The sequence below is a fragment of the Paracoccus sp. SM22M-07 genome (assembly GCF_001887735.1).
GTDB lineage: Bacteria > Pseudomonadota > Alphaproteobacteria > Rhodobacterales > Rhodobacteraceae > Paracoccus.
The window spans coordinates 1-112,758 of record NZ_JPKW01000007.1 but is presented as its reverse complement, the minus strand read 5'-3'; the positions used below and the strand labels follow the sequence as shown (position 1 = coordinate 112,758).

At 64.0% G+C, this 112,758-nt stretch carries 106 protein-coding genes, 2 tRNA genes, 2 pseudogenes and 1 riboswitch (1 of these 111 only partly in view); of the genes and pseudogenes, 55 read left to right on the top strand and 55 right to left on the bottom strand.

Annotation, left to right across the window (positions count from 1 at the left end; all coding sequences use genetic code 11):
- The 3 genes in view from IE00_RS20360 to IE00_RS11995 are tightly spaced (at most 35 nt apart) and all read right to left on the bottom strand, a layout consistent with a single transcriptional unit that may run on beyond the window.
- Positions 1-339 carry the 5' portion of a GAF domain-containing protein gene (locus IE00_RS20360; protein WP_205949674.1) on the bottom strand. It extends 99 nt beyond the left edge of the window, so only the first 339 of its 438 coding nucleotides appear in the window; it begins with the start codon at positions 337-339; the stop codon falls past the left edge of the window.
- Positions 340-374: 35 nt separating this feature from the next.
- Positions 375-665 carry a pyridoxamine 5'-phosphate oxidase family protein gene (locus IE00_RS20355; RefSeq protein ID WP_205949673.1) on the bottom strand — a complete coding sequence of 97 codons (291 nt, stop codon included), beginning with the start codon at positions 663-665 and terminating at the stop codon, positions 375-377.
- A complete protein-coding gene (locus IE00_RS11995) occupies positions 662-964 on the bottom strand; it encodes a pyridoxamine 5'-phosphate oxidase family protein (protein ID WP_072297351.1) in 303 nt (100 codons plus the stop codon). The genes IE00_RS20355 and IE00_RS11995 overlap by 4 nt, the downstream gene beginning before the upstream one ends.
- 201 nt (positions 965-1,165) lie before the next feature.
- Between IE00_RS11995 and IE00_RS20895 the strand changes: the two genes are divergently transcribed.
- Entirely contained in the window at positions 1,166-1,909 is a 744-nt protein-coding gene (locus IE00_RS20895; RefSeq protein ID WP_083554336.1) for a helix-turn-helix domain-containing protein, read from the top strand.
- On the opposite strand, the pseudogene IE00_RS20890 reads toward IE00_RS20895, so the two are convergent.
- From IE00_RS20890 to IE00_RS11980, 4 genes and pseudogenes are all read right to left on the bottom strand, one after another.
- Positions 1,814-2,017, bottom strand: a pseudogene (locus IE00_RS20890) (hypothetical protein); the annotation flags it as partial. The gene IE00_RS20895 and the pseudogene IE00_RS20890 overlap by 96 nt on opposite strands.
- A gap of 548 nt (positions 2,018-2,565) precedes the next feature.
- Positions 2,566-3,954 (bottom strand): DUF5677 domain-containing protein, encoded by a 1,389-nt coding sequence (locus IE00_RS19775; RefSeq protein WP_139291420.1) that lies wholly within the window; start codon positions 3,952-3,954, stop codon positions 2,566-2,568.
- Positions 3,955-4,628: 674 nt separating this feature from the next.
- Entirely contained in the window at positions 4,629-6,896 is a 2,268-nt protein-coding gene (locus IE00_RS11985; RefSeq protein WP_205949672.1) for a restriction endonuclease, read from the bottom strand.
- Between the two features lie 598 nt (positions 6,897-7,494).
- Complete coding sequence (locus IE00_RS11980; RefSeq protein ID WP_139291419.1) at positions 7,495-8,913, bottom strand: Mob protein; 1,419 nt, start codon at positions 8,911-8,913, stop codon at positions 7,495-7,497.
- 877 nt (positions 8,914-9,790) lie between these two features.
- On the opposite strand from IE00_RS11980, the gene IE00_RS11975 reads away from it, so the two are divergent.
- From IE00_RS11975 to IE00_RS20885, 3 genes are read left to right on the top strand one after another with little or no spacing between them, the layout of a single operon-like run.
- Positions 9,791-10,879, top strand: a complete 1,089-nt coding sequence (locus tag IE00_RS11975) for an HD domain-containing protein (protein WP_072297347.1) — start codon at positions 9,791-9,793, stop codon at positions 10,877-10,879.
- The gene (locus IE00_RS11970) at positions 10,876-11,844 is read left to right on the top strand and encodes a hypothetical protein (protein ID WP_072297346.1); all 969 of its coding nucleotides are present in this window, start codon (positions 10,876-10,878) and stop codon (positions 11,842-11,844) included. The genes IE00_RS11975 and IE00_RS11970 overlap by 4 nt, the downstream gene beginning before the upstream one ends.
- A 26-nt stretch (positions 11,845-11,870) precedes the next feature.
- Positions 11,871-12,404, top strand: a complete 534-nt coding sequence (locus tag IE00_RS20885; RefSeq protein ID WP_072297345.1) for a histidine phosphatase family protein — start codon at positions 11,871-11,873, stop codon at positions 12,402-12,404.
- A 282-nt stretch (positions 12,405-12,686) separates the two neighbouring features.
- Here IE00_RS20885 and IE00_RS11960 read toward each other — a convergent pair whose 3' ends face one another.
- Positions 12,687-14,498 (bottom strand): site-specific integrase, encoded by a 1,812-nt coding sequence (locus IE00_RS11960; RefSeq protein ID WP_072297344.1) that lies wholly within the window; start codon positions 14,496-14,498, stop codon positions 12,687-12,689.
- 116 nt (positions 14,499-14,614) lie between these two features.
- A tRNA-Gln gene (locus tag IE00_RS11955) sits at positions 14,615-14,689 on the bottom strand.
- A gap of 97 nt (positions 14,690-14,786) precedes the next feature.
- Here IE00_RS11955 and IE00_RS11950 point away from each other — a divergent pair.
- Positions 14,787-15,962 carry an NAD(P)/FAD-dependent oxidoreductase gene (locus IE00_RS11950; RefSeq protein ID WP_072297343.1) on the top strand — a complete coding sequence of 392 codons (1,176 nt, stop codon included), beginning with the start codon at positions 14,787-14,789 and terminating at the stop codon, positions 15,960-15,962.
- On the opposite strand, the gene IE00_RS11945 is transcribed toward IE00_RS11950, so the two are convergent.
- From IE00_RS11945 to IE00_RS11930, 4 genes are read right to left on the bottom strand one after another with little or no spacing between them, the layout of a single operon-like run.
- On the bottom strand, positions 15,959-17,260 hold the full coding sequence (locus tag IE00_RS11945; protein ID WP_072297342.1) for a mechanosensitive ion channel domain-containing protein: 1,302 nt from the start codon (positions 17,258-17,260) through the stop codon (positions 15,959-15,961). The two genes, IE00_RS11950 and IE00_RS11945, sit on opposite strands and share 4 nt — an antisense overlap.
- Positions 17,257-18,099 carry a 3-deoxy-8-phosphooctulonate synthase gene (gene kdsA, locus IE00_RS11940; RefSeq protein WP_072297341.1) on the bottom strand — a complete coding sequence of 281 codons (843 nt, stop codon included), beginning with the start codon at positions 18,097-18,099 and terminating at the stop codon, positions 17,257-17,259. The genes IE00_RS11945 and kdsA overlap by 4 nt, the downstream gene beginning before the upstream one ends.
- Positions 18,096-19,907 carry a capsule biosynthesis protein gene (locus IE00_RS11935; protein ID WP_072297340.1) on the bottom strand — a complete coding sequence of 604 codons (1,812 nt, stop codon included), beginning with the start codon at positions 19,905-19,907 and terminating at the stop codon, positions 18,096-18,098. Before IE00_RS11935 ends, kdsA begins: the two co-directional genes overlap by 4 nt.
- Positions 19,891-20,544 carry an ABC transporter ATP-binding protein gene (locus tag IE00_RS11930; protein WP_072297339.1) on the bottom strand — a complete coding sequence of 218 codons (654 nt, stop codon included), beginning with the start codon at positions 20,542-20,544 and terminating at the stop codon, positions 19,891-19,893. The genes IE00_RS11935 and IE00_RS11930 overlap by 17 nt, the downstream gene beginning before the upstream one ends.
- A gap of 356 nt (positions 20,545-20,900) precedes the next feature.
- Here IE00_RS11930 and IE00_RS11925 point away from each other — a divergent pair, with 356 nt between their 5' ends.
- The 4 genes from IE00_RS11925 (at position 20,901) to IE00_RS11910 (ending at position 26,876) form a co-directional block, all read left to right on the top strand.
- On the top strand, positions 20,901-21,866 hold the full coding sequence (locus IE00_RS11925) for a TAXI family TRAP transporter solute-binding subunit (protein ID WP_072297338.1): 966 nt from the start codon (positions 20,901-20,903) through the stop codon (positions 21,864-21,866).
- A gap of 81 nt (positions 21,867-21,947) precedes the next feature.
- Positions 21,948-24,752, top strand: coding sequence for a TRAP transporter permease (locus IE00_RS11920; RefSeq protein WP_072297337.1), 2,805 nt, complete (start codon positions 21,948-21,950; stop codon positions 24,750-24,752).
- Complete coding sequence (locus IE00_RS11915) at positions 24,745-25,170, top strand: universal stress protein (protein WP_072297336.1); 426 nt, start codon at positions 24,745-24,747, stop codon at positions 25,168-25,170. The genes IE00_RS11920 and IE00_RS11915 overlap by 8 nt, the downstream gene beginning before the upstream one ends.
- A 35-nt stretch (positions 25,171-25,205) precedes the next feature.
- The gene (locus IE00_RS11910; protein WP_072297335.1) at positions 25,206-26,876 is read left to right on the top strand and encodes a formate--tetrahydrofolate ligase; all 1,671 of its coding nucleotides are present in this window, start codon (positions 25,206-25,208) and stop codon (positions 26,874-26,876) included.
- Here the strand turns inward: IE00_RS11910 and IE00_RS11905 are convergent.
- A complete protein-coding gene (locus IE00_RS11905; protein WP_072297334.1) occupies positions 26,873-28,294 on the bottom strand; it encodes a hypothetical protein in 1,422 nt (473 codons plus the stop codon). The genes IE00_RS11910 and IE00_RS11905 overlap by 4 nt on opposite strands.
- A 142-nt stretch (positions 28,295-28,436) precedes the next feature.
- Here IE00_RS11905 and IE00_RS11900 point away from each other — a divergent pair, with 142 nt between their 5' ends.
- Positions 28,437-30,032 carry a peptide chain release factor 3 gene (locus IE00_RS11900; protein WP_072297333.1) on the top strand — a complete coding sequence of 532 codons (1,596 nt, stop codon included), beginning with the start codon at positions 28,437-28,439 and terminating at the stop codon, positions 30,030-30,032.
- A gap of 54 nt (positions 30,033-30,086) precedes the next feature.
- On the opposite strand, the gene IE00_RS11895 is transcribed toward IE00_RS11900, so the two are convergent.
- Entirely contained in the window at positions 30,087-30,509 is a 423-nt protein-coding gene (locus tag IE00_RS11895; protein ID WP_072297332.1) for an OsmC family protein, read from the bottom strand.
- A 59-nt stretch (positions 30,510-30,568) separates the two neighbouring features.
- Positions 30,569-31,732, bottom strand: a complete 1,164-nt coding sequence (locus tag IE00_RS11890) for a deoxyguanosinetriphosphate triphosphohydrolase (protein WP_072297331.1) — start codon at positions 31,730-31,732, stop codon at positions 30,569-30,571.
- A 76-nt stretch (positions 31,733-31,808) separates the two neighbouring features.
- Here IE00_RS11890 and erpA point away from each other — a divergent pair, with 76 nt between their 5' ends.
- On the top strand, positions 31,809-32,132 hold the full coding sequence (erpA, locus tag IE00_RS11885; protein WP_072297330.1) for an iron-sulfur cluster insertion protein ErpA: 324 nt from the start codon (positions 31,809-31,811) through the stop codon (positions 32,130-32,132).
- On the opposite strand, the gene IE00_RS11880 is transcribed toward erpA, so the two are convergent.
- On the bottom strand, positions 32,133-32,717 hold the full coding sequence (locus IE00_RS11880) for a hypothetical protein (RefSeq protein ID WP_139291418.1): 585 nt from the start codon (positions 32,715-32,717) through the stop codon (positions 32,133-32,135).
- Between the two features lie 15 nt (positions 32,718-32,732).
- Here IE00_RS11880 and xth point away from each other — a divergent pair, with 15 nt between their 5' ends.
- Positions 32,733-33,518 (top strand): exodeoxyribonuclease III, encoded by a 786-nt coding sequence (gene xth / locus IE00_RS11875; protein WP_072297328.1) that lies wholly within the window; start codon positions 32,733-32,735, stop codon positions 33,516-33,518.
- Here the strand turns inward: xth and IE00_RS11870 are convergent.
- Positions 33,515-34,402: a cation diffusion facilitator family transporter gene (locus IE00_RS11870; RefSeq protein WP_072297327.1), complete on the bottom strand. Its 888-nt coding sequence runs from the start codon at positions 34,400-34,402 to the stop codon at positions 33,515-33,517. The genes xth and IE00_RS11870 overlap by 4 nt on opposite strands.
- Between IE00_RS11870 and IE00_RS20145 the strand changes: the two genes are divergently transcribed.
- Positions 34,377-34,553, top strand: coding sequence for a hypothetical protein (locus IE00_RS20145; protein ID WP_170864139.1), 177 nt, complete (start codon positions 34,377-34,379; stop codon positions 34,551-34,553). The genes IE00_RS11870 and IE00_RS20145 overlap by 26 nt on opposite strands.
- Before the next feature lie 156 nt (positions 34,554-34,709).
- Positions 34,710-35,879: a BCCT family transporter gene (locus IE00_RS11865; RefSeq protein WP_072297326.1), complete on the top strand. Its 1,170-nt coding sequence runs from the start codon at positions 34,710-34,712 to the stop codon at positions 35,877-35,879.
- 56 nt (positions 35,880-35,935) lie between these two features.
- Here the strand turns inward: IE00_RS11865 and IE00_RS11860 are convergent, their stop codons facing one another.
- The 3 genes from IE00_RS11860 to IE00_RS11855 are packed head-to-tail and all read right to left on the bottom strand — an operon-like array spanning position 35,936 to position 38,258.
- Entirely contained in the window at positions 35,936-36,271 is a 336-nt protein-coding gene (locus tag IE00_RS11860; protein WP_072297325.1) for a hypothetical protein, read from the bottom strand.
- On the bottom strand, positions 36,271-36,402 hold the full coding sequence (locus IE00_RS20780; protein WP_256374819.1) for a hypothetical protein: 132 nt from the start codon (positions 36,400-36,402) through the stop codon (positions 36,271-36,273). The genes IE00_RS11860 and IE00_RS20780 overlap by 1 nt, the downstream gene beginning before the upstream one ends.
- Positions 36,402-38,258, bottom strand: a complete 1,857-nt coding sequence (locus tag IE00_RS11855; RefSeq protein ID WP_072297324.1) for an extracellular solute-binding protein — start codon at positions 38,256-38,258, stop codon at positions 36,402-36,404. The genes IE00_RS20780 and IE00_RS11855 overlap by 1 nt, the downstream gene beginning before the upstream one ends.
- 262 nt (positions 38,259-38,520) lie before the next feature.
- Between IE00_RS11855 and IE00_RS11850 the strand changes: the two genes are divergently transcribed.
- The gene (locus IE00_RS11850; RefSeq protein ID WP_072297323.1) at positions 38,521-39,303 is read left to right on the top strand and encodes a 3-hydroxybutyrate dehydrogenase; all 783 of its coding nucleotides are present in this window, start codon (positions 38,521-38,523) and stop codon (positions 39,301-39,303) included.
- Positions 39,304-39,496: 193 nt separating this feature from the next.
- Here the strand turns inward: IE00_RS11850 and IE00_RS11845 are convergent, their stop codons facing one another.
- Positions 39,497-39,883 (bottom strand): host attachment protein, encoded by a 387-nt coding sequence (locus IE00_RS11845; RefSeq protein ID WP_072297322.1) that lies wholly within the window; start codon positions 39,881-39,883, stop codon positions 39,497-39,499.
- A gap of 46 nt (positions 39,884-39,929) precedes the next feature.
- Positions 39,930-41,138 carry a pyridoxal phosphate-dependent aminotransferase gene (locus IE00_RS11840; RefSeq protein WP_072297321.1) on the bottom strand — a complete coding sequence of 403 codons (1,209 nt, stop codon included), beginning with the start codon at positions 41,136-41,138 and terminating at the stop codon, positions 39,930-39,932.
- 82 nt (positions 41,139-41,220) lie between these two features.
- Between IE00_RS11840 and IE00_RS11835 the strand changes: the two genes are divergently transcribed.
- The 3 genes from IE00_RS11835 (at position 41,221) to IE00_RS11825 (ending at position 42,501) form a co-directional block, all read left to right on the top strand.
- On the top strand, positions 41,221-41,565 hold the full coding sequence (locus tag IE00_RS11835; RefSeq protein WP_072297394.1) for a helix-turn-helix transcriptional regulator: 345 nt from the start codon (positions 41,221-41,223) through the stop codon (positions 41,563-41,565).
- Positions 41,558-41,869 carry a succinate dehydrogenase assembly factor 2 gene (locus tag IE00_RS11830; protein ID WP_240493870.1) on the top strand — a complete coding sequence of 104 codons (312 nt, stop codon included), beginning with the start codon at positions 41,558-41,560 and terminating at the stop codon, positions 41,867-41,869. Before IE00_RS11835 ends, IE00_RS11830 begins: the two co-directional genes overlap by 8 nt.
- 167 nt (positions 41,870-42,036) lie before the next feature.
- Positions 42,037-42,501 carry a MarR family winged helix-turn-helix transcriptional regulator gene (locus tag IE00_RS11825; RefSeq protein ID WP_072297320.1) on the top strand — a complete coding sequence of 155 codons (465 nt, stop codon included), beginning with the start codon at positions 42,037-42,039 and terminating at the stop codon, positions 42,499-42,501.
- Positions 42,502-42,540: 39 nt separating this feature from the next.
- On the opposite strand, the gene IE00_RS11820 is transcribed toward IE00_RS11825, so the two are convergent.
- A complete protein-coding gene (locus IE00_RS11820; protein ID WP_072297319.1) occupies positions 42,541-42,969 on the bottom strand; it encodes a VOC family protein in 429 nt (142 codons plus the stop codon).
- Between the two features lie 128 nt (positions 42,970-43,097).
- On the opposite strand from IE00_RS11820, the gene thyX reads away from it, so the two are divergent.
- From thyX to IE00_RS11805, 3 genes and pseudogenes are all read left to right on the top strand, one after another.
- Positions 43,098-44,003, top strand: a complete 906-nt coding sequence (gene thyX / locus IE00_RS11815) for an FAD-dependent thymidylate synthase (protein ID WP_072297318.1) — start codon at positions 43,098-43,100, stop codon at positions 44,001-44,003.
- A gap of 140 nt (positions 44,004-44,143) precedes the next feature.
- The gene (locus tag IE00_RS20140) at positions 44,144-44,308 is read left to right on the top strand and encodes a hypothetical protein (RefSeq protein ID WP_170864141.1); all 165 of its coding nucleotides are present in this window, start codon (positions 44,144-44,146) and stop codon (positions 44,306-44,308) included.
- A 71-nt stretch (positions 44,309-44,379) separates the two neighbouring features.
- Positions 44,380-44,583: pseudogene (locus tag IE00_RS11805) on the top strand (phosphate ABC transporter ATP-binding protein); the annotation flags it as partial.
- On the opposite strand, the gene IE00_RS11800 reads toward IE00_RS11805, so the two are convergent.
- Genes IE00_RS11800 through IE00_RS20570 form a run of 6 tightly spaced genes read right to left on the bottom strand, consistent with a single transcriptional unit; the run spans position 44,583 to position 49,950 of the window.
- On the bottom strand, positions 44,583-45,263 hold the full coding sequence (locus tag IE00_RS11800) for a fumarylacetoacetate hydrolase family protein (protein WP_072297316.1): 681 nt from the start codon (positions 45,261-45,263) through the stop codon (positions 44,583-44,585). The pseudogene IE00_RS11805 and the gene IE00_RS11800 overlap by 1 nt on opposite strands.
- The gene (locus tag IE00_RS11795; protein WP_072297315.1) at positions 45,260-45,673 is read right to left on the bottom strand and encodes a VOC family protein; all 414 of its coding nucleotides are present in this window, start codon (positions 45,671-45,673) and stop codon (positions 45,260-45,262) included. The genes IE00_RS11800 and IE00_RS11795 overlap by 4 nt, the downstream gene beginning before the upstream one ends.
- Before the next feature lie 56 nt (positions 45,674-45,729).
- Complete coding sequence (locus IE00_RS11790) at positions 45,730-46,788, bottom strand: glycosyltransferase family 4 protein (protein WP_072297314.1); 1,059 nt, start codon at positions 46,786-46,788, stop codon at positions 45,730-45,732.
- A complete protein-coding gene (locus IE00_RS11785) occupies positions 46,785-47,708 on the bottom strand; it encodes a lysylphosphatidylglycerol synthase transmembrane domain-containing protein (protein WP_072297313.1) in 924 nt (307 codons plus the stop codon). Before IE00_RS11785 ends, IE00_RS11790 begins: the two co-directional genes overlap by 4 nt.
- Positions 47,705-49,246, bottom strand: coding sequence for a sulfatase-like hydrolase/transferase (locus tag IE00_RS11780; RefSeq protein ID WP_083554330.1), 1,542 nt, complete (start codon positions 49,244-49,246; stop codon positions 47,705-47,707). Before IE00_RS11780 ends, IE00_RS11785 begins: the two co-directional genes overlap by 4 nt.
- On the bottom strand, positions 49,243-49,950 hold the full coding sequence (locus IE00_RS20570; RefSeq protein ID WP_139291416.1) for a CDP-alcohol phosphatidyltransferase family protein: 708 nt from the start codon (positions 49,948-49,950) through the stop codon (positions 49,243-49,245). Before IE00_RS20570 ends, IE00_RS11780 begins: the two co-directional genes overlap by 4 nt.
- Positions 49,951-50,068: 118 nt before the next feature.
- Here IE00_RS20570 and IE00_RS11770 point away from each other — a divergent pair, with 118 nt between their 5' ends.
- The 7 genes from IE00_RS11770 to IE00_RS11740 all read left to right on the top strand — a co-directional run bounded on the left by IE00_RS11770 (position 50,069) and on the right by IE00_RS11740 (position 59,317).
- On the top strand, positions 50,069-50,620 hold the full coding sequence (locus tag IE00_RS11770) for a cytochrome b (RefSeq protein ID WP_072297312.1): 552 nt from the start codon (positions 50,069-50,071) through the stop codon (positions 50,618-50,620).
- 215 nt (positions 50,621-50,835) lie between these two features.
- Entirely contained in the window at positions 50,836-53,907 is a 3,072-nt protein-coding gene (locus tag IE00_RS11765) for a response regulator (RefSeq protein ID WP_240493868.1), read from the top strand.
- Positions 53,904-54,767, top strand: coding sequence for a protein-glutamate O-methyltransferase CheR (locus tag IE00_RS11760; RefSeq protein ID WP_072297310.1), 864 nt, complete (start codon positions 53,904-53,906; stop codon positions 54,765-54,767). Before IE00_RS11765 ends, IE00_RS11760 begins: the two co-directional genes overlap by 4 nt.
- Positions 54,757-56,586: a response regulator gene (locus tag IE00_RS11755; protein WP_072297309.1), complete on the top strand. Its 1,830-nt coding sequence runs from the start codon at positions 54,757-54,759 to the stop codon at positions 56,584-56,586. Before IE00_RS11760 ends, IE00_RS11755 begins: the two co-directional genes overlap by 11 nt.
- Positions 56,587-56,786: 200 nt before the next feature.
- A complete protein-coding gene (locus IE00_RS11750) occupies positions 56,787-57,848 on the top strand; it encodes a methionine ABC transporter ATP-binding protein (RefSeq protein ID WP_072297308.1) in 1,062 nt (353 codons plus the stop codon).
- Positions 57,838-58,512, top strand: a complete 675-nt coding sequence (locus tag IE00_RS11745) for a methionine ABC transporter permease (RefSeq protein ID WP_072297307.1) — start codon at positions 57,838-57,840, stop codon at positions 58,510-58,512. The genes IE00_RS11750 and IE00_RS11745 overlap by 11 nt, the downstream gene beginning before the upstream one ends.
- Positions 58,513-58,543: 31 nt before the next feature.
- The gene (locus IE00_RS11740; RefSeq protein WP_072297306.1) at positions 58,544-59,317 is read left to right on the top strand and encodes a MetQ/NlpA family ABC transporter substrate-binding protein; all 774 of its coding nucleotides are present in this window, start codon (positions 58,544-58,546) and stop codon (positions 59,315-59,317) included.
- A 36-nt stretch (positions 59,318-59,353) separates the two neighbouring features.
- Here the strand turns inward: IE00_RS11740 and IE00_RS11735 are convergent, their stop codons facing one another.
- From IE00_RS11735 to chrA, 7 genes are all read right to left on the bottom strand, one after another.
- Positions 59,354-60,322, bottom strand: coding sequence for a HesA/MoeB/ThiF family protein (locus IE00_RS11735; protein WP_240493867.1), 969 nt, complete (start codon positions 60,320-60,322; stop codon positions 59,354-59,356).
- A complete protein-coding gene (locus IE00_RS11730; protein WP_072297304.1) occupies positions 60,307-60,897 on the bottom strand; it encodes a thiamine phosphate synthase in 591 nt (196 codons plus the stop codon). Before IE00_RS11730 ends, IE00_RS11735 begins: the two co-directional genes overlap by 16 nt.
- Positions 60,894-61,655, bottom strand: coding sequence for a thiazole synthase (locus IE00_RS11725; RefSeq protein ID WP_072297303.1), 762 nt, complete (start codon positions 61,653-61,655; stop codon positions 60,894-60,896). Before IE00_RS11725 ends, IE00_RS11730 begins: the two co-directional genes overlap by 4 nt.
- A 3-nt stretch (positions 61,656-61,658) precedes the next feature.
- The gene (gene thiS, locus IE00_RS11720) at positions 61,659-61,856 is read right to left on the bottom strand and encodes a sulfur carrier protein ThiS (protein ID WP_072297302.1); all 198 of its coding nucleotides are present in this window, start codon (positions 61,854-61,856) and stop codon (positions 61,659-61,661) included.
- Entirely contained in the window at positions 61,846-62,817 is a 972-nt protein-coding gene (locus IE00_RS11715; protein WP_072297301.1) for an FAD-dependent oxidoreductase, read from the bottom strand. The genes thiS and IE00_RS11715 overlap by 11 nt, the downstream gene beginning before the upstream one ends.
- Positions 62,810-63,613 carry a bifunctional hydroxymethylpyrimidine kinase/phosphomethylpyrimidine kinase gene (thiD, locus tag IE00_RS11710; RefSeq protein WP_072297300.1) on the bottom strand — a complete coding sequence of 268 codons (804 nt, stop codon included), beginning with the start codon at positions 63,611-63,613 and terminating at the stop codon, positions 62,810-62,812. Before thiD ends, IE00_RS11715 begins: the two co-directional genes overlap by 8 nt.
- A gap of 65 nt (positions 63,614-63,678) precedes the next feature.
- Positions 63,679-63,781, bottom strand: a riboswitch (TPP riboswitch).
- A 40-nt stretch (positions 63,782-63,821) separates the two neighbouring features.
- Entirely contained in the window at positions 63,822-65,114 is a 1,293-nt protein-coding gene (chrA, locus tag IE00_RS11705; RefSeq protein WP_072297391.1) for a chromate efflux transporter, read from the bottom strand.
- A 228-nt stretch (positions 65,115-65,342) separates the two neighbouring features.
- Here chrA and IE00_RS11700 point away from each other — a divergent pair, with 228 nt between their 5' ends.
- The 5 genes from IE00_RS11700 (at position 65,343) to IE00_RS11680 (ending at position 72,106) form a co-directional block, all read left to right on the top strand.
- Entirely contained in the window at positions 65,343-67,274 is a 1,932-nt protein-coding gene (locus tag IE00_RS11700; RefSeq protein WP_072297299.1) for a DEAD/DEAH box helicase, read from the top strand.
- A 222-nt stretch (positions 67,275-67,496) separates the two neighbouring features.
- Entirely contained in the window at positions 67,497-68,600 is a 1,104-nt protein-coding gene (locus IE00_RS11695; RefSeq protein ID WP_072297298.1) for an ABC transporter ATP-binding protein, read from the top strand.
- A 113-nt stretch (positions 68,601-68,713) separates the two neighbouring features.
- Positions 68,714-69,790, top strand: coding sequence for an ABC transporter substrate-binding protein (locus IE00_RS11690; RefSeq protein WP_240493865.1), 1,077 nt, complete (start codon positions 68,714-68,716; stop codon positions 69,788-69,790).
- Positions 69,791-69,845: 55 nt separating this feature from the next.
- Complete coding sequence (locus IE00_RS11685) at positions 69,846-71,147, top strand: ABC transporter permease (protein WP_072297390.1); 1,302 nt, start codon at positions 69,846-69,848, stop codon at positions 71,145-71,147.
- 5 nt (positions 71,148-71,152) lie between these two features.
- Positions 71,153-72,106 (top strand): ABC transporter permease, encoded by a 954-nt coding sequence (locus IE00_RS11680; RefSeq protein WP_072297296.1) that lies wholly within the window; start codon positions 71,153-71,155, stop codon positions 72,104-72,106.
- Between the two features lie 12 nt (positions 72,107-72,118).
- Here the strand turns inward: IE00_RS11680 and IE00_RS11675 are convergent, their stop codons facing one another.
- The 7 genes from IE00_RS11675 to IE00_RS11645 all read right to left on the bottom strand — a co-directional run bounded on the left by IE00_RS11675 (position 72,119) and on the right by IE00_RS11645 (position 78,216).
- A complete protein-coding gene (locus tag IE00_RS11675) occupies positions 72,119-73,063 on the bottom strand; it encodes an AEC family transporter (protein WP_072297295.1) in 945 nt (314 codons plus the stop codon).
- The gene (locus tag IE00_RS11670) at positions 73,060-73,890 is read right to left on the bottom strand and encodes an MBL fold metallo-hydrolase (RefSeq protein WP_072297294.1); all 831 of its coding nucleotides are present in this window, start codon (positions 73,888-73,890) and stop codon (positions 73,060-73,062) included. The genes IE00_RS11675 and IE00_RS11670 overlap by 4 nt, the downstream gene beginning before the upstream one ends.
- Positions 73,887-74,684, bottom strand: a complete 798-nt coding sequence (locus IE00_RS11665) for a TatD family hydrolase (protein ID WP_072297293.1) — start codon at positions 74,682-74,684, stop codon at positions 73,887-73,889. Before IE00_RS11665 ends, IE00_RS11670 begins: the two co-directional genes overlap by 4 nt.
- Before the next feature lie 3 nt (positions 74,685-74,687).
- A complete protein-coding gene (locus IE00_RS11660; RefSeq protein ID WP_072297292.1) occupies positions 74,688-75,800 on the bottom strand; it encodes a DNA polymerase III subunit delta' in 1,113 nt (370 codons plus the stop codon).
- Entirely contained in the window at positions 75,797-76,393 is a 597-nt protein-coding gene (gene tmk, locus IE00_RS11655) for a dTMP kinase (protein WP_072297291.1), read from the bottom strand. The genes IE00_RS11660 and tmk overlap by 4 nt, the downstream gene beginning before the upstream one ends.
- The gene (locus IE00_RS11650; RefSeq protein WP_072297290.1) at positions 76,393-77,538 is read right to left on the bottom strand and encodes a D-alanyl-D-alanine carboxypeptidase family protein; all 1,146 of its coding nucleotides are present in this window, start codon (positions 77,536-77,538) and stop codon (positions 76,393-76,395) included. The genes tmk and IE00_RS11650 overlap by 1 nt, the downstream gene beginning before the upstream one ends.
- 105 nt (positions 77,539-77,643) lie before the next feature.
- Positions 77,644-78,216 (bottom strand): thymidine kinase, encoded by a 573-nt coding sequence (locus IE00_RS11645; RefSeq protein WP_072297289.1) that lies wholly within the window; start codon positions 78,214-78,216, stop codon positions 77,644-77,646.
- A 130-nt stretch (positions 78,217-78,346) separates the two neighbouring features.
- Between IE00_RS11645 and IE00_RS11640 the strand changes: the two genes are divergently transcribed.
- Positions 78,347-79,543 (top strand): multidrug effflux MFS transporter, encoded by a 1,197-nt coding sequence (locus IE00_RS11640; protein ID WP_072297288.1) that lies wholly within the window; start codon positions 78,347-78,349, stop codon positions 79,541-79,543.
- Positions 79,544-79,621: 78 nt separating this feature from the next.
- On the opposite strand, the gene IE00_RS11635 is transcribed toward IE00_RS11640, so the two are convergent.
- From IE00_RS11635 to IE00_RS11625, 3 genes are all read right to left on the bottom strand, one after another.
- Positions 79,622-80,914 carry a DEAD/DEAH box helicase gene (locus IE00_RS11635; protein ID WP_371328441.1) on the bottom strand — a complete coding sequence of 431 codons (1,293 nt, stop codon included), beginning with the start codon at positions 80,912-80,914 and terminating at the stop codon, positions 79,622-79,624.
- A gap of 301 nt (positions 80,915-81,215) precedes the next feature.
- Entirely contained in the window at positions 81,216-81,665 is a 450-nt protein-coding gene (dtd, locus tag IE00_RS11630) for a D-aminoacyl-tRNA deacylase (RefSeq protein ID WP_072297286.1), read from the bottom strand.
- Positions 81,666-81,687: 22 nt separating this feature from the next.
- A complete protein-coding gene (locus tag IE00_RS11625) occupies positions 81,688-81,915 on the bottom strand; it encodes a hypothetical protein (protein ID WP_072297285.1) in 228 nt (75 codons plus the stop codon).
- A gap of 108 nt (positions 81,916-82,023) precedes the next feature.
- Here IE00_RS11625 and IE00_RS11620 point away from each other — a divergent pair, with 108 nt between their 5' ends.
- Complete coding sequence (locus IE00_RS11620; RefSeq protein WP_072297284.1) at positions 82,024-82,275, top strand: DUF2312 domain-containing protein; 252 nt, start codon at positions 82,024-82,026, stop codon at positions 82,273-82,275.
- A gap of 39 nt (positions 82,276-82,314) precedes the next feature.
- Here the strand turns inward: IE00_RS11620 and IE00_RS11615 are convergent, their stop codons facing one another.
- On the bottom strand, positions 82,315-83,190 hold the full coding sequence (locus IE00_RS11615; protein WP_072297283.1) for a hypothetical protein: 876 nt from the start codon (positions 83,188-83,190) through the stop codon (positions 82,315-82,317).
- Positions 83,191-83,369: 179 nt separating this feature from the next.
- Here IE00_RS11615 and IE00_RS11610 point away from each other — a divergent pair, with 179 nt between their 5' ends.
- The 6 genes from IE00_RS11610 to IE00_RS11585 all read left to right on the top strand — a co-directional run bounded on the left by IE00_RS11610 (position 83,370) and on the right by IE00_RS11585 (position 88,681).
- Entirely contained in the window at positions 83,370-85,004 is a 1,635-nt protein-coding gene (locus IE00_RS11610; protein ID WP_240493881.1) for an iron ABC transporter permease, read from the top strand.
- Positions 85,005-85,029: 25 nt separating this feature from the next.
- A tRNA-Thr gene (locus IE00_RS11605) sits at positions 85,030-85,104 on the top strand.
- Between the two features lie 166 nt (positions 85,105-85,270).
- On the top strand, positions 85,271-85,477 hold the full coding sequence (locus tag IE00_RS11600; RefSeq protein WP_072297281.1) for a cold-shock protein: 207 nt from the start codon (positions 85,271-85,273) through the stop codon (positions 85,475-85,477).
- Between the two features lie 107 nt (positions 85,478-85,584).
- The gene (locus tag IE00_RS11595) at positions 85,585-86,400 is read left to right on the top strand and encodes a TIGR00282 family metallophosphoesterase (RefSeq protein ID WP_072297280.1); all 816 of its coding nucleotides are present in this window, start codon (positions 85,585-85,587) and stop codon (positions 86,398-86,400) included.
- 135 nt (positions 86,401-86,535) lie between these two features.
- Positions 86,536-88,314, top strand: a complete 1,779-nt coding sequence (locus IE00_RS11590; protein WP_072297279.1) for an SLC13 family permease — start codon at positions 86,536-86,538, stop codon at positions 88,312-88,314.
- A gap of 139 nt (positions 88,315-88,453) precedes the next feature.
- Positions 88,454-88,681 (top strand): hypothetical protein, encoded by a 228-nt coding sequence (locus IE00_RS11585; RefSeq protein WP_072297278.1) that lies wholly within the window; start codon positions 88,454-88,456, stop codon positions 88,679-88,681.
- A 69-nt stretch (positions 88,682-88,750) separates the two neighbouring features.
- Here the strand turns inward: IE00_RS11585 and IE00_RS11580 are convergent, their stop codons facing one another.
- Complete coding sequence (locus tag IE00_RS11580) at positions 88,751-90,529, bottom strand: SLC13 family permease (protein WP_072297389.1); 1,779 nt, start codon at positions 90,527-90,529, stop codon at positions 88,751-88,753.
- 138 nt (positions 90,530-90,667) lie between these two features.
- Between IE00_RS11580 and IE00_RS11575 the strand changes: the two genes are divergently transcribed.
- The 3 genes from IE00_RS11575 to IE00_RS11565 all read left to right on the top strand — a co-directional run bounded on the left by IE00_RS11575 (position 90,668) and on the right by IE00_RS11565 (position 93,039).
- Entirely contained in the window at positions 90,668-91,411 is a 744-nt protein-coding gene (locus tag IE00_RS11575; protein WP_072297277.1) for a YebC/PmpR family DNA-binding transcriptional regulator, read from the top strand.
- A 78-nt stretch (positions 91,412-91,489) separates the two neighbouring features.
- Positions 91,490-92,083 (top strand): LysE/ArgO family amino acid transporter, encoded by a 594-nt coding sequence (locus tag IE00_RS11570; protein ID WP_072297388.1) that lies wholly within the window; start codon positions 91,490-91,492, stop codon positions 92,081-92,083.
- A 47-nt stretch (positions 92,084-92,130) separates the two neighbouring features.
- Entirely contained in the window at positions 92,131-93,039 is a 909-nt protein-coding gene (locus IE00_RS11565) for a DMT family transporter (protein WP_072297387.1), read from the top strand.
- Positions 93,040-93,096: 57 nt separating this feature from the next.
- Here the strand turns inward: IE00_RS11565 and IE00_RS11560 are convergent, their stop codons facing one another.
- Positions 93,097-93,990, bottom strand: coding sequence for a bifunctional allantoicase/(S)-ureidoglycine aminohydrolase (locus tag IE00_RS11560; RefSeq protein ID WP_083554328.1), 894 nt, complete (start codon positions 93,988-93,990; stop codon positions 93,097-93,099).
- Complete coding sequence (gene puuE / locus IE00_RS11555; RefSeq protein ID WP_072297276.1) at positions 93,987-95,393, bottom strand: allantoinase PuuE; 1,407 nt, start codon at positions 95,391-95,393, stop codon at positions 93,987-93,989. The genes IE00_RS11560 and puuE overlap by 4 nt, the downstream gene beginning before the upstream one ends.
- Before the next feature lie 220 nt (positions 95,394-95,613).
- On the opposite strand from puuE, the gene IE00_RS11550 reads away from it, so the two are divergent.
- Entirely contained in the window at positions 95,614-96,915 is a 1,302-nt protein-coding gene (locus IE00_RS11550; RefSeq protein ID WP_072297275.1) for an NCS2 family permease, read from the top strand.
- Between the two features lie 18 nt (positions 96,916-96,933).
- On the opposite strand, the gene bhcR is transcribed toward IE00_RS11550, so the two are convergent.
- A complete protein-coding gene (bhcR, locus tag IE00_RS11545; protein ID WP_072297274.1) occupies positions 96,934-97,746 on the bottom strand; it encodes an HTH-type transcriptional regulator BhcR in 813 nt (270 codons plus the stop codon).
- 321 nt (positions 97,747-98,067) lie between these two features.
- On the opposite strand from bhcR, the gene IE00_RS11540 reads away from it, so the two are divergent.
- The 5 genes from IE00_RS11540 to IE00_RS11520 all read left to right on the top strand — a co-directional run bounded on the left by IE00_RS11540 (position 98,068) and on the right by IE00_RS11520 (position 103,182).
- On the top strand, positions 98,068-99,546 hold the full coding sequence (locus IE00_RS11540) for a nucleobase:cation symporter-2 family protein (RefSeq protein ID WP_072297273.1): 1,479 nt from the start codon (positions 98,068-98,070) through the stop codon (positions 99,544-99,546).
- 106 nt (positions 99,547-99,652) lie between these two features.
- Positions 99,653-100,006, top strand: a complete 354-nt coding sequence (uraH, locus tag IE00_RS11535) for a hydroxyisourate hydrolase (protein ID WP_072297272.1) — start codon at positions 99,653-99,655, stop codon at positions 100,004-100,006.
- A 1-nt stretch (position 100,007) separates the two neighbouring features.
- A complete protein-coding gene (locus IE00_RS11530; protein WP_371328440.1) occupies positions 100,008-101,261 on the top strand; it encodes a urate hydroxylase PuuD in 1,254 nt (417 codons plus the stop codon).
- Between the two features lie 48 nt (positions 101,262-101,309).
- Complete coding sequence (locus IE00_RS11525; RefSeq protein WP_072297271.1) at positions 101,310-101,663, top strand: DUF2946 family protein; 354 nt, start codon at positions 101,310-101,312, stop codon at positions 101,661-101,663.
- A 130-nt stretch (positions 101,664-101,793) separates the two neighbouring features.
- Positions 101,794-103,182: a PepSY domain-containing protein gene (locus tag IE00_RS11520; protein ID WP_072297384.1), complete on the top strand. Its 1,389-nt coding sequence runs from the start codon at positions 101,794-101,796 to the stop codon at positions 103,180-103,182.
- On the opposite strand, the gene IE00_RS11515 is transcribed toward IE00_RS11520, so the two are convergent.
- The gene (locus IE00_RS11515; RefSeq protein WP_072297270.1) at positions 103,163-104,080 is read right to left on the bottom strand and encodes a LysR family transcriptional regulator; all 918 of its coding nucleotides are present in this window, start codon (positions 104,078-104,080) and stop codon (positions 103,163-103,165) included. The genes IE00_RS11520 and IE00_RS11515 overlap by 20 nt on opposite strands.
- Before the next feature lie 113 nt (positions 104,081-104,193).
- On the opposite strand from IE00_RS11515, the gene xdhA reads away from it, so the two are divergent.
- The 4 genes from xdhA to guaD are packed head-to-tail and all read left to right on the top strand — an operon-like array spanning position 104,194 to position 109,950.
- Entirely contained in the window at positions 104,194-105,645 is a 1,452-nt protein-coding gene (xdhA, locus tag IE00_RS11510) for a xanthine dehydrogenase small subunit (protein ID WP_072297269.1), read from the top strand.
- Positions 105,646-105,647: 2 nt separating this feature from the next.
- Positions 105,648-107,954, top strand: a complete 2,307-nt coding sequence (xdhB, locus tag IE00_RS11505) for a xanthine dehydrogenase molybdopterin binding subunit (protein WP_072297268.1) — start codon at positions 105,648-105,650, stop codon at positions 107,952-107,954.
- Positions 107,951-108,685, top strand: a complete 735-nt coding sequence (xdhC, locus tag IE00_RS11500; RefSeq protein WP_072297267.1) for a xanthine dehydrogenase accessory protein XdhC — start codon at positions 107,951-107,953, stop codon at positions 108,683-108,685. The genes xdhB and xdhC overlap by 4 nt, the downstream gene beginning before the upstream one ends.
- Positions 108,673-109,950, top strand: coding sequence for a guanine deaminase (gene guaD / locus IE00_RS11495; protein WP_072297266.1), 1,278 nt, complete (start codon positions 108,673-108,675; stop codon positions 109,948-109,950). Before xdhC ends, guaD begins: the two co-directional genes overlap by 13 nt.
- A gap of 93 nt (positions 109,951-110,043) precedes the next feature.
- Here guaD and IE00_RS11490 read toward each other — a convergent pair whose 3' ends face one another.
- Positions 110,044-110,799, bottom strand: coding sequence for a hypothetical protein (locus IE00_RS11490; protein ID WP_139291415.1), 756 nt, complete (start codon positions 110,797-110,799; stop codon positions 110,044-110,046).
- 3 nt (positions 110,800-110,802) lie between these two features.
- Entirely contained in the window at positions 110,803-111,750 is a 948-nt protein-coding gene (locus IE00_RS11485; RefSeq protein WP_072297264.1) for a TniQ family protein, read from the bottom strand.
- Between the two features lie 665 nt (positions 111,751-112,415).
- Between IE00_RS11485 and IE00_RS20880 the strand changes: the two genes are divergently transcribed.
- On the top strand, positions 112,416-112,697 hold the full coding sequence (locus IE00_RS20880) for a DUF262 domain-containing protein (RefSeq protein ID WP_139291414.1): 282 nt from the start codon (positions 112,416-112,418) through the stop codon (positions 112,695-112,697).
- Positions 112,698-112,758: the final 61 nt, after the last annotated feature.

Here is a 112,758-nt window from a genome sequence, read left to right as displayed (position 1 = left end):
CGCGATGCCGTGACCCATGGCGATTTCCGAGCCTGCCTCGGTCCGTGGATAACCGCGGCTTGCCATCGTCACCAGCATCTGTCGTTCGGGATCGAATTGGAACAGAATGGCCGCCGGCACATCCAGCAGCCTGCAGGCGCCATCCAGCGCGGCATCGACTATCCCGGCCGTTTCGGTTTCGGCGGTGATGCGCGTGATGGCGTCGGCGGCCCGTTCCAGGCTCGGGCGCGGCGGTGGGGCAGGCTGGGTCTGAGCCTCAAGGCCCTCGGGGTGGGGAATGGCGGTGATGGCGTCGACCCGGAAGACCGCCACGCTGGCAAGGCGCATGATGTCGGCCATTCCGACCTGGGCGCTTGAGGCGCGAAGGCTTGCGGTCATGGCCTCGAACAAGGGTCCCTCGGCCTCGTCGCGCACCAGGTCACCGCCAGCCGCGCCTGACGGCCGCTGGCCGCGTCGACCAGAATGACGCAGGCCTGAGGATTGTCGCGCAGATTGCGCGCAGTTTTGCCGAAGAACTGGTTCGACAGCGCGATGTGATGATCGTCGACCTCCTCGACATGGCTGAGATACGAGACATTGGGGACGCCATCGGCAGAGGTCGTCGCGATGATCGACGGGATCACACCCTCGAAGCAATCCCGAAGGTCGCTCAGGCGCAGGCTCATGTCACGACCGTGCCGGCGCGGGAACCCGGGGTCTGTTCAAAGACGCGGTCCACATCCAGCGTGGCCATCACGATATTACGCGCCGTCAGCCAGAAATCGATGGCCGATCCCTCGATCCCGAACCCGACGAGGCGCTGGCGAAGCTGCACGACATAGGCCACGGCACGGGCACAGTCGTCCGCATCGGCGTCGCGAAGGGCACCGCGCCCCTTGACCTGAAAGGCTCGATAGCTTTCAGGGTCCACGAAGGTGACGGAAAGCGCGCCGTTGTCGCGCAGATTGGCGACGGTCTTGGCCAAAGGCAGGCCGAAACGGTGATCTCCAGCCGGCCGGGCGCGACCAGACCGTGCCCGCCGGACCCGCATGCAATCTTCGGCCGGATCCGCGCGAGGCGTGTCTCCATCAAAGATACCAGCTTGAATCACGCTTGCGGCGCAGTGTGAATCCCTTTTGTCAACACGACATAAAATTGCCGAAAGCATGGGGAGCTTCATTACTTCATGCTTTGGGGCGACTTCCAATCATATACTGACCTTGCGATTTCTGACCAGTATTGCGACGGGCGGCTTGGAGCTCTTCACGTCGATCCGTCGCCCCAAGCGTCGGAACGCGTGCGCGGGAGGCTGCAATCGGCGCAGTCGGCCCTTAGCAGGCAGTCGATTCATGTACCGCGTGGCCGTGCAACGTTCCCAGACCGAACGTTCGTGCCTGGCGCAGCGAGATTGACCAGCACAGTCTGCTCTGCGGGTGCGGATTCGACGGGTGGCCGCAACATTCTAGTCTTTTTGCAAAGATGGAGTGTCAGTCATGAAGTATCGCACGCGGATGTTCTACACCGAGGTACAAAAATCGGAGATGTGGGATCGATGGCAGCGTGGAGAGTCGTTAGGTTCGATCGGCCGAAGTTTTGGGCGCGCGTCCTCGTCAAATTTTCCCCATCTGGCACGCACGGGCGGTATCAGCCCCCGGCACGCGTCCGATCCCGGATCGCATTGACGTTGCGCGAGAGGGAAGAGGTCTCTCGCGGGCTTGCGGCTGGTCTGACCTTGAGTGCAATCGCGCATGATCTGGCCCGGGCACCGTCCACCGTCAGCGGGGAAGTGGGGCGGAACGGCGGGCGGAAGACCATCCATTCCCATGCGGTCGAATACCTTCTCACTTTCTGCCGTCACGATGACGGCCAGCCTGCGCGCTGTCCACGAGCAAGCGGTGCGAAAGGACACCTGCAGGTTCACCGCGCCTGAATCGGCACGTTTGGGAATGCGGCGACGCCACGTGTAGATCGCGCCGCGGTGGAAGATGAAATTGGCGATGCCCATGGTGGGCCCCTTGGTTGGGGACACAGATGCCATGATGGATAGTGATGATGGACAATGGTCCAGATCGGTTGTCCGTCTTCGATAAGACGCTCTAGTTCAACGACTTAGAAGATGTTGGCTGGGGCGGTAGGATTCCACCGGATCAGCCGCAAGTCATTGAGCTATCGATAAATTCGTCACATCGACCGGATTTGCACCGTGATATGTGTTGCACCATCATCGTTCCGATGAAGGCTGGTCGCAAGGACATTGTTCCGTCGGTTTATTCAGAACAGCCAAGTGAAGGAGCACCAGACAACACCTAAATGTAACTAGGTAAAACGTCGCACTCGGCCCGTAGCCGCCAGTCAGCCCATGACGGGCGCTGCGGTGCAGCATCCCCAGACCGGACCTTCGTGCGTGCCGCAGCGCTATTGACCAGACACGGCCTGCTAGGCGGGACCTTTCTGCCGTTCGCTGCGCCCGCGCAAACCACTCGAAGTCGCAACATCAGCGACGCGCAAGGTGGGAGTAGAGGTTCGCTGAATTCGCAAGTCAAATAATAAGTTTAGGCCACAGTCGTCGATCAACAATAATCTGCATCAAGCTTCTGCAGCATCTGCCTTCCAATCTATTCGTGGCTTGAAAGAGGGAAACAATCGACTAATCTCTTCCAAGCTGCGGTTGCATAGCTTGCAACAGTCACTCAGGACCGATGGCATTGGATTTCCTGGAGCGGGTATCCGGTGAAGACGATGCAATGGATTCATGCAAACGGTGAACGACGAATCTCTTACCGCTCCCCAATGACCGTGAACAAACCCCGAAGTCCAATCATAGTATGCATCATACACATCTTTAACTCCTACATCGGTCGCCATTTTGCGAAGATCGAGTTTTGCCCAATTTCCCACAGCAATGTCTTTTGTCTCAAGCCACGCGTCCTCATTCGCCAACATTTCAAGACGCTCTATGTCAATTGAATCAGGCGTCTCTTCTGCAAATGTGTTTTTTAAGAATGCAAGCGCAGTCTGTCCGGATCCGTAGTTCCGATATTGCATCCAAATCGTTTCGTCGTCTTTAGTGGCGAGATATTTAAGGGTTATATAATTTTCTACAATAGTCCTTAGAATTATTCGTCCCGAAGCGAAGTTGTTTAATGGACTGACGGACAACTCCATAGCCAAAGTCAGCATATTTATTGTGAGGCCGAATGACCCATCCAGTCGAGGATCAATCGATGTGGTCTTGACGTTCGTCATGAAGTGGTCGCACAGTTCGGAGAGCGTGCTTTGAATGCTCATGCGAGTTGCGTCGACAGAAGCTCTCTCATGCGGCGAACGCTTCGGAATAATGCACGAGGTTTTGTTCATCATTTCATCCCAGAATTGCTTCGTTTGGGGCTGGGCAACACCTTCGGGGCGCTCTGTCCCGGACTCAATATTGCGGATCACCATTTCGAATGCGCGGATGGAGGGCCGAACCTTTCGCATATCCCCAAGGTTAGGGTATTTAACGACTTCTTCGATAAAGTTTGGGGGCGCGTGAACCCGCCCGCAACTAATCATAAAATAGACCTTGGCCCACCGCACATCCGTTGCTTCTTGTGAGTGATGATCAAGACAAGTAGCTATTCCTACCGCAAGTGGCTCAAGCTCTTTGGCGTCCGGAAAGAGGCGTTTCCAGTGTAAGTGATCCGGCAGGCTGCTTATAAGACCAATTGCTGCGCATGCCTCGTTCGCTTTCGTATTTCCCCTAATCGGAGCAAAAATTTCTTCGAACTCCTCGTATGGCAAGGTCGCAAGGAAGTTATGACCTAACTGGGCTCCATTCGTTCCGCTTAAAACCTTGGCGCCACAGTGGCAAACTTCTCTAAACAATTGAAGCGCCTCATCCCGCTTCATATTACCCACGCAAATCGCTGCCCACAGCATGTTCGGCAGAAAATCGTCGAGCCACGATGACCATTGCAGCGCAGATATGGATTTCAAAGGATGAAAGGGTGATCGGATAGTCCCCTTTTCAAATTTCCGTCTGTTAATTGGCGTAATGTCTTTACGCGGTCGCTTGGATTTTGGCAATTCTCACCTCTTGGATGTAGTGGTATAGTCGCGGGAGATTGCGAGGAAATACATTCAGAAAGCTATATAACGATAGCCCGGCGAGCTTTCTGCACGAACAGTATACCTAGTATGTCCCGAAGATCTACTTTGGCTGAGTGCGATGCAGCCGCTGCTAAGAGGCCTCCCATGCAGCGGCCTGCACGAGTGTCGGTTCAGAACTTTTCACGTCGATCGGCCGGCACTGGTGTCGGTACGGGGGCGGGGCAGCCTCGGACTCGCGCACTCGGCCCATACCAGACCCCCATGTTGCGTGCCTTTGCCGCTCCGCAGCTTCCGCTAAACGGCCATTCGTGACATCCTGCAGCGCTGTCTGAAGGAGGGGGAGCGGCTGAGAGGAGAACTTCGAACGGCCCGATATTGACGCAGAACAGCGGATTGTATCCACACCAGATTGTAAAGCTTGAGCATAGCACAAGCGTTACAAACTCTCCGACGCCCGTTTCGTTTTCTCAATTGGCGAACTTCGAGCTGATGACGCACTCCACATCGTCACTGGTGCAATGTGTATTTTTTGCGTTGAATGGGCACAAGAAACCTTTCCGTCAGCTTCTGTCAAAAAGGTCATCGATTCTATCCTGCGGAGATAGTAAAGCCTCTACCTTCAAGTGTTGCATTGGTCGTTCGAAATTTTCATGACCTTCATATGATGCTTCTTGATTGCTGTACTGAATTTGAGTGAAGTCGATGCCATCCAAGATTTTATCCACCTCCTCATCGGTAAAAGATAAATTTCCGGAATGCAGGTCGATGTACTCACGCGCCCAGTTTACTGCGTCACCATATTGCTCATCGCTAAAAAAACTTATTAGAACGTTATCTTCAATAATATAATGTTCTACATTTTCCTCCCAATGCTCGAGCGTCGCTTTTCTGTAACGTAGATTAACTTCAGGCAAACCTTCAAGGCTGACGTGCTCCAACTCTTGAATTAAAACGCCCAATTTCTCAAACTCAGCAACGCCATCAGCCTTGTCGATTGCCCAAGTCAAGAAATTCAAACTACAGCTTGGTATTATTTCAACCTTCATTTTCAGCAAGCTGGTAAGCACCTCGCAGGCCATCTCCAAGCCGCTCCCTGAGCAAAGGTCCGATACCAGCATGTGACGCAACTCAGGAGCGAATTTCTCGGTCGGCAGCAGTACGCGACACATCGCATCTGCAAACGCCAAATGGGCGAGACGCCAGAAGTAACTCGGCTTTTGCGATCCAATTTTGAAATTCAGACATTTGTAGCAAAGCTCACGAACTACAGCTAAATACGCATCCTTGGAAACCCTTTTATCTGCTAACAAGCTGGAAAAGTTGTCAATAGATCTTGTGGTTTTCAGGGCTTGCAGAAAGGTGGAGAGCGCATGGCGATCATCTGCAAGCCTCGGTAGGACAAAATCCAAAATAGAGGGGTTGAACAACCCAACAGTAACCGTGCCAGATCGTGGGTTCAAATTTCGCGAAAGCGTGGACCCGACTGCGCCCCGTAAAGTCCTTGCAAAGTGATCTGCAACATTGCTTGGATTGGCAGTTCCATCTCGTAAAGCGCTATCCCGAAATGCATCCGCCAAGTCAATCTCAGATATACTCCCGCCATTCAAAACGACCAAGTTTATGACTACCCGCGTAAAATCATCGATTTGCCTGCTATAAACGTCAGACCATACATCTTGCGGATTCTCCAGTTTTAAGCTGATGTACTCCCAGTACGCATCTGGCGCCACTTCAGAAAGCCTGTCCGAGTCGGTGATAAATGATATAAGGCGGGGATTGAAATTCTTGTGACCCGCAATGTCCTGATAGTGCTTGTTCCTATATATCTCATCCACAAACTCCTCGCCAATACCGCCGAACCATATGTGATTGTAAAGTATATTTGCTTTGTCCAAGAGGCTAAGTGACGAAATTTTAACCTCGAACTCTTTTCGGTCGATTTTTCGATTTTCGAACAGGTCGCTCCAAACCTTCCCCTGATTAAGAACCGTCGATCGAGATGTCAGGATGAAGCGTTTATTTTTGTCCCGTTCAACTCGATCTATAAGGTCAAGAACTCGACTATCTTTACGCCCCTCAATTGCCAAAAGATAGTTTCTTCCAAGAAAATCATCGTAGTACAGTAGCTGCTTCTTGCCAGATTCGTAGACCGCCTCGACCTCCGAAAGGTCGTCCTCGATTACGCACAACTCATATTCCAGCCCCACGTAGTGGTGCGCCAGTTGATCTGCGAGGGTTGTCTTCCCCACGCCGGCTTCTCCGGTAATCACGACAGAATGAACTTCGTTTAACTTCTTGAGCGCCGCACCATGGGCTTCGGTGATAACATATCGCTTAGCTGCTTCAATTATAGCATCCCTCTTAGCCTCACTCCGCCCCGTCAATGCAGAGTTAAGCATCCGGTGCAGCACGTTTGAGCTTGCAAGCCAAAGCTTGTAATGCCGTCTCTCGACTTCGGAAAATTCATCCAAGAGATCATTTACATTCTCTTTCCCAATAATATCTTCGTCTGACGATATGTAAGGGGCAAAAATATCTCTGATCTCCTTCTTGTTGGCTTTAGAGAGCGGCTGAGATGTTGCAAAAATGTACCTTGTCGGATTTAGGGCTATGACCTTTTTGGCTTCGCTTTTCCTTAATATTCGCGTTAAATCAGCAAAGGAGCTACTCGCCCAGTGCTTGCTTTGAATGATAACGTCACCGGATGAGGTGGTGAAAAATCTGCCATCAATGCCTTTGTCTTTTCCAGGCTTGTAGCGATCAACGCGTACTCCTTCTCGCTTTGATAAAAGATCGTTAATTAGAGCTTCGAACTCCTTGTCGTTCAAGTTGTCAAAATTGTAGTTTTGCACTTGGCACCTCTTGAAGAGTTCTGGCTGCAACGTGTATCAAGTTTCAAACATTGGCAACCAGCTTACTGCCCGTAGTCACTACGTTAAACACGAGCCTCGCGGTGGCGTGAACCGTCTTAGGTCATTGCTTTTCAACTACCTCCAGGTAACGTGGGCGCGTGATGTAGCTTTTCCACCCTCTAAGCAAAACTCATTCATTTGCATTGTCGATTCCGAGCCCGAACTGAACAGTTTCGGGCAAAGTTGGCTATTGTGAGTACAACACTCCAGTTCAGCTATTGCAGCGAGTATACAGCGACCTTCCTTCGACATCAGCCGAGGCTTGGCGACACGATCTTGGCGGTAGGTCCGCTTCCACGATTTGGCAAGGCTTGGTTCGCACGTACGGAGAACGTCAGAAATCCGCTCTTCAGGTCGATTGCGGCAGAAGGGGTAGTGCGGCGGGAACGAACGTCCGCTTCTGCGGCATACGCCAGACCCCTGCTGGACCTGTGACAGGCCACTATCCGCCCTTCGCCCCCATTATGAGCGAGCTTGATGCGCACCGGACGCATCCCACCGCCTTATGCCCTCATTACATCGAAGGCCCGTCCCGATAGTCCTGCTTGATCTCAGGCCCATCGCGGGTTTCGATGGCGTTCCAGGTTCTGATGACGAAGCTGACGAAGCGCCTGAGCAGCGAATGCCCGGGTGTCTGCGGCGCATCTTTAGAGAACGCGTCCCGAAGATAGCCCCCCAGCCCGCTTCCGTTGATCTTTTTGTCTGTCACGGTCACCGATCCGTCCTCCAGACCGGTCATGATGGCGTTCAGACCACCGAAGGCATTCTGCAGATCCTGCTCCTTCGCCTTTATGGCTTTCTCTCGGGCACTGACCTTTGCCTCGGCGGCCGCCAGTTCCCGTTCCCGTGCCTCCAGGGTGGCCCGCGTTTCCGCATTGGTAGCCTCAGCTGCCGCATTCTGCTGGGCGAACTTGAGGTTGGTTTCATGGATGCTTTTCTGGCTTTGGATCAGCTTCGCATTTCGCTTCGCCGTCTCCTTTTCGGCGGCATGCTGCTTGGTGGTCTTGCGAGCCTTGCGCGGCCCATCACGCAGCAGACCGCAGGGCGCACCGACATGCGTGTGATAGTCATCCTGAAAAGCACGTAGCGCAGCCGCATAGGCCTTGCTCTCAGCAGGGCGATCCTCCGTGCGGCGATGCTCCTGAAGATGGGCCTTGTTGCGCTCGCGCCAATCCGCCAGCAGCACGTCATTCCGCTCCTCACACGCCGCACATTCAGCTTCCCAGGCTGCGATCTTTTCCTGATATGCGATATCGTTCTTGGCCTGCGTCTTGCGGTTCTTGCTGGGCTTGAACTTCTTGGGCTTCTTCGGTCTTGTCTCCAACTCGGGGCGGGGCAGGCTCGGCATGGGCGTCGTCGCCTCCGGGCCTTTGCGAACCAGATCCGCTGCCAGCTTGCCGACATGAAGCTTGTTCGCATCGATCTTCGGATCTTTGACGTTCAGCGCCAGGATATGCAGATGCACATGCTCCTCATCGGTATGAAGCACCACCACGTATTCGATGCCCGCTGGCATGCGCTGCTTGAAGTGCTTCAGGACACGACCAATCCATGCCTTGACCTCTTGTTCAGTCTCGGGCGATTTGCCGCCCCAGATATCCTCGACCCTGGCCGGGTGTGAGTGGATCTCTGTGTAGAGCGTATTTGCGTTCGATCTCAAACGCTGAGAGTGCAGCTTGTTGTCACCCTTGCCCGAGGGTTGCATTACCTTCGTATTGGCAGTCAGGGATCTCCAAAGCACGCGGAGTTCCTCCACCGATCTGGTCCCGGCAATCCGCTGCGCCGGTCGCGGCGAGGGAACATGCGCCGAATATCGCGCCTCCCGTGCGGCTTCCGCGAACACCTGCTCTGCCGAGTTGAAGTGGTCGCTTCCGCGCTTGGCCTGTCTCGGTTTTGCGCTGTAGCACTCGATATGGACGAACTGATAGGACATAGCTTCCTCCTAGTGTTCCCCCACTCGTCGAGCTGGGTGTTGCCCTCCTGTTCCACAAGAACTAAGCTTGAACTTCACCCCATGAACTCAGCGCCGCAAAAGCTAGCTACAGTGACAGACTGTAGGTAGCTCTTCGAGCTACCGTCTGCCCCTTGCGCCGGGGAGGCGCTCCATCGCCCTGTCGGGCAATTGCGCGGATGCCTGACGGCATCCTTGCGGCCCGCGGCTGACGTCCCGGTCCCGATTCAGAAGGAGCGTTGAACGGCCTGCGGCGGGCACCCGACCTGAATTGGATATGTTGCTGCCGACCCTGCTGAATCATGGCCGGGACCTGTCCCGGCCATGCCACCAGGCACCACGACAACACATGGACTGTGGCGGGTCGCACTGGCCGCGGTTGACGTGAGCGCGATCAGCTCCGTCGACCCTAGCGCGCCTAAGTGCGTGGGTCTTCTTCGGGCGGACAGCGGCCTGTAAGGCTACGGCATCGCATCAGCAAAAATCTGCAATAGCTGCTGTTCTCCACCACCTCCGAGGCAGCCGCAATCGCAGAGAGTTGTCCGTCGTGCTTTGCTCTTGGGCAACCGTTAGCAACAGAGGCGAATGTTAGCGGCGCAGTCCCTGAACTATGGAAGGTCTGTCTTGTAGAAAATCCATGCTTAGTGCGCTCCATTCGTTAGGCCCAAAGTGAACCTTTACGGAGCGCGAGGATGCTGCGATACAGCACCGTCGAAGGTAAGGTCCGTGCGAATTTGATCGCAGGAACTCTAGGCCATGGATGAAAAAGTACTTACATCAGGTCATACGGTGTATGAGCTTACTATGCTTTGTGCGGAATTGCGCGCAAGGTGCGCTGTGGCTTCAGAAAGGATTGTAGATGCTGGATGAGATGGGAAGGTGCCAGAGCTACTGGATCTCGTCGGATGCATCCGAACTTATGCCTCTTGCGGCCGCCGAAGCTACGTTTCGTTCCGATGAGAAGATAAGCTTCGTTGATCCTTTAGCTCTTGAACTCATGTCGACTATTCCTATGCGCCGGCTTGCTGGCATTGGTTTCCTTGGTGCGATCGACTTCATTCGCCACGGATCAGGGCGCTCCGGTCATAGGCGCCGTCATAATCGCTTCGAACACACTTTGGGCGTTGCCCGCCTTGCGGAAACGTATGCGTGCGAGGCAGGGCTGAGCGAGAAGCGCCGCCGCCTACTCCTCGCTGCCGCGCTGTTACATGATGTCGGGCATGGGCCGCTGTCTCACACGCTTGAACCAGTATTTGCTAACGCATTCGACATTGATCACCATTCAATGACACGCCGCATCGTGCGTGGAGAAACGCGCAACGGCCGTGGGGTCTACGCTTCTTTGCGTGATGCGGACATTGATCCCGACGAAGTGCTCGCAATGATAGATGGTCATCATTCTGGGCCGGACGCGTTTCTCTTCGCAGGCTCGATCAATTTTGACACACTGGACGGAATCTCGCGCAGCCGAGCTTTTATGAAGCGTCGTGCTGCGCCGCGTGGCATGCTGAGAGCGGTTCGACATTGGGCGCAAACTGGCCGAGCTCCACTTTCGGAGTTCGACGCGTTTTGGACACTTAAGCATGACGTTTATACTCTGTTGATTTGCGGTGCGCGTGGGCGGCTGCTAGATGCGGTTGCGCAAGCCTACATGAGGGCAAATATCGACGAGTTCGACGCGAGTGATTTTGAGCGTAGTGAGGCGACACTTCGTAAACGTCACCCAAAATTGTTTAAAGTGCTCAGCCTTGTAGCTTCCCAGCGGCTTTCATCCTTGAAGGATCAACTCCCGAGCAGTTGGATGAAGGAAGAGGTGACGGTCAAGGACCGGGCCTTCATCGTAAGAACGGATAAGGGTTTGAACGAGCCGAATCAGCTTGATGCGCGTTATACACAAAGCAAATTCACAAGACGTATTTCTATTGAAGAGCTGATAGAAGGCCTATGAAAATTTTGAAAGTAAACGAAGGCGGTGATGCGGCTGCTGTGATCCATTCCACTCGCGAGAAATCCGAAGATATCCTGAAAACCCTGCGCTCTGTCGCAGCTGAGCTACCCTGTTTAACCTCAGATATCGTGATCGGCGTGAATGGCAGTGTCGCGCGCCGGGAAGTGACGAGTGGCTCAGATGTTGACCTCTTCTTTCTGACTCTTGACGGCGATCTTGCGGCTGCCAAGTCGGCACAGGAAGAGTATCGGGCAAAGCTGGTCGAAAAGGGCATAAAGATGCCCGCGCATGGCGGGGTGTTCGAAAACCCTCTTAGAACCACACAGCTTACGGCGACTATTGGCGGGGAGGACGACACAAACACCTACATCACTCGTCGGATGCTCTATCTCCTCGAAGGAGAGTGGGTCGCGAACGAGAGTGGCTTCAACGATCTTCGCTCGACGCTTATTGCGCGTTACATCTCCGAAGATCTTGACGACCAGAAGATCGTGCGCTTTTTCCTCAATGATGTAATCCGCTACTGGCGCACGATCTGTGTGGACTTTGAGCACAAGACTGCCGATTCGACGAAGCCGAGGGCAATCCGGCTCGTAAAGCTGCGCCTCTCGCGCATGCTACTCTACGTTGCAGGTATTGCAGCAGCGCGGCAGACCGTTGACTGTAATGCCGAAGCAAAAAGAATGAAGCTTGCCGAACTGCTTTCGATTCCGCCTCTGGAGCGCCTTGGGCTGATCCACGGGCAGGACAAAATGCAGAAGGTCCAAGCCCTATACGCCACCTTCCTGTCGGCACTGGATAGTGAAGAGATTCGATCGCAACTGGAGTTGCCGGGAGCCGAGGGCGTAGCCACAAAGGAATTCGAGCAGCTCACTGAAGTGGCGCGTGATTTCAAAATAGAACTTCTGACCCTTCTTGGCATGGATACCGGTGGCGATCCTCTGATGGAAGCTCTTCTCCTTTGAGCGTGTTCAGTTATCAAGCTCTGTAAATGAGTTCTCCCAAAACCATTGTCCTATTACGTCATGGGCGAACAGCGTGGAATCGCGCTGGGATTCTCATTGGCCAAAAAAATATCCCACTCGATAATGGCGGGCGCCGAGAGGCAGGAAGGGCGGTAAGGTCGCTGACGGGTATCGACGCGATCTATTCAAGTCCACTTTCTCGCTGCAAGGAGACCGCCGAAATCATCGGCGCTAGCCTTGGTTTGCGGGTTGTGCTGTTAATGGGTCTCTCCGAACGGCACTGGGGTGTCCTAGAAGGACGTCCGAAATCAGAGCGCGACAGATCCCAAAATCCCGAGGGGGGCGAGACAATCGACGCGTTTCGTTCGCGGGTCGCGGAAATCTTGCCGCATCTCGCGGGCACAAGGCCCTTGGTCGTAACGCATTCAGGCGTGATACGCCTTCTTTGCGCTCAACCAAACACACTGGTCCCACATGCCAAGCCGATAGAATTGTCATTTGGCACAATCGAATCCGTTGGACGCCAGCTGAAGGCAAAAGGGGATGATTTAGCGACCTGAGGAAGCGTCTACCAGATAGGAACTATCTGGGAGCGTCGAGGCTGCAATGCTTACGTAATGGATTATCCACCAACAACCTCGGTGGTCTTGAACGAAGATAGGTTGCAGCTGCAGTTAAGGCGACCATCGGCAAAGGGCTGCCCCACCCCGTCGCTGCGACGCGATCGACTGGCTGCTTCGGAAATCACTGGCGGGAGGGGTGAGCGTCTGCAATGTCCCGTTCGCGAAAGAAGTAGTGATGGATGTTATTGGCCCGCTTTCAGGTTTACGCACTCCCTAAGGTCAGAACACGCGCGGCAGTGCGTCTATCAAAGGCTTCAGCAGTGGCAGGGGCGTGCGTTGGCCGTAGCGGCGGTCCTCCTCGGAGCTGATGGCGTGGCCGAGCAGGTGGTGGCGTGAAAGCTCCGGCACTTCCTGCTGGTAGCGCAACTCGTCGGTGACGTAGTGGCGGAACGAGTGGAAGTTCTTCTTTGCGGCATCCTGGCCCAATTGCGCGTGCAGCAACTTGTGCCAGTTGAAGCTGATAGCATCCGATAGCGTGCCTCGTCCCTTGCGCTGTTTCAGGTCCGGGAAAATCTGTCCTGTCTCAACCTGGTCGACATGTTCCATGAAACCCAGTTCCAGCAGATGTGGATGTATGGGCACCTTGCGCTGCGAAGGGCGGTTCTTGAGCCGCCTGATCTCGGTCGGGCGGAAGTGGAAGGCCGGGATGCCGCCCTCGGTGATGATGTCCTCGCGTGCCAGGCCCGCAATCTCCTCGCGCCGTGCGCCTGTGTAGGCGGCTATGAGTGGCAGCCAGTAGAGTGCATCCTTGATCACCACATCACCGGGCTGGGTGCGCCGCCCCGCGCTCAAGCAGCCCTGCCAGACCGGGCCTGCAAAAACACGTTGCAGGTCCTCGCGGCTGAACGAGGCCACCTTGTCCTGTTCATCCTCGGGGTCCGTCTCGCGCAGATCTCGCGTATCCAGAAGGGGATCGAGTGGAATACCCTCCGAGCGGGCATGCTTGATGATCTGGCCCACGAAGCCGAGGTTTCGGTTGATCGTTGCTGCCGCGAAGCCCTGCTTGCCTCCTACGGCCTCTGCTGCGGCGATGATCTGCTGCAAGGTCATCTCCCGTTCTTTCGGGTTCTTGCGATACGTCGGGGGCAAGGCGTGCATGATGTTGCTGAATGTCATCAGGTGCTCTTGCCGCAGCGCCCGAATATCGCTGATGCCGGTCGCTTCTCGCAAGAGTTCGGCGGTTTTGCGGATCTGGTAAGCGGTCTTGTCGGTCACCCGCCCGCGCTTTTCCTTGCGTCCAGCGAGGCGGTCAGCCACGGCCTCCAGTGCCGGATCGAAGGCGGGTTCAGGTTCCGGGGCAGGGGCAGGGTGCTGAACGGCCTGTGGCGCTGCCTGAGGCCCGTCAGGTTGCTTTCCCTCCCGAATCCGGCTGGCCGTCCGCATGGCTTCTGCGAACCCGCTCTCAAGGCCGTCTTTCGAGGACAGCAGCGCCGCTGCGCGCCCGTTGAGGTAAATACGCTTGGCATCAAAGAACTCATGCCCGCTGATCCGCTCCTTGCCTGCAATCTCGGCCACGCGGCGGCTGATCTTGTTCTCCATCGCTTCTGTGGCGGCAGCGCGACCGAGATGGTGCTGGTATTGGTTGATCCAGTCGAGATCGGCTTCCGAATAGCCCCGTGCGGTCAGTTCGCGCCGTTCATCCTCGTCGAGATCCACTTCCGCACCCTTGCGGGCCACCAGGCGCAGGGCCTCGCCTGCCAGTCGGTCGTGGTGGGCGCTTTCCACCGGATTTCCGGTTTTCGGCAGATGGAAGGCCGCACGGGTGCGCCGTGCCGTGTCCTCCAGCTCGTCGCGGATCACCGTCTCGAGCCACTGCCGCGCCACGTCGGGCGTCAGGCCATCCATTCCCATGCGGTCGAATACCTTTTCACTTTCCGCCGTCACGATGACGGCGAGCCTGCGCGCTGTCCACGGGCAAGCGGTGCGAAGCGACACCTGCAGGTTCGCTGCGTCTGAATCGGCACGTTTGGGAATGCGGCGGCGCCACGTGTAGATCGCGCCCCGGCGGAAGGTGAAATTGGCGATGCCCATGGTGGGTCCCTTTGGCTGGGGACACAGACGCCATGATGGACAGTGATGATGGACAATGGTCCAGATCGACTGTCCGTCTTCCATAAGACGATCTAGTTCAACGACTTAGAAGATATTGGCTGGGGCGGTAGGATTCGAACCTACGGTACACGGTACCAAAAACCGATGCCTTACCACTTGGCCACGCCCCAACTTGTGAGAGGGTGAATAGCCAAGCTGACCGGGGGGTGCAAGTCGAAATTTGCAGAATTCTTGCCACTTTTTTCAATCGGGTCTATCTCGCGCCCTATGGAACAGTTTGACGTCGTAATCTTGGGGGCAGGTGCTGCCGGTTTGTTCTGCGCGGGCTCGGCCTTGGGGCAGGGAAGGCGCGTTCTGGTGCTGGATCATGCGGCGACCCCGGCCGAGAAGATCCGCATTTCGGGGGGAGGGCGCTGTAATTTCACGAACATGGCGACCGGGCCTGATCGGTTCCTGTCGCAAAATCGTCGATTTTGCGCCAGTGCGCTGTCACGCTATTCCCCCGCCGATTTCGTGACCCTGGTCGACCGGGCCGGCATCGCCTGGCATGAAAAGACCTTGGGACAGCTTTTTTGCGACGGCAAGGCGACCCAGATCACCGACATGCTTCTGGACCGCATGAAGGGCGCCGAACTGCGCCTGCGGACCACCGTCGAATCGGTTCAGCACGATTCGGACCGATTCGTTCTTGCGACATCCGGAGGGGCGATTCGGGCGAATCGGGTTGTCGTGGCCACGGGCGGGAAATCGATCCCCAAGATCGGCGCGACGGGCTTTGCCTATGATCTTGCACGTCAATTCGGGCTGCGGGTGACGGACACGCGCCCGGCCCTGGTGCCGCTGACCTTTGCCGAACAGGACTTGGCGCTGTGCAAACCCCTGGCGGGCGTGTCGCTCGAGGTCCGGATCGACCACAAGGAAGGGTCGTTCCGCGATGCGCTGCTGTTTACGCATCGCGGTCTTAGCGGCCCCGCAATCCTGCAGATTTCAAGCTTCTGGCAGGGCGGGGAGAGCCTGCAGATCGATCTGTGTCCGCAAGCCGATGTGGCGGCGGCGTTGAAACGGCGCAAGCAGGAAAGCGGCAAGATCGCCGTGGCGACTGCCCTGACGCATCTTCTGCCCGAACGCTTGGCGCAGGCGATCGCCGCCGAGGCAGGGCTGTCGAAGGCCCGGCTGGCCGATCAGCCGAACAAGGTGCTGGACGCCTTGGGTGCGCGGCTGAACCGCTGGACCCTGCGCCCCGTCGGGACCGAGGGGTATCGCACGGCCGAGGTGACGCTTGGTGGCATCGATACCCGTGATCTGGATGCGCGAACCCTGCAGGCCCGTCAGGTTCCGGGGCTGCATTTCATCGGCGAATGCGTGGACGTGACTGGCTGGCTGGGCGGGTATAATTTCCAGTGGGCCTGGGCATCGGCCGACGCTGCGGGACGCGCAGCTTAACGCGTCCCGGGCGACAGCAGATCGCGACCGTCATCCACACGGCCACGTTCGACCATCTCTTCGAACGCGGCATCGGGTGCCGGATCGGCCAGCCGGCGGTCTGCGGGGCGCACGGGGCGGGTCCGCGATGGCGCTTCTTCTTCGGGCTGTTCCAAGCGGATCCGGTGGACGGGTTCGGGCAGCAGGTAACCCTTGGCATCCAGTTCATGGCGCAGCAGCCGGAACGCCTCACCCCGTGCCAGCTCGAAATCCGTGCCATCCTGCGACACCCAGCCCCCGGCGCGGATCACCACATGTTCGGGCCCCTCGGCGTCCAGCCAAGCAACGGGTTCGGGCCGTTTCAGAACGAAATCCATACCGTTCAGGGCACGCACCACCAGGTCGCGGGCCCGGCCCAGATCGGCGCCGGGATCGATGGTCAGGTCGACCATGAAACGGCGTTCGGGGTTCAAGGTGTAATTCGTCAGCGTCGCCTTGTAGATGATTTGGTTCGGGATGCGGATGTGATTGCCATCCAGCGTCAGCAGGGTCGTCCCGCGGCTGGTCAGGCGGATCACGCGCCCCCGAAGGCCGTTCACCTCGATCAGGTCATTGGGATTGAAGGGCTGGCGCAGGGACAACAGCATCGTCGCGACGAAACCTTCGATCGTGTCGCGCGCCGCAAAGCTGAGCGACAGGCCGAAGATACCTGCAGCCCCCAGCAGCGTCCCCAGCAGCGCCCGCGCCCCCATCAGGTCCAATGCGACCACCAAGGCGACAATCCAGGTGCACAACCGGATCGCCTGCGCAAGAAATCCCGCGATGAACGGGTTCGGCGCAATGCTGGCCAGGGTGCGTTCGCGGCGTGATAACCATCCACCCGCCAGCACGATGACCGCGCCAACGGCCAGCCCCAGCCCCATGAAGGGCAGGCCCGCGACCACCTGGGTCAAGCGTGACTGGAACCGTTCGCGCACCGATTCAAGGCGCGTGGTCAGGTCGGTGGACAGATCGACACTGTCCTCGATGGCAACGACGCCTTCGACGCGGGCGATCAGTGTCTTGAGCCGCTCGACCGTGGCCTGTTCGGTAACCTCGCCGTCGAGCGTGACGATCCCGGCATCGACCTGCGCATCAATCTGATCAAAATCAGGTAGTTGCGCCAGAATGCTGGAAATTCTGTTAAGGATCGCCAGGTCGGTGTTGATGGTGTCATGGGTCGCGATCGCGCCACTGGGTGCGGATGGCTCAGGCGGCCCCTGCGCAATGGCGGGGGCCGCAAGGAAGCACAGCGCAATGAACAGGAAAACGCGGATCATGCCGGAAGCGGATCAGCCTTTGCCAGCGCATCGAATGCCATCAGGGACGCGATCAGCGCGGGCATCCGGTCCAGGTGGATCATGTTCGGCCCATCCGAAGGGGCGTTGTCGGGGTCCTCATGCGTCTCGATGAAGACGCCAGCGACACCAAGCGCCACGGCGGCACGGGCCATGACCGGCGCGAATTCGCGCTGACCGCCGGAAGACCCTCCTTGACCACCCGGTTGCTGAACCGAATGGGTGGCATCCATGATGACGGGATAGCCCGTTCGCGCCATGATCGGCAGCGACCGCATGTCGGCCACCAGGGTGTTGTATCCGAAGCTGGCGCCCCGTTCGGTCAGCAGGATGTTGTCATTGCCGGTCGAGGCGACCTTGGCCGCGACATTGGGCATGTCCCAGGGGGCAAGGAATTGCCCCTTCTTGATATTGATCACCGCACCCGTCTGTCCCGCCGTCAGCAGCAGGTCGGTCTGGCGCGACAGAAAGGCCGGGATCTGGATGACATCGACCGTCCTGGCGGCGCGGATGGCCTGGTCGGCGTCATGGATGTCGGTCAGCACGGGACAGCCAAGCCGTTCCCGAACCGTGGCCAGAATGTCCAGGCCTTCCTCGATGCCAAGGCCACGCTTTCCCGAAAGGGAAGTGCGGTTCGCCTTGTCATAGGATGCCTTGAAGACAAAGCTGGCGCCCGCCTTGGCACAGGCCTCGGCCATCTGTTCGGCGATCATCATGGCGTGGTCCAGCGATTCAAGCTGGCAAGGGCCGGCGATGACGGTCAGCGGAAGGTCGTTTCCGCAGGTCACCTGACCGATGCGGACGTGTTTGGGTTGGGTCATGTGGACACCTGTTCGCGAAGGATCGACGCAGTCAGCGACATCATCAGGTAGATACCCGAAAAGATGAGGAAGGCCACGATCGTATTTTGGAATGCCTTGGGATAGGTCGCCTCGTCCGGCGCGATCGGGGATACCGACAACGACAGATATCGGACCTGCTTGTTGGCTTCGATGCGGGCGGCCTCCATCTGGGCGGCGGATGAGGCCAGCATTTCCTGGCGGGTCGCCATTTCGGCCTCGGCCACGCGCAACTGGCCGCCGATCGCGGCAAGGGAATTGCGGCTGTCGCTGCCTTCGGTCAGCTGCAGGCGCGTTTCGGCCACCAGGCTTCGGAGCCTTTCGATATCACCGCGGACGGCATCGACGCGGCTTTGAACCGGACGGGCGTTCGCCAGCAATTGACCAAGTTCAAGCTGCTTTGCCGTCAGCTGGCTTTCCAGTTCCGTCACCTTGCCCATCACCACGGTGCTTTCAGCCACCGGGTCCAGAACGCCCAGTGTCTGCTGCAGTTCCTGCACGCGCTGCTGGGCCGCCAGCATCTTGGCCTCGGCATCCTGATAGGTCTGGATGGCGCCGTCCATCTGATCGGCGCGCATCCGCGAGGTCATCGCATCAACCTGTTGTTCGGCATAGGAAATCAGCGCCCGCGAAAACTCGACGCTCAGCTGCGGATCCGGGGCGATGACTTCCATGTTCAGCACGCCCTCGGTCGGATCATAGCCGATCTTGACCGAGTCTTCGTAGACGTCGAAGGCCGCTTCGTTGGTGGCATCCGCTTCGAGGCGCTTGATGGGGTCGATGCTGGGGTCCTGATAGGCCCGCTTGAAGCCCTTGTCGGCGTCCAGGCGCAGCATCGCGTCTCGCGATGTCAGATAGCTTTGGACGGCGACGGAATCCGTGTTGGTGCCCATGCCCGATCCGCCCAGCAGACTGCTCACGCCGCCGCTGCTGCCGCCATCGGCGGTCTGGATCTGAAATTGCGTGAAGGTCGCATAAAGCGGTGAGGCGACCCTGGCGTAATACCAGCCGACCGCGAATGTCGGGATCAGCACAAAGATCAGCAGGCGAAAGGCCAGCATCATCATCCGCTTGCGGCGACGACGTGCCAGGTCCTTCTGGATGCGATAGATTTCGGCGGCGCGTCGATCCTCGGTCAGATCCTCGCGCGAGGGAAGGGCCGGGGTCTTGCCACGCTTGTCGCCCGGCGTCAGCGCGGGCAGGCCCGCGGGACCGCCCGTTCGCAGCGCCGGGATCGCCGCGGCCGGATCGCGGGGCGCATCCCCAACCTTGCCGCGGGTGCCCTCCGATGACAGGATGCGTCCCACGGCGCTGCGCTGCGACGGGTCGATGCCGCGTTCGCGCAGCCGCAGGATGGCTTCTTCGTTCGAGGCGAATTCGATCTGGTGCAGGGTGGCGATCCGACCCGCGATGCGCAGTTGGCGTTCGGTCAGCTTTTCGGCCCGGATGGCCGCCAGCTGTTCCTCGGTGACGCCGGCGGCGGGCTGCCCCGCCGCCTTTCCGGTGGTCCCACTGGCGCCTGGCCCTTTTTCTGGACCGGTCATGCGCAGATCGCCAAAGCCGTCCTCGATCGGTTCGGTAGCCAGGAATTTCTGCAGGCGCGCGTCTTCCTGCTGCTCGGCCGGGGGGGCGGGTTTGCGGCTGACCTCCAGGTGGACCTTGGGGGCGGCCTTGGCCTGCGGGGCGGGCGCGGTCGCAGGTTCGGGATCGTGGGTCCGAGAGGCGGTGCCAGGGGTGACGGATTCCGAGATCGAGGCGTGGTAACGGCGCGCTTTAGGAGGTGTAGTCATAGTATTGCTTCGCCTCGTCCAAGGTCTCGAACATGTACAATTTGCCATCGCGCAGGATGGCGGCCCGGTTGCAGAACTTCTCGATCGTGGTCGGCTGATGCGACACGACGATGGTGGTCGCGGTCTTCAGCCGGTCGAACAGCACGCGACCCGCCTTGCGGTTGAATTCGGCATCCGTGGTCTGGGGCATGCCCTCGTCGATCAGGTAGATGTCGAAATCCAGGGCCAGCAACAGGGCAAAGGTAAAGCGCTGCCGCATGCCGCTGGAATAGGTGCCCACGGGCATGTCGAAATATTCGTCGATATCGGTCAGCCAGCGCGTGAAGGCGGACACGTAATCGGGGTCCAGCCCATAGATGCGCGCGATATAGCGGGCGTTTTCATTGCCCGTGTGCCGCGTGATCAGCCCGCCCATGAAGCCAAGCGGAAAGGACACCCGGCAATTGCGCCGGATGCGGCCCTCATCGGGCTGTTCCAGCCCGCACATCATGTTGATCAGGGTCGTCTTGCCGGTCCCGTTCGGTGCGAGGATGCCAAGCGAATTTCCCAGCTCGACCTGAAAGGAGGCGCGATCAAGGATGATCTTGTGCTGTTTCCCCGTCCAGAACGATTTGGAGACGCTGTCAAACTCTAGCATGGTGTTGGATTACCGAAATAAAAAGGGCACAAGGCATGCCATGCAGCATGCCCTTGCCGCACAGGGCGACATTAGGGCGACGGCCGGATGCTGTCTACCCTTGCAAGCTAGCCCCGCGGGCGTCACCCATGGCCAGCATCAATTGCCGTCAATTTGATACGAAATCACCGGCAACGGCCCGACGGCAATGCCGAAAACCCGCCTGCCCATCGCGGTGCGGACGGTTCGGGAACCGTCGCCGATACGGGGCGGTTGCCCCTTTGGGATTGTCAAAACCGCCGGGTGCTTTAACCTTGGCGGCAGAACCGGGGTTCGCCACAGGGCATCCTCACCAAGAAATCAAGGGAGTATACCGCATGAGCAAATTGAAACCGATCCTGATGGGGGCGGCCTTCGCATTGTCCGCATCGCCGGTCCTTGCCCAGCAGGAACAGTTCATCACCATCGGCACCGGTGGTCAGACCGGCGTCTATTACGTCGTGGGCCAGTCGATCTGCCGCCTGGTGAACCGCCAGACCGCCGAAACCGGTCTGCGCTGCACCGCCCCCGCCACGGGCGGCTCCATCGCCAACATCAACGCCATCAAGGCGGGCGACATGACGATGGGCGTCGCCCAGTCCGACTGGCAGTTCCACGCCTACAACGGCAGCTCGGATTACGAAGGCGACGCCTTCGACAAGCTGCGCGCCGTCTTTGCCGTCCATCCCGAACCCTTCACCGTCGTCGCCCGCGCCGATTCCGAGATCGAGAATTTCGAGGACCTGAAGGGTAAGCGCGTCAACGTGGGCAACCCGGGTTCGGGTTCGCGCGGGACGATGGAGATCGTTCTGGACGCCATGGGCATGTCGATGGACGACTTCTCGCTGGCCTCGGAACTGCGTCCGGCGGAACAGTCGGCAGCCCTGGGCGATAACCAGGTCGACGCCATCACCTATACCGTCGGGCACCCGAACGGCTCGATCCAGGAGGCGACCTCGACCGTGGACGCGCGCCTGGTGACCGTCGCCGGCGATGCGATCGACAAGCTGGTCGAGGAAAACCCCTATTACGCCAAGGTCACGATCCCCGGCGGCATGTATGCGGGCAATGACGAAGGCACCGAGACCTTCGGCGTCAAGGCGACCTTCGTGACCTCGTCCGACATCCCCGAGGAGACCGTCTATCAGGTGGTCAAGGCCGTCTTCGACAATTTCGACCGTTTCAAGGGCCTGCACCCGGCATTTGCCGATCTGCAGCCCGAGGAGATGATCGCCGACGGCAACAGCGCGCCCTTGCATCCGGGCGCCGAGCGGTATTACCGCGAGCAGGGCTGGGTCGAGTGATCCTGATCTGAACGGGGCGGTCCTTCGGGGCCGCCCTTTTAGTAAGAAGCCATGGTAACACCGGATCGGTAAGGGGGCAGGATGGACGAAGACGACGCGAAGAAGCGCCAGCAGCAGGCCAGTGCGGTCGAAATGCAGGCCGCGGGCCGAGGAGAGTTGTCGCAGGCCGAGCTGGACGAACTGGTCGCCTCCTCCGATACGGGTGCGCGCACGCCGCCCGGTTTCGTGGGCAAGCTGATCCTGGTCGTCGCCTTCTGCTGGTCGCTGTTCCAGCTGTGGATCGCGTCGCCCCTGCCATTCATGCTGAATTTCGGCATCATCAGCGCCACCGATGCGCGGGCCGTTCATCTGGCCTTCGCGATGTTTCTGGGTTTCATGGCCTATCCCGCTGAAAAGTCGCCTTTTCAGATCGGTCTTGGCATTGCGGTTCCGGTGCTTCTGTCGGGCCTGTTCATCTATGGCGCGCCCTCGGACATGCCGGCCTGGTTCATCGGGCTGGCAGGGGCCGGCATTGTCGCGGCCGTCCTGATGGGCAGCCCCAAGGCGCGCATTCCCTGGTGGGAATGGGTGCTGGCGATCCTGTCGGTCGTGGTGACGATGTATGTCTTCGTCTACAGCGATGAACTGGGCCGCCGCGTCGGAGCGCCGATCACGCCCGACCTGATGGTCGCCGTCGTGGGCATCCTGCTGCTGCTGGAGGCCACGCGCCGCAGCCTGGGGCCGGCGCTGATGATCGTCGCGACCGTCTTTCTGGTCTATACCTTCCTTGGGCCCTACATGCCCTCGATCATCGCGCATCGGGGCAATTCCCTGACCGAGGTTGCCAACCACCAATGGATCACCACCGAAGGCGTCTTTGGCATCGCCCTGGGCGTGTCCACCAGCTTCGTCTTCCTGTTCGTGCTGTTCGGCGCGCTGCTGGACAAAGCGGGGGCCGGCAACTACTTCATCCAGGTGGCGTTTTCGCTGATGGGCCACATGCGCGGCGGACCGGCCAAGGCGGCCGTGGTCAGCAGCGCGATGACCGGCCTGATTTCGGGGTCGTCCATCGCCAACGTGGTCACCACCGGCACCTTCACGATCCCGCTGATGAAGAAGGTGGGCTTCAGTTCCGAAAAGGCGGGCGCGGTCGAGGTCGCATCATCCGTCAATGGCCAGATCATGCCGCCCGTCATGGGGGCCGCGGCCTTCCTGATGGTCGAATATGTCGGCATTCCCTATTTCGACGTGGTGCGGCACGCCTTCCTGCCCGCCACGATCAGCTATATCGCCCTGGTCTATATCGTCCATCTTGAGGCCATGAAGGCCGGGATGGAGGGTCTGCCGCGGTCCTATACCCCGCCGCCGATCCTGCGCCGCCTGCTGACCGCCGCTTTCATCATCGCGGGCATCTGCGCGCTGTCGATCGCGGTCTATTACGGCATGGGCTGGATCCGTCCCGCCTTTGGCGAGGCGTCGCCCTATGTCATCTTCGCGCTGCTGACGGCGGCCTATGTCGGCCTTTTGTGGATCGCCTCGCGCGAGGAACCGCTGGAGATCGACGACCCGAACGAGCCTGTCACCGAACTGCCCCTGCCGGGGCCGACGGTGCGGTCCGGTTTGCACTTCATCCTGCCGGTCGTGGTTCTGGTCTGGGCGCTGATGGTCGACCGCCTGTCGCCGGGCCTCTCGGCCTTCTGGGCCACGGCCTACATGATCTTCATCCTGGTCACGCAGCGTCCGCTGATGGTGATGCTGCGCGGCAGCGACCGGACGGGCAACAGCACGACCGGCCATGCCATCCGCGCCGGCATCAACGATCTGGTCGACGGCATGATCTCGGGCGCGCGCAACATGATCGGCATCGGCATCGCCACGGCGACCGCCGGCATCATCGTGGGCGCCGTCAGCCAGACGGGCGTCGGATCGGCCCTGGCCGATGTGGTCGAGGTTCTGTCCGGCGGGAACCTGCTGGCCATTCTGGGGCTGACCGCGGTCCTGTCGCTGATTTTGGGAATGGGTCTGCCGACAACGGCGAACTATATCGTCGTCTCGGCGCTGCTGGCGCCCGTCATTGTGACCCTTGGCCAGCAGAACGGGCTGATCGTGCCGCTGATTGCGGTGCATCTGTTCGTCTTCTATTTCGGCATCATGGCCGATGTGACCCCGCCGGTGGGGCTGGCGTCATTCGCGGCTGCGGCGGTGTCGGGCGGCGATCCGATCCGCACGGGTGTCGTTGCCTTCTTCTACAGCCTGCGCACGGCGGCGTTGCCGTTCCTGTTCATCTTCAACACCGACCTGCTGCTGATCAACGTGGACTTCATCCATGGCGTCTTCGTCTTCGTGACGGCGACGGTCGCGATGCTGCTGTTCGCGGCGGCCACGCAAGGCTGGTTCCTGGCGCGCAACCGCATCTGGGAATCCGCGATGCTGCTACTGGTCGCCTTCACCATCTTCCGGCCCGGCTTCTTCTGGGAATATGCCTTCCCGTCCTATCAGGAACGCCCGGCGACGGAATTCGTGCAGGCGCTGGAGAACAGCGAGGTCGGTGAAGGTCTGCGCCTGCGCATTTCGGGCCTGAACGAGATCGGCAGTCCGGTCGAATTCGTGGCCCTGCTGCCGGTACCGGAAGGCGAAACCGGGCAGGACCGCCTGGAGGCCGCCGGGATCGAATTGCTGACCGACGGCGACCGCGTCGTCATCGACAACGTCGCCTTCGACAGCCCCGCCCAAGAGGCCGGCCTGGATTGGGACCAGACCATCCTGTCGGTCAATGCGCCGGTCGAGGCACCGTCGAAATACTGGATCTATATACCGGCCTTCTTGCTGTTGATGCTGGTGGTCTGGGCACAGCGGCGACGTCTGCCGTCCGACCCGGCCCCGCGAAAGGATCACGCCCATGCATGACAACATCCTGCTGCCCATCGATCTGCAGCATCCCGAAAGTTGGGAAAAGGCCCTGCCGGTCGCCAAGCGGCTGGCAGGGGATCAGGGGACGATCCACCTGCTGGGCGTCGTCCATGATTTCGGCAGCTCGATGGTGGCGACGTTTCTGCCCAAGGGCTATGAAACCCGCGTCCTTCAGGCCATGAAAGAGGCGCTGGACGCCTTTGCCGACACCCATTTCGACGATCCTTCGCGGATCCGCACCCATGTCGGCCACGGCCATGTCGCAGAAACCATCCTGAAATCGGCCCGCAAGTATCAGGCAGACCTGATCGTGATGGCCAGCCATCAGCCCGATGAATTGCGCAGCATCCTGGTCAGCCGGGATGCGAATGCCGTGGTCCGCCATTCGCCCGTGTCGGTCATGGTCGTCCGCTAGGCGCGGTTTCAGAAAAGAACGGAAATATCAGCCAGATGACGACCGATCTTCACATCGCCCGCGCTGCGGTCAAGCGTCCCATCGCCCAGATCGCAGCCAAGCTGGGGCTGAGCGAGCGGCAGATTCTGCCCTATGGCCACGACAAGGCCAAGATCACCCACGAGGCCATCAAGGCGCTGGAAGGACGTGACCAGGGCAGGCTGATCCTGGTCACCGCCATCAATCCGACCCCGGCGGGCGAGGGCAAGACTACGACCACCGTGGGCTTGGGCGATGCGCTGAACCGGATCGGCAAGCGTGCGACGATCTGCATCCGCGAGGCCAGCCTGGGTCCAAATTTCGGCATGAAGGGCGGCGCGGCGGGCGGCGGCTATGCGCAGATCGTCCCGATGGAGGACATGAACCTTCATTTTACCGGCGATTTCCATGCCATCACCTCGGCGCATAACCTGCTGGCGGCGATGATCGACAATCATGTCTATTGGGGCAACGACTTGCGGATCGATACGCGCCGCATCACCTGGCGGCGGGTGGTGGACATGAACGACCGGGCGCTGCGTGACACGGTGGTGGGGTTGGGCGGTCCCATGAACGGTTATTCCCGCCAGACCGGTTTCGACATCACCGTCGCGTCCGAGGTCATGGCGATCCTGTGTCTGGCACGCGATCTGGAGGATCTGCAGGATCGGCTGGGGCGCATTGTCGTGGCCTATGACGACGACCGCAACCCCGTGACGGCGGGTGATCTGAAGGCGGATGGCGCGATGACGGTCCTGCTGAAGGATGCGTTGCAGCCGAACCTTGTGCAGACCTTGGAAAACAACCCCGCGTTGGTGCATGGGGGGCCCTTTGCCAATATCGCCCATGGCTGCAACAGCGTCATCGCGACCAAGGCCGCGCTGCGCATGTCGGATTACGTCGTGACCGAAGCGGGCTTCGGGGCCGATCTGGGCGCCGAGAAGTTCATGAACATCAAATGCCGCCTGGCGGGGCTGGCACCTTCGGCGGTGGTGCTGGTCGCCACGGTGCGGGCGTTGAAGATGAATGGCGGCGTCGCCAAGTCCGACCTGGGCACCGAGGATGTCGGTGCCGTGACGCGCGGCTGCGCCAATCTGGGGCGACATATCGACAATTTGCGCAGCTTCGGCGTGCCGGTCATCGTGGCGCTGAACCATTTCGCCGGTGACAGCCAGGCCGAGATCGCCGCCTTGCAGGATTATTGCGCGGCGCGCGGCGTGGATGCCGTCATCGCCCGCCATTGGGCGGAAGGTGGCGCGGGGGCCGAGGATCTGGCGCATGCCGTGGTTCGGATGGTCGATGCGGGCAGTGGTGGTTTCACGCCTCTCTATCCCGATGAGATGCCCTTGTGGGACAAGATCCAGACGATCTGCACCAGGATCCACCATGCCGACCACGCCGAGGCGGGGCCGGGGGTCCGTGAACAGCTGCAAGCCTGGCAGGACGCGGGGCATGGCCACATGCCGATCTGCATTGCCAAGACTCAGTACAGTTTTTCGACCGATCCTGAACTGCGGGGGGCACCCGAGGGTCATGTCATCCCCGTCCGAGAGGTGCGCCTGAACGCCGGGGCAGGCTTCATCGTCGCCATCTGCGGCCAAGTGATGACCATGCCGGGCCTGCCGCGCCACCCGGCGGCCGAGGTGATCGGGCTTGACCCAGAAGGCCATGTCGAAGGCCTGTTCTAGGCGGCGGCCTCCATCCGATCGGCGGGTTCGAAGATCTGCGCCATCAGGGTCAGATGGTGAATATGGGTCATCACCCGTCCAAGGGGGGTGTCGTCGCTGTCGGCAATGGCGCTGCTGGCCAGCCGGTTGGACATGGCATGAATGGCGCGGGGCAGGGGCCGCATGTGAAAATGCGAGGCCAGACGCGTGCAATGCATGAAGGTCGCATCATCATTGGCCGTGGCCGCGCGACCCCACAAAGCCAGCAGCGCGGGGGGCAGCGGGTCGCTGATGACGACGGGCCTGCCCAGCAGCCAGTTAAGTTCGGCCTGGCCGACATCGTTCAGGCCGGGCACGTCATTCAACCTGATCCGGCTGCGCACATGCCGTGCCGAAATGGGGTCGCGGAAGCACAGCGCGGCAAGCCGCACCGATTGTGCCGGTGACAGCACCCAATGGGAAACGCCAAGCGCGGCGATCTGGTCGCGTCCGGTCGCGCGGCCCAGGATGACGGCTTGCTCCAATGTCGGGGCGCTATCGGGCAACCGCTGCAGCGCGCATTCGGCCAAGGTGCGCGCGGCCGCGTGAAACGGTCGGGCCTGAACCGGGCCGTTCACCCGCCCACGCCAGCGTCGATAGATCGCGCCCTGGATTGCCAGGATCGCCACCAGGGTCGGCATGATGCCAGTGGCCAGATCCTGCGGGTCGGTCGAGAAGCCGAGGCGATGGGGAAAGGACCCGTCGCCGCGCTGAAACTGCATCAGTTCGACCACGGCATCGGTGGCATCGTGATCGGGGTCGACCAGTTGCAGACAGAACGTGGTGAGCGCCACCGAACAGGTGCAGCGGTTTGCCAGCGCCCATTCCTCCATCTGTGTCAGGATGGTGTACATTCGCGTGATCGAGCGTTTGTCCGCCAGCCGCGGGCGCGTCCTGCCGAAATCGAAGACCTGGACCAACAGGCGACCATAGGCTATCACCTGTTCGCTGGTCAGCTGGTCAACGGGCCTGGTCAGCGCGCGTTCGGCGACGCCGTGAAGGCGGTGGTCCACGTCAAGCGCCAGCCGCTTGGACAGGGGCACGCCCTTGTCTTGGGCAAGGGTACGGCCAGCCAGCTGCCACAGCGGGTCCTGGGGCGTCAGGAAGATGCCCGCCAGGAACATCTGCAGCGCCGCGGGGTCGCGTCCGCCCTCGACGCAATGCCTTGCGGCCTGCCGGATCATGTCGGGGGTGACGCGACGCCTGACGATCACCTCAAGCGGCGAGGGTCGCCCGCGCAGGCCCGAAAGGACGGGCCCCACGCGCGCCGCGGTCGCCAAGGCAAGCAGATCGGGATGATCGGGGCCGCAGGTTTCGGGCAGATCCATGATCTTCTGGCGCAGCCATTCCAGGCCACGTGCGGATACCGTATGGGCCAGTTGTTCGACTGTCTGATGCATGGCAGGCTCTCCGATCTGAAGCCAGTGAACATGCGAAGGCTGTCTTGGTTCAACAAAGTGATGCGGAAAATTCAAATCTTGTCTTACGGGTCACGCATTCCGGCGATTGCCATGCGTGATCGGGCAGGATAAAGCCGCGACCATGACCAATCGCCCCGAACTTCCGCCCGAAATTTCCCGCCGCCGGACCTTTGCGATCATCTCGCATCCCGACGCCGGCAAGACCACGCTGACCGAGAAATTCCTGCTTTATGGCGGCGCCATCCAGATGGCCGGCCAGGTGCGGGCCAAGGGCGAGGCGCGGCGGACGCGGTCGGACTTCATGAAGATGGAACAGGATCGCGGGATCTCGGTTTCGGCTTCGGCAATGTCGTTCGATTTTGACGGACATCGTTTCAACCTGGTCGACACGCCCGGTCACAGCGACTTTTCCGAAGATACCTACCGAACGCTGACGGCGGTGGATGCCGCGATCATGGTCATCGACGGCGCGAAGGGCGTCGAATCGCAGACCCGCAAGCTGTTCGAGGTCTGTCGCCTGCGCGACCTGCCGATCCTGACCTTCTGCAACAAAATGGACCGCGAATCCCGCGACACCTTCGAGATCATCGACGAGATCCAGGAAAACCTGGCCATCGACGTGGCACCGGCATCCTGGCCGATCGGGGTCGGGCGGGAATTCATCGGCTGCTATGACATGCTGCATGACCGGCTGGAGCTGATGGACCGCGCCGATCGCAACAAGGTCGCGGAATCCATCGCGATCAACGGTCTGGACGATCCGCGGCTTGCCGATCACGTTCCTGCCGACCTGCTGGCCAAGCTGCGCGAAGAGGTCGAGATGGCGCGTGAACTGCTGCCCGCCTTTGACCGCCAGTCCTTCCTGGAAGGGCATATGACGCCCATCTGGTTCGGCAGCGCGATCAACAGCTTTGGCGTGCAGGAACTGATGAAGGGGATCAGCGAATACGGTCCCCCGCCGCAGCCGCAGAACAGCGCGGACCGCGAAATCGCGCCGGAGGAAACGGCGGTGACGGGTTTCGTCTTCAAGGTGCAGGCCAACATGGACCCCAAGCACCGCGACCGCGTGGCCTTCGTGCGCATGGCCTCGGGGCATTTTGAACGTGGGATGAAGCTGACCCATGTGCGGACGAAAAAGCCGATGGCGATTTCGAACTCGGTGCTTTTCCTGGCCGCCGACCGCGAATTGGCCGAGGAGGCCTGGGCGGGCGACATCATCGGCATCCCGAACCACGGCCAGCTGCGCATCGGTGACGCCCTGACCGAGGGCGAGGCGCTGCGTTTCACGGGCATTCCGTCCTTTGCGCCGGAACTGCTGCAATCGGTGCGGGCGACCGATCCGATGAAGGCCAAGCATCTGGAAAAGGCGCTGATGCAATTCGCCGAGGAGGGTGCCGCCAAGGTGTTCAAACCCGTCATCGGTTCGGGCTTCATCGTCGGCGTCGTTGGTGCGTTGCAGTTCGAGGTCCTGGCCAGCCGGATCGAGCTGGAATACGGCATTCCCGTCCGCTTCGAAGGGTCCCAGTTCACCAGCGCCCGTTGGGTCGCGGGTCCGAAGGCCAAGGTGGATGCCTTTGCCGAAAGCAACAAAGGCCATCTGGCGCATGACCATGACGGTGATCTGGTCTATCTGACGCGGTTGCAATGGGACATCGACCGCATCGGGCGCGATCACCCCGACATCAAGCTGACGGCCACCAAGGAAATGATGGTCTGACATGAAAACGCCGGCGCAATCGCGCCGGCGTTTCGCATCGGGATGGGGACCGGGTCAGGCGACCTTGGCGTCCATCGTGATTTCGGCGTTCAGCAGCTTGCTGATCGGGCAGCCTTCCTTGGCCTTTTCCGCGACTTCCAAGACCTTCGCCTGTTCGGCATCGGCGGTGATCGTGGTGGTCAGGTGGGCCTTCTTGACGGCGAAACCGTCGCCTTCCTTGTCCATCGAAATGTCCGAGGTCGTCTCGATCTTGACGCCCGAGATGCCTTCCTGTTCCAGCATCATGCCAAGCGCCATCGAGAAACACGACGCATGGGCCGCGCCGATCAGTTCTTCGGGGTTGGTGCCGGGCTTGTCTTCGAAACGGGTGTTGAAGCCATAGGGCTGGGCCGACAGGGCGCCCGACTTGGTGGACACCTGGCCTTTGCCCTCTTTCAGGCCGCCTTCCCATTTTGCAGAACCGGTACGCGTGATCATGTCAGGATCCTTCCTTGTTCGTCGTTTCGCCCGGTCAACGCAGGCCCCCGCCCGAAGGTTCAGTCGCGCCCGATCAATCGCTGATGTTCGGCGATGGCATAGCGGTCTGTCATGCCCGAGACGTAATCCAGCACCAGCCGCGCCCGTTCCGTCCGGTCGTCCATCTGCCGGGCCATCTGCCCCCATTGGTCGGGCAGCTTGGCAGGATCTTCCAGGAACAGCGGGAACAGGTCGTGCAACATGCGCGTCACGTTGTTCCGTTCGACCACGATCGATGGGGCGCGGTACATGCGCTGGAACAGGAAGGACTTGATGGCCTTGATGTTCTGATAGACCGGCTTGGAAAAGCGGATGATCGGTCCGTCCATGGTGCGGATGTCGTCCACCGATTGCGGCTGCAGCCCGGTCAGGCGGTTCTGGGCGACGGCGATGACATCCTCGACCATGACGCCAAACACGCGGCGCAGCGCCTCGTACCGGCGGCGGGTCGGGTCCAGTCCGGGGTAAAGCTGGTCGACCTCGGCGAAGGCGGGGCCGATGATCGGCAGTTCGGCCAGATCGGCCTCGGTGAACAGCTCGGCACGCAGCCCGTCATGCAGGTCGTGATGGTTATAGGCGACGTCATCGGCCACGGCCGCAACCTGCGCCTCGGCGCTGGCATTGGTGTGCAGTTCCAGGTCCCACTGGGCATTCACCTGCGCCAAGGCATAGGGCAGATCGCCCGTGATCGGCCCGTTATGCTTGGCAATGCCTTCCAAACTCTCCCAAGTCAGGTTCAGCCCGTCGAAATCGGCGTAATGCCGTTCCAGCTGCGTCACGATCCGCAGCGCCTGCGCATTGTGGTCGAAGCCGCCATAGGGGGCCATCAGTTCCGCCAACGCGTCCTCTCCGGTATGGCCGAAGGGGGGGTGGCCCAGGTCATGGGCCAGTGCCACGGTCTCGGCCAGGTCGGTGTTCAGCCCAAGCGCACCGGCGATGGTGCGGGCAACCTGCGCCACCTCGATCGTGTGGGTCAGGCGGGTGCGGAAATAATCGCCGCGATAGGCGTCGCCGTCATGTTCGACAAAGACCTGGGTCTTGTGCTTCAACCGCCGGAAGGCGCTGGAATGGATGATCCGGTCGCGGTCGCGCTGCCAGGGCGAGCGGAAGGTCGACAGCTTTTCGGTGTGAAGCCGCCCGCGGCTGTCGGCGGGCTGGCATGCATATGGCGCGAGTGCAGTCACGGGGCAGGGCCCTTCCTTGCGAGTGTTCGTCCGAAACCCTATATTCCAACCCTACGGACGAAAACGGGAACGCCCCATGAACCTGCCGCCGAAAGTTACCGAACGCGCGTTTCAGCGCCTGGCCCAGATCAACGCCGACCGCGAGTCGCTGCCGCTTCGCGTGGCCGTGTCCGGCGGCGGATGTTCGGGGTTTCAATATGATATCCGCTTCGACCAGCCCGAGGCCGATGACCTGATCCTGGAAAACGACGGCCAGAAGGTCGTTGTGGACCCGGTGTCCCTGCCGTTCCTGGCAGGGGCCGTCATCGATTTCAGCGACGAATTGATCGGCGCGCGATTTGTCATCGAGAACCCGAACGCCTCCAGCAGCTGCGGTTGCGGGACGTCCTTTTCGATGTGATCAGTCGCAGAACCTGCCGCGCGTCGTCAGGCTCTGGTCCAGATAGCGCAGCGGGGTCCGGCGTCCCTCGGTGTATTCCGTCTGGACGCTGTCCCAATCCGCGATCTGGCAGATGACCTGATCGCGCCTGTCGGTCACCCGAAGCCCGCCATCGACGATGGCCACGGTCATCTGGTGGCCTTGCCGCCGATCGGCCCTGATGTCGAAATCCAGGGTCAGTTTGGCCTGCATCCCGTCTGAAAATCCCGTGTCGACACCTTGCCAGTCATCGGGTTGCCCGGCGGCGATGGTCACCTGATGGGTGCCCGGCGGGACCAGCAGGCGAAAGAACTCTCCTCCGCGCAGATAGCCGCTGATGACCGGCGCGTCGGTCACCGGATCGGACAGGGCGATGCTGAAATCGTGGCCCGCGTCGGTCCGGATCTGCAGCGGGATGGTTGCAGGCAGGGGGCCGTCCTTGGCCAGCAGCCCCGTCGCGGGACGCGGCGCGGCATCGACCGCGCCGGGCAGCAGGGCGGCGACCAGCATCAGGGCGCGCAGCATCAGGGTCCTTTCGCGGTTGCGGTTGCCAAACACGGGGACCACGCTAAAGATGCAGCCATGAAAATCGCAAGCTTCAATATCAACGGCATCAAGGCCCGCATCCAGGCGCTGAGCGACTGGCTGGCCGCGACGGATGCCGACGTGGTCGTCCTTCAGGAAATCAAATCCGTCGACGAAGGGTTCCCGCGCGAACATTTCCAGGATCTGGGCTGGACGGTCGAAACCCATGGCCAGAAGGGCTTCAACGGGGTGGCCATCCTGTCCAAGCTGCCGCTGGAGGACGTGACCCGCGGCCTGCCCGGCGACGATGACGACGATCAGGCCCGTTATATCGAGGCGACGGTGGTGGGCGCTCAGGCGGTGCGCATCGCGGGGCTGTACCTGCCCAACGGCAACCCCGCGCCGGGTCCGAAATACGACTACAAGCTGGCTTGGATGGAACGCCTGCGCCTGCGCGCGCTGGACCTGCTGGCGCTGGAAATGCCGGTCGTCATGCTGGGCGATTACAACATCATCCCCGAGGCACGCGACGCCGCCAATCCCCAGAAATGGGTCGATGATGCGCTGTTCCTGCCTGAAAGCCGCGCCGCCTTCCGAACCATCGTCAACCAGGGCTGGACCGAGGCGATCCGCGCCCGCGACCCTTGGGCCACGCGAGGGCCCTTTACCTTCTGGGATTACCAGGCGGGGGCGTGGAACAAGGATGACGGCATCCGCATCGATCACCTGCTGCTGTCACCCCAGGCTGCCGACCTGATGCGCGAAACCGGCGTCGACCGCGAGGCTCGCGCCGGCGAGAAGCCAAGCGATCACGTCCCCGTCTGGGTGCGTCTGGACGCCTAGATCACCAGGACGCCGGAATGCTTGGCATGGTGTTCCGGTTCGACATGGATGGTGATCTGGGCATCGGGCAGGTTGGATTTCAGCGACGCCTCGATCCGGTCGCAGATCGCATGGGCGTCGCAGACGGTGGTCTGCCCGTCCACCACCAGGTGGAAATCGATGAAGGTGACCGCCCCCGCGTGACGGGTGCGCAGATCATGCGCCTCGATCGCGCCGGTGGCCTTGTCCGAGATGATGTCGCGGATCTGGCTCAGGGTGTTGTCGGGCACGGCTTCGTCCATCAGCCCCGACAGCGATGCCGTCATCACCTTCCAACCCGACCACAGGATGTTGACACCGACCAGCATCGCCAGGATCGGGTCCAGCACGGCCCAACCGGTCGTCACCGCCAAGGCCACGCCCAGCAGAACCCCGCCCGAGGAAATCACATCGGTCAGCAGGTGCTTGCCGTCGGCCTCCAGTGCGGGGGACCGAAGCTTGCGTCCCTGGCGGATCAGCACGCTGCACCAGAAGGCGTTGATCAGGCCCGCGCCCGCGTTGATGGCCATGCCGACGCCCGCATCCTGAATCACGACCGGCGCCAAGAAGGCACGCCAGGCTTCGGACAGGATCAGGATGGCCGCGACGATGATCAGCACCCCCTCCAGCACGGCGCTGAGGAATTCAGCCTTGTGGTGACCATAGGGATGGCCCTGATCGGCGGGACGCTGCGCGACCCTGATCGCCACCAGCGCGGCCAATGCGGTCGCCACGTTCACGATGCTTTCCAGCGCGTCCGACAGCAGCGCGACCGAGCCGGTCAGATACCATGCGAGGGTCTTGAGCCCCAGCACCATCAACCCGACCAGAATGCTGCCCATGGCGATTTTCAAGGTGCTTGACATGGTCCCGGTTCCTTTGTCCGTCAGCCCGATGTTAAGCGCCGAGCATCTGCCAGAATATGGTGTCGAACTCAACCCTCGGGGCCGCGAAAGCACGGCGATGATCCGATGCAGGGGAACCCACCGGATCGGTTCCGGTTTATTGATTGACTAATCACTCAATTTACCGGATACTGCCCGCATACCAAATGAACAACGGCGCCGATGCGCTGTGCCGGCAACGTTTCGGCAGTTGTGCCTTTCGGTCGCGGCTGCGCTGAGGCGGGTCGGTCCCTGCCAAGACAAAATCCGAAGCAGAAAAGGATCGTCTATGACGCCGATCATCACAATTGCCTATCTCAGCGTGCTGGCCTGCGCGCTGTTCGTCCTGATCCGCTGGCCTAACATGCGGGTGCAGGGGGAACAGCCCGTCGGCTTGTTCACGCTGATCGCCCTTCTTTTCACCGCCGGGCTGGACATGGGGCTGGTCATGCTGCCCCTCAGCGAATTCCCGGTCTACGAGGCGGATGAGGCCTTCGGCTTTACCAACGCCCTCGCCGTCGAATTCGGCATGTGGGGGCCCCTCGTCTGGCTGATGTATTTCGTCACGACCTTCTATTTCGTCGCCATCGAACCCCGCCTGAAGCTATTCGAGATCCCGGTGGTGAAATGGATCTATAACCTGACGGTCATCGCGACCTGTTCCTTCACCTGCTACCTGTTCATGACCAACCTGCCGACCTATGCGCCTGATCTGCCCATGGGCGTGGTCTGGGCCTTGGTGGTCGTGGTCATCGCCACCGCCGTCATCAGCAGCGGCGACATGCGGGTGATGAAATGGCTGGCGATCCTGTCCAGCTATGGCTTCGGGATGCTGGCCTTCACGGCGCTGGCGATGATCGCCTTCTTCTACAGCCGCGTCGGCATGACTGATTTCTATGCCAATATCGGGCTGTTGATGGATTACTTCGTCCATATCCGCCGCTTCGCGACCCCAATTTCGGATTACCACGAATTCTACCTGTTCTGGTGGTTCGCCTGGAGCATCATGATCGGCCAGTTCGTCGCCCGTTTCGTCAGCGGCCTGCGCGTCTGGCAGCTGGCGGCAGCCATGGTCATCCTGCCGGCGATCCCGCTTGGCCTGTGGTTCTGCGTGCTGTTCGTCTATCACCAGGGGCATGTCGTCATTCCCGGATGGCTGAACTGGTTCATGATCTTCGTGGGCGTGGTCTTCGTGGTCAATTCGCTGGACAGCCTGATCCGCCTTTATTCGGCGAACCTGGACTGGTCGAGAGAGACGCTGGGGGACCGCAAATATTATCCGCTGCACTTTCTGCTGCAGCTGGCGCTGGTCGGGGCCTATTTCTTCACCCCGTTCAAGATCCAGTGGGTCGGCCTGATCGTGGCGGGACTCTATGCGGTGATCTACGCGCTGCTGGTCATGCAGATCGGCAAGCTGTCGAAGCTGAGCGACAGGCAGGTCATCAAGCCCGTCACCTGACAGGACAGGAGGCGCCGCCCGACCCCGCGGGGTTGGGCGGCTGCCGCTTCGGGCGATCAGTCGTCGTCGGGGCTTTCGTTATCGTCACCGAAGGCCGCGTCGTCGCTGTATTCGTCCTCGCCTTCATTGACATATTTGGCGCTGAGGACGATCGAGTGATTGTCGTGACTGGGGTCCATCACGATGTCCGACGGGATCTCGCCGACCAGCCATTCGCGCAGCTCCTCGCGGATTTCCTCGCGATCCTGGCCCGTGACCTCGACAAGGTAGGAGACGAACGCGCCCTGGTCGCCGTCGATCTCGTCCAGGTCGCTGTCATCGACCTGCGGCCACTTGTCGACGATGGCCTCGTAGAATGCCGGCCAGTTTTCCTTAACGTGGTGCCACTTCATCAATAACCTCCTCCGGATATGCCGCCTTGGGACCAGCGGGCCACTCCGGTAATATCCTCGCCGACGCCGGCGATCGTGTTGCATCCGGCCAGCGTGATGCAGGCCAGCAATGTAACCCAAAACATGCGCATCAGTTCGTCTCCTGCCACCAAACTTCCGGTAAAAATCCCGGCCAGTCTCCGTAAATCGGTATTTCATCGGGGTATTTCAGGTCTGCCGAATGGGCCAGACGTGAAAACGGGGAAAAGTTGACCGGGATCACATAGCGTCCCGCGGTCAACACGCGGTCCAGCGCCTTGACGGCGGCGGTATAGTCTTCGGCATCCTCCGAGGTGACCATGGCGTCGATCATCGCTTCGGCGGCGGGGCTGTCCATGCCCATCCAGTTGCGGCTGCCGGGCGTCGTGACGCCTTCGCTGCCCCAATACAGCCGCTGTTCATTGCCCGGTGACAGCGACAGGCCGCGTTCGTACCAGGTCATGTCGAACTGGTAATTGTTGGTGCGTTCCACGTATTGCGCGGAATCCAGCAGCGTGATGCGCGGCGTGATCCCCAAGGGACGCAGGGCCTCGACATAGATGTTCACGATCTGCTGGGTTTCCGACCCGGTGCGCATTGCGGACCCCGACTGGTTCAGCAGGATCTCGAAGGTGAAGGGACGGCCTTCGGCATCGGCAAGGCGCCCGTCCTGAACGGTCCACCCCGCATCCGCCATCAGCGCCAGCGCCCGGCGCACGGCGGCGCGGTCCATCGGGCGTTCGCTTCCTTCGGGCAGCGAATAACCTTCGATCGTGCCGGGGGGCAGGTCGGCGGCAAAGGGCTCCAGCAGTTCGGCCACCCGACCCGATGCGGGCCCGTGCGACATGGCCAGAACCGAGTTCGAGAAATACGACGTGATCCGCGGATCGTCGCCCCCGTTCAGCGTGCGGTTGATGAAGCGATAATTGAACATCTCGATCATCGCCTGCCGGACGCGCCAGTCGTCGAAGATCGGGTTGCGGGTGTTCATCACCAGACCCATGATCCCCGACGGGCGTTCATTGGGGATCTGGTCCTTGACGATGCCGCCCGATGTGGCCAGCGGGAAATCGTATTCGCTGTCCCAGTTCTGGGCTGACAACTCGCGCCAGGCGTTGACCTCACCGGCCTTGAAGGCCTCGAACATGGCATTGGCGTCGCCGAAATAATCATAGCGGATGGTGTCGAAATTGTTCATCCCGGCCATCAGCGGCAGGTCCTTGCCCCAGTAATCGGGGTTGCGACGGAACGAGATGGCCCGCCCCGGATCGACCTTGTCGATCACATAGGGACCGGTGCCGATCGGAGGTTCCAGACTGGAATCGCTGAAATCCTGACCTTCCCACTGGGCCTTCTTCAGGATCGGGCGCAGGCCCATCAGCAGGGGCAGTTCGCGGTCCTGTTCGGTGAAGGTGAACCTGACGCTGCGCGGGCCGGTCTGCTCCATGCTGGCGACCTTGGACCAGGTGCCCAGATAGCGCGGATGACCTTTGGTCCCCAGGGTGCGATAGGACCACATCACATCTTCGACAGTGACCGGGCTGCCGTCGGAAAACCGGGCTTCGGGGCGCAGCGTGAACTCGACCCAGGACCGGTCGGGGGCGGTGTCGATGGTTTCAGCCAGCAGCCCATAGACGGTGAAGGGTTCGTCGATCGAGCGCATGGCCAGGGTTTCGGTCACATGGACGCCCACGCCCCATGCGGCATTGCCTTTCAGAACCCAGGGTTTCAGGGAATCGAACCCGCCGGGTTCGGCCAGCCGAATCACACCGCCCTTGGGCGCCTTAGGATTTGCATAAGGAAGATGGGAAAAATCGGGCGAAAGGGCAGGTTTGCCATAGATTGCAAGACCATGTGAAGGTTCGGCAAGGGTTGTCAGCGGCATTGCTGCAACACCGCATGTCAAGGCCGCGATCACGGAAATGGCACGAACCCTTCCGCAATTGTTAAGGATTTTTAAGATTCGCATCGCCCGCCGCCCCATTTGTCCTTGTTTGACCGCATTATCAACAGGCTCGCCAAGGGGGCGTCAACCAAGCGGGCAAGAACTGTGTTGGACTCGGGCGGTTCCTCGCGTATAAATAGGGCACTGCTCGATAGGTTTCTTGCCTGTATGAAACCTGCCTCATAACTTGCGCCCGCCTTGTGCGGGCGTTTTTTTTTGCCCATGCTGCGCCTGCAACATCGACCGGCCCCCGCGCGCCGGTCGGGCCAACCCCGAGGAGCAGCCGATGTTCGAGAAATTCCTGACAGGCAAGACCGCAATCATCACCGGATCGAATTCCGGCATCGGACTGGGCGTGGCCCATCGGCTGGCCCGCGCGGGTGCGGATGTGGTGCTGAACAGCTTCACCGACAGCGATCAGGACCACCAGCTGGCCCGCGACATGGCCGCCGAACATGGCGTCACCGTGCGGTACATCAAGGCCGACATGTCCAAGGGCGACGAATGCCGCGCCCTGATCGAACAGGCGGGGGCCTGCGACATCCTGGTGAACAACGCGGGCATCCAGCATGTCGCGGCCATTCCCGATTTCCCGGCCGAAAAATGGGACGCGATCATCGCCATCAACCTGTCATCAGCCTTTCACACGACGGCCGCGGCCCTGCCGATGATGCGCAAGGCGGGATGGGGGCGGGTGATCAACATCGCCTCGGCGCATGGCCTGACGGCAAGTCCCTACAAATCGGCCTATGTCGCCGCCAAGCATGGCATCGTGGGCCTCAGCAAGGTGACGGGGCTGGAAACCGCGCGCGAGCCCATCACCTGCAACGCCATCTGCCCCGGCTATGTCCTGACGCCGCTGGTCGAATCCCAGATCCCGGACACGATGAAGAAATACGACATGGACCGCGACGAGGTGATCGAGAAAATTCTGCTGGAACGCCAGCCCTCCAAGGAATTCGCCACCACCGATCAGCTGGGCGACACGGCCGTCTTCCTGTGCAGCGACGCGGCGGCGCAGATCACCGGCACCACGATCAGCGTCGACGGGGGGTGGACGGCCCTGTGACGGAACCGGCCCCTCACGTCGGCGTTACCCGTCATATCGCGTAAGGAGTAGCGCAATGAAGGGTATCGTGGCCTGGTTTCTGGGCGTGCCGGTCGTCGTGATCGTCGTTCTGTACGTTCTGGGCATCTTCTGATGCAAAAAGGGCGCCCTGCGATTGCAGGGCGCCCTTTGGCCATGATGGTCCTGCCAAGGCCTATTGCAGGGCGGCCTGAATGCTGGGGATGTCGGAATTCGTCATCGTCTTGGCGATTTCCTTGCGCAGGCGCAGCTGCAATTCCTTGTGGTAATGCTTGCGCATCACGCCAAGGGTCGACGGATCGGCGATGATCGCCACGTCATCCATGCCCTGCTGCAGCATCAGCGTGTTCAGGTGATGCGTCAGATCCACGGCGAATGCGGCTTCGTCGTTTTCGTCATTCGGGGCGGCTTCGTCGGGAATCGCCATCTGGGACGGCTTGGTCAGCGATGCGGGGGTCACCTGCTCGGTCTGCGACAGTTCGATCCCGTTCTTGGCAGTGTTGCGATAGATCGTCGCGGAATGGCCGTCAGCGACGACCACCATGGTGTTATGGGGCAGCATGAGAGGTCCTTTCCTTGGTCTTCGTTCAGGACCCAACGCCGTCCGATCAACGCAGGTTGCACCCTTCGCAGAACCGACGGATGCGTGCGACCGCATCGCGCAGCACGTCATCCGCCGTCGCATAGGAGATGCGGAAATGCGGGCTGAGCCCGAAGGCCGCGCCAAAGACCACCGCCACGCCTTCTTCGTCCAGCAGGGCATTGGCGAAGGTCTCGTCATCGGTGATCACCGTGCCTGCGGCCGTGGTGGCACCGATCAGCCCCGCGATCGAAGGATAGACATAGAACGCCCCCTGGGGCACCGGGCAGTCCAGCCCCGGACAGTCGTTTAACCCCGCGACGACTAGGTCTCGACGCTGCTGAAAGACCGCCCGGCTGTCGCGGATGTAATCCTGGGGACCGGTCAGCGCGGCTTCGGCTGCATACTGGCTGACCGAACAGGGGTTCGATGTCGATTGCGACTGCAGCTTGGCCATGGCCCGGATCAGCGGCTCGGGGGCCGCGCCGTAACCGATGCGCCAGCCGGTCATGGCATAGGACTTGCTGACGCCGTTCATGGTCAGCACGCGGTCCTTTAGGCGCGGTTCGACCTGCGCGGGCGTGCAGAATTCGAACCCGTCGAAGACCAGATGCTCATAGATGTCGTCGGCCAGCACCCAGACCTGCGGATGGCGCAGCAACACATCGCATAGCGCCTGCATCTGGGCGCGGTCATACCCCGCGCCTGACGGATTGGACGGCGAATTCAGGATCAGCCACTTGGTGCGCGGCGTGATCGCGGCCTCCAGCGCCTCGGGCGTCAGACGGAAACCGCAGGCGATGTCGCATTCGACCACGATCGGCGTGCCGCCCGCCAGCAGCACCATGTCGGGATAGCTGACCCAATAGGGGGCCGGCACGATCACCTCGTCGCCCGCATCCAGCGTGGCCATCAGGGCGTTGAACAGGATCTGCTTGCCGCCCGTGCCGACGGTGATCTGCGAGGGCGCGTAATCCAGCCCGTTTTCGCGCGCGAACTTGTCGGCGATGGCGCGTTTCAGCGACGGCGTGCCGTCCACGGCGGTATAGCGCGTATGGCCCGCGTCGATCGCGGCCTTGGCGGCGTCGCGCACATGCAGGGGGGTGTCGAAATCGGGTTCGCCCGCCGACAGCCCGATGATGTCGCGTCCCTCGGCCCGCAGTTCCGCCGCACGGGTGGTCATGGCGATGGTGGGCGAAGGCTTGATGCGGGCAAGCCGGTCGGAAATGAATGCCATGATGGACCTGTCGTTGTTTGAACTGGGGACAGTGTTGGAATACGCTTTGGCGATATATGCCACAAGCAGGGGTTTGATCACGATGGACAGCTATGCCGAACCGGTGGCGACGATGGGCGACCGGCTGACGGCCGCGCGCGAAGGCGTGGGCCTGGGCATCGACCAGATGGCCGAACAGCTGGGCCTTCGCCCCGAGACACTGGAAGGGTGGGAGGTCGATCAGGCCGAACCCACGCCCTCGATCCTGGGGCGGATCGCCGCGATTGCGGGCGTTTCCCCCGTTTGGCTGTTGACGGGAGAGGGGGCCGGGCCGCAAGACACCGCTGCGGGACAGGCCCTGCGGTCCGAGCTGCGCCAGCTGCGCCAGCTGCTGGCCGAGGCCTGCGCCCGCATCGAACGCATGGAAGAGGCTTTGGGTCATGGCTGAGACGATGGAAACCCCCGAAAACCGGCTGAAGCGCCTGCATATGCGCAGCTGGCGGCGCGGCATGAAGGAAATGGACCTTATCCTGGGCCATTTCGCCGATGATCAACTGGCCAACCTGTCGCCCGACGATCTGGACCTGTATGAACGCATGCTGGCCGAGAATGACCAGGACCTCTATCTGTGGGTCACGGCGCGGATCGGGCAGGATACGCAGGGCGCGCGCGATCCGGCATCCGCGATGTTCGCGCCGTTGCTGGACCGCATCGCCGGACACGCCGGCGAGAGATTCGCGGCAAATCGCTAAACTTGTTCCTGAATTTTCGGGCGGGGGCGTGCTAAATTAACTGAAGATTTTCTTTTGTCCGTGATTGTCGGGTCATGACGAACAGGACAGGACGGCTTACCGCCATGCTCGCACACGCTCCTCGCGACCCGCGCCCGACCAAGGAACACGGCCAGTTTCCGGACGACATGTCCGACATGACCGTCGCCTATCTGGAATCGCTCCAGCTGCTGGAGCGGATGCACCGGCTGATGCTGGACACCATCAAGGACGAATTCGAACGTCTGCACCGTGGCGATCTGACGCCGGTGCAGGCCATGATCCTCTATAACCTGGGCGAGGCCGAGGTTTCCGCCGGCGAATTGCGGTCGCGCGGCATGTATCAGGGTTCGAATGTCAGCTATAACCTGAAGAAGCTGGTGACGATGGGCTATGTCCATCACGAACGCTGCGATGCGGACCGCCGTTCGGTGCGGGTGCGCCTGACGCATGAAGGACAGCGCGTGCGCGACTTGGTGCGTGCCATGTTCATCCGCCATGCCGAAGGTCTGGCGATGTCGGGCGTGCTGGAGGATCCGATGCTGGACTTGGTCAACCTGCAGAACCGCCGGATCGAACGATACTGGACCGAGCAGATCCGCTATATCTACTGAAGGGTCGCGCGCATCCTTGCGAATGCGCGCGGGTCTGTCTTACCAGCTGCCGGTGTTTTCCATGCTGGACCAGGGTTCCTGCGGGGGCAGGGCGTCCCCTTCCTGCAGCAGCTCGATCGAGATGTTGTCGGGGCTGCGCACGAAGGCCATGTGTCCGTCGCGCGGGGGGCGGTTGATCGTGACGCCGGCATCCTGCAGCTTCTGGCACATCTCGTAGATGTTGCCCACGCTGTAGGCCAGATGGCCGAAATGACGGCTGTCCGAGGGCAGGCCTTCATCGCCGTCCCAGTTGTAGGTCAGCTCGACCGGGCATTCCGGTTGGCCTTCGGGCGCCATGAAGACCAGCGAGAAGCGACCCTTGTCATTGTCGATCCGGCGGGTCTCCTTCAGGCCCAGCAGGCCGAAGAATTCCATCGTCTTCTCCAGGTCCTTGACGCGGACCATCGTGTGCAGATAGCGGATTTTCATGGGATCTCCTGTCTTTGCGCGCGCAGGTTCGCACGCCTTTTCGGCTGTTTCAACGCCATGCCGGCCGTCGTGGTTGCACCGCCGTTAGGGCCGTGGCAAAGGAAGGCTTGCCATCCAAGAGGTCCCCAATGCCCCTGACGCCCGAACAGCAGGCCCAGATCGACGAACAGCGCCAATCCCCCCGCCAGACCCTGCGGACGGTCGCCGACGGGATGGAGCAGCATCTCTTTACCGCCTATCCGGTGCTGGATCACGGCTTCGTGCGGGTCATCGACTACATGGGCGACGATGCCGCCATCTGTCAGGCGGCCCGCGTCAGCTATGGCCGGGGCACCAAGTCGGTGCAGAACGACGAAGGGCTGATCCGCTACCTGATGCGCCACTGGCATTCTACTCCGTTCGAGATGTGCGAGGTCAAGCTGCACGTCAAGCTGCCGGTCTTCGTCGCGCGGCAGTGGATCCGCCACCGCACGGCGAACATCAATGAATATTCGGGCCGCTATTCGGTCATGGATCGCGAATTCTATATCCCGGCTGAAGACAAGCTGGCCGCGCAGTCCAGCCAGAACCATCAGGGTCGCGGCGAGGTCCTGCAGGGCGAGGAAGCGCAGCGCGTCCTGAACCTGCTGCGCGAGGATGCGATGCGCAGCTATGACAATTACGAATCGATGCTGTCGCAGGACGGACAGCAAGGCCTGGCGCGGGAACTGGCGCGGATGAACCTGCCCACCAACATCTATACCCAATGGTACTGGAAGGTGGATCTGCACAACCTGCTGCATTTCCTGCGCCTGCGCGCCGACAGCCACGCCCAGTACGAAATCCGCGCCTATGCCGATGTCATCTGTGACATCGTCAAGGATTGGGTTCCGGCAGCCTTCGGCGCCTTCCGCGATTACCGCATGGATGCCGTCAGCCTGTCTGCACAGGCCGCAGCCGTCCTGAAGCGGCGGCTGGCGGGCGATACCGTGACCCAGGAAGACAGCGGCATGGGCGCGCGTGAGTGGCGCGAATTCCAGGACGTCTGGGGCTGAAGCACCAAGACACGTTGACGATTGCCCTCGGCGTTCTCTGACGCCGGGGGCTTTTTTCGCTGCGGTTGGCGTCATGATCGGCGCGGAAAACATGCCCGGCGGTTTTCATGCGCGTAAGATCAGGCATCAGGGACACCGTCGTGATCCCGATCATAAGTTGCGCAATTGCGATTGCCTTTGCCGACCCGGACATTCAACTGTGCCGACAGTTTCGGACGGAGCTTTGTGACGCGGACATCGGCGGCTGTTCTGCTGCTGTTGGCTTTCTGGTGCTGATGAATCCCATCGCCATCTTTTTGCAATAAAGGTTCCAGCCCCGCTGGTAACTCGGCCGCCACGAGACATGACCATCTATGACACGACCCGGACGGAGAGCGCCGAAGTGGGGATGGTCGCTCAGAAGCCCAACCCCTTCCCCAAGTCATTCTTCGACAACGCGGTCCATGACCCCTGCATCCCCGGCCTGGCCCGCAACACGGCCAAGCTGGAGGAGATCGTGGAAAGCAGCCTGCGCGGCGCGGCCCTGTGGGCCGAGGTCAAGGACCGCCTGCGCGAACCGGGCACAGGCTGCGAACTCGGCTAGGTGATGCGGGTCGACAGCGCCGAAAGGCCCTCGATCCGAACCTCGACCACATCACCTCGCAGGACGGCCCCAACACCCGCCGGTGTTCCCGTAAAAATCACATCGCCCGGTGCCAGGCGCACCAGTCCCGACAGATGGCTGATGATGTCGGCCACGGGCCAGATCATCTGCGACAGGTCGGTGTCCTGACGGATGTCACCATTGACTAGCAGCTGCATCCGCCCCCTGTCCATCGGTCCGGTCAGGTCGGCGCGGTGAAGCGGGCCGCAGGCCGCCGACAGGTCGAACCCCTTGGCCATGTCCCACGGACGCCCGGCCTTCTTGGCCTGCGCCTGCAGGTCGCGGCGGGTGAAATCATTGCCCGCCGCATAGCCCCAGATCAGCGCCGTCGCGTCACTGGGCGCGATGTCCGCGCCGCCTGCGCCAAGGGCGACGACCAGCTCGGCCTCGTGATGCAGGTCCGATGTGGCGGGTGGATAGGGCAGGTCAGCCCCGTCGGTCAGCACGGCATCGGCGGGTTTGGTAAAGAAGAAGGGCGGTTCGCGGTCGGGGTCGTGGCCCATCTCTCGGGCGTGGTCGGCATAGTTGCGCCCGACGCAGAAGATGCGGCGGACCGGAAACCGATCCGCGCTGTCATGGATGGGCAGGGTGGCTTGGGTGACGACAGGCAGCTTCATGATGCGAACAGCCCGTCGAAATCGGCGAAACCCTTGACCTCGATCGGGTTGCCGGCGGGGTCGAAGAAGAACATCGTCCGCTGTTCGCCCGCTTCCCCCTGAAAGCGGATGACCGGCGGAATGTCGAACGCCACCCCATGCGATTCCAGCCGGTCGGCCAGCGCCAGCCAGTCGTCCAGCCGCAGCACCACGCCCATATGCGGCATCATCACCATGTGGTGGCCCACCTTGCCTGTGCGGGTCGTGGCGAAAGGCTGGCCCAGATGCAGCGACAGCTGGTGGCCGAAGAAGTCGAAATCGACCCATGTGTCTGTGGACCGCCCCTCGGCGCAGCCCAGAACGCCGCCATAGAACTGGCGCGCCTGGTCCAGATCGGTGACGTGGATGGCAAGGTGGAACAGGGATTTCATCGCGCTCTCCGGGCTGTGATCTGGCGCATCGTGATGCAGGACGTGCAAACTGTCCACTAGGCGGGGTGATCCATGACCGCATCCAGCACCTGCGCCGCGATCCGGGCCGTGTCGTCCCAACTGGGCAGGGCCAATCCGGCCTGCCGCGCGGCACGTGTCTTGGCCTCGCGCAGACCGGTGTCCTCCAGCATGCGCCTCAGGGCGGTCGACAGGGCGGCAGCGTCATCGGGCGGGACCAGCAGACCGGCATCGGCAGGGACGGTACCCGGCACGGCCCCCGCCGTCGTGCTGACGATGGGCAGGCCGTGGGACAGTGCCTCGTCGAAGACGATGCCGTAACCTTCATAGCGCGTCGCCAGCGCAAAGACCGATGCCTGGCGATAAAGGCTCTGCAGCCTGTCGTCATCGACCCGACCGGCCAGCGTGATCCGGTCCGCGGCCGCGCTGCGCCCGATCTGGTCGCCAAGCTGCGCCACATGGGCATCGTCCCACGGGTTGCCGACGATCTGCGCCTGCCAGTTCAGATCGGTCAGCATGTCCAGCGCCCGGACCAGCACGTCATGCCCCTTGCGGGGATCCAGGATGCCCACCGACAGGATCAGGGGGGGATCGGCCTTGGCGGTCTGGGCGGCCCGGACCGCCTTCGTGCCGGGCCTTGCGATGGTGATGCGATCGGCGGGCACGTCATAGCGCTGGATCAGCATGTCGCGGGTATGGGGGCTGGGGACGAGGACATGCCGGGCCTGCGCCAGGTTGGCGCGCTCGGTCTGCAGCAGGTGGTCCGCCAGGGGCGCGGGCAGGGCGCTTTCCTGAGCCAAGGGATGGTGGATCATGGCGACGATCGGCGCGCGAACCGATGCCAGGGCGACCGAATCCAACGCACCGAAGGCCAGCCCGTCAATGATCACCGGCTGATCGGCGGGCAATGCGCGCAGTTGATCGATGGCCCGCGCCATGTCGGTGGCATTGGGGGTGGGAAAGTTGTCGGGCAGTTCCAGGACCTGGACCTGACGTCCCTGACCCCGCAATGCCTGCACCAGTTGGTGGTCATAGAAATATCCGCCGGTCAGGGTGGTGATGTCGCCGGGCAGGGCGAATGTCGCGGGTCGGGTCATGGGTCCACCGTCAGGCTGCGTTCGGGAAAGGTGTCGCCGCTTTTGCGCCGCAGCGCCAGCACCAGCAGGCCGGGCAAGGTGCTGGCCAGGAACAGAAGGCCGAAGGCCGTGCTGGCCGCCAACCCCGCCGAGGCGCTGGCGCCGATCACTGGAAACATCGTGGCCGCGGCACCTTCGCGCAGGCCCCAGCCACTGATCGTCACGGGAATGATCATCGTCAGCAAGATCAGCGGCACGAACAGGGCCGCCTCTGTCGCGGCCAGCGGGGTGCCCGTGGCATGGGCGCAAAAGGCGAAGGCCGCGATGTTCATCCCGGCGATCGCAAGGTTCAGGCAAATCTGCAGCGGCAGGGCACCGCGTCCCACCAAGGCAGGGCGGGTGATGCGCATCCAGGCGCGCCAGCGACCGGGGATCAGCAAGGCCGCGCCGATCACCGCCGCGCCAAGGCAGATCGCGCCGATCAGGCCCGTGATGGCCGATGGCAGCTGCGGCCCGCGATAAAGCAGGAATGCCGTCACCATGATTGCCAGCAGGGCCATCTGACCCAAGGCGCGTTCGACCACGACAGCGGCCCCCGCACGGCGCAGCCCCCCGTCATGGCGCGCGCGGTAGGCGCGACCCGCATCGCCCAGGATGCCGCCTGGAAGGGACTGGTTCACGACTTGGCCGAGGTAATATTCGCGGATCGCCCGCCCCAGGGTCAGGCGCTGGCCAAGGCGGTTGGCGGTGAACTGCCAGCGCCAGGCCGACAGAAGCGTCTGCAGGGTCAGCGCCACAAGGCTGGCCGCCAGCCAGACGGGATCGGCCGCGCGCAGCAACGACCAGGCCTGACCACCATCGAACCCTGCGAACAGCAGACCCAGCAGCAGCAGGGCGGTCAGCAATTTCAAAACTTTGGACAGGTTTGCGCGGCGGGTCATGCCGGGGGAACGTGATCGGGGGCGGAAAAGCTCCGCAGCAGATTGTCGCGCATGGCCTCCATCGGGATGGGTGCCGCATCGGCGGGCGGGATCAGCCCCGGCACCAAGCCCCATTCGGCCGTTCGGGCGACAAGGTCGGGCGGACCGACGACATGGATCGGCACCTGCCTGCGTTCGTCCAGTCCGATCGAGCTTGCAGTCTGATGGTCGCCCAGCAGGATCATCAGCGGCGGATTCTGGGTCTGGCGTCCGGCATATTCGGTGACGGCCTGCAGGGTATAATCGATGGAGTCGCGGTAATGCTGGCGGACGGTCTCGCGGTCGGCCCAGACCTCGCGCGGGGTGCGGCCTGCGGTGGCGCGGGCGTCGAAGACGCTGCCGTCACCGACCTGGTCCCAAGGGATCATCCGGGCGATGGGCGTCCAGGGGGCGTGGGACGAAATCAGCGCCACCTGCGTGAAAAGCGGGCGGGGATCACTGACCGCCGCGCGGATGCGGTCGGTGGCGGCCAAGGTGAACTGATCGGGCATGGTCACCCAGTTATAGGGTTCACCGCGATAACCCAGGTCGTCGGCCGCCAGCACGTCGTCGAACCCCATGCGGGTTCCTTCGGGCCAGGCGCGCGTGATGGCGGGCATGACGGCGGCGGTCCGGAATCCCGCATGGCGCGCGTGATCGAACAACGTCCAGCGATCGCTGGCGACCGAGGCCTGATAGCGCGTCTGGTCGCTGATATCGAGGCCGTTCATGAAGGTGGCATGGGCCAGCCAGCTTTGTCCGCCATGCGTGGGCGAGGTCAGGAAGCCCGACCGCATCGCCAAACCCGCATCCGACAGCCGCGTCTGGGCCTGTCGCAGCGTCGCCATGTGCAGATCGGCATAGAAGGGCGTGTCGAAGCTGGTCCGGCCATAGCTTTCCAGAAAGACGATCAGCACGTCCCGGTCGATCAGCGACAGGGGCGAGGACAGCTGTCGCATCGGGTCCTCTGCGCTTTGGCGGCGGAAATCGGCGAGCTGCGTCACGGTTCTGGCGGCCAGCTGGATGCGGTCCCGCGCGAAATCCAGGTTCGGCAGGGCGGGGTTGATCGCGGCCAGCCCTGCAAGGCCCAGCACCGGCAGGACGGCCCCGGTCCCGGCCCGGCGAAGGGTGCCAAGCGACCACCACAGGCCCAGCATCATCACGGCCATGCCCAGCAATGCCGCGATGCAGGCCGCGATCGCCCCCGCCACCCCGATTGTCGATGCCAGCAGCCGGATCAGCGCGTCGATCAGCGGCAGGTCAGCGATGGGGTTGAAGGTGCGGCCAAGGCTTTCGCCCATGGTCAGGTCGGCCAACCGCAGCACCGCAATCAGCGTCAGCGCCGCCGTTGCCAGCCCCTGCAGCAGCCGCCCCAAGGCGCTTTTGCCGCACAGGACCATGACCGATGCTAGGGCCACCACGTCCAGTCCCGGCAGCGCGCGCAGATCGGGCAGGACCGTCACGGCATGCTGGAACAGCAGGGCGACCAGCAGGCGGATGACCGGGGCGGGGCGGGTCACCGGTGCGCCCTCAGCCACAGGATGTCGCGCAGGAAGGACCAGATCAGCGCCGCCGCGGCGATGCGGGCCAGGATGATGCCCATATCCTCGGACAGGACCGGGGGTTGCAGCGCGATCAGGGTGGCGATCTGCAGGACGCAGATCGCCTTGCGCCGCCAGCTGGGATAAAGCGGCTCGGCCAGCCAGGGCAGCAGATGCGATGCGCCGACGAACAGATAGCGCATGATCCCCAGGACCAGAATCTCGGCACCCACGGGTCCGCCCCGCAGGGCGTGCAGCGCCAGGATCAGCGCCAGCGCGGCATCGACCTCCATGTCGAAGCGCGCCCCGAAATCGGAACAGAGGCCCTGTCGCCGCGCCAGAAACCCGTCGACGCCGTCCAGCGCCAGCGACACCGCCGCGATGCCCGCCACCGTCCATCCGGTCACCGGCCCGGTCACCACCGCGGCCAGCAGCGCCGCGGCCAGCGACATCCGTATCAGGGTGATGGTGTTGGCCGCGCCAAATCGCCCCAACGGATAGTGGCGCTGCACCAGCCGCATCACGACCAGCAATGCCGGCAGAAACAGGGCCGGGGCCAGAAGAACCGGGTCCTGGTCCAGCAGCAGGCCCGTCAGCCCCGTCAGGGCGATGGCTGCAAGACCGGCGGGAACCGTGCCCGATGGCAGGCTGGCGTCAGGGGCGACTTCGGGCGGAGCGGTCATGGGAGGGGCCTTGAATGCATCACGCAAGGATATGTCCGGCCCGTGCCGCGTCAAGCGAAGGCTTGCCCTATGGCGATCTCGTGATAGCATCGGGAAATCACAAGGTTGCAGGTGCCGGATGGCTGACAGGGAACCCGGATATGGCGTCACTGCACGGCTTCTGCACTGGTCGGTCGCCGTGATCGTGTTGCTGATGATCCCCGCGGGGTTGATCATGGTGCGCGACGGTTTGCCGCGGGCGCTGCAGGACGGGTTGTTCCTGTTCCACAAGAATGCCGGCGTCATCGTGATGCTGATCGTCGCGTTCCGTATCCTGTGGCGGGCGACCCATCCCGCGCCGCCCCTGCCGCCGCAGATCCCGTCATGGCAGCGCCGCATCGCCGCCCTGTCGCATCTGGGGCTTTATGTGCTGCTGGTCGTGATGCCGGTGACGGGCTATGTCCGCGTCCGGGCCGGAGGCTTTCCGATCGAGGGGTTGGACGCGATGGGCATCGAGTCGATCATCCCCCGCAACAAACCCTTGGCCGAAACCGCCAGCGACATCCACCAGGTCGCGGCCTTCCTGCTGATCGGGCTGCTGGCCCTGCATGTCGGTGCGGCGCTGCATCATGCCCTGATCCGCCGCGACGGGGTCTGGTCGCGCATGTGGCCGATCGCCCGGAGGCACTGACGGCGGGACTGACGCCGCGGCAGTCAGGACCGCTTTCCAGTCGACTTCGATGCAGGGCAAGATTAGAATGCAGCAACCGATAACGTCGGCCGGGTTCCGCATTCCGTGCCGGATTATCATTTATTTATCAACATGGATCGAACGAAACGGCGCCTTTCCGCGTTCGACGGGAACCGTCGATCTGACGGACCGCGCCGATCCCTGCAGGAGCCCTCGTGACCGACAACAAGAACCTGACGATCCTTGCAACGGTCGTGCTTGCCCTTGCGGGCGTTTTTGCCCTGGACCTGGCCTTTCCCTTGGGGACGGCGGTCTGGATGATCTATCTGTTCCCGCTGATGCTGTCCTTTCTGTGCCCATGGCCCATCGCGCCCGTGCTGGTCGCCCTGGCGGCCTGTCTGGGCATGGGCGTCGGTTTCTTCTTTGACGAGGCCGTCTTCGGCACGGCCGTGGCGATCGCCAACCGGACGATGGCAGGGGTGATCTTCATCGCCTTGGGGGTCGCAGGGCGGGGCATGGTGCGCAACCGCGAAAGGCTGCTGCACACCGAATGGGTCCAGCAGGGGCAGGTCGCCGTCGGACGCGCCATCCAGGGAGAGCTGTCGGCCGAGCGTTTCGGCCAGCAGGTTCTGCGCAGCCTGGCACAGCGCGCCGATGCCCGCGCCGCCGTCATCTATGCGCGCGAAGGCGATGGTCTGCAACGACTGGCCAGCTGGGGCGTCGATGAGGCTGCCCTGGCCAAGCGCATGCCCCTGGCCGAAGGACATCTGGGCCGCTGCATCAGCGAGGCTGCGATCCTGGACATGGATCTTCCCTCCGAGGCCGCCCTGGGGTGGTCCAGCGGTCTGGCCAAGGGTCGGGCGGGGCGGGTGGTTCTGGTTCCGCTGCTGGACAATGGCCATGTAAACGCGGTGCTGGAACTGGGTTTCGACAACACGTTGCCCGCCCGGGTTCGTGACCTGTTCGACCGTCTGGGCGACCGGCTGGGCATTGCGCTGCGTTCCGTTCAATACCGCGCGCAGATGCATGAATTGCTTGAAGAAACCCGTCGCCAGTCGGAAGAGCTGCGCAGCCATTCCGAAGAGCTGGCCTCCTCGAACGAGGAGCTGGAGGAGCAAACCCGTGCCCTGCAGGACAGCCAGCAACGGCTGGAGGCGCAGCAGGTGGAGCTGGAGAGCCAGAACGCCCGGCTGGAAAGCCAGACGCAGGAACTGGAGGAACAGCGCGACACCTTGGCGCGTTCGCGCCGGATGCTGGAGGATCAGGCCGCCGAACTGGCGCGCGAAAGCCGCTACAAGTCCGAATTCGTCGCCAACATGTCGCATGAACTGCGCACGCCGCTGAATGCACTGCTGATCATGTCGCGCCTGCTGGCTGAAAACCGCGGCAAGACATTGACCGCCGAACAGGTCCGTTGGGCCGAAACCATCGAAAGTTCGGGCAAGGATCTGCTGCTGCTGATCAATGACATCCTGGACCTGTCCAAGATCGAATCCGGCAAGCTGGAAATGTCGCGTGATGCGATCGAGCCGCAGGACATCGCCAAGAAGCTGGTCCGGGCCTTCGAGGTGCAGGCCCAGTCCAAAGGGTTGGAACTGACCGCCGAGGTCGCCCCCGGCATCACCACTTTGGAAACCGACGCGCAGCGGCTGGAGCAGGTGCTGCGGAACTTCATCTCGAACGCGCTGAAATTCACCGAACGCGGGCGCGTGACGCTGAAGGTCAGCGCGGTCCCGCAGGGCATCGCCTTTGCCGTCCACGACACCGGCATCGGTATCGCGCCCGATCAGCAGGAGGCGGTCTTCGAGGCCTTCCGCCAGGCGGACGGCACGATCTCGCGCCGGTTCGGGGGGACGGGGCTTGGTCTCTCGATCTCGCGCGAATTAGCGGATCTGCTGGGCGGGCGCGTGACGCTGAGCAGCGAGGCCGGCAAGGGCAGCGTCTTCACGCTGATCCTGCCCAACACGCCCGCGACGCGCAAACCTGTGGCGACACGCGCCCTGCCCAGCGCGCCGTCCAAGGCCGAGATCGTCGAGGAGAATATCGTTCTGGACGCGCTGGAGGGGGTCGAGGACGACCGCGACATCACCCAGCCCGGCGACCGCGTCATGCTGGTGGTCGAGGATGATCCGGCCTTCGCGCAGCTGCTTTATGATCTGGCGCAGGAATTGCAGTTCCGCTGCATCTGCGTGGGCCGGGCCGATGACGCCGTGCGCGCCGCGCGCCACTTCCTGCCCCATGCGATCGTGATGGATGTGGGGCTGCCAGACCATTCGGGCCTCTCGGCGCTGGACCGGCTGAAGCGCGACACCAGCACGCGGCACATCCCCGTGCACATGGTCTCGGCCGAGGATTACACCAAGCAGGCGCTGGCGCAGGGGGCCATCAGCTATATGATGAAACCGGTCCAGCGCGACACGCTGGCGGCCGCCATCCGCAACCTGGAAAGCCGCATGGAGCAGCGTCTGCGCCGCGTGCTGATCGTCGAGGACGATCCCGCCCAGATGGAGGGTCTGAAGGCCCTGCTGGCCAGCGACGAGGTCGAGACGATCGGCGCAGGCACCGCCGCTGCCGCGCTGCAGCTGTGCCGCACGCAGACGGTCGACTGCATCGTGCTGGACATGACGCTGCCCGACGCGTCGGGGTTCGATCTGCTGGAACAGCTGGACGGCGACGGGACGGCATCCTTCCCGCCGGTCATCGTCTATACCGCCCGCGCTCTGTCCGAGGCCGAGGAACAGCGCCTGCGCCGGTATTCCAAATCGATCATCATCAAGGGCGCGAAATCCCCCGAGCGTCTGATCAACGAGGTCACGCTGTTCCTGCATCAGGTGGTCAGCGACCTGCCCGAAAAGCAGCGCGAGATGCTGGCCGCGTCCCTGAACCGCGACGCCCAGCTGGAGGGCCGCCGCATCCTGGTGGTCGAGGATGACATCCGCAACGTCTATGCCCTGACCGGCGTCTTCGAACCGCATGGCGCGACGGTCCAGATCGCCCGCAACGGCCGCGAGGCGCTGGACGCCTTGGGCCGCATCAACGACGGTGCGGCGCCCAAGGTGGACCTGGTGCTGATGGACGTGATGATGCCAGAAATGGACGGCCTGACCGCCACGCGCGAAATCCGCAAGATCGACCGCTGGAAGACGCTGCCGATCATCATGCTGACCGCAAAGGCCATGGCCGAGGATCAGAACCAGTGCCTTGCGGCCGGGGCCAACGATTACCTGCCCAAGCCGCTTGACGTTGACAAGCTGCTGTCGCTGACCCGCGTCTGGATGCCCCGATGAGCGTCGAACCCGTTCCCGCCGGCCCCGGCGACGATATCGAACTGGACCTGTTCCTGGAGGCACTGAACCGGCGGTTCCACTATGACTTCCGGTCCTATTCGCGGGCGTCGCTGGCGCGGCGCGCGGATCTGGCGCGCGACAGGCTGGGATGCGCGACCCTGTCTCAGGCGCAGGGTCGTCTGCTGCATGAACCCGCAGTGCTGCCTGACGTGATCGACGCCATGACCGTGCAGGTCAGCGAGATATTCCGCGATCCGGGCTATTACCTGGCGCTGCGGCGCGACGTGCTGCCGCATCTGCGGACCTTCCCGTCGCTGAAGGTCTGGGTGGCGGGCTGCGCGGATGGCGAGGAGCTCTATTCCATGGCCATCATGTTCAAGGAGGAGGGGCTGTTCGACCGCACCCTCTTTTATGCGACCGAGATCAACCGCCGCGCGCTGGCCCGGGCCGAGGCCGGGGTGTATGACATCGACCGCCTGTCGGTCTTTTCGCAGAACTATCAAAAGGCGGGCGGGCGCGGATCGCTGTCGGATCACTATACCGCCGCCTATGGTCGCGCGGCCTTCAACCGCGAACTGCGCGCGCGCACCGTCTTTACCGAACACAACCTGGCCACCGACCAGGTCTTTTCCGAAGTGCACCTGATATCGTGCCGCAACGTGCTGATCTATTTCGACAATACGCTGCAGGATCGCACGCTTGGCCTGTTCGCCGAGGCACTGACCCGTGGCGGCTTCCTGGGGCTGGGTTCCCATGAAACGCTGCGTTTTTCCGCCCATGCGGCGGCCTTTTCATCCTTCGACGAACCCGACCGGATCTGGCGCCGCAATGCCGACCAGGAGATGCTGAATGCCCCATAACCCCATCAGATTCCTGATCGTTGACGATGTGCCCGAAAACATCATGGCGCTTGAGGCGCTGTTGCGTCGTGACGGGCTGATCGTGGACCGTGCGCGGTCCGCCAGCGAGGCGCTGGAACTGTTGCTGATGCATGATTATGCCTTGGCCTTTCTGGACGTGCAGATGCCCGGCACCGACGGCTATGAGCTGGCCGAGCTGATGCGATCGACCGAACGCACGCGCGGCGTGCCGATCATCTTCGTCACCGCCGCCGAGATGGACGACGCCCGCCGCTTTCGCGGTTACGAGGCCGGGGCCGTCGACTATATCTTCAAGCCCATCGACCCGGTCGTCCTGAAATCCAAGGCCGAGGTGTTTTTCCGCATCGGCAAGCAGGCCAAGGAACTGGCCCGCCAGCGCGACGAATTGCACAAGATCGCCATGCATCGCGACCGTGCCATGGCGCAGCTGCGCGCGCATGCCGACAATTCGCCGCTGGCTTTCGTGACGCTGGACAGCAGGGGCTGCATCCGCGACTGGTCGCAGGGCGCGGAACGGATGTTCGGTCGTCCGAAAAGCGAAATGGTGGACACCAGGGGCACCGAATGCGGCTGGCTGGACGAGGATGCCGAAAAGCTGCTGGCCGGCTGGCTGCAGACCCCATCCGACAGCGCGCCGCGTTTTTCGGGGGAAATGCAGCTGGACCATGCCGATATCGGCGCCATCAGCTGCGAGGTCTATGGCTCGGTCCTGTCGGACGGGGCGGGCCAGCAGTCGCTGTCGCTGCAGATCCTGGACATCACCGAACGCCGTCAGGCCGAAGAGGTGCGGTCCCTGCTGATCGGAGAGCTGAACCACCGCATCAAGAACACGCTGGCCAACGTCCAGGCCATTGCCCGCCAGAGCCTGCGCCAGTCGGAAAGCCTGGCCCAGTTCGAAACCAGCTTTGGTGGCCGTCTGCAGGCCTTGGCGCGCGCGCATTCGATCCTGTCGGATGCGACATGGGCCAGCGCGCCCCTGGATCAGCTGATCGACGATCAGATCAATTCCGGCACGCTGGACGGCGAACGCCTGCAACGCAACGGCCCGCTGGTGGATCTGGCGCCGGACACCATGCTGCGCCTGGCGCTGACCTTGCATGAACTGGGCACCAATGCCGCCAAATACGGCGCGCTGTCGGTGCCTGGCGGCATGGTGCATCTGGACTGGACCCTGGCCGACGGGCAGCTGGAACTGACCTGGCGCGAAACCGGCGGGCCCAAGGTGACGGCGCCTGCGCGCGACGGTTTCGGCACCACGCTGATCATGGCGGCGGGCGGGGGCGACAATGCCTCGGCCACTGCCGAATGGCATCCCGACGGCGTCATCTGGACCATCCGGCTGAGCGATGGCGTGACACCGCTGAAAATCGCCCATCCCGCGCCCGAAGCCGCGACGGTTCCCGCCGCCGAAGGACCGGTCAGCCTGTCGGACTGCCGTGTCCTGCTGGTCGAGGACGAACCCCTGGTGGCGCTGGACCTGCGATACGAGCTGGAAGATGCCGGCGCGACCGTCGTGGCCATTGCCCGCACCGTCGCCGAGGCATTGGAGAAGATCCGCACCAACCATGTCGACGTCGCGCTGCTGGACGGCAACCTGAAGGGCGAGGCCGTGGATGACGTGGCCGCGCTGCTGACGCGGCGGGGGGTCAGGTTCTGCTTCGTGTCGGGCTATGGGCGCGAACATCTGCCCGAAGGCTATGACCATGCGCCGCTGATCGAAAAGCCCTTCCGGCCCGACATGCTGCGATCGATCCTGACCGGCCTTCTGTCGCGCGATTTCGTGCAGGCCGCGCAATAAGAACGCCGTTCCGGCACAGGCCCGGACGGGGCAAGACTGTTCCACGCGGCGGTCTTGCCCCAAGGGCCATGTTCGGACCGGAACGGTTCGACCAGACGCGACGTTCCCCTGCCTGAAAACCGAATGCCCCCGGCGCGCTTGCACATGATCGCGCTTTCGGGCATCCCGTCGCCCTTCGCATCGGTGAAAAGCAGGACAGTATGAGCGGCACGCCCCCAGACAACGCGGCGATCATCTTCGACAGGCTTGGCAAATCCTTCCCAAAATCCGGCGGCGATCGGGTGATGGCCTTGCAGGACGTGTCGCTGACGGTTCCGACGGGCAGCATCACCGGCATCATCGGCCGGTCGGGTGCGGGCAAATCGACGCTGCTGCGCATGGTGAACGGGCTGGAGCGCCCGACCGAGGGCAGCGTCCGGGTCGATGGCCGCGATGTCGGCAAGGCGAGCGGCGGCGATCTGCGCGCGATCCGCCGCGATGTCGGGATGATCTTTCAGCATTTCAACCTGCTGGCCTCGCGCACGGTCTGGGGCAATGTCGCCCTGCCGCTGGAGATCGCGGGCACGCCTTCGGGCAAGATCAAGGCGCGGGTCGATCAGCTGGTCGACCAGGTGGGCCTGTCGGCGCTGCGCGACCGCTATCCGGCGGAACTGTCGGGCGGGCAGAAACAACGCGTCGGCATCGCCCGCGCGTTGGCCACCAGCCCCAAGGTCCTGCTGTCAGACGAGGCGACCAGCGCGCTGGACCCTGAAACCACGCAGACCGTTTTGGAACTGCTGTCGCAGATCAACCGCGATCTGGGTCTGACCATCCTGCTGATCACCCATGAAATGGCCGTCCTGCGCGACATCGCCAGCCACATGGCGGTGATCGAAGGGGGCCGCATCGTCGAATCCGGCCCGACCTATGACGTCTTTGCCAAGCCGAACCACGGCACCACGCGGTCCTTCCTGTCGGGTGTCACCGGCGCGACCCTGCCGGCCTTCGTCGCGTCCCGCATGACGCTGGACCGCCCCGAAGGCCCCGCCCAGGAGGTGATCCGCGTGACCTTTGCGGGCCGACACGCGACCGACCCGATGCTGGCCATGCTGGCGACCGAGCTGGGCATCGCCGCCAACATCCTGGCCGGCGCCATCGAGGAGATCGGCCCCCATCCCTTCGGCAATCTGCTGCTGTCCATCGACGCCCCGCGTGCCCCCGAGGCTCGCGCCTTTCTTGAACGCCACGGCCTGACGACGGAGGTGCTGGGATATGTCCGCTAACCTGATCCCGATCCTGTGGGAAGCCACGCTGCAGACGATGTACATGGTCGCCATCTCGGCGGTGCTGGGGACGCTTGGGGGGCTGCCGCTGGGGGTGTTCCTGGCAACCTCGCAGCGGGGTGAGCTGCTGTCGGCGCCCTGGATCAACAAGGTGCTGGGCCTGGTGGTGAACGCGGCGCGGTCCGTGCCCTTCATCATCCTGGTGGTGGCGATCATCCCCTTCACGCGGATGATCGTCGGCACCTCGATCGGCACCAATGCGGCCATCGTGCCGCTGACGCTGGCGGCCGTGCCCTTCATCGCCCGCCTGGTCGAAAACGCCATCCGCGAGGTCGAGGCCGGGTTGATCGAGGCCGCCCGCGCGATGGGCGCGACGCCGATGCAGATCATCCGCAAGGTCCTGATCCCCGAGGCGCTGCCCGGCATAACCCTGGGCCTGACCCTGGCCGCCGTCAGCCTGATCGGCTATTCGGCCATGGTCGGGGCCGTGGGCGGGCAGGGCTTGGGCGATCTGGGCATCCGCTATGGCTATCAGCGCTTCATGCCCGACGTGATGCTGGCCGTCGTCATCATCCTGATCGTCATGGTGCAGCTGGTCCAGTCGCTTGGCGAATGGATCGCCGCCCGCGTGGACCGCCGCGCCGCCCGCAATCGCGGCAACTGAGATTTTCGCACAAGAAGAAAGGAACGCCTTTATGTTGCGTCTGACCACATTCGTATCCGCCCTGGCCCTGAGCACCGCCGCCATGGCCGAAGACATCAAGGTCGGTGTCTCGCCCGGCGAACATGCCGAGATCATGGAAGAGGTCGCCAAGGTCGCCGAACCCATGGGCCTGAACATCGACGTGATCGAGTTTTCCGATTACGTCGTCCCGAACCAGGCCCTGGCCGATGGCGATCTGGAGGCCAACAGCTTTCAGCACCGCCCCTATCTGGAAAACCAGATGAAGGATCGCGGCTTCGCGCTGGTCGAGGTGGGCACCACCATCACCACGCCCATGGGCATCTATTCCGACCAGCTGACTTCGGTCGACGATCTGGAGGACGGCGCACAGGTCGCCATTCCGAACGACCCGACCAATGGCGGCCGCGCGCTGCTGCTGCTGCAGGATCTGGGCGTCATCACCCTGGCCGAGGGCACGGGCCTGGTCCCCAGCCCGCTGGACATCCAGGACAACCCCAAGAACCTGAACTTCCTGGAACTGGACGCCGCCCAGCTGCCCCGCGCGCTGGCCGATGCCGATATCGCGATCATCAACACGAACTATGCGCTGGCCTCGGGCCTGTCGCCGCGCAATGACAGCATCGCGATGGAAAAGGCCGACAGCCCCTATGTGAACATCATCGTCGTTCAAGAGGGCCGCCAGGACGAGCCGTGGGTCGAGACCTTGGTCGAGGCTTATCAGAGCGATGAGATCAAGACCTTCATCGACGACAAATACGAAGGCGCTGTCCTGACCTCCTGGTAAGGCCGTCTGGGCCGTCCCGATGGGGCGGCCCTTTTCCTATGCGTCCGGCAGCGCCAGCAGGGCGATCTCTCCGTCCCAATGCCGGCGCAGGGTCTGGCCCGCGTGATGCGCCCGCAGGCCGGTCCGGCAGGCCAGCACCACGCGGCAGCCCGCGGGCGGGGTCAGCTGGGCGATGTCGTCCGGGGGAACGTGGCGGGCATCGGCGCGGAAGGGCGGCGCTTCGGATCGCAGGTCGATCAGCAGGTCGGCTTCGGTGATCTGCGTTTGTCCGATGAAGGGCAGGGGCCGCGCGGGTTCGGGCGCGCCGTCAAAGCGGAAGCCGCCCATCCGCCAGGTCGCGGCATCCAAGCTGACCAGCCGCCCAAGCGGCCGTTCGGGCAGGTCCAGCAGCACCCCCATCGCCATCTGCGCCTGCAGCGCGCCGATCATGCCCACCACCGGCCCCATCACTCCGTTGGTGGCACAGGTCCCGCCGCCCGTCGGCAGGTCGGGAAAGATCGCCCGCAGGCTGGGCGCCGATCCGCAGCACCCCGCGACATAGCCTGACATCGCCAGCGCCGACGCGGCGATCAGCGGCACGCGCGCCGCCCTGCAGGCATCCGACAGGGTCAAGGACACCGCAAAGCTGTCGGCGCAATCCAAGACCAGGTCGGCCTGTGCGATCAGGTCGGGCGCATTGGCGGGGTCCAGCCAATCGGTCTGCGCTTCGATGCGGATATTGGGGTTCATCGCGGCCATGATCCGGGCGGCGACCGTGGCCTTGGGCTGGCCGATGGCATCCATGGGATAGATCGGCTGGCGGTGCAGGTTCGTTTCCTCGATCCGGTCGCCATCGACCAGGGTGATCCGCCCGACACCGGCCCCGGCCAGGTATTGCAGCGCGGGCACGCCCAGGCCCCCCGCGCCGACGATCAGCACATGCGCCTGCGACAGCCGGTCCTGCCCCGCAGCCCCGATCCGGGGCAGGATCATCTGGCGGGCATAGCGGCTCATATCGCCAGCCATTCGCGCATCCGTCCTTCGGGGTCGGCATTCAAAGTGATGTCGGTGACGGCAGAAACCACGTCGGCACCCGCGTCAAAGGCCCCCCTGGCGCGTTCGACGGTGAAACCGCCAATGGCGACCAAGGGGATAGGGCCGATCAGCCGCTTCCATTCGGTGACCCGTCCCAGGCCCTGGGGTTCCCATGCCATCTGTTTCAAAATGGTCGGATAGACCGGCCCAAGGGCAATATAATCGGGCGCGCAGGCCAGTGCGCGATCCAGTTCGGCGTGGTCATGGGTAGAAAGCCCCAATCGCAGCCCCGCGCGCCGGATGGCGGGCAGGTCGGCATCCGCCAGATCCTCCTGCCCCAGATGCAGCCACTCGGCGCCTTCGTCGATGGCGATCTGCCAGTGGTCGTTCACGACCAGCGCGGCCCCGTGCCGCCGGGACAGCACCATCGCGCGGCGGATCTGGTCGCGCAGCTGATCGACGAGCCGGTCCTTGATGCGCAGTTGCGCCAGCCGGACCCCAAGGGGCAGGGCGCGGTCCAGCCAGGCCGCATCGTCGAAGATGGGATAGAATTTCGGCAGCATCACAACCACGCCTTTCCGATCAGCGGGGTCGAGGGTACCCCCATGTCGCGCACCCCCATCGGGTCGGCGCCCGCCGCCATGGCCCCTGCCTGCACGGCCAGCCCAAAGGCCCGTGCCATGGCAACGGGATCGCCCGCCTGCGCCACGGCGCTGTTCAGCAGCACGGCGTCGAACCCCATTTCCAGCGCATCGGCGGCATGGCTGGGCAGGCCCAGACCGGCGTCGATGACCATGGGGATATCGGGAAAGGCCCCGCGCAGGCTGCGCAGCCCGTGGCGGTTGTTCAGCCCCATGCCCGACCCGATGGGCGCACCCCAGGGCATCAGCACGCGACAGCCCGCATCGACCAGGCGGCGGGCCAGCACTTGATCCTCGGTCGTGTAGGGGAAGACGTCGAAGCCTTCGGCACAGAGCGTCTGGGCAGCCTCCAGCAGGCCGAAGGGGTCGGGCTGCAGCGTGTCGGCATGGCCGATCACCTCCAGCTTGATCCAGGTCGTTCCAAAGATCTCGCGCGCCATGCGGGCGGTGGTGATCGCCTCGCGGGCGTTGTGACAGCCGGCGGTGTTGGGCAGGATGCGGACCCCAAGGTCGCGGACCATCTGCCCGAAGGCCTGCCCCTGGCCGCTTTCGCGCCGCAGCGACACCGTCGCCACGCTGGCCCCCGATGCCGCAAAGGCCTGTTGCATCACCTGGGGCGAGGGGTATTGCGCCGTCCCCAGCATCAGCGGGCTGTCCAGCGTCACGCCATAGAAATCACGCATCGCTCATCCTCCCTGCATTGGGGCCAGAACCTCCAGCCGATCGCCGTCCTGCAGGGGCTGCGCGGCGCGGGCGGCGGCGGGCAGGAAATCGCCGTTCAGGGCGGTGGCGACGCGGGCATCGGCCCAGCCCAGTTCGGCCAGCGCATCGGCGACGGTGGCGGCGGCGATGTCGTGGGGGGTGCCGTTCAGCTCAATCTTCATGGATCAGCTCTCCTCGGGTGCCATGGGTCAGGTAATCGGCGGCCTGTCGCGCCAGGGCGGGCGCCATCAGATAGCCGTGGCGGAACAGGCCGTTCAGGTGCAGCACGCGCCTGCGCACCGTCACCCGCGGGATGTTGTCGGGAAAGGCGGGCCGCAGGTCGGTGCCGGTTTCCAGCACCGTGCTTTCGGCAAAGCGCGCGTCCAGCGCATAGGCCGCCGACAGCAGTTCCAGCAGGGCGCGGGCGGTGATGGGGCGGCGTGCCTCGGTCTCGATCTGGGTCGCGCCCAGCATGACGATGCCGTCGCCGCGCGGCACGACGTAAAGCGGGTGGCGCGGATGCAGCAGCCGGACGGGGCGCGACAGGGTGATGTCGGGGGCGTGAAGAACGACCATCTCGCCCCGGACGCCGCGCAGGTCGGGCAGGGTGGCGGCCATGCCGCGCGCGTCGATCACCGGGCCCGTGACATCCTGCGGCTGCGCATCTCCGGTTTCGATGGCGATGCCCCGGTCGTGCAGGGCCGTCACCAGATCGGCAAGCGCCTGCCGGGGGTCCAGATGCGCCTCGGACGGGACATGCAGGGCGTGACGGTGGTCGGCCAGGTCGGGCTCCAGCGCCGCCAGCGCAGCTCCGTCCAGCATCCGGTGCCCCGGCGCGCGGCGGGCAAAGCGCGACAGCTCGGCCCGGTCGCGGTCCAGCGCCAGGACCAGCGTGCCGCGGCGCGTGACCGTGGTGACCTGCGCCCAGTCATCGGCGGCCTGCCCACCCAGGCGGGCGATCAGCGGATCGGCGGTGACGCCTTCGCAGATGGGGGCCAGCATGCCGCCCGCCCACCAGGAACAGCCATGCGGGCCCGGCGCGCCGTTCCGGTCGATGATGCGGGGGTGCCAGCCCCGTTGCGCCAGGTGCCACGCCGCGAACAGCCCGGCCACGCCCGCGCCGATGATGGTGATGTCACGCATGGGGCCAGACCGCGTGAAAGTGATGCACCGGCCCATGGCCCTGTCCGACCGTCAGGCTGTCCGCCGCCGCGATGGCCCCCTGCAGATAGCGGTGCGCCGCGGTAACGGCCTCCTGCAAAGGCCGCCCCTTGGCCAGTTCCGCCGCGACGGCCGCCGACAGGGTGCAGCCGGTGCCATGCGTGTTGCGGGTGGCATGGCGGGGGGCCGACAACCAGCGCGGGCCATCGGGCGTCATCAGCAAGTCGTGGCATTGCGGCCCATGCCCATGCCCGCCCTTCAACAGCACGGCCCGCGCGCCCATTTGCATCAGCGCCAGCGCCTGATCGCGCATCTGGTCGCGGGACCGGGCCGGGGGCGCGCCCGTCAGCCGGGCAGCCTCGGGCAGGTTCGGGGTCAGCAGGGTGGCCCGGGGCAGCAGCAGGGCACGCAACCCGTCGATGGCGTCATCGGCCAGCAGCGTGTCGCCCGATTTCGCCACCATCACAGGGTCCAGAACGACGGGCAGGCCGCGTCCCGCCAGCCCCTCGGCCACGGCGCGGATGGCAGGGCCGTCGCCCAGCATCCCCAGCTTGACCGCGCGAATGTCCAGATCGTCGAAGACGGTCGCGATCTGCGCCGCGATCATGGCGGGGCCTGCGGGCTGGACGCGGGCCACGGTGCGGGTGTTCTGGGCGGTCAGGGCGGTGATGACGCTGGCCCCATAGACGCCAAGCGCGGAAAATGTCTTGAGGTCGGCCTGGATGCCGGCGCCTCCGCCGGAATCGGAACCGGCGATGGTCAGGGCGATGGCGGTCACGTTGCGCTCCTTGTGCGGTCGGGGACAGGACGGCGCAAGGGGGAACAAAGGGCGGGACTGGCCCCGCGATCATCTGCACCGTTCCCTCCGCCGGTATGACCCGGATCAGGTTCGATGGGTTGGCTGACGCCTCTCAGCCCCTGTGACGGGACACCCCAACGGTTTGCAGGAAAAGGCTAGCGCGATGCGGAAAGGCCCGCAAGGGGGGTCATGTCAGCCCCGCCATCTGCAGCGCGATCCCGGCCAGGGCCGCCCCGCCCAGCAGGGTTGCCATGCCCGGCCGCAGCCACAGGGCGGCAACCAGCGTCGCCGCGCACAGCAGCGCCGCCACCGGGTCCAGCGATGTCATGACCGGCAGCCGCAGATGGATCGGCCCCACGTCCCATGCGACGGTCTGCTGCCAGATCAGGTGGATGGCGAACCAGACGGCCAGGTTCAGGATGACGCCCACCACGGCGGCGGTGACGGCGCGCAGGGCGGCCGACAGGCGGGCGCTGCGGCGCAACCCCTCCATGAAGGGGGCGCCGATGAAGATGAAGGCGAAGCAGGGCGCGAAGGTGACCCAGGTCGCCAGCAGCCCGCCCAGCATGGCGGCCAGCAGCGGATGGGCATGGTCCGCGCCATAGGCCGCCATGAAGCCCACGAATTGCAGCACCATGATCAGCGGTCCGGGCGTGGTTTCGGCCATGCCCAGACCGTCCAGCATCTGCGTGGGCTGCAGCCAGCCGTAATGGCCCACGGCCTCCTGCCCGACCCAGGCCAGAACGGCATAGGCGCCCCCGAAGGACAGCACGGCCAGCCGCGAAAAGAAGGTGGCGATATCGGCAAAGACGCTGCCCGGCGCCAGCAGGACCAGCGCCAGGACCGGGACCAGCCACAGCACCAGCGCCCAGATGGCCGCGCGGCGGGCGGCGCGCGCGTCCTGAACGGGCAGGGCAGTGCCGGTGCCGTCCGGGGTCGGGGCTCCCCCCATCAGCGCGCCCGCCAGGGCGGCCAGCGCGATCACCAGCGGAAAAGGTGCGTCCAGCGCGAAGAGCGCCACGAAGGCCGCCCCCGCAATGATGCGCAGCGCCGGCCCCTTCAGCGCCCGCCCCGCAAGCCGGATCACCGCCTGCACCACGATCGCCAGGACCGCTGCCTTCAGCCCGAAGAAGATCCCCGCCACGATGCCCACGTCGCCAAGCGTGACATAGACCACGCTGAGCGCCATGATCGCCACCACGCCCGGCAGGATGAACAGCACCCCCGCGATCAGCGCGCCGCGCACGCCATGCATCAGCCAGCCGATATAGGTGGCCAGCTGCTGCGCCTCGGGGCCGGGCAGCAGCATGCAGAAATTCAGCGCGTGCAGGAAACGGTCCTCGTCGATCCAGCGGCGTTCCTCGACCAGGATGCGGTGCATGACGGCGATCTGGCCGGCGGGCCCGCCAAAGCTGAGCGCGGCGATCCGCGCCCATGTCCTGATGGCATCCTTGATCGGGGGATGGGCTGTGCGGGTCATCTGGAAACCTGTGATCGGGGTCGCGCGCATCAGGGCCGCGCAGCGGGCCCAAGTCAAGGAAAAGGCGGCCAAGAAATCAGTTCAGATCTTCGGTGGACTTTACGGCGCGCGTGGACTAGGAACCCATCTTTGGCTCCGCATGTCCGGGGCGGCGGGTGCAGGGTGGGCCGGTCGCAGCGACGGGGTGCCGCTCATCGGGTGAACGACACCCCCCATTTGGCGAATCAAATGACCGAATTGAACTTCCCCGCACCGCTTCAGGCGGCGCTGGCTTCCAAGGGCTATGAAAGCCTGACCTCCGTGCAATCCGCCGTTCTGGCAGACGAAGCCCAAGGGCGCGACCTGCTGGTTTCGGCACAGACCGGATCGGGCAAGACCGTGGCCTTCGGCCTGGCCATCGGCGCGGACCTGCTGCTGGACGGAGAGCGGCTGGACGGTGATCGTCCGCTGGCCCTGGCCATCGCGCCGACCCGCGAACTGGCCTTGCAGGTGGCGCGCGAACTGGAATGGCTCTATGCCGGGACGGGCGCGCGGATCGCGACCTGCGTCGGCGGCATGGATTACCGCACCGAACGCCGCAACCTGCAGCAGGGCGCCCAGATCGTCGTCGGCACGCCGGGCCGTCTGCGCGACCATATCGACCGGGGCAGCCTGGACCTGGCATCGCTGCGCGCCGCCGTCCTAGACGAGGCCGACGAGATGCTGGACCTGGGTTTCCGCGACGACCTGGAATACATCTTGGCCGCCGCGCCCGCCGAACGCCGCACGCTGATGTTCTCGGCCACGGTGCCGCCCGCCATCGAAAAGCTGGCCCGCGATTTCCAGCGTGACGCCCTGCGCATCGCCGCCATGGGCGAGGCCCGCCAGCACGGCGACATCGCCTATCGCGCCTACAGCGTCACGCCGCGCGACCGCGAACCGGCCATCTTCAACCTGCTGCGGATGCACGAGGCGCAGACCTCGATCGTGTTCTGCAAGACGCGCGCCAACGTGAACCACCTGCTGGCGCGCATGTCGAACCGCGGTTTCAAATGCGTCGCCCTGTCGGGCGAACTGAGCCAGCAGGAACGCACCCATGCCCTGCAGGCGCTGCGCGACGGACGCGCCCGCGTCTGCATCGCGACCGACGTGGCCGCACGCGGCATCGACCTGCCGGGGCTGGAACTGGTGATCCATGCCGATCTGCCGACCAACCCCGAAACCCTGCTGCACCGGTCGGGCCGGACGGGCCGCGCCGGGTCCAAGGGTGTTTCGGCGCTGATCGTGCCGTCGTCGGATTACAAGCGCGCGCAGCGCCTGATGCAGAATGCCAAGGTCGTGGCCGAATGGGCCAAGGCACCTTCGGCAGACGAGGTTCGCGAACGCGACGATAAGCGCATGCTGGAACACGAAGCGCTGCGCGACGCGCCGGGCGAAGACGCGCCCCTGGCCGCCCAGCTGCTGGAGAAGTTCGGCGCCGAACAGGTGGCCGTCGCCTTCCTGCGCATGTGGCGCGAAGGCCGTCCCGCCGCCGAGGAGCTGATGGAGACGCAGGCCCCGCCCGCGCCCATGGCACCGCGTGCGCCGCGCGAATTCGGGCCTTCGGTCTGGTTCACCCTGTCGGTCGGTCATTCGGGCCGCGCCGAGGCGCGCTGGCTGCTGCCCAAGATCTGCGATGCGGGCGGGATCACCCGTGACGGCATCGGCGCGATCCGCGTCAAGCAGGACCTGAGCTATGTCCAGATCGCCCAGGAGGTTGCCGACCGCTTTGGCGATTTCATGGAGATCACCCCCGAGGTGACCATGCGTCGCATGGAAGGCGCGCCCGACCTGGACGCCCCGATCGAACGGGCGCCCCGCGCGCCCCGTTACGATGGCCCGCGCGAAGATCGCCCGGCCCGCGCCAAGCCTGCGCCGCGCCGCAAGGATGACGGGTCCCACCAGGATCGCGTCAAGGCGGCCAAGGGCGGCTGGATTCCCGACGACGCCGGATTGGCCGATCCGCGCACCGAAGGCCCCAAGCCCGCGGTGAAGGCGTGGAAGAAGAAATCCTCGGCCGATGGCGCGGGACCGCGCAAGCCCGGTGGTCCGGCCAAGCCCGCATGGGCCGCCAAGGGCAAGCCGCGCTTTGAAAAGCCGGCCGGCAAGCCGCACCGCAAGGGTGGCAAGCGCCCCGACTGATCAATTGTTCCCTGCCTGATTCCCCGGCGCCTTGCCCCTTCGAGGGGCAGCGCCGGCCCGGGCGGGATCACCGCAAGAATTCGACGCGCCCCAGGCCTGATTGGCCTGTCGGGCGCGTTTTCATCTCGGCATGTAGGCATACAATTCAGTTGCAAGAACGGCGGATGCCCGCTTAACCTGCATCAGCGCTGAACAAGAAGCCGACAACAGGGAGAGCGCCTTTTGCTGGACGACCGACACGGCGAGGCTTTCGTCGCATTTGAGCATGTGCAAAAAAGCTATGACGGACAGGTGCTTGTCGTCAAAGACCTGAACCTCTCCATCGCCAAGGGTGAATTTGTAACGATGCTGGGGCCGTCCGGTTCCGGCAAGACCACCTGCCTGATGATGCTGGCAGGCTTCGAAACCGCCACGCATGGTGAGATCCGCCTGGATGGCAGGCCGATCAACCAGGTGCCGCCCCACAAGCGCGGCATCGGGATGGTGTTCCAGAACTATGCGCTGTTTCCCCACATGACCGTGGGCGAGAACCTGTCCTTCCCGCTGGAAGTGCGCGGCATGGCGCGCGGCGAACGCGAAACCCGCGTCAAGCGGGCCCTGGACATGGTCCAGATGGGCAAGTTCATCAACCGCAGGCCCGCCCAGCTGTCGGGCGGCCAGCAACAGCGGATCGCGCTGGCCCGGGCGCTGGTCTTCGATCCCCAGCTGGTTCTGATGGACGAACCGCTTGGCGCGCTGGACAAGCAGCTGCGCGAACACATGCAGTTCGAGATCAAGCATCTGCACGAACAGCTGGGCATCACCGTGGTCTATGTCACCCATGACCAGGGCGAGGCGCTGACCATGTCGGACCGCGTCGCCGTTTTCAACGACGGGCGCATCCAGCAGCTGGCGGCGCCGGCAGACCTGTATGAACGCCCGCAGAACAGCTTTGTGGCCGGGTTCATCGGTGAAAACAACGCGTTGCCCGGCACGATCGAAAAATTGGACGGCGAAAAGGCCCTGGTGCGTCTGGACGATGGCGGCCTGATCGACGCGACCGCCGTCAACATCCGCGAAAAGGGTCAGCGCACCACGGTCTCGATCCGGCCCGAACGGGTCGAGTTCAAGCCCGAGATGATGCCCCCCGGCGCCCATACCATCGAGGCGCAGGTGATCGAGGTCGTCTATATGGGCGACATCCTGCGCGCCCGGCTGCGGGTGGCGGGATCGGACAATTTCGTCATGAAGATGCGCAACACCATCGGCCAGACCCATCTGCATGCCGGACAGGCCGTGCGCATCGGCTGGCACCCCGAGGATGCCCGCGCCCTGGACCCCGTCTGAGGCGCAGCCAACCCCGGAACCTGCGGCCCGGCGGTATCCGCCCGGCTGCCAGTCCCGCAAGGGACACAAGAAACGGGCAGAAAGCCCGGCATGAATCCACAAGGGAGCTTACCGTGAAAACTACGCTTATCATGTCCACCGCGCTGGCCGGCATCGCATTCGGTGCCACCGCCCAGGAGGTGAACGTCGTATCCTGGGGCGGTGCCTATGAGACCAGCCAGGTCGAGGCCTATAACAAGCCCTTCGCCGAAGAGACCGGCATCAAGGTCAACATGATCGCCGCCGACAACCCGGCCACGCCCCTGCGCGCGCAGGTCGAAGCGGGCAACGTGACCGGCGACGTCTTCGATGTCGAGGTTTCCGACGCGATCCGCCTGTGCGACGAAGGCGCGCTGATGGAGATCGACCCCGCCGACCTGCCCGCAGCACCCGACGGCACACCCGCCGCCGAGGATTTCGTCGATGGCGCGCTGCTGGATTGCGCCGTGGCGAACATCGTCTGGGGCACGGTGATTTCCTACAACACCACCAAGTTCACCGACAACCCGCCCACGACCGCCGCCGATTTCTTCGACACCGAGACCTTCCCCGGCAAGCGCGGCCTGCCCAAGAACCCCAAGCGCACGCTGTACCTGGCGCTGATCGCCGATGGCGTGCCCGCTGCCGAGGTCTATGACGTCCTGGGCACCGATGAAGGCGTCCAGCGCGCCTTCGACAAGCTGGACACCATCAAGGACGAGGTCGTCTGGTGGGAAGCCGGCGCCCAGCCCGTGCAGCTGCTGGCCGATGGCGAGGTCAGCATGACCACCGCCTATAACGGCCGCATCTTCGACGCGATGGTCGGCGAGGGCCAACCCTTCGAGGTGATCTGGGACGGCCAGTACATGGACCTGGACATGTTCGTCATTCCGGTCGACGCGCCGAACCCCGAAAACGCCATGGAATACCTGAAATTCGCCACCGACACGCAGCGGCTGGCCGATCAGGCGCAGTATATCAGCTATGGCCCGGCACGGAAATCCTCGGCCGCGCTGGTCGGGATGTACAAGGACGGCAAGACCGAGATGGCGCCCCACATGCCCACCGCGCCCGAAAACCTTGAAAGCGCCGTGCTGGACGACCCCGAGTTCTGGGCCGACCATGCCGCCGAACTGAGCGAGCGTTTCAACAGCTGGCTCGCCTCTTCCTGATGCCCAATGCCGTCACCCCGCATCCGGGGTGACGGGTCCGAATATCGGGGACGACATGGCGAATACCGCACTTGATCCGCATGCTGCGATCACGACCACCGCATCGGGTGTCGTGGCGCAGCCCTTGACCACCGCAGACGGCAAGCCGCTGGTCCGGGCCCTGGCCCGCAGCCAGTCCCGCGCCCGCCGCAGGGCATTCCTTCTGGTCCTGCCGCTGCTGGCCTTCATCCTGATCACCTTCGTGGTGCCGATCGGCCAGATGCTGCAGCGATCCTTCCACAATGACGGGTTTTCCGCGAACATGCCGAACGTCTCGGCCTGGTTCGCCCAGACCGAGCGTGGGACCCAACCCGACGATGCCGCATGGCAGGCGCTGGCGACCGACCTGCAGGCATCGGCCGAGGCGCGCAATATCGGCGTCGTGGGCACTCGCGTGAATTATGACATGCCGGGGACGCGGTCGCTGTTCACCTCGACAGGACGCAAGGTCCGCGACGGGATCGAGCCGCCTTACCGCGATGCCCTGCTGGCCATCGACGAGGAATGGGCCGACCCGCAGCTGTGGGCGACCATGCGCGAGGTGTCCTCGCCCTATACCGCGAATTTTTATCTGGCATCCGTGGACCGCACCCGCGACGTGAACGGCGACATCCAGCAGGTCGACGAAAACCAGCGCGTCTATGTCATGCTGTTCTGGCGGACCTTCTGGCTGTCGGGGCTGATCACGCTGCTGACCTTCGTGCTGGGCTTTCCCATCGCGCATCTGCTGGCGACCCTGCCGATGCGCAAGTCGAACCTGCTGATGATCCTGGTGCTGCTGCCCTTCTGGACCTCGCTTCTGGTGCGCACGACCAGCTGGATGGTGCTGCTGCAGCAGCAGGGCGTGGTGAACGACCTGTTGGTCTGGATGGGCGTGATCGGCGGTGGGCAGCGGTTACAGATGATCTATAACCAGACGGGCACGATCATCGCGATGACGCATATCCTGCTGCCCTTCATGATCCTGCCGCTCTATTCCGTGATGCGCACGATCATCCCGTCCTATGTCCGGGCCGCGCGCAGCCTTGGCGCGACCAGCTGGACGGCCTTCCGCCGCATCTATTTCCCGCAGACGCTGCCGGGGCTGGGGGCGGGGGCGATGTTGGTCTTCATCCTGGCGGTCGGCTATTACATCACGCCCGCGCTGGTCGGGGGATCGTCGGGACAGCTGATTTCCAACATGATCGCGCAGCACATGACCTCGACCCTGAACTGGTCGATGGCCGCCGCCCTTGCCGCGCTGCTGCTGGGTGCGGTTCTTGTCCTCTACTGGCTCTATGACCGGTTGGTGGGCGTCGACAACCTGAAGCTGGGGTAACCGATATGGCCGTACCATCCTATGCAACCCCGCTGGAGCGGACTTGGCACTACGCCTATCTGGCGATCTGCGCGGCGATCTTCTTCTTCCTGATCGCGCCGATCATCGTGATCATGCCGCTGTCCTTCAACGCCGAGCCCTATTTCACCTTCACCGACAAGATGCGCAGCTTCGACCCCGAGGGTTACAGCCTGCGCTGGTATGACAGCCTGCTGACCTTCGGGATGCAGGCCCCAGACGCGCCACGCGACATGTCGTGGTGGGCGGATGCCTGGGCGAATGCGAAATGGGTCAAGGCGGCGAAGAACTCGATCATCATCGGGGTTTGCGCGACGATCGTGGCAACCACGCTTGGGACGCTGGCAGCCCTGGGCCTGTCGCGTCCCGAAATGCCCTTCCGGCGCACGATCATGGCGATCTTGATCTCGCCCATGATCGTGCCGCTGATCATCACGGCCACGGGGATGTTCTTCTTCTATTCGAACCCCTGCGAGCTGCTGACGATCTTTGGGCTGACCCCGCAATGCGGCAAGCTGGCGGGCAGCTATCTGGGGGTGATCCTGGCCCATGCCACGCTTGGCATTCCCTTCGTCATCATCACCGTGACGGCGACGCTGGTGGGCTTTGACCAATCGCTGAACCGCGCGGCGGCATCACTGGGGGCGAACCCGCGCGTGACCTTCTTCCGGGTCACGATGCCGCTGATCCTGCCGGGCGTCGTGTCGGGGGCGCTTTTTGCCTTCGTCACCTCGTTCGACGAGGTCGTGGCCGTCCTGTTCATCGCCGGTCCCGAACAGCAGACCATCCCGCGTCAGATGTGGAACGGGATCCGCGAACAGATCAGCCCCGCCATCCTGGCGGTGGCGACGCTGCTGGTGATCTTCTCGATCGCGCTGCTGACCACGGTGGAACTGCTGCGCCGCCGGTCGGAACGCGTCCGGGGTCTCAGCCCGCAATGACGGCGCTGGCGATCACGGCAGGATCGCCAGCCACATCCAGATGCTGAGCGTCGACAGGGCGGTGGCGACCAGAACGGTCGACGCCGCCACGCGCTTGGCCGCGCCATAGATGTTGGCGAACAGATAGGCGTTGATCCCCGGCGCCATGGCCGATGTCAGCACCGCCGACCGCATCCCCGCCACGTCCAGTTCGAACAGATGCCCCATGCCGAAGGTGATGGCCGGGTGCAGGATCAGCGAACAGGCACAGCACATCGCGATGGTCGCCATGTCGCCTTCGGGGCGATAGCGGTAAAGAACGCCGCCCAACCCGAACAGCGCGGCAGGCAGCGCGGCCCGCCCGATCATGTCCACCCCGTCCCAGAACCCCGTCGGCAGCACCAGCCCCGCCTGCATCAGCAGGTTCGTGGCCAGCCCCAGCAGGATGCCGATCACCAGCGACGTCCGCAGCACCCCCGACAGCGCCCGCAAGGCGACGCGCCCCACCGACAGGTCGCTGCCGCGGGCGCGGGTGAATTCCATGACCGTGATGCCGAAGGTGTAAAGCAGCGGCGAATGCATCGCGATGATCGCCCAGTTCCCGGCCAACGCGTCGGGGCCATAGGCGCGTTCCGTGATCGGCACCCCCAACAGCAGCGTGTTGGAAAACAGGCAGACAAAGCCGATCACCACGCAATCCATGGGCGGGCGATGGAAGATGAACCGCGCCCCCGCCCATCCCGCAAGGAAGCTGCAGAAGGCGCCCGCATAAAAGGGGATCAGCAGGTGGACGCGAAACTCGGTCCCCAGATCCAGCCGCGCCATCGAGGCGAAAAGCAGCGTCGGCACGGCGAAATTCTGGGCAAAGGACATCAGCCCGTCCACACCCTCGGGGCGGAACCAGCCGCGCCACGACACCAGATAGCCGAAGCCCACGATCAGGAAGACCGGCAGGATGATCGTGAAAAGCGCGCTCATGCAGCGGGGGGCAGGTCGGGGGTATCGGCGGTGGTGGTGATGGTCATCCCGTCAAAGGCGGGGATCACGTGGTCGGGGGTTTCAAGCGCGACCGTGTCATGGTCGATGTCGATATGCATGTTGGTCAGGACGGCATGGGGACTGCGTGCCATCGCGATCCAGTCCAGCGCCTGCTGCAGATGGGCGTGGCTGGGATGGGGCTCGTATCGCAGGGCATCGATGATAAAGACGGGAGCGTCCTCGATCAGGTGCCAGGCGGCCTGCGGGATGTCCGACACGTCGGGCAGATAGACCAGACCGCCGATGCGGAACCCCAATGCGGTGATCTCGCCATGCTGGACGCGGAAGGGGATCATCTGGATCGGGCCGCCGGGGCCGTCGATGGCGATGCGGCCCGCGATCGGGTTCAGCTGGCAGATGGGGGGGTAAAAGCTGCCCTTGGGCGTTTCGAAGACATAGCCAAAGCGCGTCAGCAGCGCCTCGGCGGTGGGTTCGTCGGCCCAGACCGGCAGCATCCGGCGGGCATTGAAGACCAGCTGGCGCAGGTCGTCGATGCCGTGAACATGATCGGCATGGGCATGGGTATAGACGACCCCGTTCAGCGTGCCGACCCCCGCATCCAGCAGCTGCGGCACCAGGTCGGGTCCGGTGTCGATCAGCACCTGCGTGGTGCCGTCCGGCCCGTCGCGTTCCACCAGCAGCGAACAGCGGCGGCGGCGGTTTTTCGGGTTCTGCGGATCGCAGGCCCCCCAACGCCCGCCAAGGCGCGGCACGCCGCCCGACGACCCGCAGCCCAGGATCGTTGCGCGGATCGTCGGGCGGATCATCGGGCGGCCTTCCAGAACAGGCGGTCGAAATTCGCGGTCGTCTGCGCGGCGAAATCGGCATAATCCATCCCGAAGACCTGCGCCCCCACGGCGGCGGTCTTGGCGACATAGGCCGGTTCGTTCCGACGGCCGCGATGGGGCGGGGGTGCCAGATAGGGGCTGTCGGTCTCCACCAGGATGCGGTCGATGGGGGCGGCGGCAAAGATGTCGCGCAGGTCCTGGGACCGCGGGAAGGTCGCGATCCCCGACATCGACAGATAGAAGCCCAGATCCAGCGCGGCCCGGCTCAGTTCGGCGCTGCTGCTGAAGCAATGCATGACGCAGCTGAATGCGCCCGCCTTGTGTTCGCGCGTCAGGATGCGGGCCATGTCGTCATCGGCGTCGCGGGCGTGGATGATCAGGGGCAGGCGGGTTTGGCGCGCGGCCTCGATATGGATCAGCAGGCTTTCCTGCTGGGCGGCGGCGCTTTCGGCGGTGTAGTGGTAATCCAGCCCGGTTTCACCGATGCCCACGAATTTCGGGTGTTGCGCCAGCGCGACCAGGTCGTCGACCTGCGCCATGGGTTCGTCGGCCACGCTCATCGGGTGGGTGCCTGCGGCGTAAAAGACGCCGTCATGCGCCTCGGCCAATGCGCGGACCTGCGGTTCCAGGCGCAGGCGCGTGCAGATGGTGACCATGCGCGACACGCCAGCCGCCTGCGCACGGAAAATCAGGTCGTCATGTTCGCCGTCGAAATCGGGAAAATCCAGATGGCAATGACTGTCCACGATCGGCGGAGGGGCCGCGTCTTGCATAGGTCATCCTTTGGCAGTCGGGGCGGATTGCGCGGGCGGCAATTGCGCCAGTTCCAGAACCATATCCATCACCAGCGCCGCAGGGTCAAGGTTGACCGCCCGCCCGGTGCGGGCGCGGGCCGAGAGGCGGGCCTGCGCTTCGGCCCAGATCCGGGCGGCCAGATCATCGGGCGACAGGCGGGCCATCAGCGCGCCTTCGCCCTTGGCGGCCTGCGGCAGGGGCGCCCCCATCAGACCGGCCCGCGCCAGCCGGACCAGGAAGCGGTCCAGAAGCGTGATTGTCAGATCGAAGGGATCGCCATCGGCCCCGGCCCGACCCGCCGCGCCATCGGCGAATTTCGCCGCCGCCAGCCTGTCCATGCGGGGCAGGGTGGCAAAGAGGTCGATCAGCTGCTGATAGCGTTCCAGCCCGCCCTGTCCGGCCAGTCGCAGCGCCTCGCCCACCGAGCCGTCGGACAGCGCGGCCAGCGCCTCGGCGTCTTCGTCGATGCCCTGGTCGGCCAGGATGCCGCCCATCTGCGCGGGCTTCATCGGCATCAGGCGCAGCGTGCGGCAGCGCGACCGGATGGTGGGCAGCAGGCGCGCCGGCTGATGCGCGATCAGCAGGATCAGCGCGTCCTTGGGCGGCTCCTCCAGCACCTTCAGCAGGGCGTTGGCGGCGGGAATGTTCATGTCGTCGGCCGCGTCGATGATGGCGATGCGGCGCCCGCCCTCGGCGGACGAGAGGTGATAGAAGGACAGCAGCTTGCGGATTTCGTCGACGGTGATCTCGGCGCGCAGGCGGCCGGTCTTGTCGTCCCAGGGGCGGCGGATCAGCTGCAGGCGCGGTTCGGACAGGGCGCTGACGCGGCGCGCCTCGGGGGTGTCGGGATCGGTGCGCATGTCGGGGGACTGCGCGCCCGACAACAACCAGCGCGCGATGGCCCAGGCCAGGGTGGCCTTGCCGACGCCGCGCGGGCCAGTCAGCATCCAGGCATGATGCAGGCGACCGCTGCGCGCGGCCTCGACGAATTCCGTGACGGCGTGATCCTGGCCGACAAGGCGCTGCGTATGGCGCGGATGGGGCGCACCGGGGACGCGGTCCGGTTCGGGGATATCGTCCGGGTCGGTCTTCACAGCGCCGCCATCACGCGGGCCGCGACCTGTTCGGGGCTGCCGGTGCCGTCGATCAGGCGCACGCGGTCAGGGTATTCGGCGGCCAAGGCGCGAAATCCGGCGGCCAGCCGTTCCTGAAACCCCAGCCCCAAGCTCTCGAAGCGGTCCTCCGCGCCGCCGCGGGCCATGCCGCGGGCAAGCCCGGTTTCGGGGGCGATGTCGATGACGAAGGTCCGGTCGGGCTCGGTTCCGATCATCAGGTCATGCAGCCGATCCACCATGGACCGCAGATCACCTCGCGCCGCGCCCTGATAGACGCGGGTGCTGTCGGCGAAGCGGTCGGTGACGACCATCTGGCCGGCGGCCAGGGCGGGCCGGATGCTGCGTTCCAGATGATCGCGGCGGGCCGCGGTGAACAGCAGGCATTCGGTTTCCGGCGACCAGCGTTCGCTCGCGCCTTCGACCAGCAGGCGCCGGATCTCCTCGGCGCCGGGGCTGCCGCCGGGTTCGCGCGTCAACAGGACATCGCGCCCCTGCGCGCGCAGGCCATCGGCCAGAAGCCGGGCCTGCGTGGACTTGCCGCAACCGTCGATGCCTTCGAAGCTGATCAGCATCAGCTGTCGACGGCGCTGATGGCGCGTTGACCCAGCTGCATCACGGCGCCCTTCATGCGGCCCATAAAGCCCGCCTCGGGGACGTCCTGCGTGGCGACCAGCGGGGTGACGGTGTCGCGGGTGCCGGGGATGGTGACGACCAGCTGGCCGACCTGCTGGCCCTTGGTGATGGGGGCGGGAAGGGGGCTGTCATAGACCACCTCGACCTTGACCTGATCCTGGGCACCGGCGGGGACCAGCACGTTGACGCCTTTTTCGGTGGTCAGGCCGACGCTGCCTTCGGTGCCCAGCCAGACCGGGGCATCGACGACTGTTTCGCCCGCCGGAACAAGGCTTTGCATGGTGAACTGTCGAAACGCCCAGTTGACGATGCGCTCGGATTCCTCGGCGCGGGCGCGTTCGGTATCAAGGCCGCTGATGACAAAGATGACGCGGCGGCCATCCTGCACGGCCGATCCGACCAGACCATAGCCGGCCTCTTGCGTATGGCCCGTCTTCAGTCCGTCCGCCCCGATGTTCAGCTTCAGCAGCGGGTTGCGGTTATAGCGGTTCGAAGGGGCGCGATCTTCGTACTGGAATTCGGTCATGCCGAAATATTCGTAATATTCGGGGAATTTCTCGATCAGCAATCGGGCGACCGTGCCCAGATCATGCGTCGTCATGCGATGTTCGGGAGCGGGCCAGCCGTTCGAGTTCTTGAAGGTCGAATTTTCCAGCCCGATCTGCTTGCCGCGTTCGGTCATCTGGCGGGCAAAGGCATCCTCGGTCCCGGCCAGGCCTTCGGCGACCACCACGCAGGCGTCGTTGCCCGACAAGACGATGATGCCCTTGATCAGCTGTTCGACGGTCGGGCGGTCCAGTTCGTTCAGGAACATGGTCGACCCGCCCATCGCCCGCGCGCGGCTGCTGACGGGCAGCTGCGTGTCCATCTGCACGCGCCCTTCGTCCAGCGCCTCGAACAGCATGTAAAGCGTCATCAGCTTGGACATCGAGGCAGGGGGGATCGGCTTGTCGGCGTCCTTTTCCATCAGCACCGTGCCGGTCTGGACGTCATAGACCCATGCCGAGGTGGCATTGGTGTCGAAGGCCTGCGCGGGTGCGGCCAGCGCGATCAGGGCTGCAACCTTGAGAAGAAAAGCGCGCATGTTATGTCCTCTGCCTGTTTGGGCCGATGGTTACATCATGGTCCCCCGACCCGCAACGCGCGCCGCCCGCGATGGGAAAAAATTGATCTGACCTTGGGCAGTCCGTCAGCGGCCCACGGCCTGCCGCCAATGCCTGCGGCAGAGCGAGACATAGGTCTCGTTTCCGCCCACCTGCACCTGCTGGCCCTCGGTGATCGCGCGTCCCTCGCCGTCGCGGCGGATGACCATGGTGGCCTTCTTGCCGCAATGACAGATGGTGCGCACCTCGCGCATGTCGTCGGCCAGGGCCAGCAGGGCCGCCGATCCGGGAAACAGCTCGCCCTGGAAATCGACGCGCAGGCCATAGCACATGACGGGCACGCCCAGATCGTCGGCCACGCGCGCCAGCTGCCAGACCTGGTCGCGGGTCAGGAACTGGGCCTCGTCGATGAAGACGCAGGCGATGCCGGGGATCAGGTCGGACGCCGCCGCGAACAGATCCGTCGTCTCGTCAAAGACCTGCGCCTCATCCGCGATGCCGATGCGGCTGGCGATGCGCGCGGTGCCCGCACGGCTGTCCAGCGCCGCCGTCAGCAACAGCGTCTGCATCCCGCGTTCGCGGTAATTGTAGGACGCCTGCAGCAGCATCGTGCTTTTGCCCGCGTTCATGGTGGAGTAGTTGAAATAGAGCTTGGCCATGCGCCCAGCCCATAGCGCCGTCCCGTGCGGCCATCAAGGTTGCGCGATCATGGCCCGCGTGGCAGAACGCGCAAGGCCGGTCCCGTCCGGCCCCATTCCTTCGACAGTCACTCCTGAAAGGTCAGCCAAGATGCGTGATCCGCTGTTCCGCATGGCCCTGGTGCTGGGCCTTCTGTCCGCCGTCGGTCCCTTTGCCATCGACATGTATCTGCCAGCGCTGCCCGAAGTGGCCCGCGATCTGGACACGTCCGAGGCCGGGGCCGCGCTGACGCTGACGGCCTATTTCCTGGTCTTCGGGCTGGCGCAGATGATCTATGGACCGATGGCCGACGCGATGGGCCGCAAGCGTCCCCTGATGATCGGCGTCGGGATCTTCAGCATTGCCACCATCGCCGCATCGCTGGCCCCGACCCTGGGCTGGCTGATCGCCGCGCGGGCGGTGCAGGGGCTGGGGGCCGCAGCCCTGATGGCCGTGCCCCGCGCGGTGATCCGCGACATGGCGACCGGGCCTGCGGCGGCACGGATGATGGCGGCGATCATGATTGTGATCTCGATCTCGCCCATGCTGGCGCCGCTGACCGGATCGCTGGTCCTGGCCTGGGGCGGCTGGCGCGAGATCTTTGCCGTGCTGGCCGTGGCGGCCATCGCCAGCTTCGGCCTGATCGTCTTCGTCCTGCCCGAAACCCTGCCTGCCGATCGCCGTCAGCCCGTGCGCGTCGGCGTCATGTGGGCCGGTGCGAAACGGCTGCTGACGGATCGCCGCTTCATGGGGCTGACCATGATCGGCGGCTTTGGCATGGCCAGCTTCTTCGTGTTCCTGTCCAGCGCCAGTTTCGTCTATACCCGCCAATACGGGCTGAGCCCGACGGGCTTTTCACTGGCCTTCGCGGCCAATGCGGTGGGCTTCTTCAGCGCCTCGCAATTCGCCGGACGCCTGGCCGAACGCTACGGGATGGAGCGGGTGATCTCGATCGCCATCACCGGTTTTGCGGGCATGGCCGCGCTGACGGTGCTGGTCGTCTGGTCGGGCTTTGACGCGCTGCCGGTGGTGATGGCGGGGCTGTTCCTGTCCTATGCCTTTTTGGGGCTGGTCATGCCGACGGCGATGGTCATGTCGCTGGACCCCCATCCCGATATCGCGGGGCTGGCCTCGTCCATCGGCGGGACGTTCCAGATGCTGACGGGCGGGCTGATGATCGCCCTGACGGGTCCGTTCATGAACAACACCGCATCGACCATGGTGCCGGCCATCGCCCTCTGCGCGGCGCTGGCATGGGCGACGGCGGCCTTGTCGCTGCCGCGCCTGCGGCTGCGTGCGGCAGCATGACAGGCACTGGAACGCCGCAACAAGAAAGGGCCGCAGGATGTTGATCCTGCGGCCCTTTCCTTTTGTTCTTCAGGCGCTTCAGGCCTGACGGCTTTTCGGCGCGCGCGACGGGCGGCGTGCCGGGCGCTTATAGCCGCCATTGTCTGGGCCACCGAACTTGCGGCCGCGCTGAAGGCCGCCTGCGGGGGGCGCACCGAAGGGAACCTCTCCGCCGATGACGGGGATCGCGTTCTTCATCGCCTTTTCGATGGCGCGCAATTCGCCGACCTCGGCCGGGGCACAGAAGGCCACGGCGCGACCGTCGCGACCGGCGCGGGCCGTCCGGCCGATGCGGTGGACATAGTTTTCCGGCACGTTCGGCAGGTCATAGTTATAGACATGCGCGACTTCGGGGATGTCCAGGCCGCGGGCTGCCACGTCGGTGGCGACCAGAACCTTGATCTCTCCCTTGCGGAAGGCCTCCAGCGCGCGTTCACGCTGGCCCTGGCTCTTGTTGCCATGGATCGCGGCGACGGCAAAGCCCCATTTCTCCAGCAGCTTGGACAGCTTTTCGCAGCCATGCTTGGTGCGCCCGAAGACCATCGACAATTCGCCGGTGTGCTTGGACATGTATTCGGCCAGAAGCGTCGCCTTGTCGCCCTGACCGACGAAATGGACGCCCTGTTCGATCTGCTTGGCGGCCTGACCCGGAGGGTTCACGGCGACCTTGACCGGGTTCGTCAGGTAGGTGTCCGACAGTTCCGACATCAGCTTGGGCATCGTTGCCGAGAACATCAGCGTCTGGCGTTCGCGGGGCAGCATCCGCGCGATCTTGCGCAGCGTGTGGATAAAGCCGATGTCCAGCATCTGGTCGGCCTCGTCCAGCACCAGATAGGTGGTGGCTTCCAGGCTGATGGCGCGACGCTCGATCAGGTCCATCAGGCGGCCGGGCGTGGCGATCAGCACGTCGACGCCGCGCGACAGGCGCTCGGTCTGGACGTTGATCGAAGCGCCGCCCACGACGCGGAACGACCGGATCGGCGTGCCTTCGGCATAGGCGTCGATGTTCGTGGCGATCTGGGTGGCCAGTTCGCGGGTCGGCGCCAGGATCAGCGCGCGGCAGGTGCGCGGTTCGGGCTTCTTGCCGTATTTGATCAGGCGGGTCAGCATCGGCAGGCCGAAGGCGGCCGTCTTGCCGGTGCCGGTCTGCGCCAGGCCCAGGACGTCACGGCCTTCGACGATGGCGGGGATGCCCTGTTCCTGGATCGGGGTGGGCGATTTCAGGCCCATCGCGTCGATGTTCGAATTGATGCGGTGGTCGATGCCCATATCCGCAAAGGGGCCGGTGGCCAGCGGATCGCGTGCCGGGGCGCGGCGGCCTTCATTGGCCATGGCTTGGGGCGAAAGGCGCGGGGCCGACTTGCCGCCACGGTTGGGGCGGCGACGGGTGGTGGTCTGTTCCATCAAAAGACTTTCGTGCCCAGCATCCCTCGTATCGGACGCAAAGGCATGGGCCGCGCAAACATGGCGCAGCTTATTGCAGGGGTGCAGGCGTGATACGAGGGTGCCTGCATGCCTCCCCGCGTGAATGGGAAACTGGAATGGGTATCGCCGCCATGACAAGCGGTGCTTGCGACTGCTCACGCGGCAGCGGTCGGCGATGGGGTGCAAATGGGGCAAGTTGCCCCGAAAGTCAAGCGCGGTCTGCGCTGTCCATCCAGATGGTGACGGGGCCGTCATTCAGCAGCGACACCTTCATGTCGGCACCAAAGCGCCCGGTTTCGACCGCGATCCCCTGCGCGCGCAGGCTTTCGGCAAAGCGCAGATACAGGGCCTCGCCCCGTTCGGGTGGGGCGGCCTGCGAAAAGCCGGGACGGTTGCCGCTGCGCAGATCGGCGGCCAGCGTGAACTGGCTGACGACCAGCGCCGATCCGCCGGTCTCGGTCAGGGCGCGGTTCATCCGGCCATCGCCGTCCCGAAAGATCCGCAGCTTGGCGACGCGGGCGGCCATCTTGTCGACGGCGGCGGCGTCATCGCCCTGCATGGCACAAACCAGCAGCAGCAATCCCTCGCCGATCTGGCCGACGATGTCGCCGTCGACCCGGACCGAGGCCTCGGAGACGCGTTGGGCAAGCACTCTCATGTTGTTCTCTCTTCGGGTCGGATCAGGGGGCCAGGAAGATGCCCACGACGACCATCATCAACCCGATGCAGGATGCCGCCAGCGCGCCCATGTTGACGGCCAGCACCTTGCGCATGCGGATGCGCAGGGTTTCGTCGTCCAGGCCCCGTGCCTTGGCCCGTGCGACCGTCCAGATGCACCAGACCAGCGCCGCAAGGCCCGCCACCGTCAATGCGGCACCGGTCCAGATCAGCCAGTCGAAAATCGTCATGTCGCGTCCCCTTGCGTTCACAGCAGCGTCGCGCCGCCCTAGCGGCGATTGCACCCCGCAACAAGACCGCCTAACACATCGTCCAAAAGCTCAGGAAGGAAGAATGACATGTCGGACGATCAAGCCTATGGCGTGGCCGCGGACGAACTGCGCCAGTTCATCGAACAGTTCGAACAGCTGGAAGCCGAAAAGAAGGATATCGCCGAACAGCAGAAGGAAATCATGTCCGAGGCGAAGGCCCGCGGATACGACACCAAGGTGATGAAGAAGATCATCGCCCTGCGCAAACGCGACCGCGACGACATCGCCGAGGAGGAAGCCATCCTGGAGATGTACAAGACCGCCCTGGGCATGGCCTGACGCGACGGGCCGGGGCGTCGTCCCCGGCCGATGCCCGCCTTAGGGCATGATGAATTCGACGCCGGGCAGCACGGCGATTTCCGCGACATCGGCGCGATAGTTGTCGGTCACCTGGTCGACGACCTGCTGCGTCCATCCGGGCAGGTCGATCACCTGGTCCAGCGTTCCGGGCAGGGCATGCTTCTGCAGCACGTCGCCATAGATCTGGCGGCGCTGCGTGACGGAGACCTGGTCCTGGATGCCCATCGCGTCGCGCAGCCGTGCGATGCCGATATCCCCAAGAATTTCATGCATATAGAGCAGACCGCCCGATAGCGGCACGTTGTTGGGAAGGCCGCCGACGATGCGCACGATCTCGGGCCAGATCAGGGGCACGTCCTCGTGGCACCAGATGACCATGCGGCGTCCCCGTGCCGCGCGGACCAGGTTCTGGATGGCCGTGCGCCAGCGCAACTGCAGCGGATGGCAGCCCTGCATCAGGCCTGTGTAATCGCCCCCCGCCACCTGCGGCAGGATATCGGTCAGCAGGGTCGCGGGGTTGCGCAGCGCCAGGTGGAATTCGGCCTCGGCCGAGGGGAACAGCCGCGCCAGCGCCGCCGCCCGCGCACCCATCTGCGGATAAAGGCCGTCCTGGCCCACCGCGCGTCCCGGCGCGCCCATGAAGGTCGGCGTGGACATCACCACCCGCGACGTGTGGTCGCTGTCCAGCATGGCGTCCAGCATGATCTGTTCCATCTCGACGGTGGCGGTGCCGCCGTCCAGCGATTTCAGCGCCTCGTCGAACATGCCGCGGTGGCGGTTCGGGGTCACGACCTCGGTGCCCGCCTTCTGCAGGGCGGATCGGTTGTTCAGCAGCGTCTTGAGCAGCCGGTCCCCGTCAGTGGCGTGAACGCCCATGTGAAAAACCATCTGCATCGCGACTGTCCCGCCTTGTTTTCGCCGCACCTTCGGGCGCGATCCGCATTTGACCGCAGATTACCGCTCTGCCGTGGACAGTCAAACCGCTTTGGCATATCGCGTCCCCCATGACCAGCACCGCCCCCAAACCGGCATCCCGGCGCCGTCACGACACCGCCCTGCGGCAGGGGGGCGGCATGGGCTGGTCCCTGGCCGCGGTCATGGTCGCGGCGCTGGTCCTGATGCCGGTCATGGCGGTGGTCTGGATCGCCGCCAACCCCACCGACAACATCTGGCCGCATTTGCTGTCGACGGTGATGCCGCGCTATTTCGGCAATACGGTCATCCTGGCTGTGGGGACCGGGGCGCTGGCGGCGGCGATGGGCACCGGTTCGGCCTGGCTGGTCAGCATGTATGACTTTCCGGGGCGGCGCTGGCTGCAATGGCTGCTGCTGCTGCCATTGGCGGTGCCCGCCTATATCGGGGCCTATGCGCTGGCGGATTTCCTGGATTATTCCGGCCCGGTGCAGATCGCGCTGCGCGGCTGGTTCGGGTGGGAAACGGCGCGCGATTACTGGTTCCCGCGCATCCGGTCGCTGGAGGCGGCGATCGTGGTGCTTGCCTCGGCGCTGGCGCCCTATGTCTATCTGCTGACCCGCGCCGCGCTGCATGAACAATCCGGCAGTGCCTATGAGGTCGCGCGCGCCTTGGGCACCGGTCCCTGGGGGCTGTTTCGCCGCGTGGGCCTGCCGCTGGCGCGTCCGGCCATCGTCGCGGGTTCGGCCATCGCCATGATGGAGGCCGTGGCCGATTACGGCGTCGTCAGCTATTTCGGCGTTCAGACGCTGAACACCGGCATCTTCACCACCTGGCTGGAACGCCGCAACGCGGGCGGGGCTGCCCAGATCGCCTGCGTCATCCTGCTGATCGTGGTCATCCTGGCGCTGTGGGAACGGTTCGGGCGGCGCAATGCGCGCTATCACCAAAGCGCCCGCCAGCCGCGCCCGATCCAACGTCAGCGGCTGTCATGGGTGGCAGGGCTGGGGGCGATGCTGGCCTGCATCCTGCCCTTCGCGATGGGTTTCCTGCTGCCGGTGGGGGTGATCCTGTCCTATGCGCTGGCCTATCCCGAGGGGTGGGTGTCGCCAGGCCTTGGCAAGGCCGCCTGGCACACGGTCAGCCTGGGCGCGATGGCGGCGCTGCTGACGGTCGCGATGGCGCTGATCATGGTCTATGGCACGCGGCTGTCGGGACGCGCGCTGCCGCGCCTGCTGCAGCCGGTGACCACGGTCGGCTATGCCGCGCCGGGGGCGGTGCTGGCGGTGGGCATCCTGATCCCGCTGGCGGCGCTGGACCACCGGCTGGCCGATGCCTGGCTGGCGCTGGCGGGCACCGATCCGGGGCTGATGCTGACAGGGACGGGGGCGGCGATCGTCTTTGCCTATACGGTGCGCTTCTTCGCCATCGGGCAGGGCGCCATCGACGGGGCCTTCACCCGCGTGTCGCCGTCGCTGCCCATGGCGGCGCGGTCGCTGGGGCGCGACAATGCGGGGGTGCTGCGCGATGTCTTCCTGCCGCTGATGCGCGGATCGGTCGGGGCGGCGCTGCTGCTGGTCTTTGTCGATTGCGTCAAGGAACTGCCCGCCACGCTGCTGCTGCGGCCCTTCAATTACGAAACGCTGGCCACCCGCACCCATGAACGCGCCAGCCTGGAAGACCTGGGCAATGCCGCCCCCGCAGCCTTGGTGGTGATGGCCGTGGGCATCCTGGCGGTGGCCCTGCTGGCGCGCACCAACCTGGGCGGGCGCAAGGATGACTTGCGCAAGCCGTGAACGCGCGATATTTGCGTCTGGTATTGCCGGCTTAGCTCAGTGGTAGAGCGTCTGATTTGTAATCAGGGGGTCGGGGGTTCAAATCCCTCAGCCGGCACCATGAATTTCCGATCAAGGCTTGTAAGGGCGGCACCGATGCGCTATATGGTGCCTTGCTACGTTAAATTCTCTGCATCCTGTCTGCTTCCGGCTTCAGTCTGCTTTGTTAATCTGACCGGCCAAGCCACTGCATACTGCGGGTGGCATAACTGACAGGAGATCTCACGATGGCCAACGGCACCGTGAAATGGTTCAACAGCACCAAAGGCTTCGGCTTCATTCAACCGGAAGGCGGCCGCCAGGACGTTTTCCTTCACATCTCGGCGCTCGAGCGCGCTGGTCTGTCGGCTCCGGCTGATGGCCAGAAGGTGACGTATGAGCTGGAGCGTGGCCGCGACGGTCGCGAATCGGCAACGAACGTTCAGTTCGCCTGATCCATCCTTTGGATGCGATGTTTCGAAGGGCTGCCCATATGGGCGGCCCTTTTTCCGTTCTGGCGTCCCGGCTTGAGGGTCGGGCAAGTTTGGCATAGCACGACCATATGCGAATTCTGTTTCTAGGCGATGTGATGGGCCGCGCGGGCCGTCGGGCGATTTCCGAACGCCTGGCCGGGCTGCGGGCACGGTTGAAGGCCGACCTTGTTGTGGTCAATGCCGAAAATTCCAGCGGAGGGCGCGGGGCGACCGCCGGTCACGCGCAGCTGCTTCTTGATTCGGGCGCCGATTGCCTGACCTTGGGCGATCATGCCTTTGACCAGAAGGACATGATGCCCTTCATCGAAAAGGAACCTCGGATAGTCCGCCCCCTGAATTTCGCGCGCGATGCGCCGGGCAGGGGCGCCGCGATCATCAGCGACGCGCGCGGGCGCAAGGCGCTGATCACGCAGGCGCTGGGACAGGTCTTCATGTCGCGGCCCTATGACGATCCGTTCTCGGCGCTGGATGCGGTGCTGCGGGCGCATCCGCCCGGCGGCATGGTCCAGGCCATCCTGGTCGATATCCACGCCGAGGCCACCAGCGAGAAGATGGCGATGGGCCATTTCTGCGATGGGCGCGCCAGTCTGATCGTGGGCACCCACACCCATGTGCCGACCGCCGATGCGCAGATCCTGCCGCGCGGCACGGCCTATCTGTCGGATGCGGGCATGTGCGGCGATTACGACAGCGTCATCGGCATGGACAAGACCGAGCCGATGCGCCGTTTCATCACCGGCATGCCCCGCGACCGCTTCACCCCCGCCGATGGCGAGGCGACGCTGTCGGGCGTCCTGGTCGAAACGGATGACCGGACCGGCATGGCCAAGGCCATCCAGCCGGTGCGCGACGGCGGGCGGCTGGCCCAGACCCACCCTGCGTGACCCTTTCGCCCGGCCCTCCGACCTTGCGTCGCGGGCCGGGCGCGCCACGGTGAAGACGGCTTGCGGGGCTTTGGTCTTCCGGCGCAATATGCCGCGAATGCGGGGCGCAGCGCCCGCGCCAGGAATGAGTTTTGAATGTTCGGATTTGAATTGACCGGGATGACCGGTGCAGTGGTGACCATCTTCATCATCATTGCCATGCTGACCTTGTTCATCCGAGAGACCTATCCCCCGGAAGTCACCGCGATCCTTGGTGCCGTCACCCTGCTTGGGCTTGGCATTCTGGATGTCAGCCATATATCCGGGGTGCTGTCGAACGCGGCGCCCTGGACCATCGCCTTCATGTTCATCATCGTGGGCGGACTGGTGCGGACCGGGGCGCTGGACTGGATCGGGCAGCGCGCGGCGCGTCATGCCGGGGCGCATCCGATGCTGACCCTGGCATCCGTGTCGATCCTGGTCTGCACCATGTCGGCATTCGTCAACAACACGCCGCTGGTCGTGGTGATGATGCCGATCTTCATGCAGCTGGCCAAGGAAATGGGTAAATCGCCCTCCAAGCTGTTGATCCCGCTGTCCTATCTGTCGATCCTGGGTGGTACGATGACGCTGATCGGCACATCGACCAACCTGCTGGTGGACGGGGTCGCGCGGTCCGCGGGAATGGAACATTTCTCCATCTTCGAGATCACCTGGGTCGGCCTGCCGATGGCGGTCGTGGGGGTCACCTATCTGCTGATCTTCGCCCCCCGCCTGCTGCCCGACCGCGATTCCATGTCGCAGCTGCTGTCGGGCCGCAGCAAGATGAAGTTCTTTACCGAGGTGGCCATTCCCGAAGGATCGGCCCTGATCGGCAAGACGCTGGACGAGGTCGACATCTTTGCCCGCGACAGCGCCCGCGTCATCGACGTGCTGCGCGGCGATGCATCCCTGCGCCGCGACCTGGCCGCCGTCCAGCTGGAGGAGGGCGACCGCGTCGTCCTGCGCACGCCCATGTCCGAGGTCTTGGGCCTGCAGACCCACAAGGACCTGCGCATGGTGGACAAGCTGAGTTCGGTCCAGACCTCGACGGTCGAGGTGCTGATCACGCCGGGCTGCCACATGGTCGGTCGATCGCTGGGGTCGATGCGCCTGCGCCGTCGCTATGGTGTCTATGTCCTGGCCGCGCATCGCAAGAACCAGAATATCGGGCGTCAGCTGGATGATCTGGTCGTGCGCGTGGGCGACACGCTGCTGCTGGAGGGGGCATCGACCGACATCCAGCGGCTGGCCAGCGACATGGACATGGTCGAGGTCAACGCGCCCTCGGACCGTGCCTATCGCCGCCGCCACGCGCCGATCGTGGTCGCCACGCTGGTCGGCGTCGTCGTGCTGTCCGCCTTCGAGGTGGCACCGATCCTGCTCTTGTCCTTCATCGGGGTGGCCGTGGTGCTGGGAACGCGCTGCATCGACGCCGACGAAGCATTGTCCTTTGTCGACGGTCGCCTGATGGCGCTGATCTTCGCCATGCTGGCGGTCGGCGCGGGTCTGGAAAACAGCGGCGCGGTGCAGCTGGTCGTGGACAAGGTCGCGCCCTGGCTGGCGACGCTGCCGCATTGGGCGCTGGTGCTGGCGGTCTATATGCTGGCGACATCCTTGACGGAAACAGTGACGAACAATGCCGTTGCCGTCATCGTCACGCCCTTGGCGATCAGCCTTGGCAATTCGCTGGGCGTCGATCCGCGCCCCCTGGTGGTGGCGGTGATGATGGGGGCCTCGGCCAGTTTCGCAACGCCCATCGGCTATCAGACCAACACGCTGGTCTATGGTCCGGGCGGCTATCGCTTTGCCGATTTCATCAAGGTCGGCCTGCCGTTGAACCTGTTGATGGCGCTGGTGGCGTCCACGCTGATCCCGTTGATCTGGCCGCTGTGACGGCCCTGCCGCAGCGGCCCTTGGGGAACCTTTCGCGGATCGCAATGCTGCCATGCAGCATCGGCGGTTGTGATCCGCGCCCGAAAGGCCGATCTATGAGGGCAAGGGAGGAAACGACCTATTCGCAAGGAGTTTCCACATGGCGACCATCGCAACTGCCGGCCAAAAGACCGCAGCATTTCCGACCAGCGCTCTGCTGGCTCCGTTCCGGGCCATCGGCCGCTTCATGATCACCCTGGCCGAGGCAAGCCCGCAGATGCGCGCGCTGAACCGCCTGAGCCAGCACAGCGACGCGGAACTTGCCGCCAAGGGTCTGACCCGCGAAGGCGAAATCCGCCGCATCCTGGGTGGCGCAGCCGCGCTGTAACCTTTTGCGGTCCGACTGCAGACGCCATGCGCGGCCCCTTCGGGCCGCGTTTCGCGTTTCGTGGGCAGGTCACAGCGGCCAGACGATCAGCAAGAGCGGCACGGACACGGCCATGACGATGATCTCCAACGGCAGCCCCATCCGCCAGTAATCGCCAAAGCGGTAATTGCCCGGCCCCAGGATCAACGTGTTGTTCTGGTGTCCGATCGGCGTCAGGAAGGCGCAGGAGGCCGCGACCGCCACCCCCATCAGGAAGGCGTCGGGCTGAACGCCCAGCTGTTCGGCCAGACGGATGCTGACCGGGGCTGCGATGATGGTCGTGGCGTTGTTGTTCAGGACATCCGACAACATCATCGTGGCCGCCATCAGCAGCACCAGCGCGATCCACGCCGGATAGCCCTGCGTCAGGCTGGCCAGCCCCTGCGCGATCAGCGCCGAGCCGCCCGTCTGGTCCAAGGCCAGCCCCAAGGGGATCATGCTTCCCAACAGCACGATGATCGGCCAGTCGACATGGTCGTAAAGCTCATGCACCGACAGCACCCCGAACAGCACATAGGCGATGATGACGCAGCCAAGCGCGATCGGCATCGTCGTCACCCCGAAGGACGCAGCCGCCACCGCCAGCGCGAACAGTCCAACCGCCGCGCGCATGTGGCGTTCGCGCTGGACCGACAGGCTGCCGCCATCGATGCGCAGCAGGCCGGTGGCGGCCAGCATGTCCTCGATGCGGCTTTCGGGGACCAGCAACAGCAGCATGTCCCCCGATTGCAGCGTCTGGCGCGACAGGTCGCGGCGCAGCGCCAGTCCCTGACGGCGCATCCCGATCAGGACGCTGTCATGGCGGTTCGTCAGCCCAAAGGATTGCACCGACCGGCCCGCGATCCCCGAGGCCCGCGGCACCAGGCATTCGATCAGCTGCTGGCCTTCGGCGTCCTTGCGCGCGCGGGGCTCCATCCGGCCGTCGGGGAACGAGAGATTGTTGGTCGATCTGAATTCGTCCAAGGCCTGCGGGTCGGCGCGCAGGACGATGACGTCACCATCCGCGATCGTCACGTCATCCAGATTGCCCGCGATGTCCTGCCCATGGCGGCGCAAACCGATGATGCGGACATTCGCCTTGGCGGCCTCGGCACGCGCATCGGCGATCAGGCGGGCGGTGGTCAGGCCGGCTTCGGTCACCACCAGCGCCGAGACATAGCGGCGCTGGGGTCCGTCGCCTTCGCTGGGCGCGTCTTCGCGTGCGCCGGGGATCAGGCGCCAGCCGACAAGGCCGATGAAGGCGATCCCCGCCACGGCGACCGCGCCGCCCACGGGAAGGAAATCGAACATCCGGTAAGGCTCGCCCAGCACATCAGCGCGGAATCCCGACACGATCAGGTTGGGGGGCGTGCCGATCAGCGTCAGCATGCCGCCCAGGATCGTCGCGAAGGCCAGCGGCATCAGCGTCAGGCCTGTCTGGCGGTTGGCCTTGCGCGCCGCCTGCAGATCGACGGGCATCAGCATGGCCAGCGCCGCGATATTGTTCATGAACCCGGACAGCAGACCCCCCACGGTGCCAAAGACCAGCACATGGGCCGTGGTGCCCCGCTGACGCGAGGCGATCAGCCGGGCCATGCGCGCCACCGCCCCCGACCGGTTCAGACCGGCCGTCGCGATCAGCACCAGTGCCACGATCAGGGTGGTCGGGTTGCCAAAGCCCGAGAACGCGTCCTCGGACGGGACGATCCCCATCAGGACCGCCGCCATCAGCCCGCCGAAGGCCACGAGGTCGTATCGCCACCGCCCCCACAGCATCAGCGCAATCATCAGGCCCAGAAGGGCGAAAAGCAGGATCTGTTGGGGGGTCATGGATATCCTCGTCTGGGCCGTCATCCCGGCCGTTGCACCGAACGCAAGCAGACCCATTCCGGTTCGTCTTGCGATGCACCCTTCCTGTGGACTAAAAGCCCGCAAGGTTTTCAATTGAATTGTGAAGGGCGACCCGACATGGCAGGTCATTCAAAATGGGCCAACATCCAGCATCGCAAGGGCCGGCAGGACGCTCAGCGTTCGAAGCTGTTTTCGAAGCTGGCCAAGGAAATCACCGTGGCCGCCAAGATGGGCGACCCTGATCCCGACAAGAACCCCCGCCTGCGCATGGCCGTCAAGGAAGCCAAGTCGAAATCCGTCCCCAAGGACGTGATCGACCGGGCCATCAAGAAATCGCAGGCCGGTGAGGGCGACAATTACGACGAGATCCGTTACGAAGGTTACGGCCCGAACGGCATCGCCCTGCTGGTCGAGGCGATGACCGACAACCGCAACCGCACCGCATCCAATGTCCGCAGCTATTTCACCAAGTCGGGCGGCGACATGGGGCAGACGGGTTCGGTCGCGTTCATGTTCGACCGCGTGGGCGAAATCGTTTATCCCGCCAGCGTGGGCGACGCCGATACGGTCATGATGGCCGCCATCGAAGCCGGTGCCGATGACGTGCAAAGCGACGATGAAGGTCACTGGATCTATTGTGCCGACACCGCCCTGAACGAGGTCGCGACCGCGCTGGAGGCGTCCTTGGGCGAATCCGAAACCGCCAAGCTGATCTGGAAGCCGCAGGCCCCGACCGAGATCACCGACGTGGAAACCGCCCAGAAGCTGATGAAGCTGATCGACACGCTGGAAGATGACGACGACGTGCAAAACGTCATCGGCAATTTCGACCTCTCCGAGGATGTCGCGGCCAGCCTGTAAGGCCGGACGCATTCCTGCAGGGCAAAGGGTCGTCGGGCAGCAGGGCTGTTGCCCGGCGATTTTTTCGATGGAGGGCCGATGCTGTCATATCTGGCGGGTCTGGGGACCGGACTGTCCCTGATCCTGGCGATCGGGGCGCAGAACGCCTTCGTGTTGAAGCAGGGCATCCTGCGCCGGCATGTATTGGCCATCTGCCTGTTCTGCGCGATTTCGGACGCGGTGCTGATCATCTTGGGTGTCGCGGGCATGGCCAGCGCCGGCCTGCGCTGGCCCTGGCTGTTTCAGGCGATGCGCTGGGGCGGGGTGGCGTTTCTGGTGATCTACGGGCTGCGCGCCTTCCGGGCCGCCTGGCGCGGGGGTGAGGCGCTGCGCCCCGAAGGCCAGGCCCAGAGCCTGGGCGCCGCCCTGGCGACCATCGCCGCGCTGACATGGCTGAACCCGCATGTCTGGCTGGATACGGTCGTTCTGCTGGGGGCGATCTCGGCGCAGTGGCCGATGCCCGGGGTGTTCGGGGCGGGGGCGGTGACCGGATCGTTCCTGTTCTTCTTTTCGCTGGGCTATGGCGCGCGGTTGCTGGAACCGCTGTTTCGCAGACCCGCCGCCTGGCGCTGGCTGGAATTCGGCGTCGGCTGTGTCATGTGGGCCATCGCGCTGCGGCTGGCGCTGGGCTGACACCGAACGGACTTGCCTTGTCGCGGGAAAGGCGGCAGGTGCAGATCATGCAATCAACGAACACCACATCGCGGGACTTGGTCGGCATCGGCTGGATGCTGGTCACGGGGCTGTGCTTCGTCGCGGTCAACACCATCGTGCGCGGGCTGGACGGTGCGCTGCCTGCGGCGCAGGCGGCCTTCATCCGCTTCGTAATCGGCGTGGTCTTCCTGATCCCTATCGTCTGGCCCGCGCTGAGACGCGGTTTCCCGGCCCCGGTCTGGGGCATGTTCGCGCTGCGCGGGGGGCTGCATGTCGTGGCGGTGGTGGCCTGGTTCTTTGCCATGTCGCGCATCACCATCGCCGAGGTGACGGCCATCGGCTTTCTGAACCCCATCATCGTCACCATCGGTGCGGCCCTGTTCATGGGCGAGAAACTGGCCGCCCGCCGCATCGCCGCCATCGGGGTGGCGTTGTTGGGGGCGCTGATCGTGCTGCGTCCGGGCCTGAGGGAGCTGGATGCGGGGCACATGTCGCAGGTCATGGCTTCGGTCGCGTTCGGATCGTCCTATCTGGTGGCAAAGCGGCTGTCGGAACGGGTGCCGGCATCGGTGGTGGTGGCCATGATGTCGGTGACGGTCGCCATCGGTCTGGCTCCGCTGGCCTGGGCGCAATGGGTGCCGCCGACCTGGGGGCAGGTGGGCTGGCTGGGTCTGGTCGCACTGTTCGCGACGGCGGGGCATTACACGATGACGCGGGCCTTTGCGGCCGCGCCCCTGACGGTCACGCAGCCCGTGACCTTCCTGCAGCTGGTCTGGGCCAGCCTGATCGGGGTTCTGGTCTTTGCCGAACCTCTGGACGCCTGGGTCATCCTGGGCGGCGGGCTGATGATCGGGGCGATCAGCTATATCACCTGGCGCGAGGCCCGTCTGCGGGCGCGCATGAAGACACCCGTCGTGGGAGCCACCAAGGTCTGATTGCGTCCCGCGACGTCCGGGGGTGCTGCGCGCCCCCCGGACCCCCTGCTGTGGGGCCTAGCGATGACCCCAGAGCGGTGCGTGCCGGTTCACGTCCTTGTAGAGCAGATAGCGGAACGGTCCCGGCCCACCCGCATAGCAGGCCTGCGGGCAGAAGGCGCGCAGCCACATGTAGTCGCCGGGGCCGACCTCGACCCAGTCCCGGTTCAGGCGATAGACGGCCTTGCCTTCCAGAACATAAAGCCCGTGTTCCATCACATGGGTTTCGGCGAAGGGGATCGAGCCGCCGGGTTTGAAGGTCACGACCGTGATATGCATGTCGTGGCGCAGATCGGCAGGGTCCATGAAGCGCGTCGTGCCCCATGCGCCATCGGTGTCGGGCATCATCGAGGGCGCCAGATCCTGTTCCTGCACCACGATCGGATCGGGCTTGGACACGCCCGCGGCGGGCTGCCAACGCTTGCGCCACCAATGGAAGCCTGCGGGACCGGCGGTGCGGTTCCAGATCTTCCAGGGCGTGCCAGGCGGCACATAGGCGAAGGCGCCCGGCGTCAGCGGATGGTCGGTGCCGTCGATGGTGATCTGCAGATCGCCGCCGGTGACGAAGATCGCATGCTGGACCTGCGGGTCGTCATCGGGGGTGTCGCTGCCGCCATTCTCGGCCAGTTCGACGATATACTGGCTGAAGGTTTCCGCGAAACCCGTCAGCGGCCGGGCCAGCATCCACATGCGCATGCCGCGCCAGCCGGGCAGATAGCTGGTGACGATGTCGCGCATGACGGTGCGGGGGATGACGGCATAGGCATCGGTGAAGATGGCCGTATCCGTCGTCATCCCGGTCTGGGGCGGCAGGCCCGCGACGGGACCGGCATAGGGGATGCGCTGCGCGGGTTCGGGCGGCAGTTGGGCGACATCGCCGGTGGGTGCGCCCTTGGGGGGGTGGTCGGTCATTTCAGGGCCTCCTTCAGGCGAAGTTCTGCGATGCGGATGACCTGGGCCTCGGCGGTCGCGCGTTCGGTCCGGGTGTCGTTCTGGACGCGGGTCTGCATGGCGGACAGGATCCCCGCCTTGTCATGGTCGCGCACCGCGATGATGAAGGGAAAGCCGTGCTTGGCGACATAGGCGTCGTTCAGCTGCGTGAACTGGGCGCGTTCGGCATCGGTCAGGGCGTCCAGACCCGCGCTGGCCTGTTCGGCGCTGCTGTCGGCGGTCAGGCGGCGGGCCTGCGCCAGCTTTCCGGCCAGATCGGGGTGGGCGGTCAGCACGCCCAGGCGTTCTTCGTCGCTGGCGGCGCGGAAGAATTGCGCCATGCGGCCCGATAGGCCCGTGGGCGTATCATGGACCGCCCCCATCTCGGCGTCCCAGACCCGTTCGGCGACAAAGGGCGAATGTTCATAGACGCCGCCAAAGCGCGCCACGAAATCGTCGCGGGACATTTCGGAAGGGCGGATGCGGGGCTGCCAGGGATGCGTGTCCGCCCAGTGGCGGGCGATGTCGAGGCGGCTGGCGAACCAGACGCCGTCATGGGCGCGGCAGTGCTCCAGGAACTGCCGGATGGCCATGGCGCGGCCCGGACGACCGGCAAGGCGGCAGTGTAACCCGATGGACATCATCTTGGGCGCACCGGCCGCGCCTTCGGCGTAAAGCACGTCGAAGCTGTCGCGCAGATAGTCGAAGAATTCCTGGCCCGTGCCGAACCCCTGGCCGCTGGAAAAGCGCATGTCGTTGGCATCCATCGTATAGGGCACCATCAGCTGCGGCTTGCCGTCATGGACATGCCAATAGGGCAGATCGTCGGCGATGGTATCGGCCAGATAGGCGAAACCGCCTTCCTGACAGCCAAGCGCCACCGTGTTCATCGACGTCCGCCCCTGATAGAAGCCATAAGGCCGTTCGCCGGTCACCTGGCGGTGCAGCTCGACCGCGCGGGCGATGTGATCGGCCTCGACCTCGGCCGGGATGTCGCGATAGTCGATCCATTTCAACCCGTGGGTCGCGATCTCCCATCCGGCGGATTTCATGGCGGCGACCTGTTCGGGGCTGCGTTCCAGCGCGGTGGCGACGCCATAGACGGTGACGGGAATGTCCTTCAGCAGGCGGTGCAGCCGCCAGAAGCCCGAGCGCGCGCCGTAATCATAGATGGATTCCATGTTCCAGTGCCGCTTGCCAGGCCAGGGCTGGGCGCCGATGATTTCCGACAGGAAGGCCTCGGATGCGGCATCGCCGTGTTCGATGCTGTTCTCGCCGCCCTCTTCGTAGTTGACGACGAACTGGACGGCGATCTTCGCGCCGCCGGGCCATTGGGGGTCCGGCGTGGTTTCGCCATATCCTGACAGATCGCGGCTGTAGCGCATGTAGTCCTCCGGGCTTTGGTGTCGCAGCGTCACCAAAGCCCGTTGCGCGCGCGGGAACAAGCGCCGGATGCAGAATTCTGTATCAAGGAAAAGGCAAAGATCGCCGGGGTCTTTCAAATTCGCGTTGAAAGACTTACGGGCATGGGACAATTGCGACCGCCTGACGCAGCCACCAAGCTGCGCCCCAATGGCGGCCGTCAGAGCCGCGCCAGGGGGAAACATGGAACGCTTTTTCAAGCTGTCGCACAAGGGCAGCACCGTCAGGACCGAGGTGATCGCAGGGATCACCACATTCCTGACCATGGCCTATATCATCTTCGTCAATCCCGACATCCTGTCCACGACCGGCATGGACCGCGACGCCGTCTTCGTGGCGACCTGCCTTGCGGCGGCGGTCGGATCGCTGATCATGGGGCTGTGGGCGAATTGGCCCATCGGCATGGCGCCCGGCATGGGGCTGAACGCGTTCTTCGCCTTCACCGTCGTGGGCGTCATGGGCTTTTCCTGGCAGCAGGCCCTGGGGGCGGTCTTCATCAGCGGGATCATCTTCCTGTTCCTGTCGATCACCGGCATCCGCAGCTGGCTGATCGCGGGCATTCCGGCATCCATGCGCAGCGCCATCGCGGCGGGGATCGGGCTGTTCCTGGCGATCATCGCGATGAAATCGTCGGGGCTGATCGTGGCGAACCCCGCGACGCTGCTGGCCTTGGGCGATCTGACGGCGACGGGGACGTTGCTGACCATCGCGGGGTTCTTCATCATCGTGGCGCTGGACGCGCTGAAGGTCACCGGGTCGATCCTGATCGGCATCCTGGTCATCACCGTGGCGGCCATCGCCCTGGGCGTCAGCCAGTTCGGCGGGGTCGTGTCCATGCCGCCTTCGGTCGCGCCGACCTTCCTGCAGCTGGATGTGATGGGGGCGCTGACTTATGGCATCTTCCAGGTCGTGCTGGTCATGGTCCTGGTCGAGGTCTTTGACGCCACCGGCACGCTGATCGGCGTGGCCAAGCGCGCGGGCCTGCTGGATGACGGCCCGACGCAGGACAACCCCAATCTGGGACGCGCGCTGATGGCCGATTCGACCGCGATCACGGCGGGGTCGCTGCTGGGGACGTCGTCGACGACGGCCTATGTCGAAAGCGCCTCGGGCGTGCAGGCGGGCGGACGCACGGGCCTGACGGCGGTGGTCGTGGGCGTGCTGTTCCTGCTGGCGATGTTCTTTGCGCCGTTGGCCGGGTCGGTCCCGGCCTATGCCACGGCGCCGGCGTTGCTTTACGTGGCCACGCTGATGCTGCGCGAACTGGCCGAGATCGACTGGGACGACGTTACCGAGGCCGCGCCTGCGGTGCTGACCGCGATCGCCATGCCCTTCACCTATTCCATCGCCAACGGCCTGGCCTTCGGTTTCATCAGCTATGCGCTGGTCAAGCTGCTGACGGGGCGTGCACGGCAGGTGCATGCGGCGACCTGGGTGATCGCCGCGCTGTTCGTGGTCAAATACGCCTTCTTCGGCGGTCACTGACCATCGGGGCGGGCGCGGTCACTGGGCCGCGCCGCCCATCGCCTCGGTCAGGGATGCAGCTGCGGCCGCGACCACCGCGCCAAGCGTCTTGACATGTTCGGACCCGATGCGATGCGTGGGCCCACTGACCGAGATGCCGGCCATCGCCTCTCCGGACAGGTCAAAGACGGGGGCGGCGATGCAGCGCATGCCGCGGGTCTTTTCCTCGTCATCGAAGGAAAAACCGCGATGACGGATGCGGGCCAGATCGGCCCTGAGTTCGTCGGGGTTGGTCAGGGTCTTGTCGGTGAACCGCTCCAGCCGTCCCGCCGAGGAGAGCGCATCCAGCGTTTCGGGACGCCCGAAGGCCAGCAGCGCCTTGCCGATCCCCGACGCATGCAAGGGCGACCGCGTCCCCGGCGGAAAGAAGGCGCGGATCGTTTCCTGGGTTTCGACCTGGCTGACGAACAGCACATGGTTGCCCTGAAGGATGCCCAGGTTCGCGGTTTCGCCGGTGTGTTCCATCAATGTGCGCAGGATGGGGCGGGCGCGTTCGACGATGCCCGAACGACGCATGAAGGCGGACCCAAGCCGAAAGGTCGCGGGACCGATATTCCAGGCCTGGGTGGTCGGATCGCTTTCCACCATGCCGCGCTGCGCCAAGGTGTGCAGGACGCGGTGCACGGTCGATGGCGGCTGCCCCGCCTGATCGGCGATCTCGCTGAGCGTCAGGCCAGACCGGGATGCCAGCAGGTCCAACAGGTCCAGCGCCCGGTCCAGCGCCTGCACGGTGCCCGGGGCCTCGGGCTGTGATTTCTTGGGGCGGCCCCGGCGGCGGATCGGATCGGCCATTATCTAAGCTCCGTTAAGATTGCATGTCGCGTGGCGCGAAAATCCGCAAGCGGCAGCGGAAAACGCAAGGTGCTGGACTTGCTGCGCTTTTCGCCTTCTTTCACGATGCGGGCGGATTTTCCAGAAAAATGGCGCGACCCGGGGACGAATGCTAGCCTTTTCCTGCGCCGGGGAGGGCGCATCCACAGGTTCCACGTCGGGCCATGCTGCACCGGATGCAGGCAATGGCGGTTTTCGCAGGCGCTTGGGCGTGAAATTCGTTTTCGTGCCCCGCGCCCTTGCGCAAGACTTGGGACGACATGCAGGCAAGGGGGCAATCACATGACTGAAACGACGGGGCACGCCGGGGTCCATCCGGTGGATGAACGCCTGCCGACACCCAAGCTGATCACGCTGGGGTTCCAGCATGTGCTGGTGATGTATGCGGGCGCGATCGCCGTGCCGCTGATCGTGGGGCGTGCCTTGCAGCTGTCGCCCGCCGAGGTGGCCTTCCTGATTTCCGCCGATCTGTTCGTCTGCGGCATCGCCACCCTGATCCAAAGTTTGGGCGCCACCCAGTATTTCGGCATCAAGCTGCCCGTCATGATGGGTGTCACCTTTGCCGCCGTGGGACCCATGGTCGCCATTGCCGCCGGCAACCCCGGCGCGGAGGGCGCGCGTGCGCTTTTCGGCGCCATCATCGCGGCGGGCCTGATCGCCATCCTGCTGGCCCCCGCCATCAGCCGCATGTTGCGGTTTTTCCCGCCGGTGGTGACGGGCACGGTCATCCTGGCCATCGGGATCAGCCTGATGCCCATCGGCATCAACTGGATCTTCGGCCTGCAGGTCGGTCCCACCGCGCCGAAACTGGTCGATCCCGCGCAGGCCGCTTGGCTGGAGCAGGCCATCGCCGCAGGCGGCGTCCCCGAAGGGGTGCGTCTGGCGCCCACGGTGGCGAACCCGCTTTACGCGGCGGGCGGCAATATCGCCATTGCGGCGCTGGTGCTGGCCACGATCCTGCTGGTGTCGCGCCTGGCGACGGGGTTCCTGTCCAACATCGCGGTGCTGATCGGCATCGCGGTGGGGGGCATCGCGGCGGCCATGCTGGGCATGATGCATTTCGACCGCGTGGCCGAGGCGCAGTGGTTCGCCCTGATCACCCCGTTCCATTTCGGCCTGCCCACCTTTGATCCGGTGATGGTCCTGACCATGGTGCTGGTGATGATCGTGGTGATGATCGAATCCACCGGCATGTTCCTGGCCCTGTCCGAGATGTGCGCCCGTCCCGTCACCCAGAAGCAGCTGGCCGCAGGCCTGCGGGCCGACGGGTTGGGGACCATGCTGGGCGGCATCTTCAACACATTTCCCTATACCTCGTTCAGCCAGAATGTCGGGTTGGTGGGTGTCACGGGGGTGCGGTCGCGCTTCGTCTGCGTGGCGGGCGGCATCATCATGATCGTGCTGGGCCTGATCCCCAAGATGGGCGCGCTGGTCGAAAGCCTGCCGACCACGGTCCTGGGCGGCGCGGGGCTGGTGATGTTCGGCATGGTCGCGGCCACGGGCGTGCGCATCCTGTCGCGGGTCGATTTCGCGGGCAACCGGCACAACCTGTTCGTCGTGGCGATCAGCGTGGGCATGGCGATGATCCCGGTGGTGGCCCCCGATTTCAAGCAATGGCTGCCCCACGCGATCCACCCGCTGGTGCATTCGGGCATCCTGCTGGCGGCGATCAGCGCGGTGCTGCTGAACTGGTTCTATAACGGCGCCCCTGCGGCGGATGAGGCGGAGCTGCGCGCCGCGGGCAAGCTGGCCGATCACTGAGGGCCGATTATACACAAAATCTTAAGACTGCCTTGCGGGCGGCCCCTCTCGCGCGCAAGGAAGGATCGGTTATCAACAAACCAAGCATAATCAGCGGAGGATCACGATGCCGGGTTACCTGACCACCCATGTTCTGGACACAGCCCGCGGCCAGCCGGCCCGCGGCATGACGGTGGTCCTGTTCCGCCTGCACCAAGGCGACCGCCAGGAAATCGCGCGGCTGGTCACCAATGATGACGGGCGCACCGACAGCCAGATCCTGCCCCAGGACCAATTTGCCACCGGCAGCTATGAGCTGGAATTCCATGCGGGCGACTGGATGGACGCCACGGGCATCGCCCCGGAAAGCCCGCGCTTTCTGGACGTCATCCCGATCCGTTTCGGCATGTCGCAGCAGGACCATTACCACGTGCCGCTGCTGATCTCTCCCTTCGGCTATTCGACCTACAGGGGCAGCTGAGATGATCCCCGATACCGTCATCTTGTGGGAATGGCTGGCCTTTGCCGTCCGCTGGACCCATGTCATCACCGCGATCGCCTGGATCGGGTCGTCCTTCTACTTCATCGCGCTGGATCTGGGCCTGCAGAAGGCCCCCGGCATGCCGAAAGGCGCCCATGGCGAGGAATGGCAGGTTCATGGCGGCGGCTTCTATCACGTCCAGAAATACCTGGTCGCCCCCGAACGCATGCCCGAGCACCTGACCTGGTTCAAATGGGAAAGCTACTCGACCTGGCTGTCGGGGGCGGCATTGCTGATGGTCACCTATTGGGCGGGGGCGAACCTGTTCCTGATCGATCCGGCCAAGGCCGATCTGGCCATCTGGCAGGCGATCCTGGTGTCGGGCGGATCGCTGGCGATCGGCTGGCTGATCTATGACGGGCTGTGCAAATCGCCCTTGGGCCAGCGTCCGACGGTGCTGATGCTGCTGTTGTTCGCAGCGCTGGTGGTGATGGGCTGGGGCTATGACCAGGTCTTCACGGGGCGCGCGGCACTGCTGCATCTGGGTGCCTTCACCGCCACCATCATGACGGCCAACGTCTTTCTGATCATCATGCCGAACCAGCGCATCGTGGTGGCCGATCTGAAGGCCGGTCGCGCGCCGGACCCGAAATACGGCAAGATCGCCAAGCTGCGGTCCACGCATAACAACTATCTGACGCTGCCGGTCATCTTCCTGATGCTGTCGAACCACTATCCTCTGGCCTTCGCCAGCGAATACAATTGGCTGATCGCGGCGCTGATCTTCCTGATGGGCGTCACCATCCGGCATTTCTTCAACACCATGCATGCCCGCAAAGGGTATCAGTGGTGGACATGGGCGGTGACGACCATGCTGTTCGTGGCCATCATGTGGCTCTCGGCGCTTGGGCTGAACCAGGAAAGCTATGACGAGGCGATGGCCCGCCCCATGACCGCGTCCGAGGAACGCTTTGCCCAGGCCGAGGGCTTTGACGACGTGGCCCAGACCGTGATGGGCCGCTGTTCCATGTGCCATGCCCGCGAACCCGTGTGGGAGGGCATCCACCACGCCCCGCGCGGGCTGTTTCTGGAAACGCCCGCCGACATCGCGCGGGCGGCCCAACAGGTCTATGTCCAGGCCGGCCTGACCGACGCCATGCCCCCCGCCAACATCACCGGGATGGAGGATGACGAGCGTCGCCAGATCATCCGCTGGTTCCGCAAGGTCGGCGCGTTCGGCGTGGCAGGGCTGTGACGATTTTTCCGCTTAACACGGGGCCCGCCGCGCGTTAAATCGTCTGCCATGTTCCGCGCTGTCCGCCTTGTCCTGCTGCTGGGGGTGATCCTTGGGGTGCTGCTGCCGCAATCCACGGCGGCGCTGGCCGATATCGGCGTGATCGACGACCGCGCGGTGGTGATCTGTACCGGCCATGGGCTCGTCGAGGTCTCGCTGGCCGATCCCGCGCAGGGGCATGACGCGACACCGGACCATGACCATGCCTGCCTGCTGGTCCATGCGCTGGTCGGGGCCGTGGCACCTGCCGAGGCGCCGTGGGTCCGGCTGTCGGGCCGTATCCGTCCCAGCCTTGCCGCCGACCTGTGGCAACCCCTGTCGCTGCCCCGTCAAGGTTTCGCACGCGCGCCCCCGCGCGCCTGACAGATCTTTCGTTCATCTGACAATGCGAAACCGCATGGCCATTGCCGTGCAACAGGACGATTCCCATGACTGTCTTTCATCCGGCCGCCCTGTCGGCCCCCGGCGCAGCCTGCGCCCATGCGGTGTCATCATGACCGCCGCCCCCCTGATGGCCGCCAATCGCAGCGCCAAATTTTACCGGGCCGCGTGGCGCTGGCATTTCTATGCCGGGCTGTTCGTCGTGCCGTTCTTCCTGGTGCTGGCCGTGACCGGCATGATGATGCTGTGGATCGCCCATCTGGACGGGCGCGACGGCGAACGCATCCCGGTGACGCCCCAAGGTCAGACGACCAGCCTGAACCTGCAGACGGCGGTGGCCATCGCCTCGGTTCCCGACGGCCAGCCGGTGCAATACGTGGCACCGCGTGCCCCCGGTCTGGCCGCGATCTTTCGCATCGATGGCCCCGATGGCCAGCAGACCGTCGCCGTCGATCCCTATACCGCCCAGGTCGTGACCAGTTTTCCCCGCCAGGCCGGCTGGTACGATCTGGCGGACGGCATCCATTCATCGTTGCTGCTGGGCGTGACGGGGGACCGGATGCTGGAAATCGCGGCCTCGCTTGGGGTCGTGCTGTTGGCCACGGGGCTTTACCTGTGGTGGCCGCGACAGGGGGGGATCGTGCGCGCGATGATCCCGAACCTTGCGGCACGCGGGCGGGCGCTGTGGCGGTCGCTGCATGGCGTCGTAGGGATCTGGATCTCGGTCGTGCTGATGTTCTTTCTGGTGTCCGGACTGGCCTGGTCGGGGGTCTGGGGCGAAAAGCTGACGCAGGCCTGGTCGACCTTTCCCGCCGCCAAATGGGACGCGGTGCCCTTGTCGGATGCCACCCATGGCAGCCGGAATGACGGCCCCAAGCAGGTGGCATGGGCGCTGGAACAGACCCCGTTGCCCGCATCGGGATCGGCGGCGGGGGCCGTCGGCATTGCCGAAGGGCAGCCGGTGACGATCGACAGCGTCGATGCGCTGGCCCGCCACATCGGGTTCGACGGGCGCTATCAGTTGATCCTGCCCAAAGGTGATACGGGTGTCTGGACGCTGACCCGCGATTCCATGAACTCGGACAGCCTGAACCCGACAAGGGATCGCACCGTCCATGTCGATCAATACACGGGCCGCATTCTGGCCGATGTGGGGTTTGCGGATTATTCCTGGGCGGGCAAGGCCATGGCCGTGGGTATTGCGCTGCATATGGGCACCCTTGGCCTCTGGAGCGTGCTGGCCAACACCGCCTTCTGTCTGGCGGTGATCTTTCTGTGCGTGTCCGGGGTGGTTTTGTGGTGGAAGCGGCGCCCGGTGGGCCAATGGCGCCTGGCACCGCCGCCCATGCCCGCCGACATGCCGCTGTGGCGTGGCGCGGTGGTGCTGGCCTGCGTGATCGGCGTGGCATTCCCCATGGCGGGCGTGGCGATGGCGGCGGCCATCGCGATCGACCGACTGATCCTGGCGCGGATCCCGGCCTTCAGACGGGTGTTCGGCTGACTGGCTGAAAGGCCGGTCTTAGCTCCCTGACCGCGAAATCGGCGAACATGCGGACCTTGGGGTCCTGCAGACGCCGATGCGGCGCAAGGCAACCGAACTGGGCGGGCAGGGGCGGCGTGTCGGGCAGCAGGCGCACCAGCTGCCCGTCGCGCAGCGCCTGCGTCACCTCGTATTCGGGGCGGTTGGCGATGCCGTGGCCATCCAGCGCCCAGGATGTCAGCACATCGCCGTCATCCGTGTCGAACCGCCCCGAGACCATCATCTTGCGCGGCCCGTCATCGGTCGTCAGCGTCCAGAAATATTCCGGGCTGCGCGGATAGCGCAGCAACAGGCAGTTATGCCCCGACAGGTCGTCGGGGATCTGCGGCGTGCCATGTTCGGCCAGGTATCGCGGGGACGCGACCAGCACGCGGGGGCAATCGGCGATCTTGCGCCATTTCAGCGCCGAATCCGCCGGTTCGCCCAGGAAGAAGGCCAGATCGATGGCGTCTTCGACGATATTGACGCTGCGGTCCGACAGGCGCAGGCGGAATTCGACGCCGGGATTGTCCTGGCAGAAGGCCGGGATCAGCGGCGCGACCAGCCGGCGTCCCAGGCCCAGGGGGGCGGTCAGGCGGATCACCCCCTGCGGCTTGCCCGAAAAGCTGCTGACCAGCGCCTCGGCCTCGTCCAGGGTTTCGATCACCCGGCGGGCATGGTCATAGAAGGCGCGCCCCACCTCGGTCGTGGTCAGCTTGCGCGTCGTGCGGTTCAGCAGGCGCAGCCCGAAGCGATTTTCAAGATCCTTGATACGATTCGACGCGACGGCCGGGGACAGGCGCAAATCCCTGCCTCCGGCGGTGATGGACCCCAGTTCGACCACGCGGACGAACACCCGCAGGCTTTCCAGATAGGACATGATGGTGGCTGGCTTTCAACGTTTCATGTAAAGTCTTCTACGTCCGGGCCAATTTCGCAATCCCCTTTTCCCGCATAAGCTGCCCGGCAACAGGACCGCCAGGAAGGAACACCATGACCACCCAGCTGCGTTTTCTGCTGAATGACCAGGAAGTCGCCCTGTCGCAGGTCGGCGCATCGGACACGCTGCTGGATCATCTGCGCATCGCCCGCCGCCTGACCGGCACCAAGGAAGGCTGCGCCGAGGGTGATTGCGGCGCCTGCACCGTGCTGCTCGGGCGCCCGACGGCCGCCGGCCTGGTCTATGAGCCGATCAATGCCTGCATCCGGCTGCTGGCGTCCTGCCACGGCTGCCATGTGGTGACGGTCGAACATCTGCAGGGGCCCGATGGCGGGCTGCACCCGGTCCAGGCCGCCATGGTCGAACATCACGGCAGCCAATGCGGCTTTTGCACGCCGGGCATCGTCATGGCGCTTTACGGGCTGTGGATGACCAAACCCGATGCGACGGCCACCGATATCGAGATCGCGCTGCAGGGCAATATCTGCCGCTGCACGGGGTACGAGCCGATTATCACCGCCGCCCTTGCCGCCGGTCGTGCGGGCGGGCAGGCCGCCGATGCGCTGATGCGGGAACGCGATGCCGTGGCCGCGCGGCTGGCCGCGATGCCCCGCGCCCGTGTCGATCTGGACCGCGACGGCGACCGCGCCATCATTCCCGCCGATGTCGACGACCTGGCGCGGGTGCTGATGGACGAACCCAAGGCGACGCTGGTCGCAGGCGCCACGGATGTGGGCCTGTGGGTCACGAAATTCATGCGCGACATCAGCCCCGCCATCTTCATCGGTCACCTGATGAAGTCGGTGCAAGTCGTTGACGAAGAACTGCATATCGGCGCGGGCGTCACCTATTCCGAGGCCGCGCCGCTGATCCGCCAGCACATCCCGGCGGCTTATGATTACTGGCTGCGGATCGGCGGCTGGCAGGTGCGCAACATGGGCACGATCGGGGCGAATATCGCCAACGGGTCGCCCATCGGGGACACGCCGCCGCTGCTGATCGCGCTTGGGGCGCGGATCGTGCTGCGCCGTGGCGATCAGCGCCGTGAACTGCCGCTGCAGGATTTCTTCATCGATTACGGCAAGCAGGACCGCCAGCAGGGCGAGTTCGTCGAGACGGTGATCATCCCGACGCGGCCCGACGCCATCGTCGCCGCCTACAAGGTCAGCAAGCGGCGCGACAGCGACATCACGGCGGTCGCTGCGGGCTTTTGCCTGACGGTGCGGGACGGCATAATCCAGGACGCCCGCGTGGCCTTTGGCGGCATGGCGGCGACCCCCAAGCGCGCAACCCGGGCCGAGGCCGCCCTGCGGGGCCAGCCCATGTCCGAGGCCACGTTCGACGCCGCCGCCCGCGCCGTCGCCGATGACTTCACGCCCATGTCGGACATGCGGGCCAGCGCCGATTATCGCGCCCGCGTGGCGCAGAACCTGTTCCGCCGCTTCTGGCTGGAACAATCCGAACCGGGCCTGCCGGTCCGCCTGACCGAAACGCTGGGGGTTTGACCATGAAAGACGATACCATCCTTCGCGGGCAGGCCCATCGGGACACCGCCCATGACAGCGCCGCCAAGCATGTGACGGGTCGCGCCGAATATACCGACGACCTGAACGAACCGCACGGCCTGGTTCATGCCTATCTGGGCCTGTCGCAATGCGCCCATGGCACGATCACCGCCATGGATTTCAGCGAGACGCTGGCCCATCCCGGCGTCATCGGCGTGCTGACGGCCAAGGACATTCCGGGCATCAACGACGTCTCGGCCAATGGCAAGAAGGACGACCCGATCTTTGCCGAAGAAACCGTCCATTTCTGGGGTCAGCCGGTCTTTGCGGTCATCGCCGAAACCCGCGATCAGGCCCGCCGTGCCGCGCACAAGGCCCAGATCACCTATGACGCCTTGCCCCACGCGCTGGACCCGATCGCCGCGCGCGACGCGGGCAGGGGATACGTCACCGAACCCCTGACCCTACGCCGGGGCGACGCCGATCAGGGCATGGCCGCCGCGCCGCGCCGGATCAGCGGCCGCTTCGCCATCGGCGGACAGGATCACTTTTATCTGGAAGGCCAGATCGCCATGGCCGTGCCGGGCGAAGACGATGACATGACCATCAACGTCTCGACCCAGCACCCGTCCGAGGTGCAGCACATGGTCGCCCATGCCCTGAAGGTGCCCAGCCATTCGGTGATCGTGAACGTGCGCCGCATGGGGGGCGGTTTCGGGGGCAAGGAAACGCAGATGAACCTGTTCGCCTGCGTGGCAGCGATTGCCGCCCGGCGCTGGAAGCGGGCGGTGAAGATCCGCCCCGACCGCGATGACGACATGATCGCCACCGGCAAGCGCCACGATTTCGTGGTCGATTACGAAGTCGGCTTCGACGACACGGGCAAGATCCGTGCCGTTCAGGGCGACTGGTGCGCGCGTTGCGGCTTTTCGTCGGACCTGTCGGGGCCGGTGACGGACCGGGCGCTGTTTCATGCCGACAACGCCTATTTCTATCCCGATGTGCGCGTCAGCAGCCATCCGATGAAGACCAACACGGTCAGCAACACCGCCTTTCGGGGCTTTGGTGGCCCGCAGGGTGTGATCGTGGCCGAACGCATGATCGAGGAGATCGCCTATGCCCTTGGCTGCGACCCGTTGGAGATCCGCCGCGCGAACCTTTATGAAAACGGCCAGCTGACCCCCTATCACCAGGAGGTCAACGACCAGATCCTGCCGCGCATCCTGGACGAACTGGAAGCGGGCAGCGATTACCAGGCGCGGCGTCAGGCTGTGCTGGATTGGAACGCAAAGGGCGGCGTCATCCGCAAGGGCATCGCCATGACGCCGGTCAAGTTCGGGATCAGCTTCACCGCCACCTGGTTCAACCAGGCGGGCGCCCTGGTCCATATCTATTCCGACGGGTCGATCATGCTGAACCACGGCGGCACCGAAATGGGGCAGGGGCTGAATACCAAGGTCGCCCAGGTCGTGGCCGAGGCGTTCCAATGCGACATCGCCCGCGTCAAGATCACCAAGACGACCACGGAAAAGGTGCCCAACACCTCGGCCACGGCGGCGTCGTCGGGGACCGACCTGAACGGGATGGCGGCGCTGGACGCGGCCGACCAGATCAAGGCGCGGCTGGTGGCTTTCGTCGCCGAACGCTGGCAGGTGGCCCCCGATGCGGTGCAGTTCGTGCCGAACCACGTCATGGCGGGCGATACCGCCATCCCCTTCACCGAAGTGATCGCCGCCGCCTATATGGCACGGGTGAACCTGTCGGCTGCGGGTCACTACAAGACGCCCAAGATCCATTGGGACCGGTCGACCGGGCGGGGCAGGCCGTTCTATTACTATGCCTATGGCGCCGCGGTCTCCGAGGTGTCGGTGGACACGCTGACCGGCGAATATGTCATCGACCGGACCGACGTGCTGCATGATGTCGGCCGCAGCCTGAACCCCGCCATCGACAAGGGCCAGGTCGAGGGCGCCTTCGTCCAAGGCGCGGGCTGGCTGACGACCGAAGAGCTGTGGTGGGACGACAAGGGCCGCCTGCGCACCCATGCGCCCTCGACCTACAAGGTGCCCTTGGCCAGCGACCGCCCGCGCGTCTTCAACGTCAAGCTGGTCGCGTGGTCCGAGGCCGCCGAACGCACCATCAAGCGGTCCAAGGCCGTTGGTGAACCGCCCTTCATGCTGGGCATCAGCGTCTTCGAGGCGATCAACATGGCCGTCGCATCCATGGCCGATTACCGCGAACCGGCCCGCCTTGATGCGCCCGCCACGCCCGAACGCGTGCTGATGGCGGTGGACCGCCTGCGCGGATGATCCGCATCCGTGTCATATCGGCCCGCGGATCCACCCCGCGCGATGCCGGGGCCGAGATGTTCGTCGGCCCTGATGGCGTGCAGGGGACCATCGGCGGCGGCCAGCTGGAATACATGGCCATCGACCGGGCACGGGCGATGCTGGCGCAGGGGTTGGACCTGGACCGCATGGACGTCCCCCTTGGGCCGGAAATCGGTCAATGCTGCGGCGGGCGGGTCGTTCTGGAACTGGACCGCCACGGCCCCACGCCGCAGGATCATCCCGACGCGCTGATCTTTGGCGCGGGCCATGTCGGGCGTGCCCTGGCGCTGGCGCTGCAGCCGCTGCCGGTCAATGCCACCCTGATCGACCAGCGACCCGAGGAACTGTCGCTGGCCGCCGCCGGCATTGCCACCCACCTGACCCCGCTGCCCGAAACCCTGATCCGCGACGCGCGGGCCGGCACGGCGGTGATCATCCTGACCCATGATCACGCGCTGGATTTCCTGCTGGCCGTCGAAGCGCTCTCGCGCCCCGATCTGGCCTATGTCGGCATGATCGGCAGCGCGACCAAGCGTGCCCAGTTCACCCGCTTTGCCAAGGGCATCGACACGTCCCGGCTGATCTGCCCCATCGGCGCGGGCCTGTCCCATGACAAGCGCCCCGAGGTCATCGCCGCCTTCACCGCCGCCGAACTGATCGGCAGGCTCACCGCAGTTTCTTCTTTGAAAAAATACCCATGCAACATCTGATCCGGGGCCGCGTCCTCGACTTTCATGCCGATCCCGCCGAAACGCAGGACAACCACCGCTATTGGGCAGACGGGGCGATCATCGTAGAGGGTGGCAAGATCGTCGCTGTCGGCGATCACGCCGATCTGGCACGTCCCGACCTGCCGGAAATGGACCACCGCCCGCACCTGATCCTGCCGGGCTTCATCGACCCGCATATCCATTTCCCGCAGTTGCAGGTGATCGCCAGCTGGGGCGCGCAGCTTCTGGACTGGCTGAACACCTATACCTTCCCCGAAGAGGCGCGCTTCGCCGACGCCGGCCATGCCACCCGGATGGCTGGACTGTTCCTGGACCAGCTGACCGCGCATGGAACGACGACGGCGGTCGCCTTCTGTTCCAGCCACAAGACCAGCGCCGAGGCCCTGTTCAGCGCCGCCCATGACCGCGACATGGCGATGGTCGCGGGCAAGGTGATGATGGATCGCAATGCCCCCGACGCGGTGCTGGACACCGCGCAACAGGGCTATGACGACACCAAGGCATTGATCCGCGACTGGCACGGCAAGGGGCGACAGCGCTATGCGATCACGCCGCGCTTCGCGATCACCTCGACGCCGGAACAGCTGGCCATGACCGGGCAACTGGCTGCGGAACATCCCGATTGCCACGTCCAGACTCATCTGTCCGAAAACCGCGACGAGATCGACTTCACCCTGTCGCTCTATCCCCAGGCGCGGGATTATCTGGATATCTATGAACAGCACGGATTGTTGTCAGACAAGCTGCTGCTGGGTCATTCGATCCACCTGCACCCGCGCGAGATCGCGCGGATGGCCGAAACCGGCAGCCGTGCGATCTTCTGTCCGACCTCGAACCTGTTCCTGGGCTCGGGCCTCTTCGACGAGGCCGGGCTGCGCGGTGCGGGCGTCGTCAGCGGCATCGCGACGGATGTGGGCGGCGGCACCAGTTACTCCATGTTGCAGACCCTGAACGAGGGCTACAAGATCCTGCAGATGCGCGGCCAGAAGCTGCATCCCCTGTCGGCCTTCCACTGGGCGACGCGCGGCAATGCCATGGCCCTTGGCATGGACGACAGCATCGGCACGCTTCGGCCCGGATCGGCCGCTGATCTGGTGGTGCTGGATGCCCGCGCGACGCCTGCGATGGATCTGCGCATGGAACGCGCCCAGACTCTGGCCGAGGAATTGTTCATCCTGCAGATCATGGGCGACGACCGTGCGGTGGCACAGACCTATGTCGCGGGCCGCCCCTGCAAGACGTGATCATATCAGGCTGCCAAAGAAAGGGGATGCATGCGCAAACGGAGGCAATAGCGTGCGCAAGGGCGTCAAGAAAAATCGACGTGGATCGTGGATTCAGGAAAGCAGATGGCTGACCTCGGCACGGGAATAGATTCTCTTGCTGCCGCCTGCCGGCTGTATCCTGTCGGTATCAAGCAACACCTGAAGCTCGCTCCACCCCAGACGCGCTGTAACGCACAGCGTGCGAAACCTGATAAACCGCTCGTGGAATGCCTCACGGTCGGGCGCGTTCATCCGCAGCTGCGACCCACCTCGTGGTCCGCGCATTTGCTGACACGACAAGCCATTGCGACGGACAAAGCTCAGAAGTTCGCTTGGCGGTAGCCCTTGCGAATAGGCAAAGGCATCCAGCGAAATCGCTTCGCCTTCCTGTCCGACATGCCCAAGGTTCACCAGAACCGAAGCAAACCCCGACCGCTGCAGATACCTGCCCACCCGTGCCAACTTCCCAGAGCGAATGTTACTGATGATCTCGGGGAACGTCATGCCCAATCTGACAGATGCTTCTCCCAAGCTGCACCAGTCATGCATCGCGACATAGATCGGCTCGGCACCAATCAGCAAATCATCGATCAGGTCCTGCGCGGCCCAGACGTTCCAACTCACACCGTCAACGCGCTCGAACAGACCTGCGTCTCGCGCCTGGGCAAACTGGTGCGGTGTCAGCGACATGGCCTGCAGGAAGTCCGTTTCGATGAGGCCTTGTGGGAACGCTGCCCGCGCCTCGGCGAGATCAATGAGCGTCCATCCTGACGGAGAAACCTCATTGGCCTTGGTCAGCGCCTGAACATCGGCCTCCGATATTTGCATCAATCAAGCGAGTGCCGACAGCGATATGCTCTCACGGCGCAGCACCGGTTCGCCCAGCACCTCATCGCCGGGCGCAAGCGGCCAGGTTTTAAGTATGTGCTGCCTCAGAATGCTCTGGAAGGGCCGCAACTCCTTAGGACAAAGATCCGCGGCAAGCAGGTCATGAAGACCACCGAAGATCTTGCGTGGCCCTTCCTCGGGTCGGCCCATCAAATGCTGCAGATCAGCCAGCGCGACACGCAGGGCCTCCTCGCCACCCGTGCAAAGCCGAAACCCGACATCAGCCGGCCACCATTGCTCATCGTCGCGAAGTGCACGCCACTTCGGCACCGTGGTCGCAATCGCGGCCCGGCCCAGCTCTAAGCAGAACTGCGCGGAAGCATGAAGATCGAACTGATCCAGCCAATGATCGAAGGCTGTGTTGCCTTCAAGCCGATCCAGCCACCATAGATCGAACTTGGAAGGATCGCGTGGCTCAGGGCGTCCCTCGGGGGCCAGATCAAGGTCCGGCAGGCGTCTGGTGACGTCGTGCCGATCAAGTTTGTCCTGAATCGTCCACAACGTAACCAGCGGGCGGTTATGCTCCGGGCAGATCGTGACAAAGGGCAGCGGCCATATCCCACGCAGTCCAGGTTGGCCTTTTAGGCAATCGAGGCACCCGCGCACCTTCCTGCCGCCGACGCGGGCGGCCGGAAAGCAATTACCTGCGAACCATACCTGCCCATCGCTGGTCCTGGGCGTGCCCCGACGAAGCTCGGCGACCGGAACACCGGAAAGCTCCGCCAGCTGTGAAACAGCGGCACCTTCACCAGCGATCAGACTGTTTATCCCAATACCCATGTCGCGCAGGAACTCGCGCATAGGAACGTGGTTCACCTCCGCCAGGCGTGATGCCAAGGACATCGCCGTTTCACCAGGTATGGGATGAATGGAAAGAGGAAGCCGAGCCATCCATCCCAGATACCCATTCCTGCCGCCACCCGCCACCTCTCACATTTGAAGGCGGTCGACCCCGCACGACATCATGGCCCGATAAGGCACGGCATGCGCCGACAAACTATGCTGCATTGGGCGGGAAGCGACCTCATGGCGGCGCGGCAGTCCAGCGGGCTCAGCACTCAGAAGCAGCAATTCAACGTCAGCGTAGGCTCACTTGCGCCTGATCCAACGCGAAGGGCGGGGATCTGCCTGACGGGGGCGCGACAGAACAGGCTACAGAAGCAATGTGGAGCGGTCATTCGATCTCCGCTCGGTTATTGGTTCGCTGACTGACATCCGGGGGCGGAAAAGCGGCCCAAATGCTGCGGTCCTACAACCGCGGCACTTGGGGACGCCGTTCATATCCGACGTGGTCGGAGCCCGATTCACCGTTGAGGACGCGGACTTTCGCGAATCTCGATCGAAGCTCGCCCTATTAGCGCGAGGTAGGTAGCAATCTTTCAACTAACCATCTACTAGTCAGTAATAAGAGTCCTGCCTGGCAGCAAGAAAGCGTCTAAGCTGACTTGGAAAAGTTATCCTAACCTACCAATGCGGTGGTATAGCCTAGTGGCAGTTACGAAAATCAGGCCCAAAGCAAACCTTAAGATGAAACGTATGCGGATTGAGGGAAAATTATGACCAACGAAACTTTGCGCCAATCGCTCGACAGCTTGCAGAGCAAGGCTCGTGAGCGAACTGTCAAAACTCAGAACATTGAATATGACCTTGAGACCCTTATTAAAAGAATTGATAAAAAAACCATCAGACTTGATCCTGACTATCAGCGGAGGCATAGGTGGCCTGCAGAAATCTCATCTCGACTTATTGAAAGTTTGCTTCTGAACATTCCAATCCCAACTATTTATATCTCTCAAGACGTGGCCTGCCCCTATCGGGTGGTCCGGTTTCAATCTTAGTGCATTACGTGTCTTGTCGCTACAGCTGGGGTGGCCGGCGAAGCGGCTCCGGATGGCGAAG

What these genes read in the sequence shown, in the direction of transcription:
- IE00_RS11925 (WP_072297338.1), top strand. Translation starts at nt 20,901, where the DNA reads ATGAGCAAATTGAAACCGATCCTGATGGGGGCGGCCTTCGCATTGTCC.
- IE00_RS11670 (WP_072297294.1), bottom strand. Translation starts at nt 73,890, where the DNA reads ATGATCCGCCCGACGATCCGCGCAACGATCCTGGGCTGCGGGTCGTCG.
- IE00_RS20895 (WP_083554336.1), top strand. Translation starts at nt 1,166, where the DNA reads ATGCTTTGGGGCGACTTCCAATCATATACTGACCTTGCGATTTCTGAC.
- IE00_RS11515 (WP_072297270.1), bottom strand. Translation starts at nt 104,080, where the DNA reads ATGTCCTATCTGGAAAGCCTGCGGGTGTTCGTCCGCGTGGTCGAACTG.
- IE00_RS11950 (WP_072297343.1), top strand. Translation starts at nt 14,787, where the DNA reads ATGGAACAGTTTGACGTCGTAATCTTGGGGGCAGGTGCTGCCGGTTTG.
- IE00_RS11645 (WP_072297289.1), bottom strand. Translation starts at nt 78,216, where the DNA reads ATGGCCAAGCTCTATTTCAACTACTCCACCATGAACGCGGGCAAAAGC.
- xdhC (WP_072297267.1), top strand. Translation starts at nt 107,951, where the DNA reads ATGATCCGCATCCGTGTCATATCGGCCCGCGGATCCACCCCGCGCGAT.
- erpA (WP_072297330.1), top strand. Translation starts at nt 31,809, where the DNA reads ATGAACCTGCCGCCGAAAGTTACCGAACGCGCGTTTCAGCGCCTGGCC.
- IE00_RS11600 (WP_072297281.1), top strand. Translation starts at nt 85,271, where the DNA reads ATGGCCAACGGCACCGTGAAATGGTTCAACAGCACCAAAGGCTTCGGC.
- IE00_RS11700 (WP_072297299.1), top strand. Translation starts at nt 65,343, where the DNA reads ATGACCGAATTGAACTTCCCCGCACCGCTTCAGGCGGCGCTGGCTTCC.
- bhcR (WP_072297274.1), bottom strand. Translation starts at nt 97,746, where the DNA reads ATGGCCGATCCGATCCGCCGCCGGGGCCGCCCCAAGAAATCACAGCCC.
- IE00_RS11675 (WP_072297295.1), bottom strand. Translation starts at nt 73,063, where the DNA reads ATGAGCGCGCTTTTCACGATCATCCTGCCGGTCTTCCTGATCGTGGGC.
- IE00_RS11755 (WP_072297309.1), top strand. Translation starts at nt 54,757, where the DNA reads ATGCCCCATAACCCCATCAGATTCCTGATCGTTGACGATGTGCCCGAA.
- IE00_RS11620 (WP_072297284.1), top strand. Translation starts at nt 82,024, where the DNA reads ATGTCGGACGATCAAGCCTATGGCGTGGCCGCGGACGAACTGCGCCAG.
- IE00_RS11740 (WP_072297306.1), top strand. Translation starts at nt 58,544, where the DNA reads ATGTTGCGTCTGACCACATTCGTATCCGCCCTGGCCCTGAGCACCGCC.
- kdsA (WP_072297341.1), bottom strand. Translation starts at nt 18,099, where the DNA reads ATGACCCAACCCAAACACGTCCGCATCGGTCAGGTGACCTGCGGAAAC.
- IE00_RS11980 (WP_139291419.1), bottom strand. Translation starts at nt 8,913, where the DNA reads ATGTCCTATCAGTTCGTCCATATCGAGTGCTACAGCGCAAAACCGAGA.
- IE00_RS11490 (WP_139291415.1), bottom strand. Translation starts at nt 110,799, where the DNA reads ATGCAAATATCGGAGGCCGATGTTCAGGCGCTGACCAAGGCCAATGAG.
- IE00_RS11970 (WP_072297346.1), top strand. Translation starts at nt 10,876, where the DNA reads ATGAAAATTTTGAAAGTAAACGAAGGCGGTGATGCGGCTGCTGTGATC.
- IE00_RS11595 (WP_072297280.1), top strand. Translation starts at nt 85,585, where the DNA reads ATGCGAATTCTGTTTCTAGGCGATGTGATGGGCCGCGCGGGCCGTCGG.
- IE00_RS11625 (WP_072297285.1), bottom strand. Translation starts at nt 81,915, where the DNA reads ATGACGATTTTCGACTGGCTGATCTGGACCGGTGCCGCATTGACGGTG.
- IE00_RS11530 (WP_371328440.1), top strand. Translation starts at nt 100,008, where the DNA reads ATGATCCCCGATACCGTCATCTTGTGGGAATGGCTGGCCTTTGCCGTC.
- puuE (WP_072297276.1), bottom strand. Translation starts at nt 95,393, where the DNA reads ATGCGCTACAGCCGCGATCTGTCAGGATATGGCGAAACCACGCCGGAC.
- IE00_RS11975 (WP_072297347.1), top strand. Translation starts at nt 9,791, where the DNA reads ATGCTGGATGAGATGGGAAGGTGCCAGAGCTACTGGATCTCGTCGGAT.
- IE00_RS11760 (WP_072297310.1), top strand. Translation starts at nt 53,904, where the DNA reads ATGAGCGTCGAACCCGTTCCCGCCGGCCCCGGCGACGATATCGAACTG.
- IE00_RS20570 (WP_139291416.1), bottom strand. Translation starts at nt 49,950, where the DNA reads ATGACCGCTCCGCCCGAAGTCGCCCCTGACGCCAGCCTGCCATCGGGC.
- IE00_RS11930 (WP_072297339.1), bottom strand. Translation starts at nt 20,544, where the DNA reads ATGCTAGAGTTTGACAGCGTCTCCAAATCGTTCTGGACGGGGAAACAG.
- xdhB (WP_072297268.1), top strand. Translation starts at nt 105,648, where the DNA reads ATGAAAGACGATACCATCCTTCGCGGGCAGGCCCATCGGGACACCGCC.
- IE00_RS11915 (WP_072297336.1), top strand. Translation starts at nt 24,745, where the DNA reads ATGCATGACAACATCCTGCTGCCCATCGATCTGCAGCATCCCGAAAGT.
- IE00_RS11635 (WP_371328441.1), bottom strand. Translation starts at nt 80,914, where the DNA reads ATGGCCAATGAAGGCCGCCGCGCCCCGGCACGCGATCCGCTGGCCACC.
- IE00_RS20880 (WP_139291414.1), top strand. Translation starts at nt 112,416, where the DNA reads ATGACCAACGAAACTTTGCGCCAATCGCTCGACAGCTTGCAGAGCAAG.
- IE00_RS11795 (WP_072297315.1), bottom strand. Translation starts at nt 45,673, where the DNA reads ATGAAATCCCTGTTCCACCTTGCCATCCACGTCACCGATCTGGACCAG.
- IE00_RS11650 (WP_072297290.1), bottom strand. Translation starts at nt 77,538, where the DNA reads ATGCGCGCTTTTCTTCTCAAGGTTGCAGCCCTGATCGCGCTGGCCGCA.
- IE00_RS11935 (WP_072297340.1), bottom strand. Translation starts at nt 19,907, where the DNA reads ATGACTACACCTCCTAAAGCGCGCCGTTACCACGCCTCGATCTCGGAA.
- xth (WP_072297328.1), top strand. Translation starts at nt 32,733, where the DNA reads ATGAAAATCGCAAGCTTCAATATCAACGGCATCAAGGCCCGCATCCAG.
- guaD (WP_072297266.1), top strand. Translation starts at nt 108,673, where the DNA reads ATGCAACATCTGATCCGGGGCCGCGTCCTCGACTTTCATGCCGATCCC.
- IE00_RS20885 (WP_072297345.1), top strand. Translation starts at nt 11,871, where the DNA reads ATGAGTTCTCCCAAAACCATTGTCCTATTACGTCATGGGCGAACAGCG.
- IE00_RS11960 (WP_072297344.1), bottom strand. Translation starts at nt 14,498, where the DNA reads ATGGGCATCGCCAATTTCACCTTCCGCCGGGGCGCGATCTACACGTGG.
- IE00_RS11820 (WP_072297319.1), bottom strand. Translation starts at nt 42,969, where the DNA reads ATGAAAATCCGCTATCTGCACACGATGGTCCGCGTCAAGGACCTGGAG.
- IE00_RS11640 (WP_072297288.1), top strand. Translation starts at nt 78,347, where the DNA reads ATGCGTGATCCGCTGTTCCGCATGGCCCTGGTGCTGGGCCTTCTGTCC.
- xdhA (WP_072297269.1), top strand. Translation starts at nt 104,194, where the DNA reads ATGACCACCCAGCTGCGTTTTCTGCTGAATGACCAGGAAGTCGCCCTG.
- IE00_RS11525 (WP_072297271.1), top strand. Translation starts at nt 101,310, where the DNA reads ATGTTCCGCGCTGTCCGCCTTGTCCTGCTGCTGGGGGTGATCCTTGGG.
- IE00_RS11770 (WP_072297312.1), top strand. Translation starts at nt 50,069, where the DNA reads ATGGCTGACAGGGAACCCGGATATGGCGTCACTGCACGGCTTCTGCAC.
- IE00_RS11800 (WP_072297316.1), bottom strand. Translation starts at nt 45,263, where the DNA reads ATGAAGCTGCCTGTCGTCACCCAAGCCACCCTGCCCATCCATGACAGC.
- uraH (WP_072297272.1), top strand. Translation starts at nt 99,653, where the DNA reads ATGCCGGGTTACCTGACCACCCATGTTCTGGACACAGCCCGCGGCCAG.
- IE00_RS11565 (WP_072297387.1), top strand. Translation starts at nt 92,131, where the DNA reads ATGCAATCAACGAACACCACATCGCGGGACTTGGTCGGCATCGGCTGG.
- IE00_RS11520 (WP_072297384.1), top strand. Translation starts at nt 101,794, where the DNA reads ATGACCGCCGCCCCCCTGATGGCCGCCAATCGCAGCGCCAAATTTTAC.
- IE00_RS11900 (WP_072297333.1), top strand. Translation starts at nt 28,437, where the DNA reads ATGACCAATCGCCCCGAACTTCCGCCCGAAATTTCCCGCCGCCGGACC.
- thiS (WP_072297302.1), bottom strand. Translation starts at nt 61,856, where the DNA reads ATGAAGATTGAGCTGAACGGCACCCCCCACGACATCGCCGCCGCCACC.
- tmk (WP_072297291.1), bottom strand. Translation starts at nt 76,393, where the DNA reads ATGCTGATCAGCTTCGAAGGCATCGACGGTTGCGGCAAGTCCACGCAG.
- IE00_RS11895 (WP_072297332.1), bottom strand. Translation starts at nt 30,509, where the DNA reads ATGATCACGCGTACCGGTTCTGCAAAATGGGAAGGCGGCCTGAAAGAG.
- IE00_RS11685 (WP_072297390.1), top strand. Translation starts at nt 69,846, where the DNA reads ATGGCGAATACCGCACTTGATCCGCATGCTGCGATCACGACCACCGCA.
- IE00_RS11735 (WP_240493867.1), bottom strand. Translation starts at nt 60,322, where the DNA reads ATGGCTGGCGATATGAGCCGCTATGCCCGCCAGATGATCCTGCCCCGG.
- IE00_RS11570 (WP_072297388.1), top strand. Translation starts at nt 91,490, where the DNA reads ATGCTGTCATATCTGGCGGGTCTGGGGACCGGACTGTCCCTGATCCTG.
- IE00_RS11560 (WP_083554328.1), bottom strand. Translation starts at nt 93,990, where the DNA reads ATGACCGACCACCCCCCCAAGGGCGCACCCACCGGCGATGTCGCCCAA.
- IE00_RS11920 (WP_072297337.1), top strand. Translation starts at nt 21,948, where the DNA reads ATGGACGAAGACGACGCGAAGAAGCGCCAGCAGCAGGCCAGTGCGGTC.
- IE00_RS11855 (WP_072297324.1), bottom strand. Translation starts at nt 38,258, where the DNA reads ATGCGAATCTTAAAAATCCTTAACAATTGCGGAAGGGTTCGTGCCATT.
- IE00_RS11790 (WP_072297314.1), bottom strand. Translation starts at nt 46,788, where the DNA reads ATGACCCGACCCGCGACATTCGCCCTGCCCGGCGACATCACCACCCTG.
- IE00_RS11575 (WP_072297277.1), top strand. Translation starts at nt 90,668, where the DNA reads ATGGCAGGTCATTCAAAATGGGCCAACATCCAGCATCGCAAGGGCCGG.
- IE00_RS11825 (WP_072297320.1), top strand. Translation starts at nt 42,037, where the DNA reads ATGTCCGACATGACCGTCGCCTATCTGGAATCGCTCCAGCTGCTGGAG.
- IE00_RS11870 (WP_072297327.1), bottom strand. Translation starts at nt 34,402, where the DNA reads ATGTCAAGCACCTTGAAAATCGCCATGGGCAGCATTCTGGTCGGGTTG.
- dtd (WP_072297286.1), bottom strand. Translation starts at nt 81,665, where the DNA reads ATGAGAGTGCTTGCCCAACGCGTCTCCGAGGCCTCGGTCCGGGTCGAC.
- IE00_RS20780 (WP_256374819.1), bottom strand. Translation starts at nt 36,402, where the DNA reads ATGCGCATGTTTTGGGTTACATTGCTGGCCTGCATCACGCTGGCCGGA.
- IE00_RS11610 (WP_240493881.1), top strand. Translation starts at nt 83,370, where the DNA reads ATGGGCTGGTCCCTGGCCGCGGTCATGGTCGCGGCGCTGGTCCTGATG.
- IE00_RS11860 (WP_072297325.1), bottom strand. Translation starts at nt 36,271, where the DNA reads ATGAAGTGGCACCACGTTAAGGAAAACTGGCCGGCATTCTACGAGGCC.
- IE00_RS11785 (WP_072297313.1), bottom strand. Translation starts at nt 47,708, where the DNA reads ATGACCCGCCGCGCAAACCTGTCCAAAGTTTTGAAATTGCTGACCGCC.
- IE00_RS11835 (WP_072297394.1), top strand. Translation starts at nt 41,221, where the DNA reads ATGGACAGCTATGCCGAACCGGTGGCGACGATGGGCGACCGGCTGACG.
- IE00_RS11750 (WP_072297308.1), top strand. Translation starts at nt 56,787, where the DNA reads ATGAGCGGCACGCCCCCAGACAACGCGGCGATCATCTTCGACAGGCTT.
- IE00_RS11715 (WP_072297301.1), bottom strand. Translation starts at nt 62,817, where the DNA reads ATGCGTGACATCACCATCATCGGCGCGGGCGTGGCCGGGCTGTTCGCG.
- IE00_RS11615 (WP_072297283.1), bottom strand. Translation starts at nt 83,190, where the DNA reads ATGCAGATGGTTTTTCACATGGGCGTTCACGCCACTGACGGGGACCGG.
- IE00_RS11905 (WP_072297334.1), bottom strand. Translation starts at nt 28,294, where the DNA reads ATGCATCAGACAGTCGAACAACTGGCCCATACGGTATCCGCACGTGGC.
- IE00_RS11680 (WP_072297296.1), top strand. Translation starts at nt 71,153, where the DNA reads ATGGCCGTACCATCCTATGCAACCCCGCTGGAGCGGACTTGGCACTAC.
- IE00_RS11850 (WP_072297323.1), top strand. Translation starts at nt 38,521, where the DNA reads ATGTTCGAGAAATTCCTGACAGGCAAGACCGCAATCATCACCGGATCG.
- IE00_RS11945 (WP_072297342.1), bottom strand. Translation starts at nt 17,260, where the DNA reads ATGATCCGCGTTTTCCTGTTCATTGCGCTGTGCTTCCTTGCGGCCCCC.
- IE00_RS20355 (WP_205949673.1), bottom strand. Translation starts at nt 665, where the DNA reads ATGAGCCTGCGCCTGAGCGACCTTCGGGATTGCTTCGAGGGTGTGATC.
- IE00_RS11865 (WP_072297326.1), top strand. Translation starts at nt 34,710, where the DNA reads ATGACGCCGATCATCACAATTGCCTATCTCAGCGTGCTGGCCTGCGCG.
- IE00_RS11550 (WP_072297275.1), top strand. Translation starts at nt 95,614, where the DNA reads ATGGAACGCTTTTTCAAGCTGTCGCACAAGGGCAGCACCGTCAGGACC.
- IE00_RS11585 (WP_072297278.1), top strand. Translation starts at nt 88,454, where the DNA reads ATGGCGACCATCGCAACTGCCGGCCAAAAGACCGCAGCATTTCCGACC.
- IE00_RS11840 (WP_072297321.1), bottom strand. Translation starts at nt 41,138, where the DNA reads ATGGCATTCATTTCCGACCGGCTTGCCCGCATCAAGCCTTCGCCCACC.
- IE00_RS20145 (WP_170864139.1), top strand. Translation starts at nt 34,377, where the DNA reads ATGGCGATTTTCAAGGTGCTTGACATGGTCCCGGTTCCTTTGTCCGTC.
- IE00_RS11590 (WP_072297279.1), top strand. Translation starts at nt 86,536, where the DNA reads ATGTTCGGATTTGAATTGACCGGGATGACCGGTGCAGTGGTGACCATC.
- IE00_RS11540 (WP_072297273.1), top strand. Translation starts at nt 98,068, where the DNA reads ATGACTGAAACGACGGGGCACGCCGGGGTCCATCCGGTGGATGAACGC.
- IE00_RS11845 (WP_072297322.1), bottom strand. Translation starts at nt 39,883, where the DNA reads ATGCTGCCCCATAACACCATGGTGGTCGTCGCTGACGGCCATTCCGCG.
- IE00_RS11830 (WP_240493870.1), top strand. Translation starts at nt 41,558, where the DNA reads ATGGCTGAGACGATGGAAACCCCCGAAAACCGGCTGAAGCGCCTGCAT.
- IE00_RS11580 (WP_072297389.1), bottom strand. Translation starts at nt 90,529, where the DNA reads ATGACCCCCCAACAGATCCTGCTTTTCGCCCTTCTGGGCCTGATGATT.
- thyX (WP_072297318.1), top strand. Translation starts at nt 43,098, where the DNA reads ATGCCCCTGACGCCCGAACAGCAGGCCCAGATCGACGAACAGCGCCAA.
- IE00_RS11665 (WP_072297293.1), bottom strand. Translation starts at nt 74,684, where the DNA reads ATGCAAGACGCGGCCCCTCCGCCGATCGTGGACAGTCATTGCCATCTG.
- IE00_RS11485 (WP_072297264.1), bottom strand. Translation starts at nt 111,750, where the DNA reads ATGGCTCGGCTTCCTCTTTCCATTCATCCCATACCTGGTGAAACGGCG.
- chrA (WP_072297391.1), bottom strand. Translation starts at nt 65,114, where the DNA reads ATGACCCGCACAGCCCATCCCCCGATCAAGGATGCCATCAGGACATGG.
- IE00_RS11910 (WP_072297335.1), top strand. Translation starts at nt 25,206, where the DNA reads ATGACGACCGATCTTCACATCGCCCGCGCTGCGGTCAAGCGTCCCATC.
- IE00_RS11725 (WP_072297303.1), bottom strand. Translation starts at nt 61,655, where the DNA reads ATGCGTGATTTCTATGGCGTGACGCTGGACAGCCCGCTGATGCTGGGG.
- IE00_RS11745 (WP_072297307.1), top strand. Translation starts at nt 57,838, where the DNA reads ATGTCCGCTAACCTGATCCCGATCCTGTGGGAAGCCACGCTGCAGACG.